The 113244-nt window shown below is 66.3% G+C and carries 102 protein-coding genes and 7 pseudogenes (2 of these 109 cut by a window edge); 55 read left to right on the plus strand and 54 right to left on the minus strand.

Features of this window, described 5'->3' with window-relative positions; genetic code table 11:
- Positions 1-53, minus strand: partial view of an alpha/beta fold hydrolase gene (locus WKW77_RS17095; RefSeq protein WP_340358061.1) — the beginning only. 748 nt of this gene lie to the left of the window's left edge; only the first 53 of its 801 coding nucleotides appear in the window; its start codon is at positions 51-53; its stop codon lies off the left edge, out of view.
- An 11-nt stretch (positions 54-64) separates the two neighbouring features.
- Complete coding sequence (locus tag WKW77_RS17100) at positions 65-1054, minus strand: Bug family tripartite tricarboxylate transporter substrate binding protein (RefSeq protein ID WP_340358062.1); 990 nt, start codon at positions 1052-1054, stop codon at positions 65-67.
- Between the two features lie 129 nt (positions 1055-1183).
- Here WKW77_RS17100 and WKW77_RS17105 point away from each other — a divergent pair, with 129 nt between their 5' ends.
- Positions 1184-2122, plus strand: a complete 939-nt coding sequence (locus WKW77_RS17105) for a LysR family transcriptional regulator (protein ID WP_340358063.1) — start codon at positions 1184-1186, stop codon at positions 2120-2122.
- Positions 2123-2149: 27 nt separating this feature from the next.
- On the opposite strand, the gene WKW77_RS17110 is transcribed toward WKW77_RS17105, so the two are convergent.
- Positions 2150-2506, minus strand: a complete 357-nt coding sequence (locus WKW77_RS17110) for a hypothetical protein (protein ID WP_422823214.1) — start codon at positions 2504-2506, stop codon at positions 2150-2152.
- 655 nt (positions 2507-3161) lie between these two features.
- Between WKW77_RS17110 and WKW77_RS17115 the strand changes: the two genes are divergently transcribed.
- Positions 3162-4130 (plus strand): DUF6502 family protein, encoded by a 969-nt coding sequence (locus WKW77_RS17115; protein ID WP_340358064.1) that lies wholly within the window; start codon positions 3162-3164, stop codon positions 4128-4130.
- The gene (locus tag WKW77_RS17120; RefSeq protein ID WP_340358065.1) at positions 4127-5785 is read left to right on the plus strand and encodes a DUF5666 domain-containing protein; all 1659 of its coding nucleotides are present in this window, start codon (positions 4127-4129) and stop codon (positions 5783-5785) included. The genes WKW77_RS17115 and WKW77_RS17120 overlap by 4 nt, the downstream gene beginning before the upstream one ends.
- Before the next feature lie 95 nt (positions 5786-5880).
- Here WKW77_RS17120 and WKW77_RS17125 read toward each other — a convergent pair whose 3' ends face one another.
- The 14 genes and pseudogenes from WKW77_RS17125 to dgoD all read right to left on the minus strand — a co-directional run.
- Positions 5881-6213: a cupin domain-containing protein gene (locus WKW77_RS17125; protein WP_340358066.1), complete on the minus strand. Its 333-nt coding sequence runs from the start codon at positions 6211-6213 to the stop codon at positions 5881-5883.
- 38 nt (positions 6214-6251) lie between these two features.
- Positions 6252-7058: a c-type cytochrome gene (locus WKW77_RS17130; protein WP_340358067.1), complete on the minus strand. Its 807-nt coding sequence runs from the start codon at positions 7056-7058 to the stop codon at positions 6252-6254.
- Positions 7058-8680, minus strand: a complete 1623-nt coding sequence (locus WKW77_RS17135) for a cbb3-type cytochrome c oxidase subunit I (RefSeq protein ID WP_340358367.1) — start codon at positions 8678-8680, stop codon at positions 7058-7060. The genes WKW77_RS17130 and WKW77_RS17135 overlap by 1 nt, the downstream gene beginning before the upstream one ends.
- The gene (locus WKW77_RS17140; protein WP_340358068.1) at positions 8667-9233 is read right to left on the minus strand and encodes a cupredoxin domain-containing protein; all 567 of its coding nucleotides are present in this window, start codon (positions 9231-9233) and stop codon (positions 8667-8669) included. The genes WKW77_RS17135 and WKW77_RS17140 overlap by 14 nt, the downstream gene beginning before the upstream one ends.
- Before the next feature lie 82 nt (positions 9234-9315).
- A complete protein-coding gene (locus WKW77_RS17145) occupies positions 9316-9480 on the minus strand; it encodes a hypothetical protein (protein ID WP_093165602.1) in 165 nt (54 codons plus the stop codon).
- An 11-nt stretch (positions 9481-9491) separates the two neighbouring features.
- Positions 9492-10784, minus strand: a complete 1293-nt coding sequence (locus tag WKW77_RS17150; protein WP_340358069.1) for a c-type cytochrome — start codon at positions 10782-10784, stop codon at positions 9492-9494.
- A complete protein-coding gene (locus tag WKW77_RS17155) occupies positions 10781-11533 on the minus strand; it encodes a c-type cytochrome (RefSeq protein WP_340358070.1) in 753 nt (250 codons plus the stop codon). The genes WKW77_RS17150 and WKW77_RS17155 overlap by 4 nt, the downstream gene beginning before the upstream one ends.
- A 110-nt stretch (positions 11534-11643) precedes the next feature.
- Positions 11644-12612, minus strand: coding sequence for a tripartite tricarboxylate transporter substrate binding protein (locus tag WKW77_RS17160; RefSeq protein WP_340358071.1), 969 nt, complete (start codon positions 12610-12612; stop codon positions 11644-11646).
- 25 nt (positions 12613-12637) lie between these two features.
- Positions 12638-13405 (minus strand): SDR family oxidoreductase, encoded by a 768-nt coding sequence (locus WKW77_RS17165; protein ID WP_340358072.1) that lies wholly within the window; start codon positions 13403-13405, stop codon positions 12638-12640.
- 13 nt (positions 13406-13418) lie between these two features.
- A complete protein-coding gene (locus WKW77_RS17170; protein ID WP_340358073.1) occupies positions 13419-14666 on the minus strand; it encodes an enolase C-terminal domain-like protein in 1248 nt (415 codons plus the stop codon).
- Positions 14667-14678: 12 nt separating this feature from the next.
- Positions 14679-15716 carry an L-idonate 5-dehydrogenase gene (locus WKW77_RS17175; protein WP_340358074.1) on the minus strand — a complete coding sequence of 346 codons (1038 nt, stop codon included), beginning with the start codon at positions 15714-15716 and terminating at the stop codon, positions 14679-14681.
- Positions 15717-15730: 14 nt separating this feature from the next.
- On the minus strand, positions 15731-16714 hold the full coding sequence (locus WKW77_RS17180) for a TRAP transporter substrate-binding protein (protein WP_340358075.1): 984 nt from the start codon (positions 16712-16714) through the stop codon (positions 15731-15733).
- 41 nt (positions 16715-16755) lie between these two features.
- Positions 16756-18669, minus strand: a complete 1914-nt coding sequence (locus WKW77_RS17185; protein WP_340358076.1) for a TRAP transporter large permease — start codon at positions 18667-18669, stop codon at positions 16756-16758.
- A gap of 38 nt (positions 18670-18707) precedes the next feature.
- Positions 18708-19862, minus strand: a pseudogene (gene dgoD, locus WKW77_RS17190) (galactonate dehydratase); the annotation flags it as partial.
- Positions 19863-20075: 213 nt separating this feature from the next.
- Between dgoD and WKW77_RS17195 the strand changes: the two are divergent.
- The 3 genes from WKW77_RS17195 to WKW77_RS17205 all read left to right on the plus strand — a co-directional run bounded on the left by WKW77_RS17195 (position 20076) and on the right by WKW77_RS17205 (position 25039).
- The gene (locus WKW77_RS17195; RefSeq protein ID WP_340358077.1) at positions 20076-20870 is read left to right on the plus strand and encodes a GntR family transcriptional regulator; all 795 of its coding nucleotides are present in this window, start codon (positions 20076-20078) and stop codon (positions 20868-20870) included.
- Between the two features lie 309 nt (positions 20871-21179).
- Positions 21180-23867 carry a bifunctional acetate--CoA ligase family protein/GNAT family N-acetyltransferase gene (locus tag WKW77_RS17200; RefSeq protein WP_340358078.1) on the plus strand — a complete coding sequence of 896 codons (2688 nt, stop codon included), beginning with the start codon at positions 21180-21182 and terminating at the stop codon, positions 23865-23867.
- 56 nt (positions 23868-23923) lie between these two features.
- Positions 23924-25039 (plus strand): ion channel, encoded by a 1116-nt coding sequence (locus WKW77_RS17205; protein WP_340358079.1) that lies wholly within the window; start codon positions 23924-23926, stop codon positions 25037-25039.
- A gap of 33 nt (positions 25040-25072) precedes the next feature.
- On the opposite strand, the gene pobA is transcribed toward WKW77_RS17205, so the two are convergent.
- Positions 25073-26245 carry a 4-hydroxybenzoate 3-monooxygenase gene (gene pobA / locus WKW77_RS17210; protein ID WP_340358080.1) on the minus strand — a complete coding sequence of 391 codons (1173 nt, stop codon included), beginning with the start codon at positions 26243-26245 and terminating at the stop codon, positions 25073-25075.
- Between the two features lie 101 nt (positions 26246-26346).
- Here pobA and WKW77_RS17215 point away from each other — a divergent pair, with 101 nt between their 5' ends.
- Complete coding sequence (locus WKW77_RS17215) at positions 26347-27252, plus strand: helix-turn-helix domain-containing protein (RefSeq protein WP_340358081.1); 906 nt, start codon at positions 26347-26349, stop codon at positions 27250-27252.
- 60 nt (positions 27253-27312) lie between these two features.
- Here the strand turns inward: WKW77_RS17215 and WKW77_RS17220 are convergent.
- The 4 genes and pseudogenes from WKW77_RS17220 to WKW77_RS17235 all read right to left on the minus strand — a co-directional run.
- Positions 27313-27756 (minus strand): annotated as a pseudogene (locus tag WKW77_RS17220) (peroxidase-related enzyme); the annotation flags it as partial.
- A gap of 1 nt (position 27757) precedes the next feature.
- Positions 27758-28384: pseudogene (locus tag WKW77_RS17225) on the minus strand (branched-chain amino acid ABC transporter permease); the annotation flags it as partial.
- Positions 28385-28439: 55 nt separating this feature from the next.
- A complete protein-coding gene (locus tag WKW77_RS17230) occupies positions 28440-28757 on the minus strand; it encodes a hypothetical protein (protein ID WP_340358082.1) in 318 nt (105 codons plus the stop codon).
- Between the two features lie 87 nt (positions 28758-28844).
- Positions 28845-29342 carry an arsenate-mycothiol transferase ArsC gene (locus WKW77_RS17235; RefSeq protein ID WP_340358083.1) on the minus strand — a complete coding sequence of 166 codons (498 nt, stop codon included), beginning with the start codon at positions 29340-29342 and terminating at the stop codon, positions 28845-28847.
- 249 nt (positions 29343-29591) lie between these two features.
- Between WKW77_RS17235 and WKW77_RS17240 the strand changes: the two genes are divergently transcribed.
- Positions 29592-30038: a MarR family winged helix-turn-helix transcriptional regulator gene (locus WKW77_RS17240; RefSeq protein WP_340358084.1), complete on the plus strand. Its 447-nt coding sequence runs from the start codon at positions 29592-29594 to the stop codon at positions 30036-30038.
- A gap of 15 nt (positions 30039-30053) precedes the next feature.
- A complete protein-coding gene (locus WKW77_RS17245; RefSeq protein ID WP_340358085.1) occupies positions 30054-31178 on the plus strand; it encodes an FUSC family protein in 1125 nt (374 codons plus the stop codon).
- A gap of 5 nt (positions 31179-31183) precedes the next feature.
- On the opposite strand, the gene WKW77_RS17250 is transcribed toward WKW77_RS17245, so the two are convergent.
- The gene (locus WKW77_RS17250; RefSeq protein WP_340358086.1) at positions 31184-32578 is read right to left on the minus strand and encodes a replication initiation protein; all 1395 of its coding nucleotides are present in this window, start codon (positions 32576-32578) and stop codon (positions 31184-31186) included.
- 653 nt (positions 32579-33231) lie between these two features.
- Between WKW77_RS17250 and WKW77_RS17255 the strand changes: the two genes are divergently transcribed.
- Together WKW77_RS17255 and WKW77_RS17260 are read left to right on the plus strand one after the other, a co-directional pair.
- A complete protein-coding gene (locus tag WKW77_RS17255; protein WP_340358087.1) occupies positions 33232-34446 on the plus strand; it encodes an AAA family ATPase in 1215 nt (404 codons plus the stop codon).
- A gap of 1 nt (position 34447) precedes the next feature.
- Entirely contained in the window at positions 34448-35509 is a 1062-nt protein-coding gene (locus WKW77_RS17260) for a ParB/RepB/Spo0J family partition protein (protein WP_340358088.1), read from the plus strand.
- A gap of 92 nt (positions 35510-35601) precedes the next feature.
- On the opposite strand, the gene WKW77_RS17265 is transcribed toward WKW77_RS17260, so the two are convergent.
- Positions 35602-36462, minus strand: a complete 861-nt coding sequence (locus WKW77_RS17265; RefSeq protein ID WP_340358089.1) for a hypothetical protein — start codon at positions 36460-36462, stop codon at positions 35602-35604.
- Positions 36463-37109: 647 nt separating this feature from the next.
- Between WKW77_RS17265 and WKW77_RS17270 the strand changes: the two genes are divergently transcribed.
- The 3 genes and pseudogenes from WKW77_RS17270 to WKW77_RS17280 form a co-directional block, all read left to right on the plus strand.
- Entirely contained in the window at positions 37110-37490 is a 381-nt protein-coding gene (locus tag WKW77_RS17270) for a glutaredoxin domain-containing protein (protein WP_340358090.1), read from the plus strand.
- 292 nt (positions 37491-37782) lie between these two features.
- Complete coding sequence (locus WKW77_RS17275) at positions 37783-39015, plus strand: alpha/beta fold hydrolase (RefSeq protein ID WP_340358091.1); 1233 nt, start codon at positions 37783-37785, stop codon at positions 39013-39015.
- 116 nt (positions 39016-39131) lie between these two features.
- Positions 39132-39476: pseudogene (locus WKW77_RS17280) on the plus strand (transposase); the annotation flags it as partial.
- Here the strand turns inward: WKW77_RS17280 and WKW77_RS17285 are convergent.
- The 3 genes from WKW77_RS17285 to WKW77_RS17295 all read right to left on the minus strand — a co-directional run bounded on the left by WKW77_RS17285 (position 39471) and on the right by WKW77_RS17295 (position 41919).
- Entirely contained in the window at positions 39471-39791 is a 321-nt protein-coding gene (locus WKW77_RS17285; RefSeq protein WP_340358092.1) for a GntR family transcriptional regulator, read from the minus strand. The pseudogene WKW77_RS17280 and the gene WKW77_RS17285 sit on opposite strands and share 6 nt — an antisense overlap.
- A 31-nt stretch (positions 39792-39822) precedes the next feature.
- Positions 39823-40746, minus strand: coding sequence for an amidohydrolase family protein (locus WKW77_RS17290; RefSeq protein WP_340358093.1), 924 nt, complete (start codon positions 40744-40746; stop codon positions 39823-39825).
- 201 nt (positions 40747-40947) lie between these two features.
- The gene (locus WKW77_RS17295; RefSeq protein ID WP_340358094.1) at positions 40948-41919 is read right to left on the minus strand and encodes a Bug family tripartite tricarboxylate transporter substrate binding protein; all 972 of its coding nucleotides are present in this window, start codon (positions 41917-41919) and stop codon (positions 40948-40950) included.
- Positions 41920-42105: 186 nt separating this feature from the next.
- Between WKW77_RS17295 and WKW77_RS17300 the strand changes: the two genes are divergently transcribed.
- The 9 genes and pseudogenes from WKW77_RS17300 to WKW77_RS17335 form a co-directional block, all read left to right on the plus strand.
- Positions 42106-43041 (plus strand): GntR family transcriptional regulator, encoded by a 936-nt coding sequence (locus WKW77_RS17300; RefSeq protein WP_340358095.1) that lies wholly within the window; start codon positions 42106-42108, stop codon positions 43039-43041.
- A gap of 193 nt (positions 43042-43234) precedes the next feature.
- Positions 43235-44065 carry an amidohydrolase family protein gene (locus tag WKW77_RS17305; RefSeq protein WP_340358096.1) on the plus strand — a complete coding sequence of 277 codons (831 nt, stop codon included), beginning with the start codon at positions 43235-43237 and terminating at the stop codon, positions 44063-44065.
- A 32-nt stretch (positions 44066-44097) separates the two neighbouring features.
- Entirely contained in the window at positions 44098-46836 is a 2739-nt protein-coding gene (gene acnA / locus WKW77_RS17310; protein WP_340358369.1) for an aconitate hydratase AcnA, read from the plus strand.
- 16 nt (positions 46837-46852) lie between these two features.
- Positions 46853-48013, plus strand: a complete 1161-nt coding sequence (prpF, locus tag WKW77_RS17315) for a 2-methylaconitate cis-trans isomerase PrpF (RefSeq protein WP_340358097.1) — start codon at positions 46853-46855, stop codon at positions 48011-48013.
- 2 nt (positions 48014-48015) lie between these two features.
- Positions 48016-49371, plus strand: a complete 1356-nt coding sequence (locus WKW77_RS17320; RefSeq protein ID WP_422823216.1) for a 2-hydroxycarboxylate transporter family protein — start codon at positions 48016-48018, stop codon at positions 49369-49371.
- Positions 49372-50121 (plus strand): ABC transporter substrate-binding protein, encoded by a 750-nt coding sequence (locus WKW77_RS17325; RefSeq protein WP_340358099.1) that lies wholly within the window; start codon positions 49372-49374, stop codon positions 50119-50121.
- A gap of 3 nt (positions 50122-50124) precedes the next feature.
- Entirely contained in the window at positions 50125-50589 is a 465-nt protein-coding gene (locus WKW77_RS17330) for an acyl-CoA thioesterase (protein WP_340358100.1), read from the plus strand.
- 166 nt (positions 50590-50755) lie between these two features.
- Positions 50756-50863, plus strand: a pseudogene (locus tag WKW77_RS35155) (hypothetical protein); the annotation flags it as partial.
- Positions 50811-51059 (plus strand): annotated as a pseudogene (locus WKW77_RS17335) (GFA family protein); the annotation flags it as partial. The pseudogenes WKW77_RS35155 and WKW77_RS17335, both read left to right, overlap by 53 nt.
- A gap of 74 nt (positions 51060-51133) precedes the next feature.
- Here the strand turns inward: WKW77_RS17335 and WKW77_RS17340 are convergent.
- Positions 51134-51322 (minus strand): hypothetical protein, encoded by a 189-nt coding sequence (locus tag WKW77_RS17340; protein ID WP_340358384.1) that lies wholly within the window; start codon positions 51320-51322, stop codon positions 51134-51136.
- Between the two features lie 258 nt (positions 51323-51580).
- On the opposite strand from WKW77_RS17340, the gene WKW77_RS17345 reads away from it, so the two are divergent.
- From WKW77_RS17345 to WKW77_RS17355, 3 genes are all read left to right on the plus strand, one after another.
- Positions 51581-51892, plus strand: coding sequence for a polyhydroxyalkanoic acid system family protein (locus tag WKW77_RS17345; RefSeq protein WP_340358101.1), 312 nt, complete (start codon positions 51581-51583; stop codon positions 51890-51892).
- A 100-nt stretch (positions 51893-51992) separates the two neighbouring features.
- Positions 51993-52349 (plus strand): response regulator, encoded by a 357-nt coding sequence (locus WKW77_RS17350; protein ID WP_340358370.1) that lies wholly within the window; start codon positions 51993-51995, stop codon positions 52347-52349.
- Positions 52350-52673: 324 nt separating this feature from the next.
- A complete protein-coding gene (locus WKW77_RS17355; protein ID WP_340358371.1) occupies positions 52674-54599 on the plus strand; it encodes a PKD domain-containing protein in 1926 nt (641 codons plus the stop codon).
- A 133-nt stretch (positions 54600-54732) separates the two neighbouring features.
- On the opposite strand, the gene WKW77_RS17360 is transcribed toward WKW77_RS17355, so the two are convergent.
- On the minus strand, positions 54733-55653 hold the full coding sequence (locus WKW77_RS17360; RefSeq protein ID WP_340358372.1) for a LysR family transcriptional regulator: 921 nt from the start codon (positions 55651-55653) through the stop codon (positions 54733-54735).
- A 125-nt stretch (positions 55654-55778) separates the two neighbouring features.
- On the opposite strand from WKW77_RS17360, the gene WKW77_RS17365 reads away from it, so the two are divergent.
- The 9 genes from WKW77_RS17365 (at position 55779) to WKW77_RS17405 (ending at position 66906) form a co-directional block, all read left to right on the plus strand.
- Entirely contained in the window at positions 55779-56675 is an 897-nt protein-coding gene (locus WKW77_RS17365) for an amino acid ABC transporter substrate-binding protein (protein WP_340358102.1), read from the plus strand.
- 3 nt (positions 56676-56678) lie between these two features.
- Positions 56679-57977 carry an aminotransferase class V-fold PLP-dependent enzyme gene (locus WKW77_RS17370; protein ID WP_340358103.1) on the plus strand — a complete coding sequence of 433 codons (1299 nt, stop codon included), beginning with the start codon at positions 56679-56681 and terminating at the stop codon, positions 57975-57977.
- 364 nt (positions 57978-58341) lie between these two features.
- On the plus strand, positions 58342-59103 hold the full coding sequence (gene glcC, locus WKW77_RS17375) for a transcriptional regulator GlcC (RefSeq protein WP_340358373.1): 762 nt from the start codon (positions 58342-58344) through the stop codon (positions 59101-59103).
- A gap of 165 nt (positions 59104-59268) precedes the next feature.
- Complete coding sequence (locus tag WKW77_RS17380) at positions 59269-60600, plus strand: MFS transporter (protein ID WP_422823217.1); 1332 nt, start codon at positions 59269-59271, stop codon at positions 60598-60600.
- A gap of 12 nt (positions 60601-60612) precedes the next feature.
- Positions 60613-62379 (plus strand): D-lactate dehydrogenase, encoded by a 1767-nt coding sequence (gene dld / locus WKW77_RS17385; RefSeq protein WP_340358104.1) that lies wholly within the window; start codon positions 60613-60615, stop codon positions 62377-62379.
- 348 nt (positions 62380-62727) lie between these two features.
- Positions 62728-63462, plus strand: coding sequence for a hypothetical protein (locus WKW77_RS17390; RefSeq protein ID WP_340358105.1), 735 nt, complete (start codon positions 62728-62730; stop codon positions 63460-63462).
- A gap of 145 nt (positions 63463-63607) precedes the next feature.
- Positions 63608-64135, plus strand: a complete 528-nt coding sequence (locus tag WKW77_RS17395) for a DUF4148 domain-containing protein (protein WP_340358106.1) — start codon at positions 63608-63610, stop codon at positions 64133-64135.
- Between the two features lie 181 nt (positions 64136-64316).
- Entirely contained in the window at positions 64317-65948 is a 1632-nt protein-coding gene (locus tag WKW77_RS17400; protein WP_340358107.1) for an adenylate/guanylate cyclase domain-containing protein, read from the plus strand.
- Positions 65949-66336: 388 nt separating this feature from the next.
- Positions 66337-66906, plus strand: a complete 570-nt coding sequence (locus WKW77_RS17405) for a cytochrome b (protein ID WP_340358108.1) — start codon at positions 66337-66339, stop codon at positions 66904-66906.
- 106 nt (positions 66907-67012) lie between these two features.
- Here the strand turns inward: WKW77_RS17405 and WKW77_RS35160 are convergent.
- Positions 67013-67108, minus strand: a pseudogene (locus tag WKW77_RS35160) (four-helix bundle copper-binding protein); the annotation flags it as partial.
- A 49-nt stretch (positions 67109-67157) separates the two neighbouring features.
- Positions 67158-68093, minus strand: coding sequence for a LysR family transcriptional regulator (locus WKW77_RS17410; protein WP_340358109.1), 936 nt, complete (start codon positions 68091-68093; stop codon positions 67158-67160).
- A 122-nt stretch (positions 68094-68215) separates the two neighbouring features.
- On the opposite strand from WKW77_RS17410, the gene WKW77_RS17415 reads away from it, so the two are divergent.
- Positions 68216-69451 carry an MFS transporter gene (locus WKW77_RS17415; protein ID WP_340358110.1) on the plus strand — a complete coding sequence of 412 codons (1236 nt, stop codon included), beginning with the start codon at positions 68216-68218 and terminating at the stop codon, positions 69449-69451.
- Positions 69452-69519: 68 nt separating this feature from the next.
- Here WKW77_RS17415 and WKW77_RS17420 read toward each other — a convergent pair whose 3' ends face one another.
- From WKW77_RS17420 to WKW77_RS17430, 3 genes are all read right to left on the minus strand, one after another.
- Positions 69520-71166 carry an adenylate/guanylate cyclase domain-containing protein gene (locus WKW77_RS17420; protein ID WP_340358111.1) on the minus strand — a complete coding sequence of 549 codons (1647 nt, stop codon included), beginning with the start codon at positions 71164-71166 and terminating at the stop codon, positions 69520-69522.
- 94 nt (positions 71167-71260) lie between these two features.
- Positions 71261-71695: a DoxX family protein gene (locus WKW77_RS17425; RefSeq protein WP_340358375.1), complete on the minus strand. Its 435-nt coding sequence runs from the start codon at positions 71693-71695 to the stop codon at positions 71261-71263.
- Between the two features lie 191 nt (positions 71696-71886).
- On the minus strand, positions 71887-73116 hold the full coding sequence (locus tag WKW77_RS17430; RefSeq protein ID WP_340358112.1) for an MFS transporter: 1230 nt from the start codon (positions 73114-73116) through the stop codon (positions 71887-71889).
- Positions 73117-73377: 261 nt separating this feature from the next.
- Here WKW77_RS17430 and nadB point away from each other — a divergent pair, with 261 nt between their 5' ends.
- From nadB to nadA, 6 genes are read left to right on the plus strand one after another with little or no spacing between them, the layout of a single operon-like run.
- Positions 73378-74970 carry an L-aspartate oxidase gene (gene nadB, locus WKW77_RS17435; protein ID WP_340358113.1) on the plus strand — a complete coding sequence of 531 codons (1593 nt, stop codon included), beginning with the start codon at positions 73378-73380 and terminating at the stop codon, positions 74968-74970.
- A gap of 32 nt (positions 74971-75002) precedes the next feature.
- A complete protein-coding gene (gene panD, locus WKW77_RS17440) occupies positions 75003-75404 on the plus strand; it encodes an aspartate 1-decarboxylase (RefSeq protein ID WP_093165683.1) in 402 nt (133 codons plus the stop codon).
- Positions 75405-75409: 5 nt separating this feature from the next.
- Positions 75410-76282: a 3-methyl-2-oxobutanoate hydroxymethyltransferase gene (panB, locus tag WKW77_RS17445; protein ID WP_340358114.1), complete on the plus strand. Its 873-nt coding sequence runs from the start codon at positions 75410-75412 to the stop codon at positions 76280-76282.
- A 10-nt stretch (positions 76283-76292) separates the two neighbouring features.
- The gene (gene panC, locus WKW77_RS17450; protein ID WP_340358115.1) at positions 76293-77120 is read left to right on the plus strand and encodes a pantoate--beta-alanine ligase; all 828 of its coding nucleotides are present in this window, start codon (positions 76293-76295) and stop codon (positions 77118-77120) included.
- Between the two features lie 28 nt (positions 77121-77148).
- Positions 77149-78033, plus strand: coding sequence for a carboxylating nicotinate-nucleotide diphosphorylase (gene nadC, locus WKW77_RS17455; RefSeq protein WP_340358116.1), 885 nt, complete (start codon positions 77149-77151; stop codon positions 78031-78033).
- Positions 78030-79136, plus strand: a complete 1107-nt coding sequence (nadA, locus tag WKW77_RS17460; RefSeq protein ID WP_340358117.1) for a quinolinate synthase NadA — start codon at positions 78030-78032, stop codon at positions 79134-79136. The genes nadC and nadA overlap by 4 nt, the downstream gene beginning before the upstream one ends.
- Positions 79137-79161: 25 nt before the next feature.
- Here the strand turns inward: nadA and WKW77_RS17465 are convergent, their stop codons facing one another.
- Both WKW77_RS17465 and WKW77_RS17470 read right to left on the minus strand, forming a co-directional pair.
- Positions 79162-80085 carry an alpha/beta hydrolase gene (locus tag WKW77_RS17465; protein ID WP_340358118.1) on the minus strand — a complete coding sequence of 308 codons (924 nt, stop codon included), beginning with the start codon at positions 80083-80085 and terminating at the stop codon, positions 79162-79164.
- Positions 80082-80825, minus strand: coding sequence for a YoaK family protein (locus tag WKW77_RS17470; RefSeq protein ID WP_340358119.1), 744 nt, complete (start codon positions 80823-80825; stop codon positions 80082-80084). The genes WKW77_RS17465 and WKW77_RS17470 overlap by 4 nt, the downstream gene beginning before the upstream one ends.
- Positions 80826-81034: 209 nt before the next feature.
- Between WKW77_RS17470 and WKW77_RS17475 the strand changes: the two genes are divergently transcribed.
- The 8 genes from WKW77_RS17475 to WKW77_RS17510 all read left to right on the plus strand — a co-directional run bounded on the left by WKW77_RS17475 (position 81035) and on the right by WKW77_RS17510 (position 89857).
- Positions 81035-82348: an MFS transporter gene (locus WKW77_RS17475; protein ID WP_340358376.1), complete on the plus strand. Its 1314-nt coding sequence runs from the start codon at positions 81035-81037 to the stop codon at positions 82346-82348.
- Between the two features lie 22 nt (positions 82349-82370).
- The gene (locus WKW77_RS17480) at positions 82371-83090 is read left to right on the plus strand and encodes a maleate cis-trans isomerase family protein (protein ID WP_340358120.1); all 720 of its coding nucleotides are present in this window, start codon (positions 82371-82373) and stop codon (positions 83088-83090) included.
- On the plus strand, positions 83087-84523 hold the full coding sequence (gene hydA / locus WKW77_RS17485) for a dihydropyrimidinase (protein ID WP_340358121.1): 1437 nt from the start codon (positions 83087-83089) through the stop codon (positions 84521-84523). Before WKW77_RS17480 ends, hydA begins: the two co-directional genes overlap by 4 nt.
- On the plus strand, positions 84520-85275 hold the full coding sequence (locus WKW77_RS17490) for an aspartate/glutamate racemase family protein (RefSeq protein ID WP_340358122.1): 756 nt from the start codon (positions 84520-84522) through the stop codon (positions 85273-85275). The genes hydA and WKW77_RS17490 overlap by 4 nt, the downstream gene beginning before the upstream one ends.
- Positions 85276-85322: 47 nt before the next feature.
- Positions 85323-86033: a GntR family transcriptional regulator gene (locus WKW77_RS17495; protein ID WP_340358123.1), complete on the plus strand. Its 711-nt coding sequence runs from the start codon at positions 85323-85325 to the stop codon at positions 86031-86033.
- Positions 86034-86115: 82 nt separating this feature from the next.
- On the plus strand, positions 86116-87909 hold the full coding sequence (locus tag WKW77_RS17500; RefSeq protein WP_340358124.1) for a sulfatase family protein: 1794 nt from the start codon (positions 86116-86118) through the stop codon (positions 87907-87909).
- 17 nt (positions 87910-87926) lie between these two features.
- On the plus strand, positions 87927-88547 hold the full coding sequence (locus WKW77_RS17505; RefSeq protein WP_340358125.1) for a TetR/AcrR family transcriptional regulator: 621 nt from the start codon (positions 87927-87929) through the stop codon (positions 88545-88547).
- 50 nt (positions 88548-88597) lie between these two features.
- Positions 88598-89857: a cation:proton antiporter gene (locus WKW77_RS17510; RefSeq protein ID WP_340358126.1), complete on the plus strand. Its 1260-nt coding sequence runs from the start codon at positions 88598-88600 to the stop codon at positions 89855-89857.
- Between the two features lie 45 nt (positions 89858-89902).
- Here WKW77_RS17510 and WKW77_RS17515 read toward each other — a convergent pair whose 3' ends face one another.
- On the minus strand, positions 89903-90742 hold the full coding sequence (locus WKW77_RS17515) for a YihY family inner membrane protein (protein ID WP_340358127.1): 840 nt from the start codon (positions 90740-90742) through the stop codon (positions 89903-89905).
- An 89-nt stretch (positions 90743-90831) separates the two neighbouring features.
- Here WKW77_RS17515 and WKW77_RS17520 point away from each other — a divergent pair, with 89 nt between their 5' ends.
- Positions 90832-91296, plus strand: a complete 465-nt coding sequence (locus WKW77_RS17520) for a ferritin-like domain-containing protein (protein WP_340358128.1) — start codon at positions 90832-90834, stop codon at positions 91294-91296.
- A gap of 12 nt (positions 91297-91308) precedes the next feature.
- Here the strand turns inward: WKW77_RS17520 and WKW77_RS17525 are convergent, their stop codons facing one another.
- Positions 91309-92232 carry a Bug family tripartite tricarboxylate transporter substrate binding protein gene (locus WKW77_RS17525; protein ID WP_422823222.1) on the minus strand — a complete coding sequence of 308 codons (924 nt, stop codon included), beginning with the start codon at positions 92230-92232 and terminating at the stop codon, positions 91309-91311.
- A 114-nt stretch (positions 92233-92346) separates the two neighbouring features.
- Positions 92347-93759 carry a M20 family metallopeptidase gene (locus tag WKW77_RS17530; protein ID WP_340358130.1) on the minus strand — a complete coding sequence of 471 codons (1413 nt, stop codon included), beginning with the start codon at positions 93757-93759 and terminating at the stop codon, positions 92347-92349.
- Positions 93760-93868: 109 nt separating this feature from the next.
- Here WKW77_RS17530 and WKW77_RS17535 point away from each other — a divergent pair, with 109 nt between their 5' ends.
- Together WKW77_RS17535 and WKW77_RS17540 are read left to right on the plus strand one after the other, a co-directional pair.
- Entirely contained in the window at positions 93869-94834 is a 966-nt protein-coding gene (locus WKW77_RS17535; protein ID WP_340358131.1) for a LysR family transcriptional regulator, read from the plus strand.
- On the plus strand, positions 94831-95676 hold the full coding sequence (locus tag WKW77_RS17540; protein ID WP_340358132.1) for an amidohydrolase family protein: 846 nt from the start codon (positions 94831-94833) through the stop codon (positions 95674-95676). Before WKW77_RS17535 ends, WKW77_RS17540 begins: the two co-directional genes overlap by 4 nt.
- Positions 95677-95734: 58 nt before the next feature.
- Here the strand turns inward: WKW77_RS17540 and WKW77_RS17545 are convergent, their stop codons facing one another.
- The 3 genes from WKW77_RS17545 to WKW77_RS17555 all read right to left on the minus strand — a co-directional run bounded on the left by WKW77_RS17545 (position 95735) and on the right by WKW77_RS17555 (position 99305).
- The gene (locus WKW77_RS17545) at positions 95735-96340 is read right to left on the minus strand and encodes a nuclear transport factor 2 family protein (protein ID WP_340358133.1); all 606 of its coding nucleotides are present in this window, start codon (positions 96338-96340) and stop codon (positions 95735-95737) included.
- A gap of 63 nt (positions 96341-96403) precedes the next feature.
- Positions 96404-98002: a galactarate dehydratase gene (gene garD, locus WKW77_RS17550; protein WP_340358134.1), complete on the minus strand. Its 1599-nt coding sequence runs from the start codon at positions 98000-98002 to the stop codon at positions 96404-96406.
- Between the two features lie 4 nt (positions 98003-98006).
- On the minus strand, positions 98007-99305 hold the full coding sequence (locus WKW77_RS17555) for an MFS transporter (protein ID WP_340358135.1): 1299 nt from the start codon (positions 99303-99305) through the stop codon (positions 98007-98009).
- A gap of 300 nt (positions 99306-99605) precedes the next feature.
- Here WKW77_RS17555 and WKW77_RS17560 point away from each other — a divergent pair, with 300 nt between their 5' ends.
- The gene (locus tag WKW77_RS17560; RefSeq protein ID WP_340358136.1) at positions 99606-100394 is read left to right on the plus strand and encodes a FadR/GntR family transcriptional regulator; all 789 of its coding nucleotides are present in this window, start codon (positions 99606-99608) and stop codon (positions 100392-100394) included.
- A 6-nt stretch (positions 100395-100400) separates the two neighbouring features.
- On the opposite strand, the gene WKW77_RS17565 is transcribed toward WKW77_RS17560, so the two are convergent.
- A complete protein-coding gene (locus WKW77_RS17565) occupies positions 100401-101492 on the minus strand; it encodes an OmpA family protein (protein WP_340358137.1) in 1092 nt (363 codons plus the stop codon).
- Between the two features lie 298 nt (positions 101493-101790).
- Between WKW77_RS17565 and WKW77_RS17570 the strand changes: the two genes are divergently transcribed.
- On the plus strand, positions 101791-103692 hold the full coding sequence (locus WKW77_RS17570; protein ID WP_340358138.1) for a sulfatase-like hydrolase/transferase: 1902 nt from the start codon (positions 101791-101793) through the stop codon (positions 103690-103692).
- A gap of 371 nt (positions 103693-104063) precedes the next feature.
- On the opposite strand, the gene dhaK is transcribed toward WKW77_RS17570, so the two are convergent.
- The 11 genes from dhaK to WKW77_RS17625 all read right to left on the minus strand — a co-directional run.
- Complete coding sequence (dhaK, locus tag WKW77_RS17575) at positions 104064-105053, minus strand: dihydroxyacetone kinase subunit DhaK (RefSeq protein WP_340358139.1); 990 nt, start codon at positions 105051-105053, stop codon at positions 104064-104066.
- A 31-nt stretch (positions 105054-105084) separates the two neighbouring features.
- Positions 105085-105717, minus strand: a complete 633-nt coding sequence (gene dhaL, locus WKW77_RS17580; protein WP_340358140.1) for a dihydroxyacetone kinase subunit DhaL — start codon at positions 105715-105717, stop codon at positions 105085-105087.
- 22 nt (positions 105718-105739) lie between these two features.
- Positions 105740-106774 carry an ABC transporter ATP-binding protein gene (locus WKW77_RS17585; RefSeq protein WP_340358141.1) on the minus strand — a complete coding sequence of 345 codons (1035 nt, stop codon included), beginning with the start codon at positions 106772-106774 and terminating at the stop codon, positions 105740-105742.
- Positions 106767-107891 (minus strand): ABC transporter ATP-binding protein, encoded by a 1125-nt coding sequence (locus WKW77_RS17590; protein WP_340358142.1) that lies wholly within the window; start codon positions 107889-107891, stop codon positions 106767-106769. The genes WKW77_RS17585 and WKW77_RS17590 overlap by 8 nt, the downstream gene beginning before the upstream one ends.
- An 82-nt stretch (positions 107892-107973) precedes the next feature.
- Positions 107974-108117, minus strand: a complete 144-nt coding sequence (locus tag WKW77_RS17595) for a hypothetical protein (protein WP_340358143.1) — start codon at positions 108115-108117, stop codon at positions 107974-107976.
- 71 nt (positions 108118-108188) lie between these two features.
- Positions 108189-109148 carry a carbohydrate ABC transporter permease gene (locus tag WKW77_RS17600; protein ID WP_340358144.1) on the minus strand — a complete coding sequence of 320 codons (960 nt, stop codon included), beginning with the start codon at positions 109146-109148 and terminating at the stop codon, positions 108189-108191.
- Positions 109149-109163: 15 nt separating this feature from the next.
- On the minus strand, positions 109164-110120 hold the full coding sequence (locus WKW77_RS17605) for a carbohydrate ABC transporter permease (RefSeq protein ID WP_422823223.1): 957 nt from the start codon (positions 110118-110120) through the stop codon (positions 109164-109166).
- Between the two features lie 32 nt (positions 110121-110152).
- Complete coding sequence (locus WKW77_RS17610; protein WP_340358145.1) at positions 110153-111499, minus strand: ABC transporter substrate-binding protein; 1347 nt, start codon at positions 111497-111499, stop codon at positions 110153-110155.
- 58 nt (positions 111500-111557) lie between these two features.
- Positions 111558-112622 (minus strand): LacI family DNA-binding transcriptional regulator, encoded by a 1065-nt coding sequence (locus WKW77_RS17615; RefSeq protein ID WP_340358146.1) that lies wholly within the window; start codon positions 112620-112622, stop codon positions 111558-111560.
- Between the two features lie 26 nt (positions 112623-112648).
- Positions 112649-113131, minus strand: coding sequence for a DUF4262 domain-containing protein (locus WKW77_RS17620; RefSeq protein ID WP_340358147.1), 483 nt, complete (start codon positions 113129-113131; stop codon positions 112649-112651).
- Between the two features lie 87 nt (positions 113132-113218).
- Positions 113219-113244 carry the 3' portion of a GNAT family N-acetyltransferase gene (locus tag WKW77_RS17625; RefSeq protein ID WP_340358148.1) on the minus strand. Its footprint extends 523 nt past the window's final position, so 26 of the gene's 549 nt are visible here — the last part of the coding sequence; its start codon lies beyond the right edge, outside the window — the gene reads right to left on this strand; the stop codon is at positions 113219-113221.

Raw genomic sequence — 113244 nt, forward strand, 5'->3', positions numbered from 1 at the left:
TGCCCGTGGCGTTCGTAGTAGAGGCGGCGGTCCCGCGAATCGGCGAATGGCATGGCGTGTCGGATCAGTTGGCTTTGAGATTGAGACTGCGCACCAGTTGGCCCCAGCGCTCGGTGTCGGCGCGCACCATCCGCGCGTACTGCGCCGACGTGCCGCCGAGAGCGGTCAAGCCTTCGGCTTCGAGCTGCTTGAGCACTGCCGGGTCCTTGAGTGCCACTTCGAGCGCGTCGTGCACCTTGTCGACGACGGGCTTGGGCGTTCCCTTCGGTGCGGAGAGGCCGACCCAGGAAGTCACCGTGAGCTGCTTGTAGCCGAGCTCCGCGAAGGTGGGCACGTCGGGTGCGCCGGGCACACGCGCGGCACTCGACGTGGCCAGCACTTTCAGCTTGCCGCTCTGGACCATCGGCGCCACCGACGTCGGCGGCACGACGATCACCGAGACCACGCCGGCCAGCACATCCTGCAGCGCCGGTGCAGCGCCCTTGTAGGGCACATGGGTGAGCTGGATCTGCGCCGCACGCTGGAGCTGCTCCATGACCAGGTGGCCGGTGCTGCCCGCACCCGAGCTCGCATAGTTGATCTTGCCCGGCTCGCGGCGCGCCTGCTGCACCAGGTCCTGCAGGCTCGAGATGCCCGCGTCGCTGCGCACCACCAGCCATTGCGCACCTTCGCCGATGACCCCGATGTGCTCGAAGTCCTTGACGATGTCGAAGGACAGGTTGTCATACATGCTCTGCGCGATGGTGTTGAGCATCCCCGTCATCGTGAGTGTGTAGCCGTCGGGCGGCGCGCTGGCGCCGACCTGCGTGCCGACCACATTGCCGGCACTCGGGCGGTTGTCGATCACCACCGGCTGCTTGAGCGCCTGCGCCATCCGCTGCGCGACCGGACGGATCGTGCGGTCGTAGGGGCCGCCGGCCGGTGCGGGGACCACGATCTTGATGGGGCGCGACGGCCAGTCCGCAGGCTGCGCGGAGACCGCACCACAGGCGAGTGCCTGAAAGACGAGCGCCGTGGCGGCCACGGCGCGAACGACGCGAATGAGGGGCTTCATGGTGTCTCCAACTGTTGAACGCCGCCGAAGCGGCTGCAGGTACGTGGCCCGCAGCACGCATCTTCGCCAGAGCAAGGTATCGGTGACAAATTAATAATCGGCCCAAGCCATTAGACTTCCCGAATCCTCATGCAAACGCCCTCCGCCCTGCTCAATCGCCTGCTGGCGCGCGGCAAGTTCCGGCACATCCAGGTGCTGCTGTTCCTGGCCGAACTGGGCAGCGTGCAGCGGACCGCGCAGGCGATCGGCATGACGCAGTCGTCGGTGACCCAGACGCTGGCCTATCTCGAAGCCCTGCTCGACATCCGCTTGTTCGACCGGCACGCCCGGGGCGTTCGTCCCACGGCGGCCTGCGCGGACCTGCTGCCTGTTGCGCGCCAGCTCCTGCTGGGCCTGGCCGACGGCGCGGCCGCGCTGGCCGCGCGCCAGAACCAGGGCGAGGGCTACGTGCGGCTGATCGCTTCGGCCTCCGCAGTGCACGGGCTGCTGCTCGATGCGCTGCCGCAATTCAGCGAGCGCCATCCGATGATCCAGGTGCGTCTGGACGAGGCGGAAGGCGAAGACCAGTTGCTGGCCATCGCGCGCGGCGAGGTCGACCTGGCCATTTGCCGCGAGCCCGCGGTCGTGCCCGAAGGATGGATGTTCGAACCCCTGCGCGCCGACCGCTTCGTGGTCGTGTGCAGGCCGGACCATCCGCTGGCACGCACGCGCGCGCCCAGCATGAAAGCGCTGGCCTCGCATCGCTGGCTGCTGCTGCCCGCGTCGCTGTCGGCGCGCAGACGCTTCGACGAGCTCGCGGAGCGCTTTCCCGCCATGCCGGCCACCTACCCGATCGTGACGCGGTCGGCGCCGATGCTGTGGCAGCTTCTACAGCAGCAGGACCTGCTCGCGCTGCTGCCGCTGAATCTCGTCAGGCCTTTGCTCGACGCTGGACGGCTCGTGCATCTGCGCGGGGGCGACGCGCATCCGCTTGCGCCCATCGGGGCGTTGCGGCCCGCCAGCGGGCTGGGAGCGGCCGCGGCGCGCCTCTATGAAGCGCTCCGAACCCGCGCAGCCGCAACGCATTGAGCAGAGGCGCTGCACAGCGCCCAGACATCAGTCCCGATCGTAGTCGCCGCGCTCGTGATGGCGATGACGCCATTCGCCGCGGCGGTAGTAGACAGGCGCGGGAGGCGCGTCGTAGTAGGCCGGACCTTCGTAGACCGGCGCAGGCGCGTAGTACGCGGGCGGCGCGCGGTAGTAGGCCGCGGGGGCGGGCCTGTAGTAGACGGGCGGCGGCGGTGCATACACCGGCTCTGGCGCCACATAGACCGGTGCAGGCTCGGAGACGACAACGCCGGGAACGCCCACGTTGACGGACCAGTTCACTTCCGCATTGGCGGCGGTCGCCATCAACGCAAGACAGGTCGAGACAACACCGGCGGCAGCACACTTGAGAAGAGAAAGGTTCACATTGACTCGCATGGTCTTAGAGGCAACCACGGCCTCTTTGCTTTTGAACGCGCGAGCAGGCGAGGCGGCGGACAACGGACGCCAGTCATTTACAAGTATGTCGATCGAGCCCCGATCAGCGGTGGCCCGGTGCATCGTCGGCGCCGTGACCCACGCCGTGCGGACCCACGGCATCGGCGTGGCCCGGTGCATCGTCCGCACCGTGTCCGATGCCATGGCCGGCACCCTCGCCCGCGCCGTGGCCGCTTCCGCCACTGCTTGCGGTTGCCGATCCGGAGGAACCGGATCCGCTCGATCCGCTGGAGCCGCTGGAGCCGCTGGAGCCGCTGGATCCGCTGGATCCGCTTGTACCGCCCGATCCACCTGAGCTCCCTCCTCCCCCGCTGCCGCTGCCGCTTCCACCACTGCCACTGCCACCTCCACTGCCACCTCCACCTCCACCTCCACCTCCACCGCCTCCGCCACCGCCGCCACCGCCACCGCCACCGCCGCCACCGCCACCACCACCACCACCTCCATGCGCCATCGCGGGACCTGCGATCACCCCCAAAGCCAACGCAAAGATGCTCGCAGTGGCCGTCCTTCTGAACTTGTCCATGTCGATCTCCTGTAAGTTGAAGACGTGGGAAATTTGCCCACGCCTGCGTCTCAGAATATGTGGGAATTTTCCCCACGTCAATATGTGTGTGACAATTTCCCACAAGAACCACCCAACCTCTCTTTCGTCCCTCGTGTCATGCCCAACGACGCCACCCCCTCCGATGCCAGTCCGCCTCGTGCTTTCGTCCGCGCACTGATTCATGCGCTGCGGCCCCTGGTGAAGCTCATGCTCTCGCGCGGCGTGACGTTCACCTATGCCAGCGAGCTCCTCAAGTCACTCTTCGTCGAAGTCGCCGACCGTGACTTCCGGATCGATGGCATGCCACCCACGGACAGCCGGGTGAGCCTCGTGTCCGGCGTGCATCGCAAAGAAGTCAGCCGGCTGCGCCAGGCGATGGAGTCCGGCGAAGAAACAGTGCCCGAAGTGGTTTCGCTCGGCGCGCAAGTGGTCGCGCAGTGGATGGGCGCGCGGCCGTACATCGATCGGTCCGGCACGCCCCTGCCGCTGACCCGTTTTGCAAGCGAGGGCGGCGAGTTGTCGTTCGAGGCGCTGGTGGCTCGCGTGAACCGGGACATTCGTCCGCGCGTCGTGCTGGACGAATGGCTGCGTCTGGGCGTCGTGCATATCGACGATGAAGGGCGCGTGCGCCTGAATGCCGGCGCGTTCGTGCCGACCAAGGGCTTCGATGAAATGAGCTTCTATCTTGGCCACAACCTCCACGACCATGCGGCGGCCGCGGCGCACAACCTCGCGGGCGGCCAGCCGCCTTTTCTCGAGCGCAGCGTGCACTACGACGGTCTGCGCGCCGACACGGTGGCGAAACTGGCAGAACAGGCCGCTGCGCTGGGGATGCAGGCACTGGTCGCGGTCAACAAGAGTGCGCTTGCATCGACGAAGCGCATCAACAGCGAAGACTCGCAACGCCAGCGAATGACCTTCGGGGTCTACTTCTACGCCGAGGATTCAGCCGCGCCCCCCGCCCGCGCGCCGGCATCGAGAAAGAAAGCAAAGGGGTCGAAATGACCAGCCGCCTCCGTCGTGCACTCGCTTGCGCCATGCTGCTCGCCACCACGGCGGCCTGGGCGCAGGGCCCCGACGTCTGCGAGACCGGCGCGTCACAGGTGAACCCGATCGGGCGGACTGCAGGTGCGTCGGGCGGCGACAACAGCGGCAGCGGCAGCGGCACGGGCACGGGCGGCATCGGCGGCACAGGCATCAGTGCGCGCGCCGGCGGCGAAGGCGCCACGGGCGGTATCGGAGGCACGGGCGTCACGGCGCAGGCAGGAGACCCGACGGGTGGCATCGGCGGCACCGGCATTGTCGGCGTGGTGACCGGTTTCGCCAGCATTTGCGTCAACGGCGTCGAGGTGCACTTCGACGCCCGCACGCCGGTCTCGGACAACGGCAGGCCGTCATCGGCCGGGGCCCTGGCCGTGGGCCAGATGGTGGTGGTACGGGCGACGCACACAAGCAACGACCTGCGTGCGCAAAGGATCGCCGTGCTCCACGCGCTCGTGGGGCCGATGGAAGCCATCGATGCCGTCGCCGGGACCGTGCGCGTGCTCGGCCAGACAGCGACCGTGCGGCCGGCCGGTGCGTTGAACGGCAAGCGGATCGGCGATTGGGTGCGCCTGAGCGGCCATCGGCAATCCGACGGCGTGCTCGTCGCGTCGCGCATCGAGGAGCTTGCGCCGACCTCCAGGGCGCAGATGGCGCAGATCATGGGGCGCGTGGAGGCCGTGACGGACGATGCAATGCAAGTCAGTGGGACGCGCGTGCAACTGAATCCCGGTGCGGCACCGCCCAATGTCGAACGCGGCGCCGAAGTGCTTGTGGCCGGCCGCTGGAATGGCGAGATGCTGCTGGCTCAGCGAGTGACGCCGGATCCGACGGCCGATCAGCTGGGCAGGGTGCGAGACGTCCTCATCGAAGGCTATGTGCAGGACGTGGCGGGCGGCTCGCTCAGCCTCGACAAGGGCGCCAGCCTGCAACTCGATCCGCAGGTGATCGTGAAGGGCGGCGGTTCGGCGTATCTCGCGGTGAATCAGTTCGTTCGCGTGACGGGGCGCATGGATGCGCAGCGGCGCGTTGTTGTCAACGAGGTCTTGATCGAGCCGGGAGGCCCTGGCGGTGGATCGGGAGGCGGTTCGAGCGCTTCCGGCTCGTCCTCCGGGCACGGATCGAGCGGATCGAGCGGATCGAGCGGGTCGAGCGGATCGAGCGGGTCGAGCGGATCGAGCGGATCGAGCGGATCGAGTGGATCGAGTGGATCGAGTGGATCGAGTGGATCGAGTGGATCGAGTGGGTCGAGTGGATCGAGTGGATCGAGCGGGTCGAGTGGATCGAGCGGGTCGAGTGGATCGAGTGGATCGAGTGGATCGAGCGGGTCGAGCGGGTCGAGCGGGTCGAGCGGGTCGAGTGGATCGAGCGGGTCGAGTGGGTCGAGCGGGTCGAGTGGATCGAGCGGGTCGAGCGGGTCGAGCGGGTCGAGTGGCTCGAGTGGCTCGAGTGGGTCGAGTGGGTCGAGCGGATCAGGCTCCTCCGGTGGCTCAAGTGGCGGCGGTGGTAGTGGCTCCGGCTCCGGATCTGGCGGCGGTGGCGGCGGCGGTGGCGGCGGCGGTGGCGGCGGCGGCGGCGGCGGCGGTGGCGGTGGTGGTGGCGGCGGCAGCGGCAAATAGACGAGCCGACCTACGCCCTGGCCCACGATGGCCCAAAGACAGGCCAGCAGTTCGCAAGCGACCGCGAGGCATCCGCCTCCTGGATCTGCGGCAGATCAGCCATCGTGCAGCACGATCGTCACGAGCGCCGACGCATCCGTTTCCGCGGAGACATCGTGCATCGCATCGCCCTCGAGAAAGAGGATCTGCCCCGCTTCGAGTCTTCGCGGACCGCTCCCGAGACCGACAACCATCGTCCCTTCGATGCATTGGATGGTGATCTCGCCCGGGACCTTGTGCGGCGGCAGCTTCCTGCCGGCGCGCAGTACCAGGCGCATGACCTCGATTTGCCGCGACTTGAAGAGTGCTGCCGTCTTCTGGTCGGCCAGCGCCGCGCCAAAAGGTCGGACATCGCGGGGCTCGCCCGGTGCGGCGTGTTCGAGTGCCATGCTGAACTCCTTCGGGGTCGCGTCCGCCTGCTGTTCGGTCACTCCGACGGCGTGCCGGCCTTGCGCGCGTAGAACACCGACACTTCCTCGATCTCCTGATCGGTCATCGTGCGGGCCACGTTGCGCATCTGCGCCTCGGAATCGTTGCCGCGCTCGCCCGACCGGAAGGCCTTGAGCTGCAGCGCGAGATAGCCCTTGGGCATGCCTTCCAGCCACGGGGCGCCGAACTTCTGGTCGATGCCGCCATGACACGAGACGCAGGGCGCGATGTTGCGCAGCGGCGCGCCGACCCGCACCAGCGCCGGCAGCGCCTCGTCGTAGGTCGTCGGCGCGGTTCGCGCCTTCGGCAGGGAGGCGTAGTAGGCCGCGAGGTCGGCGATGTCCGCGTCCGACAGGTTCGCCGCGAGCGCCACCATGATGGGACTGCTGCGCTTGCCGCCGCGATAGTCCATCAGCTGCTTGATGATCACCTCCGGGTACTGGCCGGCCAGGTTGGGCGCATCGGAGGTGCTCATCCCCTGCGCGCCGTGGCACATGGTGCAGTTCAGCGCCAGCGTGGCACCGCGGCCGATCGCCTGCCGCGAGCCCTCCTTGCCCATCGCGCGGTCGAGCACCACGTCCGTGGCGGTCGGCGCCTCGCGCGGTTTGGCGCCGAACGACCAGTCGCTGGGCACCCCTGCCGCCCGGCAGATGCTCGCCCACAGCCCCTTCGCGCTGAAGTCGCCGTGCACCGAAGGCAGCAGCACGAAGCCCACGAGAAATGCGCCCACGGTCAGCACGATCAGCCAGATGACGCTCTTGCGGAACCATGGATTGCTCCAGCCGGGCATGCCGTGTACTTTCATCACCGGCTCCCGATCGGTATGACCGGCACCGAGGCTTCCTTCAGCGAAGCCAGCTGCACGATCGGATAGCCATAGTTGACGATCGTGAGGCCGATCATCATCGCGACCCAGAGGCCGAAGCCGTTCAGCGCGACCGGCGTGTGCGCCACCGGGTGCGCGGTGCGGCTGAAGGTGAAGGGCGCCAGGGTGGTGCCTTCCTTCTTGCGCGCAGTGGCGAGCGTGTACACGAGCAGGATGCCGGACGCGAGCAGGATGAACCCGCCGATCGCCGAGACGGTGACGGTCCAGGCCTGCGGCTGCAGCTCGGGATGCGTGTAGTCGTAGTAGGCCATGCGGCGCGGCATGCCGAGCAAGCCGACCAGATGCCACGGCATCGACAGCACCATCATCCCGACGAACCACAGCCAGATCTGGGTCTTGACGAGCCCGCCCGACAGCGGCGCGCATCCGGTGAGCTGCGGCCACAGCTCGTAGGCGATCATGAAATACATCAGCACGATCGCGCCGGCGAAGATCAGGTGGAAGTGCCCCGTCACCCACTGCGTGTTGTGGACCGTCTCGTTGAGCTGGTAGCTCATGTTGATGATGCCGCCGGCGCCGCCGAAGCCGAGCATGATGAAGGAGAAGGTCACCGCAAGCATCATCGGGTTGTCCCACGGCAGCGCCTTGAGCCAGCCGAAGGTTCCCTGGCCGCCGCGCAGCCGGCCCGCGATCTCGACCGAGGCCACGATGGTGAACACCGTGAGCAGCGTGGGCACCGACACCATCGCGGTCATCACTGCGTGCACGAACTTGAATCCCGCGCCCACCTGCGGGTCCGCGAACAGATGGTGGATGCCGATCGGCATCGAGAACACGAGGAACAGCACGAACGCCACCCGCCCCATCGTGTCGCTGTACAGCCGCCCGCCGATGGCCCGCGGCACGATCGTGTAGAACGCGATGTACGACGGCATCAGCCAGAAGTACACGATGGCATGCAGCGTCCACGAGAAGAAGACGCGCGCAAGGCCGGCGTTGATCGTGTCCGTGAGCCCCAGCGACGCCGGCAGGATCAGCACGAGGACCTCGATCGCCGCGCCGAGCGAGGTCCACGCCCACAGGTAGGCACCGGCCACGTTGCCGAACATCGCCAGCGGAACGGGCTCGCCGGGGTGCTCCTTCTTCCATGCGCGCAGGTTGATGGACATGAGCGCGACCCAGATCCACGAGCCCACGACCACCAGCACCACGCCCAGGTAGTAGAACGGGCTCGCGAGCATCGGGGGGTAAAAGGTGTAGAGCACCGACGCCTTGCCCAGTGCCATCGTCACGGCCGCCACCGCGGTGCCGACCACGACGAGCCAGAAGCCGGCCCACGCCCAGCGCATGCCGATCAGCGGCTTCTTCAGCGCGAGCTCGGAGATGGCATAGCCGAAACCCATCGCGACCAGCGTGGGCAGCACGTAGGCCATGACGGTGCCGTGGCCCGTGACCGAACGGTAGTAGTGCTCGGGGTTGTTGATCCACGTCGACAAGGGACTGCGGACGTACATCTGCCACGCACCCAGCACCAGCGCCCCCAGAAAGGCGACGAAGGCCACCCAGAAGTGGGCCAGAACGAGTTTTCTAGCGTGCAACACAACTGAGCCTTTCACCCGGCCGCGCCTTGGCCATGAATTCGCCCTGCGGCAGCACCTGCACGCGGGCCCACATCGCCTCGTGCCCGGTGCCGCAGTACTCGTGGCATGGCATCAGTTGCTCGCCGGTGCGACCGAACGATGTGGTGAAGGTCGCCACGAAGCCCGGCACGACCATCGTGTTGGCGTTGGTGCGGCCGATGATGAATCCGTGAATGGCGTCGGTCGCCGTCGCGCGAAAGGTCACGGGCGTGTCGGCCGGGACCACGATGCACTGCGGCTCGAACGAATACTGCTGCGCGACGAGGCGGACCACCACCCGGCCGTCCGCTTCGACCGCTGTGCCGAGATTGCGCTCGACGAACTCGCCGCGCAGATGAAGCGTCTTCACGTCCACCGTCTCCACGCGCGACGGCGGCATCGAGGCCCAGTGCAGGCCGGTGACGATCATCATGAGCATCAGCACCGCGATGATGGCCCCGACGATCCAGGTCCAGCGTCGCTCGGCGGCGACGGCAATCGCCTCGGACTCGTGCGAAGGCAAGGTTGCGCTCATGGGTGCCCCCACGCTCGGCACTTCGTGTCCTCGCTGCCCCCCGAGGGGGCGCGAGCTTGCTTGGAGCGGTCCGTCGTTGCGCTCATTGCACCGCACCGCGCGGCAGGTACACCGCGAAATAGAAGATGAAGTAGATCGCCACGACGATGGCGGTGGCGATGCCCGCGACCGCGAAAGCGCCCATCGGCCCCCGGCGCACGATGTCGTCGACGCGGCGGTCTTCTTCTTGCTCGTCGATGCTTGACATGGATGGTTTCCTCACTCGGGCAGCAACTTGCGCAGTTCGCTGATCTGGGATGTGTCGACCGGCGTGCCGCTGTTCTCCCATGCCACGCGGATGTAGGTCACGACGGCCGCCACTTCCTCGTCGTCGAGGATGTGGCTGAAGGGCGGCATGCCGTGCGGACGCGGGTTCTTTCGCGTTCCGGGCGCGTAGCCGCCGTTGAGCACCATGCGGATCGAATTGACCGGCGAGGCCATCGTGATCGACTGGTTGCCCGCCAGTGGCGGAAAGGACGGCGGATGCCCCTTGCCCTCTTCGCCATGGCACACCGCACACTGCGTGCCGTAGATCTTGCGCCCCGTCTCCATCACCCCCGGGCTCACGAGCCGGGCCTGGCTCGTCGGCGGCGGCTCGGAGTCGCGCTGCGGCAAGGCCTTGAGGTAGACCGCCATTGCACGGACGTCCTCGTCGCTGAGGTACTGCAGGCTGTTGTAGACCACTTCCGCCATCGGGCCGTAGGTGGTGCCACGGTGCGAAACGCCGACCTGCAGCAGGTCCGCGATTTCCTGGATCTCCCAGTTGCCCAGCCCCGCTTCGCGGTTGGAGGTGAGCGACGGCGCGTACCAGTTCTGGTTGGGGATCATGCCGCCTTCGAAGGCCTTCGACTCGCTCGATCCGCCCAGCGCATTGATCGCGGTGTGGCACATCGCGCAGTGGCCGAGCCCTTGCACCAGGTACGCGCCGCGGTTCCATTCGGCGTTCTGCTTCGGGTCCGGAACGAATTCGCCTTCCTTGAAGTAGAGCGTCCGCCATCCGATCAGCAGGTCGCGGTTGTTGAACGGGAACTTGAGCTCGTGCGGCCGGTTCTGCTGGCGCACCGGCGACACCGACATCAGGTACGCAAAGATGGCGTCGCTGTCCGCACGGGTGACCTTGGTGTAGGAGGCGAAAGGCATCGCGGGATAGAGCAGCGTGCCGTCCTTGGAGACGCCCGTATGCATCATCCGGTAGAAGTCGTCCGGGGTCCATCGACCGATGCCGGTCTCGTCGTCGGGGGTGATGTTGGGCACGAACAGTGCGCCGAATGGCGTGGGCATGGCGCGGCCGCCCGCGAACGGCTTGCCGGTGGCCTCGGTGTGGCAGGCCACGCAGTCGCCGGCGCGCGCCAGGTATTCGCCGCGGGCGATGATCTCGCTGGTCGCATCCTTGGGGGCCGTGCTGGTCCGGCCGGGCTCGGGCAACGCGGCCGGGCGCAGCCACCACAGGACCGCGGCGCCCGCGAGCGCCAGCACGACGAGCGCGAGGAGGATCCTGAATACCAGCTTCATGACCGTCCCTGCTGGCTGCCGCAGGCCAGCGGCATGCGCACGAGGTTGGCAGGTTCCGGCGATGGATCCTTGGGTGCGCCCTGCTGGGACAGCCACGCGGCGACGGCGTTCATGTCCGAATCCGAGAGGCGCGTCGCCACGCGCTTCATGCAGTCGGGCTCGGCCGCATGGCGCTCGCCGACGCGCCAGCGCGTGAGCTGCGCGACCACATAGTTCGGCCGCAGTCCGACGAGGCCGGGGATTCCCGGCTCCATCCCCGTGAGCCCGACGCCGTGGCAGGCGACACATGCGGGGATGCCCTTGCCGGCGTCCCCGGCCGCCACGAGGGTCGCGCCCCGGCGCAACGTGTCCTGATCGGCCTTCATCGCTTCGGCCGGCGCGAACGGCGGCCGCTGGCTCGCGAAGTGCTGGGCGATCTCCTTCAGGTAGGCATCCGGCAGATACGCGACGAGGTAGTTCATCGGCGCGTAATGCCGCGTACCGTCACGAAAGGCCACGAGCTGGTTGTACAGATAGCCCGCGGGCTTGCCGGCAATGCGGGGGAAGTAGCCGTTCTCGGTGCCCTGGCCGCTTTGGCCGTGGCAGGTCACGCAGCCCTGGACGCGGGCCTCCATGGAATCGACTTCCTTGAACGATGGCGTGGCCCCCGTCTGCGCGAGCGCAGGAAGGCTGGCGCTGCCCCCTGCGACTGCGATTGCAGCCCCGATCGTTCGCCAGGCTGCCGAACGGCGGGTGACGCGAAACTTCATCGTGGCGCTCCTGTTCCTTGGTATGACCGAGAGCGGGCGGGGTGATCGTAGCGGCGGCCAACATGCTGCGCAAGAACTGCTTGCAGGGGGAGCGGCCGGGCGCGGGCTACTTACTTCTTGAGTTCGACACTCGCCAGCAGCGCCTTGAAGTACGCAGCCTGACCATTCATGAAGACCTGGAACTGGTCGCCCTCCATGTAGGCCGGCTGCAGGTTGGCCTTCACCAGTGCATCGTTGAACGCCGGGTCCTGGGCCGTCTTGCGTGCGGCGTCGCGCAGGTACTTCACGATTTCGGGCGGCGTGTTGAGCGGCACACCCAGGCCGCGCCAGGTGCCGATCACGAGATCGGTGCCCTTCTCCTTGAAAGTCACGACCTTGTCGTAGGGCGGCGGCAGCCGCTTGTCGGCCATGGCGACCAGCACGCGCACCTTGCCGCCGGCAACGTGAGGACCGATCTCCGCCGGGCTGACCGTGATCGCATCCACATGGCCACCGACAAGCGCCAGCACGCTCGGTGCCGCGCCCTGGAACGGGACGTGATTGAACTTGACGCCCGTCTTCTGCTCGACCGCGGCCGCGGCGAGATGCCATATCGTGCCGCTGCCCGCATTGCCCATCGACACGGCGCCTTCCTGCTTGCGCGCGGCGGCCAACAGGTCGTCGATGGTCTGGTAAGGCGAGTCGGCACGCACCGCGATCAAGCCCGGGTCGCCATTGAGACGCGCGATCGGGATGAAGTCGGCCGTCGTCACCTTGGTCATGTTCAGGTAGGGAATGATCGCAAGCTCGGAGATGAGCACCCCGATCTTGTAACCGTCCGGCGCCGCACGCTGCGCCTCCGTCATGCCGATGCCGCCGCCGGCGCCCGCCTTGTTGGTCACGATGAACGGCTGCGGAACGTACTTCTTGGCGCTGTCCGCGAACACGCGCGCCATCATGTCGGTTCCGCCGCCGGGGGAGGACGGCACGACGATTTCGATGGGATGCGTCGGATAATCGGCCGCATGGGATGCGAAAGGCGTGAGCAGCGCCGCCGCGATCGATGCCGCGGCCATGCCGAGAGTGCGGAAGTTCTTCATGTCTTGTCTCCTGGTGGTGGGAATGTCAGAGCACCGACGCCATGCCGCCATCGACATAGATGATCTGGCCGCTCACGTAGTTGGACGCATCCGATGCGAGGAAGATGGCCGTGCCGATGAGCTCGTCGGGCTTGCCCCAGCGCCCAGCCGGGGTACGGCCCTTGACCCAGGCATCGAAGCTCGGGTTGTCGATCAGCGCCTGGTTCATGTCGGTCAGCATGTAGCCGGGGCCGATGGCGTTGGCCTGGATGTTGTGCACGGCCCATTCGGCCGTCATCGCACGCGTCAGCATGCGGATGCCGCCCTTGGCCACGGTGTAGGGCGCGACGGTCGCACGCGCCAGTTCGCTCGTGAGCGAACCGATGTTGATGACCTTGCCGCGCCTGCGCGGGATCATGCGTCTGGCCGCTTCGCGGCCGACCACGAAGGCGCTGGTCAGGTTGGTCTCGATCACGCGCCGCCAGTCCTCGGTGGCGAGTTCGACCATGGGCTTGCGGTACTGGATCCCCGCGTTGTTGACCAGGATGTCGACCTCGATGCCCTGGGCGTCGAAGCGTTCGAAGGCAGAGACGACGGCCGCCTCGTCGCACACGTCGAAGGCATGAGCCTCGGCCTGGTAGCCGCGCTCGCGCAGCGTGCCGGCTGCTGCCTGCAGGCGCGATTCGTCGACGCCGTTGAGCAGCAGCCGCGCGCCGGCCGCGGCCATGCCCTCGGCGATGGAAAAGCCGAGCCCGCGCGACGAGCCGGTGACAAGTGCGGTCTTGCCCGCGAGACTGAAGAGCGATGTGGACATGTCGTCGTTCCGTTCAGGGGGTTTGCAGCGATCCGTCCACCAGGCGCGTCTGCGTCCAGGTGGTCACGGTCTTCTCGCAGGGGTACTTGCGCGCCTCGGCCTCGTCGATGTCGACGCCGAGGCCGGGCTTGTCATTTGCATACACGTAGCCTTCGCGGAACTCCGGCAAGCCCGGGAACACGTCGAGCAGCGCGCCGCGCGGCCCCTTCAGTTCCTGGATCACGAAGTTCGGCGGCTCGATGCCGGACCATTCCTGCACCCCGAAATTGCGCGCAGCGAGGTCGACGTGGATGTTGGCCGCATGGCCCAGCGGCGACATGTCGCCCGGCCCGTGCCATGCCGTGCGCACGCCGTACTGCTCTGCGAACAGTTGCAGCTTGCGCCCCGGCGTGATGCCGCCGATCTGGCTCAGATGCACACGGATGAAGTCGATGAGCTGTTCGGCGATGAGCGTCTTCCACTCGTAGGGGTTGGTGAACAGTTCGCCTTGCGCCAGCGGAATGCGCGTCTTCTCGCGCAACTGGCGCAGCCACTTGCCCTCCTCCAGCGGAATCGCGTCCTCGAGGAAGAACAGATCGAATTTCTCCATCTCGCAGGCGAAGCGGATCGCATCGACAGGGCTCAGCCGCTCGTGCACGTCATGGCACAGCTGGACGCCGAAGCCCACCTTGGCGCGGATGCCTTCGAAGAGCTCGAGCGTGTTGCGCATGTAGGCACGGCTGTCGAGATAGATACCGTCGGGCGCGCCGTGCGGTGCGGTCTTCGGCGCAGCGCCGTAGCCACCGCCGCCATAGCCGCCGCTCTGGCAGCGGATGTGCGTGATGCCCTGGGCCTGGTACTTCTGGATGTTGTCGCAGAGCTCCGCCAGGTCGCGCCCGTCGGCGTGGCGGTACACCGGTACGCCTTCGCGCACCTTGCCGCCAAAAAGCTGGTAGAGCGGCATGCCGGCCATCTTGCCCTTGATGTCCCACAGCGCCATGTCGACGCCGGAGATCGCGCTGTTCTCGATCGGTCCATGGCGCCAGTAGGCGTTCTGGTGCATCAGTTGCCACAGCTCCTCGATGGCGCCGACATCGCGGCCGACCAGGAGGGGCTTGAGGTATTCCTCGACGAGGCACTGCACGACGAGGTGGCGGTAGGCAAAGGTGGCGCAGCCCAGGCCATGCAGGCCGGGCTGGTTGGTCTCCACCTTGACGACCACGAGGTTGATGCCCTCGGGCGCGGTGAGGATGACCTTGACGTCGGTGATGAGAGTGGCCATGTCGTGATGCCTTCAATCGAAGTTCAGCAGAACCTTCATGGCCTGCGAGCGATCCGCCGCCAGCGCGAAGGCGCGGGCCGGGTCGCGGTAGGAAAGCGTGGCCGAGATCAGCGGCTTGACGTCCACCAGGCCCTTGTTGAGCAGCTCGACTGCCACGGCGAATTCCTGGTGAAAGCGGAACACGCCGCGCAGGTCGAACTCCTTGGCGACGATGGTGTTGATCGGCAGCGTCATCTCGCCACCACTCAGGCCAAGCTGCACGACGATGCCGCGCGGGCGCAGCACATCGAATGCGCTGCGCAGCGCGGCCGCATTGCCGCTGGCTTCCAGCAGCACGTCGAACTGGCCCTTGTCGCTCGCGAAGCGCGCGAGGCCGCTCGGCTCCTCGGCCACGTTGACGATCTCGTCGGCGCCCACCTTGAGCGCCTTGCCCAAGGGATGCGCGCTGACATCGGTGGCGACGATGTGCGCGGCACCCGCACGGCGCGCGGCGATGATGGCCAGCGCGCCGATCGGCCCGCAACCGGTCACCAGCACCTTCTTGCCCAGCAGGTCCCCTGCCCTTCGCACGCCATGCAGCGCGACGGAGAGCGGCTCGGCCATCGCACCCTCGGCATCGCTGAGGGAATCCGCGAGACGATGCGCCTGGTATTCCTCGATCACGATTTCCTGGCGGAACGCGCCCTGCACATGCGGGTTGCGCATCGCGCTGCCGTAGTAGCGCATCTCCAGGCAGTGGTTTTGCAGGCCTTCCTGGCAGAAGCGGCACAGGCCGCAGGGCCGGCTCGGGCTGATGGCCACGCGGTCTCCGGGCTTGTATGCCGTGACGCCGGGGCCGACCTCGTCGATCACCCCGGCCACCTCGTGGCCCAGCACCATCGGTTCGTTGATCCGGACGGTGCCGAACCCGCCGTGCTGGTAGTAGTGCAGGTCCGAGCCGCAGATGCCGCCGCAGCGCACGCGCACGCGCATCTGGCCGGCGCCGACTTCGGCCGTGGGATAGCTCTCGACGCGCAGGTCGCCGGGAGCGTGGATGACCAGGGCTTCCATGTTCTTCCTGATCTTCACTTGATGGCCAGCACGCGCTTGACCAGGTCCTTGCCCTTGTCGCTGCTGACCAGGTCGATCTGGTCGTATTTGATGGCGTTCTTGAACGAGGCGATGTCGGGCTGCACGACGGTCAGCTTGCTCTTGAGCTTCTCGCGCGCTTCCTTGTCGCGTGCGATGGTGAGCTGCAGGTCGTACTTCTCGGCTTCGGCCGCGGCGGCCACCAGCGCGTTCTGGTACTCGGGCGGCAGCTTCTTGAAGGCCTGGTCGGACATCGACAGCGTGGTCGGGCCCTCGAGGTGGTTGGTCACGTTCATGTACTTGGTGACTTCCTGCAGCGAGGCGGTCTGGATCGCCTCGGGCGTGTTCTCCACGCCCTTGGCGACGCCGGTCTGCAAGGCCGCATAGACCTCGCCCCATGCGAGCGGCGTGGGCACCGCGCCGAACTGCTTGAACGCGGCGACGTAGATCGGGGACTCCGGCACCCGCATCTTCAAACCCTTGAGATCGGCGGCCGACTTGATCTCCTTGTCGACAGTGAACATCTGGCGGAAGGCGAGCGGCAGGAAGGTCAGCACGCGGATGTTGGTCTTCTCGCGGATCATGGTGGCCACGTCCTTGGCGACGTCGCTGTTGAGCACGCGATCGACATGTTCGTAGTCGGTGTAGAGGTACGGCAGGACCAGCACGGCCGACTCGGGCACGAAGGACGGGTATTGCTCGACCGCCACGATGCCGATGTCCAGCAGGCCCGACTTCAGGCCCGCCGCGTTGTCCTTCTCGGCGCCAAGCGCGCCGGACGGGAACACCTTCACGGTCACGTTGCCGCCCGTCTTCTCCTTCACCAGTTCGGCGAACTTGAGCGCGACCAGCTGGAGCGTGTGGTCCGGCGCCATCTGGTGGCTGAGCTTGAAGGTGAATTTCTGGTCCGCGGCGACGGCGCTCCCGGACAGGAGCGCGGCAACGGCCACCGAGACGAGGGCGGAGGTCAGCTTTTTCATGGAGGTTCCTTGTGGACGAGGGAGAGGTAGGGGACGGCCGCTCAGGCCATGCCGAACAGACGTGGCAGGACGAGGCTGAACCAGGGCACGAAGGCCACCAGCAGCAGGCCGATGAACAGCAGGATCGCGTAGGGCACCATCGCACGCGAGGCCGCCTCGACCTTGGTGCCCGTGACCGAGCAGGAGATGTACATGCCCACGCCGATCAGTGGCGCGAAGCAGCCGATGCCCATGGCGATCAGCAGCACGATTCCATATTGGACCGGCGAGACGCCGAACTTGGGCGCCAGCGGCATCAGGATCGGCGCGAAGACGAGCAGCGCCGGCAGTCCTTCGAGCAGCGCACCCATCACGACCAGGATCAGCAGGCTGGCCAGCATGAAGAGCCAGCTCGTATGCCCGGCCATCTTGATCATGAGGTCCGCGATCTCGGCCGGGATGCCCGCGGCCGTCAGCGTGTAGGCGAAGGAACTCGCGGTGCTGGTGATGAACAGGATCATCCCGCCCTTCACGGCGGTGTCGGACACCGTGCTCCAGAACTTGCGCACCGTCAGCTCGCGGTACAGCACGACCGACAGCACCAGCCCGTAGATCACCGCCACCGACGAGATCTCGGTGGGCGTCGCCAGGCCCGTGACGATGCCCACCACCAGCAGCACCGGCACCAGCAGGGCCGGGGCGGCCAGCAGGGTGTTCCTGCGCACGACGGCCATCGGTGTCCTGATGCCGGGGTACTTGTTGCCGATGCGCGCCTTCACGTAGATCGCACCCATCAGGCACAACGCCAGCACCAGCGCCGGCAGCAGTCCCGCCATGAAGAGCGCGCCCATCGAGATGGTGGTGATCGAGCCGAGCACCAGCATCGGCAGACTCGGCGGGATGGTCTCGCCCATCACCGCGCCGGCGGACAGGATGGCCGCGAACTCCGGCTCGTCGTACCCGTTGTCGCGGATCATCTTCTTGAGCGAGGTGCCCACGGCGGCCACGTCAGCCGCCTTCGAGCCGGAGATGCCGGAGAAGATGTACATGCTGACCACGATGACCTGGAACAGTCCTCCACGCACACGGCCGACCACCGAGACGACGAAGTCCGACAGCCGGCTGCTCAGCCCACCCTCGGTCATCACGTAGCCCGCCATCATGAAGAACGGGATGGCCAGCAGCACGAAGTTCGAGACGCCCGCCTGCATCGTCGAGGGGATCGCGATCATCGATTCGCCACCCGAGAAGAAGGTGAACATGGTCGCGACCGTGGCAAGCACGAAACCCACCGGCAGCCCGAGCGCCATGAAGATCGCAAAGAAGGCGATCGTGAGCCAGGTGACGAAGGACGATTCCTCGAACGGCCCCCAGATGGCGTTCATGCCGATCAGCGCACCGAGGCCCACGGCAAACACGATGCCCGCGGCGATCACCGATGCCCTGGCCCGTTGCGAGAGTCGGTAGAGCGCGAAGAACGCCATCAGCACCATTCCGGCGGTCAGCGGCAGCACGAACCAGCGCATCGAGATTTCCATCACCGTCGAGAGTTCTTCGGAGCGGGAGCGCACGACCTCGACCGACACATACGCGATGTAGAGCGACCCGATGGCCACCATCCAGTCGATGAAGGAATCGAGTGTGGGACGCCATGCCTTGGGCAGCCGCTCGATCACCGCGTGCACCGCGATGTGCTCGTTGCGGTTGTAGGCGAGCGCTCCGCCGATGAAGGCGACGACGCCCAGCACCAGATGACCGAACTCGCTGGCCCAGAGAATGGTGAAGTCGAAGAAGGATCGCGTGAGTACGTTCGCGAACAGGATGATCAGCTCGCTGAGAACCGCCATCCCGACGAAGGCCTCCAGGCCCTTGTCGACCCGCTGCACGATGGCATGCTGGTTCTTCGCGGGAGGATGCGTATGCCCTTCGCCGAGCAAGTCTTCGGCCGGGATGCCGGCCTGGATGGGAATGCTCATGGTCGTTGTCTCCGTCAGTGTTGCGCGGCGGTCCCTGCTCACCATTCGGCAATGGCGCCGTCCGGGTGGCGCCAGATCGGGTTGTGCCAGTCGGGCGCGGTCTTGCTGCGCTCGACGACGAGTTCCTCGTTCACCACGACGCCCAGGCCCGGCTTCGCCGGCGGCAGCATGTGGCCGTCATGGAACTGGAAGTCTTCCTTGTTGAGCACGTAGTCGAGGAGTTCGGCGCCCTCGTTGTAGTGAATGCCCATGCTTTGTTCCTGCAGCACGGCATTGCGCGAGACGAAGTCGACATGCAGGCTGGAGGCGAGCGCGAGAGGACCGAGCGGACAGTGCGGCGCGAAGCCGATGTCATGCGCCTCGGCCATCGAGGCGATCTTGTGGCACTCGGTGATGCCCCCCGCATGCGACAGGTCGGGCTGCGCGATGGAGATACCGCCCGCCGCGAACACGCGCTTGAATTCGAAACGCGAGAACATGCGCTCGCCCGCCGCCAGGGGGATGGACGTCTTCGCGGCAAGACGCGGATAGTGCTCGGCCTGCTCCGCCAGCACGGGCTCCTCGATGAAGAGCGGACGAAACGGCTCCAGCTCCTTGATGAGCACCGAAGCCATCGGCGCCGCGACGCGGCCGTGGAAGTCGAGTCCGAACTCGATGCTGCTGCCGAAGGTCTCGCGGATCCCCGCAACCACCTTGACTGCGGCGTCCACCGTCTTGCTGCTGTCGACGAGGCCCATCTTCTCGCAGCCGTTGAGCTTGAAGGTGTCGAAGCCCGCCTCCTGCAGCTTTCGGATGCCGGCGACCACGTCCGTCGGGCGATCGCCGCCGACCCAGCTGTACATCTTCATGCGGTCGCGCACCAAGCCGCCCAGCAGCTGGTAGACCGGCACACCGAGCACCTTTCCCTTGATGTCCCACAGAGCCTGGTCGATGCCGGCGATGGCACTCATGAGGATCGGGCCGCCACGATAGAAGCCGCCGCGGTACATCGTCTGCCACAGGTCGTTGATGCGGGCCGGGTCTTGCCCAACGATGCAAGCGGACAGTTCATGCACTGCGGCTTCCACGCTGCGCGCCCGCCCTTCGATGACTGGCTCGCCCCAACCCGAGACGCCCTCGTCCGTATCGATCTTCAGGAACATCCACCGCGGCGCAAGCCTGTAGGTGGTGAGGCGGGTGACCTTCATCGGCGGATGTCTCTGGTTGTTGGAGGGCTGGTTTCAGACGCCGCCTTCACGGTCCAGCGCTGAACGTGGCGAAAGAATATCGTGATATTTCACGATATTCATAAGTGGATACCCTAGAGATCATCTCGCCCCACATGCGTCATCTCTTCCAATGAAAGGTGGACAATACGGGCCGAACTGGTTGGTATATCAGCGACGCACCGCACCCTGAAGGAACCCATGGCAAGCCGCTCCTCCCCCTCCCGGCCGAAGCTCGTCTCCATCGATGCAGGCGCGCCGGCCTCACCGCGCCGCGGCGACGCGAATCTCTCCCAGTTGGCCTATGAGCGCATCGAGGAACTGCTGGTGACCTGCCAGCTCGCGCCCGGCCGCTTCCTGGCCATGCACGAATTGCAGACCATGGTCGGCTACGGCCGCACGCCCGTGCACCAGGCCGTGAGCCGGCTGGCCGCCGACACGCTGGTGCAGATCACGCCTCGCCATGGCCTGCGCATCACGCCGATCGATCTCACCCGCGACCGCCTCTTGCTGCGGCTGCGCCGCGACATGGAGCGCTTCGTGATCCGGTTGGCCACCGAACGCTCCGGCGCCTCGGAGCGCAACCGCATGCAGCACATCAAGCGCCAGCTGATCGAGCACGGCGCCAGCATGACGGTGGAACAGTTCAACGTGATCGACCGGCACATCGACCAACTGTTCCTGGCGGCGGCGCAGGAGCCCTTCGTCGAGGGCACGCTGCGTCCGCTGCACACGATCTTCCGACGCATCGGCTGGATCTATCACAGGCAGACGGCCGGCCACACCGACCTGCACGACACGGTGCAAGGACACATCGCGGTCATCGACGCCGTGGCGGATGGCAAGGTCGATGACGCCATCGCCGCATCGGATCACCTCATGGATTTCGTCGACACCATGTTCGACGCCCTGGAGCGCGACGTGGCGCCCAGCCTGCTGGATTGCAGCCTGGACACCGATGAAAGCTACCTGGCGCTGTCACTGAAGCGCCCTTGAGTCCGGGACCCGCTACTGCTGGGATACCCCGAACCATCCGACCCGAGGCTCCTGACCCGCCTCCCCCCATCCGGCGGCCACCAGGATCAGGGTCGCGAGGAAGGTTGCGGCAATGAACATGAGCGTCTTCATTTCAGCGCACCATTCGAATTGCCGTGCCGACGGGGACTGGCAACTTCAGGGTGCCCTCCAGGGCAAGTCGTGGATCCTCCAATGTAGGCCGGACGCAATCAGACTGGCTTGCGCCAAATCAAACCGCCGGCGTGTGACATCCAGATACTCGACGCCGATGGGTGCAGACTAGATCCCATGGACAAGCACTACCTCGCACCGTTGCTCGCGCCGCGATCCATCGTGGTTTTCGCAAGCCCCGCCGGGAAAGCCGCGCCGGGCAGCGCGTCCCAGGCGCTGCGTGAGGCTCTGACCGCCACCCGGTTTGCCGGCACGCTGCATTTCCTCGACATCGAGACATCCGGCACGCTGGCCGATCTCGCACAGACCCGGGCCGATCTCGCGATCATCGCGCTGCCTGCCGCGGAGATCGAGGCCGCCCTCGAAGTCGCCGGCCGCATTCGCTGCCGCGCCGCACTGGTGGTTTCTTCCGGCGTCGGTGCGGACCAGGCCGCCTCGCTGCGCCGGATCGCGCGGCGCGACGGCATCCAGCTGCTCGGGCCCAATTCGGCGGGATTCCAGCGGCCATCACTGCAGCTCGACGCCAGCGTCGCCGGCCCCCTGGCCAAGCCGGGACCGCTGGCGCTGGCCGCCCAGTCCGGCGCCCTGACCGCCTCGATGCTCGACTGGGCGCGGCAGAACGAGGTCGGTTTCTCCAGCGTGGTTTCGCTCGGCCCGCACACCTGCGTCGACATCGCCCAGGTGCTCGATTTCTTCGCGGACGATGGCGCCAGCCAGAGCATCATCGTTCACCTCGAAGGCATTTCGAATGCGCGCCAGTTCATGAGCGCACTTCGCTCGGCTTCCCACGCCAAGCCGGTGATCGTGCTGAAGGCTGGCCGCAAGCCTGCCGGCAACGAGGCAGCGCACACGCACAGCGCGTCGATCGTGGGCAGCGACGAAGTGTTCGATGCCGCGCTCCGGCGGGCCGGCGCGGTCCGGGTGCGGTCCTTCGTCGAACTCTTCTCGGCGGCCAAGTGCCTCGCATCCCGTTACCGCCCGGTCGGCCGGCGCCTGGCGATCGTCTCCAACGGCGGCGGTCCGGGCGTGCTCGCGGCGGATTGGGTCAATGAAATCGGCCTGCAGCTGGGCAAGCTGTCGGCCGCTTCGCGGCTGCGGCTTCAGTCCAGGGTGCCTGCGAATGCTTCCCTCGCCGACGTGATCGATCTCTCCGAAGAGGCGCAGCCGGCGCATTTCCGCGCGGCCATCGATGCCACCCTGGAAGACCCGGAGATTGCCGGCGTTCTGGTCATCTTCTCGCCGAAAACCGGGTGCGAACCCGTGGCCATTGCACAGGCGGTGGCCGCGATCCCCCAGCCCATCAGCAAGCCTCTGCTGGCCTGCTGGATGGGCGACGCATCCGTGTCGGCCGGCAGGACGCTGCTGGCACAGGCCGGCATCCCGAGCTTCCGCACGCCCGAGGCAGCGGTCGGCGCATTCGGCAACATCGCGACCTTCTACCGCAACCAGCAGCTGCTGCAGCAGACGCCGCCGCCGCTGTCGCCCCTGGCCAAGCCCGACGTCGAAGGCGCGCGGCTGTTGATCGAGAGCGTGCTGTCGGAACGCCGCCAGGTCCTGACCGAGATGGAGTCCAAGGCGCTGCTGTCGTCGTTTCACATTCCGATCACCCGCACGCTGCTCGCGCGCAGCGCCAACGAGGCGATGATGATCGCGACCCAGTTGGGGTTCCCCGTCGCCCTCAAGATCGATTCGCCCGACATCGCCCACAAGTCGGATGTCGACGGCGTGGCACTCAACGTCATGAATGCGGCGGGTGCGCGCGACACCTATCTGAGCATCGTGGAACGGGTGTCGCAGCTGGACCCTCATGCGCGCATCAACGGTGTGACGGTTCAACCCATGGTGCGCGCCCGGCGCGGCCGCGAGGTTCATGTCGGCGTGGTGACGGACGATCCCTTCGGCCCCGTCATCGTGTTCGGCGCGGGCGGCACCATGATCGAGCTGGTGGACGACCGGGCCATGGAGCTGCCGCCCCTGAACCAGTTCCTGGCACGCAGCCTGATCGAGCGCTCCCGGGTGGCCGAGACGCTGGGCGAATGGCGAGGCGCCGATGCGGCCGACCTGGAAGCCCTCGAACAGGTGCTGCTGCGCGTGTCCGAAATGGTCTGCGAACTGCCGGAACTGCGCGAGATGGACATCAACCCCATCATCGCCGACGAGTCGGGCTGCGTCGCGGTGGATGCCCGGATCGTGATCGGCCGCACGCGCTCGCCCATCGGCGGGGCAGGAACCGACTACCAGCACCTGGCGATCCTGCCCTACCCGTCGCGCTACCGCCGGGAATGGCCGCTGCGCAACGGAACGAACTGCACGGTGCGGCCCGTGCATCCGGACGATGCCCAGATGCTTCAGGCCATGGTGCAGCAACTGTCGCCGGAGAGCCGCTGGTTCCGCTTCGTCTCCCGTTTCCAGGAGCTTCCGCCTGTAATGCTCTCGCGCTTCACCCTCATCGACTACGACCGGGAGATGGCGCTGGTCGCAGTGGTGCGGGAACGCATTGCGTCATCGGAGGGCGCCTCCGCCGACAGGGAGCGGATCGTTGCCGTTTCCCGATACTTCACCAACCCCGACCGTTCGACCTGCGAGTTCTCGCTGGTGGTGGCGGACGACTACAAGGGCCAAGGCCTCGGTTCACGTCTGCTCGAAAGCATCATCGAGGTGGCGCGGGACAAGGGATTGGCGGAGATCCAGGGCCTCGTCCTCTCGGAGAACGCCGAAATGCTCAAGCTCGTGCGTCGTCTGGGATTCACGATCAAGCCTTTCCCCGACGACCCCGAGTTCAGATTGGTCACCCACGCGTTGTGAGCCGCTCCCGATGTGCTCGATGAATCCCCGGCCCGCTCGGGCAGGATGATCCACCCATGTCCCTGCCTGCCTTCCTGCTCGGCGCCATCATGGTGCTGGTGACCCTGCTCGATGCCTTCGAGGTCGTTCTGCTGCCCCGTCCGGTGCGCCGGCGGGTGCGCCTGAATCGCTACTTCTTCAAGTGCACCTGGGACGTCTGGACCCGCTGCGCCCGCCTCTGGCCTGCCGGCCGGCGGCGCGAGGATTTCCTCGGGGTCTACGGGCCGCTCTCGATGGTGATGCTGTTCGGCCTGTGGGCCGCATCGCTGATCATCGGATTCGGGCTGATGCAATGGGCCTTGCACGGGCTCGTGTCCGGCCGCGCCACCGGGATCGAAGCGCTGGTCGGCGACATCATCATCAGCGGCGACGCTTTCTTCACCCTCGGCTACGGCGACAACGTGCCAGGCCACTGGGCGGCACGACTGCTGGTGATCCTCGAAGCCGGCACCGGCTTCGCCTTCATCGCACTGACCATCGGCTATCTGCCGGTGCTCTATCAGCACTTCACCCGCCGCGACCTCCAGCTCATCGAGTTTTCCGCACGGGCCGGCTCGCCACCCACCGCCGCCTCACTGCTCCTCTGGCACGTCCATGGCGGTCCCGAAGAACTGGAACGCTGGCTGAGGGATTGGGAGATCTGGGCCAGCGACCTGATCGAAAGCAATGCCGTCTATCCGATGCTGGCGTTCTACCGGTCGCAGCACGAGGGCCATTCGTGGCTGGGATCGCTGGCCGTGGTGATGGATGTCTGCACGCTGCTGATCGCCGGGGCCGACGACGCGCGGCGCCAGCAGGCCACCGCCACATTCACGGCCTTGAGGCGCGTTCTGGACGAAGCCAGCGAGTCGCTGCGCGTGGCGCCGCTGCGGGAGGTGTCGGCACGCGGGCTCGACCTCGCTTCGCTGGAACTGCTCACGCCCACGATCCGGCGCATCCTGCCCGGATGGCATGACGACTCCCTCGCATCGAGCGCCATCTGGCAATTGCGAGGAACCTACGAGCCACGGCTCGAGGGCCTCGCCGCCTACCTGCTTCTGGAGCTGCCGGACTGGATCGACCCCGAAGCCCCGACGGAGCGGTTCGGCCGGGATGTCATCGTCCGGCAGCTGACGCAGGGGCGCCAGGACTGACGCCGCTTCGCCCCTCGGGGTGTACCTGGCCCGTCAGAACGGCAAACCGACATAGTTCTCGGCGAGCACTCCCTTGGCCCGATCGGAGGACAGCAGGTAATCCAGTTCGGTCTGCTGCAGCTCGTTGTCGTAGCCGCTGTTCTGCGGAAAGGTATGGAGCATCGTGGTCATCCACCAGGAAAACCGCTGCGCCTTCCACACGCGGGCGAGCGCCTTGGCCGAATAGTTGTCCAGTCCGGCGGAGTTGCCCTGGAGATAGTGGTCCACCATGGCGTGGTAGAGGTAGTAGATGTCGGACGCGGCCGTGTTCAGGCCGCGAGCGCCCGTGGGCGGCACGATGTGCGCCGCATCGCCGGCCAGGAAGAGGCGTCCCCAGCGCATCGGTTCCGCGACGAAGGAACGCAACGGTGCGATCGACTTCTCGATCGAGGGCCCGGTGATGAGGTGCCCGGCCACCTCGGCCGGCAGCCGGCGCTTGAGTTCGGCCCAGAAAAGGTCGTCCGACCAATCCTCGACCGCATCCGTGAGCGGCACCTGGATGTAATAGCGGCTGAGCACCTGGGAGCGCATCGAGCACAGGGCGAAGCCGCGCTCATGCTTGGCGTAGATCAGTTCCGGCGAAACCGGCTTGGTACGCGAGAGGACGCCCAGCCAGCCGAAGGGATACACCTTCTCGTACTCGCGAAGCACATCGGCGGGAATCGACTTGCGGCTGACGCCGTGGTAGCCGTCGGCGCCGATCACGAAGTCGCAATCCACGCGCAGGAGCTCATCGCCCTTGCGATAGCTGACCCAGGGCGCATCGGTGTCGAGATCGTTCGGCTTCACGTCCTGCGCGTCATGCACCACCTGGCCTTTCGCGCGATCTCGCGCCTCGTACAGGTCGCGCGTCAACTCGGTCTGGCCGTAGACCATCACCGAGTGCCCGCCGGAATACTTGTGCAGGTCGATCCGATCCAGCCGGCCGTCGTGCGCAATGTGAAAGCCGTGGTGGATTTCCCCCTCGCGATCCATGCGCTCACCGCACCGGGCCTCCCGCATCAACTCGGCGAATCCATGTTCGAGGACGCCCGCCCGGATCCGGGCGAGCACGTACTCGCGACTGTGCTTCTCCAGCACGATGTTCGAGATGCCCTTGAGATCCAGCAACTGGGAGAGCAGCAGACCGGAGGGACCGCCGCCAATGATGCAAACCTGAGTCTTCATGTGATGTCTCCTACATGCGGTTGAATGCGCCGGGATCGGCAGCACGGTCGCTACGTTAGGGCCGACGGGCTTTGCAAGGAATGGCTGGATCGAGCCACTACTTGTACGATTCGAACATCATGCGCGCACCCGGTTCACAGGCGGCCTCCATCCGCTCATACAGCCTCTTCGGCGAATCGAGCCACTTTCCCGATGTGCTGCATTGCGAGACGATCGCCGCGCGATCCATGCTCCATAGTTGGGAACTGGCATCGCACCGGCATTCGCGCCTGCATCAATTGCTCCTCTTGCGGACAGGCCGCGGCAGGGCGTGGCTCGAATCCGGTGAAACGGCGATGGGCCGGCACACGCTGGTCAACATCCCCGTGGGCGACGTGCATGCCTTCTCCTTCTCGCCGGGCACCCAAGGCTGGGTCCTGAGCCTGCCCGATGAACTGCTGGCGCAGCAACTGGCCAACGAGCCGACGCTGCGCCAGGCGCTGGCGAACGCCATCGCGATCCCCGTGAGGCCGGATGTCGCAACGCAGTTGATTTCCTTGTTCTCGTCGCTTTGGGCAGCCTACGGGGAGCACGACATACCCGGCCGTTCGCTCGTACTGCTCGGCTTGGGCTCGGCAGTGCTGGGGCTGGCCGGACGGGCTTTGGCCGAGGCTTCGACGCCGGCTGGCGATTCCGCGAGTTCCCGGGTTCTCGGCCGCTTCGAGGCTCTGCTCGAAAGGAAGTTCGCCTCCCCCTGGCGAGTGGGTGACTACGCGAAGGCCCTGGGTGTCACGCCAACGCATCTGAGCCGCGTGGCGCGCAATGCAACGGGCTCGCCAATTTCGCGCCTGGTGGATTCGCGTCGGATGCGCGAGGCCCGCCGACAGCTCGCCTACACCACCGCGAGCGTGGCGGCGATCGGCGAACTGCTCGGCTTCGAGGACCCCGCCCACTTCAGCAGGGTTTTCAGCCGTACCTGCGGATGCTCCCCCCGCGCATTCCGCGCGAGCGTGACCCAGCTCACATGACGATCGTGACGCTCATGGCGCCTCTCCCCCGCCACGCGACCACCCCGCGGGTCTCGGTCTTCACGCCTTCGATCCCGGCTCGCCCAGCGAAAGCATCAGCCGGTTCGTCCAGTTGAAGAACGCCGCGCCGTGGATCACGTCGGAGATGGCGAGGTCGTCCAGCCCGGCCGCGCGCAGGCGCTCGACATGCTCGGGGCCGAAGGCTGGCGGCGTGGCCGACAGGGCCACGGACGCGGCGACGATGGCATCCCACCGCTCGTCGATGTGCGTGCCCACGCCTTCGTCGAGCAGCCGTTGCACTTCCGCGGTCCGGTGCGAGAAGTGCGAGGCGAATCGCGCGTGGACCGACGCGCAGTAGATGCAGCCGTTGTAGCGCGACGTGGCGGCGGCCGCGAGCTCGCGCTCCGCGCGCGGCAGCCCGTGCTCGGGGTTGTAGAAGATGTCCTTGTCGGTGCGCGTGCGTGCGCCGAGGATGTCCGGATCGCGCGCCAGCAGCATGAAATACGACCAGCAGGCCGGCGAGCCCGCCGAGCGCCGAGGCGATCGCGAACACCGTCTGGTTGACGCGATTCACGTCGACGCCCATCTGCAGCGCGGCATCGCGGTCCTGCGCGGTCGCGCGCACCGCCCAGCCGAGCCGCGTGAAGCGCAGGAAGCCGAACAGCAGCGCGGCACTGGCAAGGCCGATGCCCGCGATCAGCAGGTCGAGCGCGCCGATGGTGCCGCTGCCGATTTGCAGGCGCCAGTCCGGAAGCTGCGTCGGCAATGCGCGCGGATCGGGACTGAAGGCCAGCTGCACCAGGATGTCGAGCACGAAGCTGATGCCGATGGTTGCCAGCAGCGGCGCGATGCGCGCCGCGCCCTGCAGCGGCCTGAGGCCCACGCGCTCGATCAGCATGCCGAGCAGGCCGGCACCGGCGACGACCAGGAGGATCGTCACCGGCAGCGGCGTGCGCAGCCAGGTGATGGCTGCCCACCCGATGTACGCGCCCACCGTGTACACCGATCCGTGCGCGAAGTTGATCAGGTGCGAGACGCCGAAGATCAGCGCCAGACCGACCGCCAGCAGCGCATAGATGTTGCCGATGATCAGGCCGTTGACCGTGTAGTCGAAGAAGGAAGTGAAGCTCATGCGCGGACGTCTCGCGCGACTACTTCGCGGAGGCGACCGCGGGCGGGCTCGTGCCCTACTCGGCGCGCGCTTGCCGGAGCGTGTCGGCGGCGCTCTCCACGCCCGCGCGCGAACAGGCCTGCTCGAGCTCCTCGATCAGCCGGTCGATCTGAGCGAGGAACGTGGTCCGGTCCAGCGGCAAGGGCTGGATGGAAAGGCGCCAGGAAAGATCCGCCAGCGTGCCTTCGCCGGCGCGGCGGGCCCATGGGCGAACCTCGCAGAAGCACAGTGCCGCAAGGTGGCCCAGGTCCAGGCGCTTGCGCGCGACCCCGATTTCCGCCGCGAGATCTTCGAGGCGGTCGCGGAGCTGGGCGGTGACGCTTTCATCGTTCATGTTGCAATGCAACATTGCCAGCCCCGCCCGAGGTCCGTCAAGCGCGCGATTAGTGCGGCAACCCTCGGGAAGAGCTTGACAGCGCCCCTACTGCATGTACGCGAGATCGCGCACATCCGACCGGATCGCATCCCGGTCCGGGCCGTGCAGCGGCAGGCTGACCATCAGTTCCAGGCGCCGGCGCAATGCGTAGAGCATCAAGAGCGCGGCGCGGGCGGACTCCTCGGGATGGCTCATGGCGGCAACGTCCGGAAAGTCCCAGAGCGCCGCATCGGGCTGCCCCGGCCACCGCGGCTGCAGCGACAGCATCTCGGCGTCGAGCGTGATGACGAAGTTGGCCTGCGGCGAACCGCTGCGCGTCAACTCGCTCCAGCTGCGGGGCAACTGGGTCGGCACCGGCATGCGTGCGCTCGCGAGGGCGCTGATGGCTGCGGGATCGATGGTGTCGCGCAGATGCGCGGGATGCCCGCACGAGTACGCTGCGAAGCGCTCGCTTCCGAGATGGGAAAGACAGGCTTGGGCGAGCATGCTGCGCAAGGTGTTGCGACGCGAAACGAAGACCACCACGAACCGCCTGAGGGCCATTGCAAGCTGTCTGAAACCAACGGTAAGACGTAGCGTAAGCAAGCCCGGCGAACTCGGCAATCGAGGGTTGTCCCGAGACAGGCACGGTCGGTCTCGAGCGGCGCGCGAATCCGGGCCATTCATGCACCAACTCCGCTTGCGGTCGCAGCAGTCACAGCAGTCACAGCAGTCACAGCAGTCACAGCAGTCACAGCAGTCAAGTTGACTGCAAATCATTTGAATTCAAATGATTTGTATATAATCACATGCATGGCAACCCCATCCCCTGAACACCATCGACGCATCGGCATCCGCCTCGTCGGGCTCGCCCGCCGCTGGCGGCAGGCGCTGGATGCTCGACTGTCTTCGGCGGGCCTGAGCGACGCCACCTGGTCGGCGCTGGTCCATCTGCACGAAATGGGCGACGGCATCTCGCAAAGCCAGCTCGCCGCTGCGGCCGGGCTCGACGGCTCCAGCCTGGTCAGGCTGCTCGACATCCTGGTGGGCCAGGAACTCGTCGAGCGCCGGCCGCACGCCTCCGACCGCCGCGTGAAGCTGCTCCATCTCACGCCAGCCGGACGCCGCGCAGTCAGCTCGATCCGCAAGCGACTCGGGGCGATCGAGGACGAACTGCTCGCCGACATCGACGACGAAGAGGCCCGCGTTCTGCTGCGTGCATTCGAGAAGATCGAATCGCGCATCGCGGCATCGAACTGAACGCGCGCACGCACCATGACCGCATCACTGCCTGATTCCCGGAATCCGCGCCGCGTCGGGCACGGCGAATCCGCCCGCCTTCTCCTGTCACCGGCACGCATCCGCGAAAGCTTCTCGGTCACATCGTCTCCGCCGCTGCGCAATGCGGCGGTGGCGGGCATGCAGGCCTCGCTGGCGGCGTTGATCGCGGTGTCGCTCGCGCATTTCTCGCCATGGGCGCATCTGGAGGGCTTTCCCGCGCTGGGCGTGCTGGCAGCGCTGTTCGGCCGCTTCGCGCAGCCCGGCCCGCGCATGCGCATCGTCGCGACGGCAGGCGCGCTGCTGCTGGTCTCGGTCGGCCTGCCGACGCTCGCCTCGCGCGCGGGCGCATCGCCGGAAATGATGCTGCTGTGCCTCGCGCTGCTGGCCGGCGCATTGACCGTGGCGGTCACGCAGTGGCGGATCGGCGGACCGGGCGCGGTCATCTTCGTCTTCGCGGCCTCCGCGGCGCTCGGGCCGGTGGATTCATGGCACGCGGCGGCCGCGCGGCTTGCCCTCACGGCGGCCGGATCGATGGTCGCCTGGGTCGTGTGCCGGCTCACGGACGGCTTGCGTTCCGAGACGGCGCCGCCGGTCCCGGCGCCCGGTAGCGTGCGGCCGGCGGGTCACTGGCTCGCCGCGGCGGGCCGCGTGGCCTTCTGCGCCGCCATCGCATCGATGCTGGCGCACGCCGCCGCCCTGCCCTTTCCCGCCTGGGCGGCCATCGGCGCGACGGCGGTGCTGCAAGGTGGCCACCTGCACATCACGATGCACCGGGCGGTGCAGCGCATGTCCGGCACGGTGATCGGCGGCGGCATCGCGGGGCTGATCCTGGCGAACCATCCGTCATTCTGGCTGGTACTTCTCGCAGTGGTCGTGCTGCAGTTCGCGACCGAGGTAGTGATCGGCTTCAACTACGCCTTCGGGCTGGTGTTCGTGACGCCGATGGCCCTGCTGATGACGTCCCTCGCATCGCCTGCCGCCGCGGCTGCGATGCCGATCGCGCGGGTCCTCGACACGGCGCTCGGCGCGCTGGTCGGCATCGCCTTCGCCCTGGTGTTCTCGACGCTGGCCGACCGGGTCCACCTAGCGACGCACCACGCCAGGAAGCAGGCCGGCTGAGGCGCTCAGACCACGCCGGCGTCGCCCAGGTGCGCGGCGACCGCGAGCAGGTCCTCGTCGGTGGGGACGTTCCATCCCGCGCCGATGGTGGCCTCGGCATACATCGCGAGAAAGCGCCCTTTCACCAGCGGATGGGACCAGCCGGCCTTCTTGAAGCGCTTGATGATCTGCGGATGCAGGTCCTGCGCTTCCATGGCCGCGAGCAGATCGCGGATGGTCTGCTGCTGGCTGTCGGGTTGTCGCGCGCGGAAGTCCGCCTCGATGCTGGCGAGCCGGCGCTCCTTCCATGCGGTCTCATAGGCCTGGCGGCGGCGGCCCTGGATCTCGAGCGACTCGGGGCTGTCGGGGTCCTTGCGGGCTTCCCTCGCCACCGCGTTGGCCGTCGCGCGCTGCGCATGGCCCGGCATGAGTGACATCAGATAGCGCTCGGGATCGCGCACCGGCGCGGGGAAGGTGCTCTCGACCCGCCGGCGCAGTTCAGGCAGCGCACTGGCGAGCGCTTCCGAACCGTAGGTGTCGACGATCTTCTCGACGCGCGCATCGGTGATCCCCATTTCCCTCGCCTGCCGCATCGATTCGAGGTCGGCCTTTTCGGGCGCCTGCTGCAGCCCGAGCTGGCGCTGGTCCTTGACCTTGATGTTGAACTGGATCTCGTTGATGAAGCGCCCGCTCTTGTGCTCGACCAGCTCGATCACGAAGTCGGTGTTGGCATTGACCTGCGCGATCGCGGGCTTGAGCACGTCGCGCTTGAAGAAGGAGTAGTCCAGCTTCTCCAGGCGCTCCGGATCAGGCACCCGCCCCGTCATCGGGTCATGCCACCAGCGCCAGGCCTGACGCGGGCTCTTGGCGACGTTCTGGTAGCGGCAGGCCAGCTCGTAGAGAAAGACCGCCGCATGCGTCGTGAGCTGCGAGACCATGGCGAGGTTCATGCGCGCGAAGACGCGCGGATTCAGCAGCTCGTGGCGCAGCGCCGGCGCGAAGGCCCATGACACCCAGACCTGGTTGCGGACTTTCTCCAGCTCGCACTGCGACAGAAGGCCGCAGACCGTCCAGCGGCTGCCCTCCCCCGTCGTCGGCGACTGCCACTCGACGGTGGTCTTGACCATCGAACGCAGGTGTTTCTTGACCACCGCGATGTCGTTCGAGTCGTAGCGCAGCAGATGGACCACCTCTTCCAGCGGGGCGCGATGGACCTCCACCTCCGCACCCTTGCGCAATTCGTCCTGGGCCAGGCTCAGCAGCACGTTGTAGGTCTTGCGCGCGAGCACGGTGATGCGCTCGCTCTGCGCGACGACCGCCAGCGCGTTGACCGGCTTCTTCAGCGGCTGGTAATCGTCGACACCCACGGTGGCCACTTCGTGGCGCGGATCGTTGTCGGCGGTTGAGTAGGAAAGGGGCATGTCGGAAGAGGAAGGCCGGGGGACTGTAACCGCCTTCGGCGTCAGGTGAAAGCGCATTTTCATGTGTGGAGAGGCGGAAGCGCTTGGCCTGAACCGGGGGGTCCTCCTGCGTGGCGCCGGGTTGGGGGCGTCCAAATCCTGTGAAAGCTCATGTTGCTTTGCACCAATTTGCGGCGGCTGGCGACCGTTCGCTCCCGTTGGAGCTCACTTCAGACGCCTCAAATGCGGTGCGAGGCGACGTTTTGAGGCCTTTTCGCGACGCTTCGGGCCCCCCGAACCCACACGGCTGGGCTCCTGCAAGGCCTCGGATCCGGTCCCGAACCCACCGTGTCCGAATCCTGCCGAAGCTCGACAGCTTCCTGTTGTTTCTCGCGAAATCGCCGTAAGTTATTGATTTTATTGAATATTCTTCGCCCTAAAGGTATTAGAGGCTTTCAAGGTATTTCTATTTCTTCAACCCGTACCCCGGGGCTTTTCAGGCAAGAAGACTGAGGGCCAAACCTTCACATGAGTGATTTCGGGATTTGTGTTGGAGGATTTTGGGTGATCGGGGACAATTTGCCCAAATCACACAAAATGGAATGTGTGAAATGCATCTAAGCAAAGGAGTGTGGATGAACGAACTAACTCAAACAAGTCCGACCGAGATCTTTTTGAAGACTTCGACCATGGCGGACATCAAGCTGCAGGCCCAGCGGGCAAGCGAGATGGTCGGCGCGGTGCGGGCCAAGATGCTGGCGCCCTCGGCGCAGAAGAACAGCCCGGTCTTCATCCAGAAGGAAGTCGCTGAGCGTTGCGGGCTGGAGCCAGGCCAGTTCAGCTATCGGATGAAGAACAGCGACCTACCTCCCCTGCCCCAAGGCAACCTCGATCCCAAGAGCCGCCGCAGGGAATTCAGTCTCGCGGAGACGCGAACCTGGGTCAAGGAGTTCCGCCGCAACCGGCTTCGGCCGGCGGGCGCCGAAGCGGTGGTGATCAGCATCGCCAACTTCAAGGGCGGCGTCGGCAAGTCGACCACGGCCATGACGCTTGCCCAGGGACTCACCCTGCTCGGGCATCGGGTTCTGCTGATCGACGCGGATCCGCAGGGATCGTTGTCGACGCTGACCGGTCTTGTGCCGGACCTCGACGTCCAGGAGGAGGACACCTTCATGCTGCTCGCGCTCGGCGAGGAGGACTCCATCCGCTACGCGATCCGGCCGACCTACTGGGATGGCCTCGACATCGTGGCTGCAGCGCCCCTGCTCTTCGGCATCGAATTCAACCTGCCGGCGCGGCAGGTCAAGGAAATGGCCAACGGCTTCGAATTCTGGAACGTGCTGAACCTCGGCATCGACGACGTGCGCGAAGACTATGACGTGATCATCATCGACACGGCGCCGGCGCTCTCTTACGGCACCGTCAATGCGCTCATGGCCAGCAACGGGATCATCATGCCGTTGCCGCCGAACGCCCTGGACTTTGCTTCGGGCGCGCAGTTCTGGACGCTTTTCACCGACCTGACCGAAAACCTGATCGGTGCCGGAGGCAGCACCAAGACCTTCGATTTCATCAATGTGCTGTTGTCGCGGGTCGACAGCGACGACGCGAGCACCATGGTCCGCAAATGGATCATCCAGACCTATGGCGACAAGGTGCTGCCGGCGGAGATCCCGCGCACCGTGGTCACGTCGGCCGCCAGTGCGGAGTTCAACACCGTCTACGACATTTCCCGCTACGACTGGAACGCCCGAACCTACAAGCGTGCCCGCGAGGCCTATGACAACCTGGTTGCCTACATGGAGGGCGTGGTTCGCGCCGTGTGGCTCAAGAACCTGAGTCATGCGTCGGAAGCGGTGGTGCGTCCCGCTGTGATGGAAGGAGTCTGAGATGGCGAGTCGTCGATTTCTCGAGAAGGGCAATGCGATCACGTTGCCGTCCGACGCGCCGAGCTCGCCTGAACCCCATCCGCCGGCAGCCAATTCCCCGGTGCCAGCGGCAGTGCCCTCCGGCATCGGGGCGCGGCCGCCGCGCACCGCGATCGGCGGTATGGCGGCGTTCATGCAGGCGGAGTCGGTCGCGAACAAGCGGCTGGAGCAGCTCGAAAAGGACTATGCGCCTTTCGTGGGTGCGGACCCGGTCAGGCAACTGGACCCGCGGACCATCCGCCGTTCGCGCTGGGCGAATCGCCACCAGACCGCTTTCGCCATGCGTGAGTTTGCCGAACTGAAGGAAGACATCCGCAGCGCAGGCGGGAATGTTCAGGCGATCAAGGTTCGTCCGGTGCGCAGCGAAGACCTGAGCGAAGCGGAGAAGGGCGCCGAGCCGCCGGTTCAGTACGAAGTGGTGTTCGGGCACCGGCGCCATGCCGCTTGCCTCGAACTGGGTCTGCCGGTGAGCGCGGTGATCAAGTCGATGAGCGATCGCGAGCTGTTCGGGGAGATGGACCGCGAAAACCGCAAGCGTGAAGATCTGTCGGCCTACGAGCAGGGCGTGATGTACCTGAACGCCCTGGAGTCCGGCCTGTTCGAATCGATGCGCAAGTTGGCCGAGGCGGTGGGCGTCGACCATGGGCTCGTCAGCAAGGCGGTGGGCGTGGCGCAGTTGCCGGACGTGGTGGTGCAGGCTTTTGATTCGCCGGTCGAGATCCAGTACCGCTGGGCGAAGCCGTTGAGTGAAGCCTTGCAGCGCGACCCGGATGGACTGATGGAGCGTGCGCGGCGTGTCCGGCACAGTGGTGCGACCGTCACCCCCGGGACGATCTATGCGGCGCTGATTGGTGAAGCCTCGGAAGCGGCGTCGGTTTCTGCGGCGTCCGAGATCGTGGGACGCGCCGGCAAGGTGTCCGTGTCGAAGGACAAGAAGGGCCGGCTGTTGCTGAAGTTCGATCGGCCGGTCAGCGCGGTCTTGCAAGCGGAAGTCGAAAAGGCGCTGCGCTCGATCCTGAGCTGAGAAGTCGGAGCAAAAGAGAAGGGGTGGTGAACGGTTCACCACCCCTTTTTTCATGGGCGCGGGGGAGGGTGGTGAACCGTTCACCACCCGTTTCAGGAGGCGGGCCCCCCACGGTTCTCGATGCGTTCGAGCGCTTCCAGCATGTCGCCGATCATCGACTTCAACACCCCCATGTCGCGATCCCGCCGGGCTTCAACCAGCGGGTCGGGCCCAACCCCCGGCGTGCGGCCCGACAATGCGTCCTGGGCGCGAGCGACTGCCTCGTCAAGTCTGGTGATCAGGTTGTTCCGCAGTGCGGAGAACTGCGCCAGCTCACGCTTGACTGCAACCATTTCCTCATGGAGCGCGGCGAGTTGCACCTCGATCTTCTCCAGCGTGGCGTCAGCGCGATTCGCAGCCGCCGACGGAACTTCGGTAGCTGCACCCGACGGCCGCAGACGTTCGACAGCGGACTGCAGGCGATCCGCGGTACGGGCGACCGCCAGTTCGACGATGGCTTGCGTGTCGGTGTGCGTGAGGTGAGGCCATTGATCCCGAACGCGCTGGAGCGCGAGTTCGGTGTGCAAGGCCAGCCCTGGACGTCCTGCGCGGCGGGGGCGGCGCAGGCTTTCCCGGGTGAATGAAGAATCGGCCTCGACCATGTCGCTGGCGCCGTCCGACCTGCAGTCTGCGAAGATGCCCATGGCATTCCACTTCTTTAGCGTAGATTCCGAGGGCGCCTGCGGACCGTGCGTCATCGTCAGGATGCGGCCGAGTTCCGCAAGCGTGCAGGTCGAAGGCCATGGCGGCGATATAGAGGAGGTCTCGGCGGGGGAGGGGGTCCGCCGGTCGAGCATGGCCGAGGGTGGCCAAACGAGATCGGAATCGCTCATGCGGTGAACATAGTTTTGGTTACCAAATAACCCAATTATGAGCTGCTTGTGTGCCAACCGGCAAGAAAGTCCTTTGTTCACCCTGATTTCCGTGGAACATCTCCATCAAAACAGCCAAAAAGCGACCTAACTACTTGTCAGTAATGAAAAAAATCTCACGTATCAAAATGTCGTGAAACAGTGCGTGGGAACGATCTGAAGTGCAGTGGCTGGGTCTGGGGTGGCAGTTCGGATTTGCGGAACGGGGGAGCGGTCCGTTCTCAGACCGAGACCGCCAGATCGAGTTGATGTTCCGGCAAGTGGTGTAAGTCTTCGTTCACTCGCTGCACGGCAAGGCGCGTAGGGCGTAGCCCGAAGCGGCTTGCCGTGCAGCGGCCGCTCTTCGGCGTGGTCATCGTGAAGTCCGGATAAGTTTGAGGTGCGACCCACCAAACCTGTCCATAACGGAAATCACAATGACCACCGCCACGATGGCATTGGCCGAGCTCGCCGAGAAGGGAGCCGACACCACTCGGCTGTCCGCAGTAGCTCGCTGAGCACCGTGCATCTCAGCCCTGTCCGGGCTGTGGACCTACACCACGGGATGGGATGCGACCACTGCCTCGCTGCGGTCTTACGTGCGGAGGCCGATGCCGACAGGCAGAGGTAAGCAAAAGCGACGGTACGCTGTACATCTGCGTGCCGCCGTTGCGATACATTCGCCCGCTTCACTATCCACCGAAGTGCCCATGCCGCGTCCGATTCTTGACGAAGCCCGCATCCATCCCCACATTCGCGGCAAGGTCGCCGAGCATCAGCAGGGCATCGTGCGAGAGGTCATGCATGCGGTGGACACCAACGACGTGGTGGTGGTCGGCATGGGGTTGAATCCCTTCCCCAAGAAAGCGCGCAAGGCGCTAGAAGCCGCTGGCCAGCCGTTTTGTTATCTGGAGTACGGAAGCTATCTCAACACCTGGAGGGAGCGCAATGCGCTCAAGATGTGGACCGGCTGGCCCACATTTCCGATGGTGTTCGTCAAGGGTACGCTGATTGGCGGTGCCTCTGATTTGCAGAAGCTGATCGACAGCGGCGAGTTGAAGGAAGCTCTGGCGCGAAGCGTCGGAGCCTGAGTTCGAATCCGGCGTGGCAAGATTAGGGCGAAGCGCACAGCAAGGTCTTTTCTGAGCGTCCCTTCAGGTTTCGAACCCTTCCCTCGGAGGACAAGTCTCAGTGGCCAATCGTGGGCCGGCATGCTGAGACGCCACACGGCCCTCAAGCAGACGTGAAGTACGAGCCGTCTCAGTGACTCGCTCGCTACTTGTTGTTGCACCGCACTTTCAGTGCTACCCGAATCGAGAATGGGCCGCCGCAGGCAATCAGGTCGCGCGGAGGCCGGCGTACGTTCGGGTTCTAATGCAAGCCATGAGTACGACCTACCGCATGCCCGGGGCAGTTTTGACCGAGCGCGAGCACTCGGTTCCCTTGGTTCACGGCGACCCGCTGCGTGGCACGATCAGCGTGTTCACGCGCGAGCTTGCTGCCCCGGACGGTCTTGATCGCCCCTACCTCGTGTTTCTGCAGGGTGGCCCAGGCTTCGAGGCCGCCCGCCCGACGAGCCCGCCCTCAGGGTGGATGGCGCGTGCCCTTGCGGACTTCCGGGTCCTGCTGCTTGACCAGCGGGGCACAGGGCGCTCCACGCCCGTCGGGCCGGTCATCCCAGGGGCAGTGCCTGCCGACCAAGCCGAGTACCTCACGCATTTCCGCGCCGACTCGATCGTGCGCGACCTCGAACTGATCCGCGCAGAACTCGGCGTCGAGCGCTGGAGTCTGCTCGGTCAGAGCTTCGGGGGATTCACCTCGCTCACCTATCTGTCGCTGGCGCCCGAGGGCCTGCGGGAGGTATTGATCACCGGCGGCCTCGCGCCGATCACGAATCGGCCGGTCGACGAGGTCTACGCGGCGACATGGGCGCGCGTGCGCGAGGCGAATCAGCGCTATCACGCGCGATACCCAGGAGACCTCGATCGTTTGCGGACGATCCTGCGCCGGCTCGACGAGGAAGATGTCCGCTTGCCCAACGGCGACCGCCTCACATCGCGTCGGTTTCGGCAGACCGGAATGTGGCTCGGCGACAGCGCCGGGTTCGAACGGCTGCACCACCTGCTCGAGTTGCCCTTCGGCTCGGCCGCATTCATGGTCGACGCGCAGATGGCATCATCCTGGGAGCGCAATCCGATCTACGCGACGCTCCATGAGTCCTCGTACGCCGACGGGGGTGCCACTCGCTGGTCGGCACACCGGCTCGCGCCCGAGGAGGCGATGACCGGCGCCCTCCTCGGCGCAGAGCACGTCTTCCCTTGGATGTGGGACGACTACGCGGGCTTGCGCGCACACCGCGAGGTGGCGCAGCTTCTGGCCGAGCATCCATGGCCGCGCCTGTACGACGCTGACCGCCTCGCCCGCAATGAGGTCCCAGTGGCAGCGACCGTGTATGTCGACGATGTCTATGTGGAGCGGTCATTTGCCGAGGAGACGGCCCGTGGCGTTCGTGGGCTGCGGGCCTGGGTTACCAACGAGTACGCCCACAACGGCCTGCGGGCCGATGGCGAGCGCATCGTGGGTCGCCTGCTCGACATGGTCCGCGGCCGGGCCTGAACCGATGGACGTGGCCTTCGCGTACTCAGCAATGTCTGCAGAGCGCTGGCTAGGAGTCTGGGCGGCAGAAGCCGGTTTCGTGTCCTCGCCCGAAGGGCGAGGGGCGTTCATGAGCGATGGCCGCGACCTACTTGCCCTACCCTCAGCAGATGCTGCTATTGCCTGAGGCGATGCAGGACTGGTTGCCCGAAGGGCATCTGGCGCACTTCATCAGCGACACGGTAGACATGCTGGACTTGGGCGCGTTCCATGCCCGCTACGACAAGGACGGTCCGCGCAACCAGCCGTTTCACCCGGCCATGATGGTCAAGGTGCTGATCTACGGCGACGCCACGGGCGTATTCAGCTCGCGCAAGATCGCGCGCAAGCTGCACGAGGACGTGGCCTTCCGGGTGCTGGCGGCAGGCAACTTCCCGGCGCACCGCACGATCCGGGACTTCCGCGCCTTGCACCTGTTAGATGGCCTCGTCAGAGCCCTCCAACTTCGGTAGCGTCCACGTTCCGAATTCGCGAGGGGTCACCCCCACCTGGAAACCCTTGTTCGGCTGTGATCGCACGACCCCCGCCGTCTGCAAAAACTGCAGTGCCTTGCGCACGGGCGAGCGCGAAACGCCAAGTTCGCTGCTGAGACGTTGCTCTGTCAGCCGATGACCTACTTCAAACCCTTCGCGTCGGATCATGGCCACAATCTGGTCGGCCAGCGAGTTGACGAGAGGGCTGAAGCTTTGCGGTCGGGGTGAGTTCTTCAATCGACTGCACCTGCCGGACGACCCCAATGCGAGATGAGGATGACTCGCAGGCGGTCACTCATGCGAAACCGTAGAGCCTCGCGGCGTTCTCCGCAAGAATCTCCTGGCGCATACGCGCCTCAGGCACCCATTGCGCGAGGAGGTCAAGCACCTGTCCGTCATTGATGACGCGGAAGGGTTCCACCTGCGAAAGATCGCCGCCCCGATTGGAAGAACTTCCCGTGTGCGGCCAGTCGGACGCCCAGATCAGGTGTTGCGGCGCTGCATCCACCAATGCACGGACATAGGGGGCCAGGTCCGCGTAGTCCGGGTGCTTGGATGCGCGATAGGGCGCCGAGAGCTTCACATAAACGTTTCGCTCGCGAGCCAGGGTGACCAGTTTGGAGAATCCTTCCTGGTTGATGCCCTGCTCAGCGCGAAGGCCGCCGAAGTGGTCGAGAACGATGGGGGTCTTCGCTTCGGCGAGGGTATCCGAGATCCCATCGATGACCTTGAGATCAGCGTAGATTTGAATCGACCACTTCGGGCCAGAGACCACGTCCAGAGCTTGCTTGACCGCGGCACGCGCGCGATCTGCGCTGTGATCCCCACGGACCTCGAGGTTCAGGCGGATCGAGCGCACGCCAGCCGAATGCAAAGCCTCAAGTTCTGCTGCCGTGGTGCGTTGAGGGTCGATAACAGCCACGCCGCGCGCGCGATCCTTGCCCAGTTGAGCAAGTGCGTCCACGAGGCAACGATTGTCTGTCCCGTAGCCGCTTGGTTGGACGAGAACCACGCGCTCAATGCCTAGCCGCCGTTCGAAGGCAAGCAAGTCCTGCACGGTGGCGGTCCCAGGGGTGTAGGTGCGTTGAGGCACGTAGGGGAAGCGTGCCGGATCGAAAATGTGAACATGGCAGTCGCAACTGCGCGGCGGAACCGGCACGCGCGGCGCACTGACGTGGTCAAGGCCGGCGCTGGCGCCGGTCTTCGTGGTCTTTGACATTGAGCTGCAACCCGCAGTGGCGGCCGTGGCGGCGACCGCAATTGCTCCGAGAAATGCGCGACGTGACGTGTGATGAGAGTTCAAGACTTTCTTTCGTGTACTCAGGATGTTGTAGTGGGAAGAACGCGTGCCAGGCGCGCCGTTGCGGCCGCTATAAAGCGCCGCAAGAAGCACAGGATGTGTTTGGGAAGCGACGGCCGGTCAATCGACCTTTACGTTCGCTTCCTTCACCACCTTGGCCCATCGATCGGACTGCGCCTTCATGAACTCCGCCATCTGCGCCGGAGTGCCTCCGACGGGCACTGCGCCGATCGAAACGAGTCGCTCCGCAACCGTCGGATCTTTGAGAACGGCATTGATCTCGGTGTTGAGCCATTGCACAGCGGAGGCGGGCGTGTTGGCCGGCGCAAGGATGCCGTACCAAACAGGAACGTCGAAGTCCTTCAGACCTTGCTCAGCAAAGGTCGGTACGTTCGGAAGCTCCTTCAGTCGCACGTCGCCCGTGACGGCGAGGGCGCGGACCTTGCCGCCTTTGACGTGAGGCAGGGCGGACGAAGCGGTGTCGAACATCATGTCGACTTGCCCTCCGATGAGATCGGTCATCGCAGGAGCGCTGCCCTTGTAGGGAACATGCGTCATGTCGGTCTTGGTCAGCAGCTTGAACAACTCGCCTCCCAAATGCACCGAGGTGCCGGAACCGCCTGAGGCGTAATTGAGTTTGCCTGGCTTGGCCTTGGCAGCGGCGATCACAGCGTTGACGTCCTTGAACGGGGAGTTCGCCGGAACGATCAGCACCGTGGGCGCTGTCGCAATGTGAGCCACTGGCACGAAGCTCTTCTGTGGGTCGTACTTGAGGTTCGGGTAGATGTACGGGTTGATGGACAGCGTGATTTGCCCAAGGAGCAAGGTGTAGCCGTCCGGGGCGGCGCGGGATGCCAGTTCGTTTCCGATGTTCGTCCCTGCGCCGCCGCGGTTGTCGATGATGAACGACTTCCCGCTGCGTTCGCCAAGCTTCGTCACAACGGCGCGGGCAATGTTGTCGCTACCGCCACCGGCGGCGAAGGGCACGATGACGGTCACCGTCTTGGTGGGATAAGCCTGTGCAAGTACCCCGGGCGGGGTAAAAGCCAGAAAGGATGCGGCGGCGGCAGCGCAGAGTGATCGAATGTTCATGAGGCGTCTCGGCTTGGGTTTGAGATGGGTTTCACTTAGAATGCGTTTATTGGAGCGAAAACGCACTAATGCCGTCAATCCAAAATCGTTATTGTTTTCCCTAATACGCTCAAAAAGACAATCTGGGACCCTATGAGGCACTGATCGGGCCTACCGGGTCCGCTTGGCTTGGCAAAATCTGCATCCATGGCTTCTGATCTCACGCTCAATCAGCAAAAGGTCCTGCGTGAAATCGTGGGATACATCCGGCGGGAACGACTGCCCGTTGGTGCCCGGCTGCCTGAATGGACCCTTGCCAATCTGACCGGGACGTCGAGATCTCCGGTGCGCGCTGTTCTGGATCACCTCGTCGAGGCAGGCGTCGTGCGCTACGACAAGAACCGGGGGTACTCGGTACTCACGGATGTGGATCGCCTCGCGAACGATGTCGTCGACGAGATGAATTCGGCTGACGACCCCCTCTACCTGCAAGTTGCGGATGCGCGGCTCAGGGGGCAATTGGAAGAGTCCGTGACGGAAGCGGACCTCACGCGTCTGCTCGGGGCATCCCGCAGTGAAGTCCGTCGCGTCCTGGTCAGGGCACAGGCCGAGGGCTGGGCGGAGCGGGAGGCTGGCTACGGATGGCGCTTCTTGCCGATGATCGATTCGCTGGAGGCGTATGACGACATGTACGCGTTGCGCCTCGCGATCGAGCCCGCCGGGCTGCTCAGTCCAAAGTTCAAACCCGACATGAAAGAACTGCAGGAGTTGCGCGGCCAACAACAAGCCATTCTGGATGGCGCCTACCAAAGCGCCACAGAGCGGTTCGAGTCAAATGCCAGGTTCCATGAGCTGATCGCCGGCTGGTCCGGCAACCGGTTCGCCCTGCAGACGCTCAGGCGCCTGGACCAGCTTCGACGGCTGGCGGAATACCGGCAGGCCAAGCAGGACCTGCCCCGCGCAATCCTCGCCCGGGAACACTTGGAAATCCTTGCGGCCATCGAGGCCGGGGACAGCTTGGCGGCGGCGAGTCTGATGAAGCGACACCTGAGCGGTGCCCGCTTGAAGAAGGTAACTGGCGACGTGTTCGCGCCAGCTCCGGACCAGACGGCGGCCACGCCCACGGATACGTTGCCGGCCTGAGCGTCGGGCACACCCACATCTCCATTTCATCGCGCGCTTTGTTGTGCGTGCGAAGCATCCTTGCTCGTGCTGAGCGGGCGGGTCTCTGCTGAACGGCACGCACCCAGGGCACAGCCCGAGTAAATTGTTCTTTGGTATTGACAAAGACAACTGCCGCATCTACAGTTCATTGTGTTTCTGGAGACAAATGAACATGACAAAGCCCAAGGAAAAGTCGCTGATAGATGCAATCGACACGCACGCGCATGTCTTTCATCGTGGGCTCAAGTTCATCGAATCAAGACGTTTCACTCCGAACTACGACGCGGCGCTTGATCAATACCTGTCTCACTTGGATGAGCAGGGCATCGCCCGGGGCGTCCTGATTGCCTTGAGCGTGCTCGGCACGGACAACAGCTATCTGCTCGACAGTTTGCGCAGCGCGCCAGAGCGCTTGCGTGGTGTCGTGGCGATCGATCCCGCCGAGGATCTCGACCGGCTGGACGATTTCGCTTCGGCGGGCGTGGTCGGGGTGCGCGTCAATCTCACCGGCGGCCTCCCCGTGCCTGATTTCCGGACGGGTGCGTGGTCCGAAGTCGCAGCGGAGCTTGCGCGACGGGACTGGCACCTCGAAATCAACGACCGGTGCGAGCGCTTGACTCAATCGATCGAACCCCTCATCGACGCTGGTGTGCGAGTCGTCGTCGACCACTTTGGCATGCCGGACGCCAAGTCGGGCGTCGATGACCCGGCATTCCAGCAATTGCTGAGCTTCGCAGCCTCGCGCCGCGTGTGGGTCAAGCTCTCTGGCGACTACAGGTTCGGCGCCGAACTCGCGCGGCAGGCGGCGCCTCTGCTCGTGGACTCCTTCAAGGCTGACCGATTGTTGTGGGCCAGTGACTGGCCTTTCACCCAGCACGAAGGCACCGAGAACTACAGGGCCCAGCTTTCAAAGCTCGAAACCTGGGTTCCGAACCAGTCCGACAGACACGTTGTGCTCTGCGAAACACCAGCCGAACTCTTCAAGTTCGACAAGAACCCCTGATTCCGCCTCACGGCAACAACTCCATGAAGACCATGACCATGCAACCCACGCAGTTCGTACGAACCTTTGCCACCCGAGACGGCAAGGAACACCGCTATTTCTCCTTGCCTGCACTTCAGGCCAGTGGATTCGGGGGGATCAAGAGACTGCCGATTGCCATTCGCATCCTGCTCGAATCTGTACTGCGCAACTGCGACGGCACGAAGGTGTTGGAGTCCCATGTGCATCAGCTCGGCAACTGGCAACCCGCCGCGCCACGGGAAGGCGAAGTTCCATTCGTCGCCGGCCGTGTCCTGCTGCAGGACTTCACGGGCATTCCATTGCTGACCGACTTGGCAGCGATGCGCAGCCAGGCCAAGCGACGCGGCGCCGATCCGAAGCTCATCGAGCCGCTGGTGCCGGTGCACATGGTCGTGGACCACTCCGTGCAAACTGAGTTTTCGAACGTGCCGAATGCTCTCCGCAAGAATATGGAGGTCGAGTTCGAGCGCAATCGCGAGCGCTACGAATTCATGAAGTGGGGCATGCAGGCCTTCGACACGTTCAAGGTCCTTCCCCCCGGCACGGGCATCTGCCATCAAATCAACCTTGAGTACCTGGCTCAAGGTGTCATTGAGAAAGACGGCGTTGCCTTTCCGGACACGCTCGTCGGAACGGACTCGCACACCACGATGATCAACGGCATTGGTGTGCTGGGTTGGGGTGTGGGTGGCATCGAGGCCGAAGCCGGCATGCTGGGCCAGCCCATCTACATGCTGATGCCCGACGTGGTCGGCGTGGAACTGCGTGGGGCCCTGCGCGCTGGCGTGACCGCGACCGATGCAGTTCTTCAGGTCACCCAGACGCTTCGCGCGGCAAAGGTCGTCGGAAAACTCGTCGAGTTCTATGGCGAGGGCGCCGCTTCGCTGAGCGCAACTGACCGCGCCACCATCGCGAACATGGCCCCCGAGTACGGAGCCACCAGCGGTTTCTTCGCAGTCGACGAAAACACGCTGCAGTATTACGAGCAGACGGGGCGCAGCGCAGAACAGGTCGAGCTGATCCGCCAGTACTTCAAGGCCCAGGAGATGTTCGGCGCTCCGAAGGCGGGTGAGGTGGACTACTCCTCGAACATCGTCATCGACCTCGATGCCATCAGGCCCAGCTTGTCCGGCCCCAAGCGGCCGCAAGATCGCGTGGATCTGTCGGATCTCGGTGTTCGTTTCGACGAGACGATGCTGAGCGACACCCAGAGCGGCGGTTACGGCAAGACCCGCGAAAATCTGGATACCCGCCATGCGGTGACCGCTGCGCCAGCGGGTGCTCCCGGACCGGTCCAATCCTTCGAGATCGGCCATGGCGACGTGCTGGTCGCTGCGATCACGTCGTGCACCAACACGTCCAACCCGGAGTTGCTGATCACGGCCGGGCTGCTTGCGAAGAAGGCGGTGGCGCGCGGGCTGGTTGCCAAGCCCTGGGTCAAGACACTGTTCACGCCTGGATCGCGTGCGGTGACTGCCTACCTGCAGGATGCCGGCCTGATCGGCGACCTGGAAGCGCTCGGTTTCGGCATCGCGGCCTACGGCTGCGGCGCCTGCGTCGGCAACATCGGTCCGCTGGACCCTGCGCTTGAGCAGACAGTGGTATCGAAGGATCTGGTTTGCTCTGCTGTCCTTTCCGGCAATCGCAACTTTGAAGCCCGTATTCACGGCAACCTGCGTGCAAACTTTCTCGCGAGCCCACCTCTGGTGATCGCCTTTGCAATCGCAGGCACGACGCGTACCGATCTTTCGAAGAATCCCGTTGGACTTGATCGCGAAGGTCGACCTGTGATGCTTTCAGAGATCTGGCCGACGGCAGCCGAGGTTCGTGCGCTTACGCCCTTTGCAGCGAATCCGGAGCACTACACATCGGTGTACGGCAATCTCGCGACGAGCAACGACCTGTGGAATGCCATCGAATCGACCACAGGCGAGGTCTACGACTGGCCCGAATCGACCTATGTCGCCGAACCGGATTTCTTCGGCAGCGCCGGCAGCGGGAACATCTCGGGCGCTCGCGCGCTCGCGATCCTCGGCAATTCGATCACCACCGACCACATCAGCCCGGCCGGCTCGATCGCCAAGAGTCTTCCGGCAGGGGAGTACCTGATCGCACACGGGGTGCAGCCCAAAGACTTCAATACCTATGGCGCGCGGCGGGGCCACTTCGATGTGATGACGCGCGGTACTTTCGGCAACGTTCGGCTGAAGAACCTGATGCTGCCGCCTAGAGCGGATGGATCGCCCGACGAAGGGCCCTTCACGTTGCATCGCCCCTCAGGTGAGCGCACAACGATTTATGAAGCGTCGAGGCGCTATATCGCTGATGGCGTACCCGGCCTGATTTTTGGCGGCGAGGAATACGGCAGCGGCTCCAGTCGCGACTGGGCCGCCAAGGGCACCCGCCTGCTGGGCGTGCGAGCCGTCGTGGCGCGAAGCTACGAGCGGATTCACCGCAGCAATCTGGCGGGCCTTGGCGTGCTCCCACTTCAGTTCCAAGGCGGCGACTGCGCGCAGTCACTGGGCCTGGACGGTTCAGAGTCCTTCGACATCCTCGGGATCGAAGGCGGTGTGAAGCCGTTGCAGACCGTGAAGCTGGTGGTCCACCGAGCCGACGGTTCGAGTTCGACTGTGGAACTGCTCGCCCGCATCGACACGCAGATCGAAGCGGACTACTTCCGGAAAGGGGGCGTTCTTCCCTACGTCCTTGCTAGCCAACTCGAAAACGTCAAGGCGCCAGCCGAGGCCTGAAACATCAAGGACGAACATGACTCAGCTCCGTATTCCTGCCGTCTACATGCGTGGCGGCACCAGCAAGGGCGTTTTCTTTATCGAGGGCGATCTGCCGGCAGATCCCGTGCAGCGCGACAAGATCCTGATGCGCGTGATCGGCAGTCCCGATCGCTACGGCAAGCAGATCGACGGCATGGGTGGTGCCACGTCGAGCACCAGCAAGGTGGTGATCCTGTCGAAGTCGACGAGGCCGGATTGCGACGTGGACTACCGCTTCGGACAGGTCGCCATCGATCAGCCCTTCGTCGACTGGTCCGGCAACTGCGGCAACCTGAGCGCTGCGGTCGGCCCTTTCGCCATCAGCTCCGGCCTGGTGGACGCCCCAAAGGACGGTACTGCTGTCGTGCGCATCTGGCAGGCCAACATTGCAAAGAAGATCATCTCGCATGTACCGATGCGCGACGGGGAGGTGATCGAAGTGGGTGACTTCGAACTGGACGGCGTTGCATTCCCCGCAGCGGAGGTGAAGTTGGAGTTCCTCGATCCCGCAGCGGACGAAGAAGGTGGTGAAGGGGGCGCGATGTTCCCGAGCGGCCGAAAGGTCGACACGCTGGAGGTCCCAGGCGTCGGCAAGGTCGAGGCCACCTTGATCAACGCAGGCAATCCGACCATCTTCGTCGAAGCGGCGTCACTGGGCCTGAAGGGCACGGAGCTGCAGGGGGATGTCAACGGAAACAAGGAACTGCTTGCACGTGCCGAGGCCATTCGCAGCTACGGTGCGTTCGCGATGGGTCTGGTCAAGAGCCCGGAAGAAGCCGCGCAGCGGCTCCATACGCCCAAGCTCGCGTTCATTGCCAAGCCGGCGAGTTACGTCGCTTCGGACGGCAAGAAGGTCGATCCTGAATCGATCGATCTCGCGGCGCGCATTTTCTCGATGGGTCAACTCCATCATGCGATGACTGGCACGGGCGCCGTCGCGATCGCGGCCGCCGCGGCTGTTCCCGGGACCTTGGTACACCGCCTCGCTCCGGCCGGTGCAGATGGGCGAGTGCGCTTCGGCCATCCATCAGGCTCGCTTGCCGTCGGGGCCGAGGCAACAGAAGGTGCCGGCCAGTGGGTCGTCAAGAAAGTCATCATGAGCCGGTCTGCCCGCCGGCTGATGGAAGGGCACGTCCGCGTGCCAGCGGTTGCATAGCTATGCACTCCGAAGCGCAACTGGGCAAGCCCCCCCAGGAAAGGGCTCCAGCTTCTCCCGGCTCATTCTGGCCCGAGGGTTGGTGGAAGATCGTTGAAACCCGGATCGGGGTGATTCCCCTGCCGGTGTACATCGTCCTGATCATTTCGATCGGAGGCTTTATCGCCTTGGGCAAGATGCCGACGGAGATGTCCGTGGTGCTGTCGATCATGGCGGTCGTGGCCTACACGCTGGTGGAGATCGGGCGCCGTACGCCGGTGCTGCGGAACATCGGAGGCGCCGCCATCCTGGTCACCTTCGTGCCGGCGTTCCTGGTCTACAAAGGCTGGTTGCCGGAGCAGCTCGTCAAGCCTGTGGTTGACTTCTTCAAGTCGACCAACATCATGTACATGTCGATCGCCTGCATCATCGTGGGCAGCATCTTCGGCATGGATCGATCGGCCTTGATCAAGGGTTTTCTCAAGATCCTGGTTCCGTTGGCGTCGGGAACCGTCGTGGGTGCGATTGTCGGAACGGCGGTGGGCTCTGCGCTCGGCCTCGGCGCCTTCAACTCGCTGTTCTTCATCGTGGTGCCGATCATGGCCGGCGGGGTGGGCGAAGGTGCAATCCCGCTTGCGCTTGGCTATTCCGACATCCTGCACCAGCCGCAAGGCGATCTGTTGGTCCGGGCACTTCCGGCAGTGATGGTGGGCAATCTCTCGGCGATTCTGTTCGCAGGCATGCTTGCCTTCATCGGGCGCAAGTTCCCGCACCTCACGGGCAACGGGCGCATCCAGCCGGGAGAGCACGACGAAATGGACGCGCACTCCGAAGGCATGCCGGCGAACATGGACCTGACGCACATCGCGGCTGCAGGCATCACGGCCATCTCGTTCTACGTGCTCGGCCTGCTGTGCTACCAGCTCTTCGGTGCCCCGGCACCCGTCGTGATGATCATCGGCGCTGCGGTCGTGAAACTGACTCACGCGGTCTCGCCCAAGCTGCAGGAAGGCTCGTACGTGATCTACAAGTTCTTCACTGGTGTCGTCGCTCTTCCGGTGCTCTTCGCCTTCAGCGCAGCGCTGCTCTCGTGGGAGAAATTGCTGGAAGGTTTTGCGATCCCGAATCTCGTCACGATCGTGGCGACTGTCTTTGCCATCATGACCACTGGATTCGTGGTCGCACGCTGGGTCAAGCTCTATCCGATCGACGCGGCGGTGGTGAATCTCACCCATAGCGGCATGGGTGGCGCAGGCGACATCGCGATCCTTTCGGCATGCGACCGAATGCAGCTGATGCCTTTCGCGCAGATCGCGACGCGTATCGGGGGAGCAATCGTGGTGGTCGTCGCACTCTTCTCGATGGGGCGGATGATCTGAATGAACAAGCTCCTATCCCCAATGGTGGCGTCTTTCGCGCCCACTGGCGTCTTGCGCGCCTCGATCAATCTCGGCAATCCAACTCTCGCCCGTCGAAATGCATCCACGGATGACCCAGAGGGTGTGTCGGTGGACCTGGCACATGCGTTCGCTGACAAGCTCGGTGTAGGCCTCGAGCTCGTGGTCTTCGACGCCGCAGGAAAATCTGTCGCCGCGGTGGCGGCCGAAGAGGCGGACATCGGGTTCTTCGCAGTCGATCCTTTGCGCAGCCAGGGAATTCGCTTCACTGCGCCTTATGTGCTAATCGAAGGTGCCTACCTCGTACGTGACGATTCGCCGATCCACGCGAATGAGGAAGTCGACAGGCCGGGGACGCGGGTGACGGTGGGCAAGGGGAGTGCCTATGACCTGTACCTGACGCGCACGCTAAAGGTGGCCAGCATCGAACGCGCGAGCACTTCACCTGCCGTTGTCGACACTTTCCTGGCTGAGAACGGGGATGTCGCTGCCGGGGTCAAGCAGCAGTTGGAAGCAGATGCGCAGCGTCTCGGAGGCCTTCGCCTGCTGCCCGGTCGCTTCATGGAGATCCGTCAGGCGATGGGTCTGCCGAGCAGCCGCGGCGCTGCGACTGGCGCCGCATTGGCGAGTTTTGTGGAAGAAATGAAAGCCAGCGGCTTCGTGGCCGAAGCGTTGGCGCGCCATGGCATTCAAGGTGCGACTGTCGCCGGGCCTAGCGAAGTTCGGGAGTAACCCATGGACATGCCTGCACATCAACTTTCGATGAGCGTCCTCATGACGCCGGACACCGCGAATTTCTCGGGCAACGTGCACGGCGGCACGATCCTGAAGCTCCTCGATCAGGTGGCCTACGCATGCGCGGCGCGGTATGCGGGCTGCTATGTGGTGACAATGTCCGTCGACCAAGTCGTGTTTCGCCAGCCGATCCACGTGGGCGAACTGGTGACGTTTCTTGCCTCGATCAATCACACAGGCACGTCCTCGATGGAGGTCGGCATCAAGGTCGTGGCGGAAAACATCCGCAGCCAGGAAGCGCGCCATGTGAACAGTTGCTTCTTCACGATGGTGGCTGTCGACGAACACCGGAAGCCGGTGCCAGTCACACCACTGCGGCCATTCAGTCCGGACGAAAAGCGGCGCTTCACGGAGGCGATCAGCAGGAAGGAACTGCGGCGGGAGATGGAGAGGCGCGCTAAATAATATAAAAGGCACCTTGCGCCCCAATGTTGTCGCAAACAGATCGAGCCGAGGGATGCTCGTTGATGGCCGACCGCTTCATGCCCGAGCCCCGCCATTCCTGGTCGGAGGCTAGGACTGCAACGAGCCCAAACTCGAACTCCGGCGCTGGACAACGGAGTAGGGCGCTATGAATGTCGGCCGTGCGCCAGCTTGCAGCCCTCCGTGCTTGCCCTCCTGGACGTGTGGCGCAGTACGCTACGCCGCGGAAGACTCCTTCGACTACGCGGCAATTTGCCATTGCGCCAACTGCCGGCGGGCGACCGGCTCGGCATTCAAGCCTTCTTGCCGGCATCGCGCGAGAGGCGCTGCGCCTGACACATGGCGAAGATTTAACCCTTTTGTTCGGCGAAGCCACGAACCACGACCTGCATTGCAAGACGTGCGGATCGCTTCTGTACTCGGTGGTGCGTAACGGGCGCTTCGCCCACGTGGCGATGGGAACGCTGATCGACGCGCCCAGAATTCGCCCGACACATCACATCTTCGTAGGATCGAAGGCGCTGGTTCAGAATCTTCGCTTCCGGGAAAGCTCGCGCTGCACATGCGACCGGGACCCACCAATCTCTCTGGCATGTTCGCGTTGCTCTTCCGCGCGGTCGGAATGCATGCTGGCGATATAGGCTCCGAGAGCAATGCCGCCGCAGACGAGGGCAATGGGAATAAAACTGAGCGAGAGAATGAGGGCCGTGTGCATGACGCGATCCTTCGTCTGACGGCTCGCATTGCATGTCAGACCCGTCTGAAAAAGGCGTCAGTTCAGCTTTTGGAGGTCGAAGCAACAAAGGGTACCGACTTGACGTCGGGCGCTAACAGCAGAGTAGGTCGGTGAGCATGTCTTGAAGCGCCAGCTTGCGGTCCTCCGTGCGCTTGCCTCCCTGGATGACCGCTAACGCTGCGCCGCAGCTCTCCGCATGCCCTTGTCAAATGTGTCGATGCGCTGCACTCTCCCCGCATGGCATCGCCCATCATCATCAGCATTCCACACCAACTCGGCCGCGCAGAGGCGCGACGTCGCATAGGGGCCGGTTTCGGGAAGATTGTCAACCTGCTGCCCGGCAGCAGCGGGCGCGCCAGCGAGCGCTGGGATGGTGATCGTCTCACCTTCAGCGTCGCGGCGCTAGGCCAATCCGTCTGCGGCGTCATCGAAGTGTTCGATGCCACAGTGACGATGGAAATCGAACTGCCCGGAGTGCTCAGAGTCATCGCCAGCGGCCTCAAGGAGAGACTTCAGAAGATGGGTCAACTGCTACTGACGAAGAAGTAGCGCAAGGGGTGGTTCCGGCTCAATCGTCAAAGCGCGCACGCAGCGTTCCAACAAGCGCCTCGGCGCCACAGGAAGCGGATAAACGCGTTGTCAAGCACGGCTGTGGGCTCATCAACTAAGGTCAACGCGTCCCGAAGCGAGCGCGGCCGCGAGCCAAGCCGATGACGCAGCCGCAGCACTGAAGCTGCTGGATGCGCATCCCGACGTTGCGCTGCTGCTCACCGACGTGGTGATGCCCGAAGTGAACGGCCACAAGCTGGCCGAAGAAGCCCTGCGCCGTGGTCCAGGACTTCGGGTGTTGTTCACCACCGGCAACACGCGCGACGCGGCGGCGCACCACGGCGTGCTCGATCCCGGCGTGCAGCTCATCGGCAAGCCCTTCACGGTGGAGGAGCTGGCCACGCGGGTGCGCGAGTGCCGGATGCGCCCACCCCGGCGCGCGGCGGCCTCTTCATAGCCTGGCAATGCTCAGGATGAGCCCGATGACGGCCGATTAAGCATTTAGTGCAACTTTTTCACATTGCATGAGAGTTCGACCAAGCGACGCCCGCGATTTTGTTGAAACATTAGTTCACACTTTGCATCACTTTTAAACAAGGAGTGAGGCATGGGTCGATCAATAGACGGGCGCTCGATTAATTTGCTGGCCGCGGCATGGCTGTGCGCCTTGGCGCTCGCCGGCTGTGGCGGCGGCGGTGGTGGCGGCGCGACCGGCGCAGCCGGCTTTGTAAGCGCGGCCGGTGCAACCAGCGCTGTAAACGCGCCCGGCGCGTCCGGCTCTATGAGTGCGACCGGCGATACCGGCGCTACGAGCGGGGCCGGGAGTGCGAGCGACAGCGGCGCCGGGAGTGCGAGCGGGAGTGGTGCCGGGAGCACGGGCGGGAGTGGTGCCGGGAGCACGGGCGGCAATGGTGCCGGGAGCGCGGGCGGCGGTGGTGCCGGGAGCGCGGGCGGCGGTGGGTCCGGGAGCGTCAACGTCGCCCCCGTCGCCGCGGTGAGCACGTCGAGCGGCGCCCAGGCCCCCGTGAAGCTCGCCGTGACCTTCGACGGCACGGGCAGTGCGGATGCCGATGGCGATGCCTTGAGCTTCCGTTGGACCCTGGCATCGCGCCCTGCGGGCAGCGCCGCGGCACTGGATGGCAGCGCAGGCCCCACGGTGAACCTCACACCCGACGTGCCCGGCGACTTCGTTGTCACCCTCGTGGTCAACGACGGCAAGGTCGACAGCAGTGCGACATCGAGCACTGTGCGTGCCGTCAATGTCGCGCCCGTGGCCAACGCCGGGCTCGACCACTCCCTCCAAGTCGGCGACACAGGCGTGCTCGACGGCTCGGCCAGCTCCGATCTCAACGGCGACGCGCTGACCTATAAGTGGTCGGTCATCGCGGGGCCGAGCGGAAGCCAACTGATCGGTGACACTCAGGGTTTGGCGCAGTTCGTGCCCAGCGTTGCGGGCGTCTACACCTTGGGCCTGGTGGTCAATGACGGTGCGTTGGACAGCGCGCAGGCCACCGTGCGGTTGACGGCGGTGGCGATCGGCTTGAATCGCGCGCCAACGGCTGATGCGGGCATTGACCAGAACGTGCCCCTGGGCACGGTCGTCACGTTGGATGGCAGTGCGAGCTTGGATCCCGATGGCAACTCCATCACTTACGCGTGGACGCTGGATACCAAGCCAGCGAACAGCACGGCGGCCATCGTCGACGCCTCGTCGCCGCGTCCTTCGCTGACACCTGACCAGGCCGGGACATACATTGCATCGCTCGTGGTCACCGATAGCTCGAGTGCGACGAGCGTCGCCGACCAGGTGGTCGTTACCGTGAACCCGGTGAACAAGAACAATGCCCCCGTTGCGGTGGCTGGCCCCGCGCAGAACGTGCTGGTCGGCGCAATTGTCGAACTCGACGGCAGCGGCAGCTCGGATGCCGACGGTGACCTTCTTTCCTACAGCTGGAGCATCACGTCTAAGCCGGCGGGCAGCGCGGCTCAGCTCTCCTTCATCGATGCCTACGATCCTGCGCCGACCTTCATGGCCGATATGCCGGGGGTCTACGTGATCGGGCTCGTCGTCGGCGATGGCAAGACCTACTCGACGCAGGCATCGGTGACGGTCACCGCAGCGCCGGGTAACGTGGCGCCGGTGGCCAACGCGGGCGATGACGTGTCGACGGTTGTGCTCAACACGGTAAGTCTCAGCGGCGCGCTGAGCAGCGATGCGAATGCCGGCGACACACTGACCTATGCGTGGACGCTCGTCAGCAGCCCGACCGGCAGCGCTGCCGTCCCGGGCAATACGAGCAACGTGACCGCCACGTTGACGCCCGACGTGCCGGGCATCTATGTCGTCCAACTCGTCGTGTCCGACGGCACGCTCTCGAGTGTCCCCGACAGCGTCGTCGTGACCGCCGGCGCCGCGGGCGTCAACCTGGCGCCTGTTGCGAAGGCTGGACCGCGTCAACGCAGCGCCATCGGCCAGACCGTCACGTTGGACGGCTCAAAGAGCTACGACCCGAACGGAACCCCGGTCACGTACGCGTGGAAGTTCAAATCGAAGCCGAAGAAGAGCACGGCGACGCTGAACGGTGCCACGACCGTCGCGCCGACCTTCGTCCCCGACGTCCGCGGGAACTACGTGGTGCAACTCGTCGTCAGCGATGGGCAGTTCACGAGCGTGGCCAGCTCCGTGATGATTCAGGTCAGGCGCTAGCCTGGATCTCCCGCGATTCCTCGCGGGGGCCTCTCCCCGATACGCCCCGCCATGGACGGGGCGTCCGGAGGAGCCCTGTGTAATCGCGGCTCTTCGGCATGTCCCGATGTTGGGACGAGGGGCTGCAGCAAGGCTAACAAGGCGATGTCATCGCCATCTGCGCTTGGAACATCCGCGTAAAGTCGCAGCTCTCCTGTGCCAGCGCCACAATGGACGAGGTGAGCGCGCTGCGGTGCGCGCCTTTGTGCATGGCCACGTAGCGCACCGCGGGCAGGGCTGGCACCACGTCGAGCACCGCAAGCATGCCAGCGGCCACGAGCGGCTGCAGGCACTCACGCGGCAGGTAGCTCACGCCAAGTCCCGACACGGTGAGCGCGGTCAGCGCCACCAGATTGCTCACCACGATCACGTTGGCAGGCTGCACCCCCTGCTCCTTCATCCACGCGTCGTAGGCGCGACCAGTGCCTGAGTTTTGGCCCTGCACCAGCATGCGGTGGCGCGCCAGTTCGTGCAGCCGCACGGGGCCGCCTGTGGGTACTACGCCAGGCTTGCACATCCAGGCACTGTTCACCTGACCAATGACCTTGTGCGGCAGGCGTGGATCGGCAAAGGTGTCAGGCACGATGGCCAGATCGAGTTCGTCCGCCTGCAGCTTGTCGCGCAATTGCAGGCTGTCGTCCACGTCGGGTTCGAGGATCACCTTGGGATAGTGCCGCTGGATCAGGCCGATCAGTCGTGGCAGCCACGTCATCGCGCTCAGTTCGGTCACACCGAGGCGAATGCGGCGCTCCACCACGCCAGGCTTGCCGAACTGCTCCACAGCAGCATCGCGCTGCTCCAGCAGCTTGCTGGCGAGCACGAACATTTCCTCGCCCTTTTCCGTGAGGCGGGCAGTGCGCTGGCTGCGATCGAACAGCTCGGTGTCGAACAACTGCTCCAGCTCGCGCACGCGCTTGGAAATGGCCGACTGCGAGGTATGGAGGTGGCTGGCCGCCTGCGCGAAGCCGCCGAGCCGGGCAATCCAGTACAGGGCCTCGAGCTGCTTGAAGGTCATCATGGCATTGGACGTAAAAACACTTTTTCTCATGTAATTCGATCACAAAAAATCGCTTTTGGAAATTCATTGCGGCATCGAAGATGCGCTGGAACCCACCGTCATCGAATCCCAAGGAACCTGCCATGAACTTCAAGAAACGGCCCCTCGTGCTTGGACTCGCCGTCGCCCTCTGCTGCGGTGCCGCCAGTGCCCAGGGCAGCGGCACGCTGCAGAAAATCAGGGAGAGCGGCACGATTCAGATCGGCGCACGCGAAAGCCAGATTCCGTTCTCCTACAAGCTCAGCGCCGATAGCGCGCCCATTGGCTTCACCACCGACATCTGCCTGAAGATCGTTGACGCCGTGAAGGCCAAGTTGGGTCTGCCGAAGATCGAGGTGCAATATGTCATGCTCAACTCGACCAACCGCATCCCGCTGCTGCAGAACGGCACCGTCGACCTGGACTGCGCCACGACCACCAACAGTACGCAGCGCCAGCAGCAGGTCGACTTCGCACCCAGCCACTTTGTCACCAACATCACTGCCGCGGTGAAGAAGACTTCGGGTATCAACAGTCTTGCGGATCTCAACGGCAAGAACGTGGCGACCGTCTCGGGCAGCACCTCGATCCAGCTGCTGCGCGTCGCGCGCAAGAGCGGCAGCATCGAGGTGAACGAGATCGCGGGCAAGGACACCTCCGACGGCTTCCTGCTGCTGTCCACCGGCCGCGCCGACGCTTACGTGCTTGACGACGTGCAGCTCGCCGGCATGATCGCCAACGCGCCGAATCCAGGTGACTACAAGATCCTGAAGGAGTCGCTGCGACAGGAGCCCTACGGGATCATGCTGCGCAAGGAAGACCCGCAGTTCAAGGCGCTCGTCGACGAGACCGTCACCGGCCTGATGAAATCGGGTGCCATCGAACAGCTCTACACCAAGTGGTTCCTCTCGCCCATTCCGCCGAAGAACGCAAATCTCAACTTCCCGATGACGGACGCGGTGCGCGAGACCTACAAGAACCCCAACAACAAGGGCGTCTGAGCGATGAGCATCGAGCAAGAAAGTCCGAAGCTCGCCCGCGGCCAACTTTTCTCCGACGCGCTGATGCGCGAGGTGAAGGCGCGCTTCCTTCAGGTCGATCACGACCATCACGGCCGCGAGCGCCTGTACTTTGACAACGCCGGTGGTTCCTTTCGTCTGAAGGCGGCGGCCGAGCGCTTCGCGCAGGTCGATGCCATTCCCGACAATACCGAGCGCATTCACGCGACCGCGGTGGAGTTGCAAGACATTCAGGCCAAGGGCTGTGCCGACCTGCGCACGATCCTGAACGCCCAGGGCGGCAGCGTGTACGCCTCGTTCAGCGCCTCGGGCGCCATGTTCGACATGGTGCGTGCGGTGGCCGAGAACGTGCCGGGCACGAACATGGTCACGACCGTGCTCGAACATCCATCGGCCTTCGATGCGATGAGCCTCTACGCCCAGCGCCTGGGTCGTGAACTGCGCGTGGCCAGGAGCAACCCGGTGACGGGTGGGGTGGACGTGGACGAGATCGTGCGGCTGGTCGACGGGAACACCAGCCTGCTCAACGTCATCCATGCGTCGAACATCTCTGGCGCCAAGCTCGACATGGAAGCGATCGTGCGCCGCGCGCGCGCGATCAAGCCCGATCTCTACATCCTGGTGGACGCGGTGCAGCACGCGCCGCACGGACTCATCGATTTGCAGAAGACGCCGGTAGACGGCATCAACCTCGCGCCCTACAAGTTCTTCGGCTGCCGGGGATCGGGCCTGTCGTGGCTGTCCGAGCGCGCGTCCGTGCTACCGCACCACAAGCTCGCGGGCAAGAAACCCGATTACTGGGACCTGGGCAGCGCCGCGCCGTGGCAGTTTGCGGTTCTCACCGAGATCGTCGATTACGTGTGCTGGCTGGGCGGCCAATTCGTAGACGCGACGGATCGCCGCGCACAGTTCATTGCGGGCATCACGCACATCGAGTTGCACGAGCGAGCGCTGCTGGCTGTGCTGCTCGACGGCAATGGAAACGCAACCGGCATGCGCAAGCTCGAAGGCGTCAGCGTCTTCCTGGACCATGAAGACTTGACCCGGCGCGACCTGATCTTGGGCATCGGGTTCGACCGCATCGACTGCACGCAGGCCGTCGTGGAGTACGCAAAGCGCGGCGTGACGGTCTACGAACGGGTCGCGACCAGCATCTATTCGAAGCGCATGCTCGAGTCCTTTGGACTGGCGGGTACCGTGCGCGTATCACCTCTGCACTGCCATTCAGTCGCCGACGTCGAAAAATTTCTACGCATCACCCGGGACATCGCCACTGGCGACTAGGGTTGCAGAGCACATCGGCAGTCTTGTCTCCGTGTGCCATGGATGCGCGGCGCCCATGTTTGACCATCGCGCATAGTCAAACAAAAGAGCGGTGGCCCTGAAGCATCGGGCGTCGTTCGCAGGCCCGCTGGCTTCCGGCATGGCGGCGAACGCCTCGCTGTAGGGGCTGGCCGAAAGTATGCGCTCCAAGGCGCCGCTGAGGAGCTTGCAGGCCGAGGAGCCCGACGCTCGCGTGCGCACCCTGGTCATCCGAGGCAGACGAGGCGACCTGCCGGTCCAGAAAGTGGTCGGACCAGTGAAGCCCGACCCACCGGATAACGATGGTGCCAAAATCCAGCCCATACTGAAGAAAGCGGGGCACGCAATGAGGGAGGGCAATCCTGACCTCGAGACGCAGATCGCAGACGCAGTCGCTGGACGCATCGAGAGACTGATCGCCGACGGCGAACTGAAGCCGGGGCAGGCCATCCCCTCCGAGCGCCGTCTCACGGTCAAGCTCGGTGTTTCGCGATCGGCCTTGCGGGAGGGGCTCAAGGTCTTGCGTACGCGCGGGATCATCGCCACCACGCAAGGGCGGGGTTCGTTCGTGGCGGTGCTGACCAAACAGCCGCTGCCGACGCCGATGATGCATCTGCTGGGCTCCCAGCCCCGAACCCTCTACGACATCTTCGAAGTGCGCGAGATGCTCGAGTCCGAATCGGCGCGCCTGGCCGCGCTGCGGGGCACGCCGGCCGACTTCGCGCTGATCAGCCGCCGCTACGAAGAAATGCGCGAGGCCAATGAACGCAAGATCGGCGAGTCGATGCAGGCGCAGCACGACTACGCGTTCCATCTCGCTATCAGCCAGGCATCGCACAACCCGGTGCTGGTGCACATGCTGAGCTCGGTCACCGAGCTGCTGCTGAGCTCGGTGTTTGCCTCGGTGAACAACCTTTACTGCCGGGAGGCGGAGAAGCGGGTGATCGACAAGCAGCACGCGCGCCTCTACAAGGCCGTCATCGAGCGACAGTCCGAGCAGGCGCGCAAGGTCGCGAGCGAGCACATCGACACCACGGTCGCGTGTCTGCGGGAGATCGAGGCGGAAGGATCGCCTTTGGTGCGCGCCCCGCTTCAGTCGGGCGCGTGAGGCCCGCCCCTCATCCGGTGGCCGGGCGGGGCAACAACTGGTCGGACCGGCCCTGAAGGGCATTCCAGACTCCTTTCCGCGCGGAACAATCCGGCGCACGGCTTCACACGACATGAAGAACTGCGCGACCTGAAGCCGCCGTCGCGCAGGACAAGGAGACTGCAATTGAATCCGCACAACCTGGCTGGCACTGCCGCTCGGCCCGCTGCCTGCCTCGAGCCCGCGACAAGGACTTTCGAAGACGCGACGTACGCGAAAGTGACGTGGCGCCTCTTGCCCTTTCTTTTCATCTGCTACGTCGCGGCCTACCTGGATCGCGTCAACGTGGGCTTCGCCAAGCTGCAGATGCTGAACGACCTGCAGTTCAGCGAAGCGGTGTACGGATTGGGCGCAGGCATCTTCTTCATCGGCTACTTCCTGTTCGAGGTGCCGAGCAACATCCTGATGCATCGCCTGGGCGCGCGGGTGTGGATCGCCCGCATCATGGTGACCTGGGCCGTGGTGTCGGCGCTGACGATGTTCGTCAAGACGCCGGCGATGTTCTACGTATTGCGCTTCGTGCTCGGGCTGGCCGAGGCCGGCTTCTTTCCGGGCATCGTGCTGTATCTGACCTACTGGTTTCCATCGGCGCGCCGGGGCCGGATGAACGCCTTCTTCATGATCGGCATCCCTGTGGCCGGGGTGATCGGCGGCCCGCTGTCGGGCTGGATCATGCAGGTCTTCAACGGCGTGCATGGCCTCGCCAACTGGCAATGGCTCTTCCTGCTGGAGGCGCTCCCTTCGCTCGTCCTGGGCATCGCGGTGCTGTTCCTGCTGCCCAATGGCATCCGCTCCGCGGCGTGGCTCGATGAGCGCGAGAAGCTGCTGCTCGAAGCCAACATCGCGCGTGAAGCGCCTGCCAGCCCGGATCATTCCCTGAAAGGCGTCATCTCGAACCGTCGCGTGTGGTGGCTCGCCGCGATCTACTTCTGCTGCATGATGGGCTTGTACGGCGTGAGCTTCTATCTGCCTACGCTGATCGCGACCTCGGGAGTCAAGGATCCGCTGCAGGTGGGCCTCCTGACGGCAGTTCCCTACACGGCTGGCATCTTCGCGATGATCCTGGTCGCGCGCAGTTCCGATCGCAGCAAGGAACGCCGTTGGCATCTTGCTTTGGCGGCGATCGCTGCGGCGATCGGGTTCTACGCCAGCACGCTCCATTCCGGCAGTGTGGGGCTCTCGCTGCTCACATTGTCGATTGCCACGGCGGGTGTGCTGTCGATGATGCCTGTCTTCTGGACCTACCCCAGCGCCCTGTTGACGGGCACGGCCGCCGCAGCCGGCATCGCACTGATCAACTCGATCGGCAATCTGGCCGGCTTCGTCAGTCCTTCGGTCATCGGATGGATGAAGCAAGCGACGCAGAGCACGAACGCCGGGCTGATCGTGGTGGCGATCGCGCTGCTGGTGGGCTCCGTTCTGATCCTGGCTCAACGCACCGCGTCGAGCCGGGGCTGAGCCGAGGCCATCGTGTCCGCGATCGCATCGACTCCCGCACCCGCGAGGATCGCGAGTACAGACCTGCTGGCATCGCTGCGAGGCATCGTCGGCGGCCGCCATGTCCTGACCGGCGATTCCCCAACGCGCCGCTACCGCACGGGCTACCGCTTCGGCGCGGGCCGCGTGCTGGCGGTGGCGCGGCCCGGAACACTCGTCGAGCAGTGGCGTGTGCTGAGGGCCTGCGTCGAAGCACGCACGATCATCATCACTCAGGCCTCGAACACCGGGCTGACCGGTGGCTCGACGCCCGATGGGAACGACTACGACCGTGACGTGGTGATCGTCAGCACGACGCGCATCCGGCGCGTGCATCTTCTCGATGGAGGGCGACAGGTGGTCTGCATCGGCGGCACCACGCTGGATCAACTCGAACGCACGCTGAAGCCGCTCGGGCGCGAGCCGCACTCGGTGATCGGCTCGTCGTGCATCGGTGCATCGGTGCTGGGCGGCATCAGCAACAACTCGGGCGGCTCGCTCGTCCATCGTGGGCCGGCCTACACGGAGATGGCGCTGTTCGCCGCGGTCGATTCATCCGGCGTCCCGCATCTGGTGAACCACCTGGGCATCGAACTGGGCAGGACGCCCGAAGAGATGCTCAGGCGTATCGAGGAGGGCTCGTTCCCGGAGCCCGTCATGGGCGACGGCGCCGCGGCAGCATCGGACCACGATTACGCGAACCATGTTCGCGACGTCGATGCGCCGACGCCCGCGCGATTCAATGCCGACCCGCGGCGGCTGTACGAGGCCTCCGGCTCGGCCGGCAAGGTGATGGTCTTCGCGGTTCGTCTCGACACCTTCGCTGCGCAGCAGGGTGCGAAGGTGTTCTACATCGGCACGAACGACACGAGCGTGCTGACCGACATCCGGCGCCATGCGCTCTCCGGGTTCACGCACCTGCCGATCGCGGGCGAGTACCTGCATCGTGACGCCTTCGATGTGGCGCGCAAGTATGGCAAGGATCTGTTCGTCATCATCGACAAGCTCGGGACGGGCTGGCTACCCCTTTTCTTCGGTTGGAAGACGCGTTGCGATGCCTTGCTCGAGCGTGTCGGCTTCCTGCCGAAGCACCTGCCCGACCGCATGCTGCAGTGGTTCAGCGAGCGCCTGCCCGACCATCTCCCCGCTCGCCTGACGACGTACCGCGACAGGTATGAGCATCACCTGATGTTGAAGGTGGGGGCGCAGGGCGTCGATGAAGCGCGCGCCTTCCTGTCGAAGCACTTTGCGAAGTCGGACGGTGCCTTCTTCGAATGCGACGACGAGGAAGGGCGCAAGGCCTTTCTTCATCGCTTTGCCGCGGCCAGCGCAGCGGTGCGCTACCGCGCCGTGCATCGCAAGGAGGTGGAAGACATCGTCGCGCTTGACATCGCGTTGCGACGCAACGACCGCGACTGGTTCGAGCGCCTGCCGCCGGAGATCGAGCAACCGATCGTTCTGAAGCTGTACTACGGGCATTTCCTGTGCCACGTCTTCCACCAGGACTACATCGTCGCCAGGGGCAACGACTGCCACGCCCTGGAGCGAGAGATGCTCGCATTGCTCGACCGGCGTGGCGCCGAATACCCCGCCGAGCACAACGTGGGGCACCTGTACGAGGCCAGGCCGAAGCTGGCCGAGTTCTACCAGCGCCTCGATCCATGCAACTGTTTCAACCCGGGCATCGGCAAGACATCCAAGTTCGCCGCATACCGCGAAAGGACCTGCGCTGCAGATGATCCGGTGCTCACTGCCCGCTGAGCGCCCACGAAGCGCCCGGCCCCACTCCCCATGAGCGGCCGGTCATCGTTGGCCGGCCGCCGGCCCGGCGGCGAGTTTGCCGTCGGGCTCCTGATCTCCGCCGAGGCCCGCGCAGCGCGCCGGTAGCCTCCATCACGAGCCGTCCGGCCTCAGCCGGTGTCCGCGCCTCGAAGTCCGCCAGCCGTCGCGAAACCGAAGGTCGAGGCATCCCTTCGGCTGCTTCCCATCGTGATCCGTACCGCATCACCGCACGCCGCCTCCATCATGCTGAGCCCCCACTCGGTGCCTGGAATAGATTCCAGCCACGCACAGTCAACGCTTCGTGTGCACCGACGACAGGACTTCCAGATGCCCCCGAGCACCCATCACCTTCGCCTGGGCTCCGGCCTGGTCCTGATGAGCTACATCTCGCTGCATCTGTTCAATCACATGCTGGGCATCGTGTCACTGTCGCTCGCGGAAGCGGGGTTGCGCCTCTCGATCCGGCTGTGGCAAAGCCTGCCCGGCACGGTGCTGCTCTACGGGGCTTTCGCGCTGCACTTTGCGTTGGCCTTGCAGACAATTCACCAGCGCCGCCACTGGCAGTTGCCGGCCCGGGAGTGGCTGCGCCTGTGGTCGGGCTTCAGCCTGCCCCTGCTGCTGATCGGCCACGCGGTGAACACACGGGTCGCAACCTCGTTCTACGGCTTCCATCCGAGCTACGAGAAGATCATCGCCGGACCGATCTCCGGCGGCTCGCAAGGCTGGCAGATCGCCCTGCTCGCGCCGGGCTGGGTGCACGGTTGCATGGGCCTGTGGATCACCGTGCGTCGTCACGTCCAGTCGCGCCGCACCCGAGTGGCGTTAGCCACGGTCTTTGTCGCGGTGCCGTTGCTCTCCGCCGCGGGGTTCCTGCGATTGGCCCGCACCATCGAGCCGCACGAAACCCTCCTCGTGGCCCATGCGGCAGAGGCACGCCCCCGTGCAGCGTCGCTCGCTTCATGGCGCCATGTCTTGCTGGGCACCTACCTCCTGCTGATCGTCGGCTCGTTCGTCGCCGGCCGATGGCGCGATGCCAGGACGGGTGACGCCACGGCACCCTGAGCCGCGTCTTCCGGCAGTTGTTCACGCTTTCGGAGCCCCTGCATGCGAGGGCGCGAATATTCCGGGGCGCACCACCGTACTGCACCACGAGGCTGAGAGGCCTCGACCACGGCACAGGTGGTGCCGCTCAACCCAGGAGATCATCATGCGTACATCCAAACTCGCCCGCGCCACTGGCACGCTGTTCCTTCTCGCCGCACTCGGTGCAGCCGCCCATGCCGACGGCGGCCTGACACGCGCGCAGGTCAAGGCCGATCTGGCCGAGGCAATGCGAACGGGCAACATGCTCGCCGCGGGCGAAAGCGGCATGACGCTGCGGGAGCTGAACCCGCAGCGCTACCCCGCTCCAGCCGTGGCAGAGGGCAAGACACGCGCACAGGTCCAGGCCGAACTGGCCGACGCCATCCGGACGGGCGACATCATGGCCAATGACGAGAGCGGGCTGAAGGCCAACGAGGAGAACCCGCAGCGCTACCCTGCGCGCGTCATCGCGGCGAGCAAGACGCGCGCACAGGTCCGGGCCGAGTTGGCCGAAGCGATCCGGACAGGCGACATGCTCGCGAGCGACGAAAGCGGCATGAGGCTCAACGAGGAACACCCGCAGCGCTACGCCAGGGCGCGGGCGACAACGGCCGCCGAGGCAGCCACGGCCTCGAACGTTGCCACGCAGTGAAGCATCTGCACGGGCTGGCTCGCGATGGTCGCGGCCGCCCGGATCGTCCGAACCGGAGTGCCGGCGTGCCAGTAGTGCCAGCGTTGCCGCACAATTCGTGCGCAAGCACATGCCAGGTTTCAGACGCCTTCGCACCCTGCGACCGGCCGGAGCGCGTTCCGTTCGGCTGGCGAGCGGGCTCGTGCTGTTCGTCTATATCGGGACGCACCTGCTGAATCATTCGCTCGGCAATGCCTCCTTGGCATGGCTCGAAAGAGGCCTGCTGGTGCAGAAGCTCATCTGGCAGGGGCGGCCCGGCACGATCCTGCTGTACAGCGCACTGGCGATCCATTTCTGCCTCGGACTGTGGGCACTGTATGAGCGCCGTTCGCTGCACTGGACGCCAGGCGAAGTCGCCCAGCTCACGCTGGGCTTGTGCATACCGCCGCTGCTGGCCAACCATCTCGTCAACACGCGCATCGCCTTTGCCGCGTTCGGCCTGAACAAGGGCTATGCCCAGCTGCTGTACTCGTTGTGGATTGCCCAGCCGGCGTTCGGCAGGGTGCAGCTGATGCTGCTCGTGGTGGCCTGGGCGCACGGGTGCTACGGCATCTGGTTCTGGTTGCGATCGAAGCCGTGGTTCGGCAAGTGGCGCAGTGTGCTGGCGAGCCTCGCGGTGCTCTTGCCGGTACTCGCCTTGCTGGGCTATCTGCAAGGCGGCCGGGAGGTGATGGCGCTGGCTCAGGACCCGGGCTGGCGTGCAGGGGCGCTCGCGACGACCGTCATCGGGACGGCAGCGCAAGATCGCTGGCTCGTCGACTTGCGCAATAACTTCCTTCTCTTCGCCGGTGGCGCTCTGTTGCTGGTGCTTTCGGCGCGAGGCGCGCGCTCGCTGTGGGAGCGCAAGAGAGGCCGCGTCTGCGTACGCTATCCGGATGGGCGGCAGGTCCACATACCCCTCGGGTTCTCGGTGCTGGAGGCAAGCAGGATGGCCCGCATTCCCCATGCAAGCGCCTGCGGCGGCCGTGCCCGGTGCTCGCTGTGCCGGGTGCGTGTGGTCGGCGACGCAAAGCTACCGGCGCCGCGAGAGGCGGAACGACGCGTGCTGGCACGACTCGACGCGGACTCACGCTTCGTGCGCCTCGCATGCCAGCTGCGTCCGAAGGCGGATCTTTCCGTGTGGCCCCTGGTGCCGACGTCGACCAACGTGACCTTCGAGCCCGGTCGGCGATGGGGCGTCATGCCGAAGGAGCGATTCGGTGCGTTCATGTTCGTGGACATGCGTGACTCCACGCGGCTCGCAGCAGAGCAATTGCCGTTCGACAGCCTGTTCTTCGTCAGTCGCTTCCTGGCTGCGACCTGCGCTGCGATCGTGCAGGAAGGCGGGTTGCCGAACCAGTTCCTGGGCGACGGGGTCCTCGCCATATTCGGCCTGGACACCGAGCCCGCCATCGCATGCCGCCAGGCGCTCGACGCGGTGCCGCGGATCGCCACGAACATCGCGGCGCTGAACGATGCGATCGAACCCCAGTTGCGACAGCCCATCCGCTTCGGCATCGGCGTGCATTGTGGCCGCGCCGTCATGGGCGAGATCGGCTTTCGCGAGCACGTGACATTCACCGCCTTGGGGGATCCATTGAACGTGGCCGCCAGGCTTGAGCAGTTGACCCGCGACGTCGGCTGCGAGGCCATCGTCTCGGATGCGGTGTTCCGGCACGCCGGGATCTCGGCCGGCCTGCTGGCGCCGCTCGATGCCCACCTGCGCGGCCGTGACGAGGCGGTACGTGTCCGCGTCCTGCCGGATGCGCGGCTGATGCCTCGCTCGGAGGGCTAGTGCGGAATAGAACCGTCGCGCGGCGCGACGGCTTCGGGCCCCCGACGACCTGTTCTTCGACTCCGCGCGACATCGGTTGTGACCAGGATGACCCCATCCTCGTGCCGGTTCGCTCCATGGAGGGTGAGCAGCTGACCGCCACGGTCTTGTGCGCGCGCTGGCGATCATGCACAACGACGATACGATCGGCGCCGCCGACGCGGCAGCAGTCCTCTGAGTGGGGCTTCACGCTGCGGCGCACGGGCACGCTGGATCGGTACACGTTCGGACTCAGCCACATGCTGCGGAACGAGCGCACAGCAACGGCCTAGCTGGACCGAGACATTGCTTCTGCAGAGGGAGCGGTCTGGTCACGGCGGAGACGATGCGTCAAACTGTGGTCAACGCCATGAACCAACAACCCACTTCCCGTTACGACAGCTTCAGCCTGTTCCTCCACTGGTCCACGGCCGTCGTCGTGACCATTGCGTTCATCCTCGGGCCAGGGGGCTTCGGTCGCCTGATGCGCCAGGGGGTCGACCCGGCGACGCGAAGCGACATCGTGTGGCACGAGTCTCTGGGGATGCTCGTCTTGGCGCTGACCGTGCTGCGGCTGGCGTGGATGGCCCTGCGACCGGCGGCACCGCAGTTCCAGCTGTCCGGATGGATGCATTGGTCGGCCAAGCTCGTGAGGATTGCGCTGTGGGTCCTGCTTTTCGCATTGCCCGTCACCGCCTTCATGGCCCTCGGAAGCGAAGGCCATCCTCTTACGCTGCTGGGAGGTGTACGCATCGATCGCATGCCCTTCATCGCGGAATCCCGGGTCGCAGGTCTGGCGGACTGGGGCGACGTGCACCAGTTCCTGGGCGATGCCATCATGTGGCTCGCCGGCCTGCACGCCATCGCCGCCATCTTCCACCACGTCGTGCTGAAGGATGGAGTGCTCATGGCGATGTTGCCCCGGAGGAAGTCCCGGTAAGGACGCTCGATCCGAGCGCGGGCCGCAACACTGGTGGCGGCATGGCGGTCCTCGAGCGCTTCGAGATGGAAGCGCCGGAGCGCACCAGAACCCACGAGTGATTGGCTCAGGCGGCCATTCGTCGGCACTGGTCAGCGCACTTGCGACAAGCATCTGCACACGCTTGGCAGGTCATGTCGATGCTTGCCGCACGCGTCGCCGCATGCTTGGCACACGTCGACACATTGGCGGCACAGCCGATTCGGCAGGCTTCAGAAGAAGGCTTCTTGCCAACCCTTGCGCATGACTTCCACGAAGCGCTTCAGCTTCGGCGAATGAAGGCGGGCGTAGGGGTAGATGAGGTAGCAGGGCAGCGGTGGGGCGCGCCAACCCGGCACGAGCTGGACGAGCCGGCCCGCATCGATGTCTTCGCGCAGGAGCCAGGTCGAGCCCACGCAGGCGCCCAGTCCCATGACTGCGGCGCTTCGAAGCGCATACAGGCTGTCGGTGCTGATGCGCGGATGCATCGGAATGCGGCACTGCTCGCCATCGCGCTCGCGCGTGAGAGTGAGTTCCGTGCGGTAGTAGGTGCGAAGCGCCAGCCAGGGCAGCGTCGCGAGTTCGTCGGCGTGCTGCGGCGACCGTCTTCCCTTTGGCAGAACCGAGGGCGCGGCCGCGACGATGCGCGGCACCTCGGCGAGCCGGATCGCGACCACGCCGGGATCGTCGATTTCGCCGACATGGATCGCGCAGTCCACGCCGTCGGCGATGAAGTCGGGGTGCCGATCGTTCAGCAGCCAGTCGACGTTCACGCGTGGGTGCTGGCGCACGTAGTCCGCCAGTGGCTTGACCAGCAGTTCCTGGCCGAAGGCATGCGGCACCATGACCCGCAAGGTGCCTTCGGGCTCGCCATCGCCACGCATGTCGGCTTCGAAGGCCTGCCAGTCGGCGACCAGTTCCCTGGCGCGCGCGAAGCAGCGCTCGCCATCCTCGGTGAGCTTGAGCGCATGCGTGGAGCGCCGCAGCAGTCGCATGCCGAGCTGCCTTTCCAGCGTCTGAAGACGTCGGCTGACGGTGGGCTGCGTGGTGCGCATCTGCGTCGCGGCGGCCGACAGGCTGCCGGCCTCGACGATCCTGACGAAGGTGTTCATCAGCTCGATGCGATCGGCCGGAGCTGTGGACGAAGTGCGCGGGCGGTCGGTTGGCATGGCGGGTTCTGGAGGTTGGTTGTATGCGCAGATCGTATGACCGTCTTTCACGTGCCGCTACTACCAGGAGGAATCGATCGCGGCCACACTCCCGCCACTGCTCAAAACCAAGGGTAAACACCATGTCTTCCATTCAATCGACGCATGAACGCCGGGCGATCGGCGCGGCGGCACGCGATGGCCTGCCCGGCTCGCTGGTGCTGCTGCTCGCCATCAGCGCCGGCCTCGCCGTCGCCTCGCTCTACTACGCCCAGCCGATGCTGGGCGTGCTGGGCGCCGAGATCGGCGCGTCGTCCCGCGCGGTCGGCTTCGTGCCGACGCTCACGCAACTGGGCTATGCGCTCGGCATCCTCCTCCTGGCGCCGCTCGGCGACCGATTCGACCGGCGCCGCATCATCGTGGCCAAGGCGGCGGTGCTGTGCGCGGCGCTGCTGGTGGCCGGGGCGGCGCCCGGCATCGGGCTTCTGCTGGCGGCCAGCCTGGTGATCGGCCTGGCCGCCACCATGGCGCAGGACATCGTGCCCGCTGCGGCCACGCTCGCACCCGAATCACACCGCGGCAAGGTCGTCGGCATGGTGATGACCGGCTTGCTGCTCGGCATCCTGCTGTCGCGCGTGCTGAGCGGCTTCGTCGCCGAGCAGTTCGGCTGGCGCGCGATGTTCCTGCTGGCGGCCGCGAGTCTCGCGCTGATGGGCGCCGCGGCATGGCGCGGTCTGCCGCGCTTTCGCCCCACCACGCAGCTGCACTACGGCGCGTTGCTCGCATCGCTGGCGACGCTGTGGCGCAGGCATGGTGCGCTGCGCCGGGCCACGCTGGCACAAGCACTGCTGTCGATCGGCTTCAGCGCCTTCTGGTCCACGCTGGCCGTGATGCTGCACGGCGCCCCCTTCCACCTCGGCAGCGGTGCCGCGGGCGCGTTCGGGCTTGCCGGCGCTGCCGGTGCGCTCGCCGCGCCAGTGGCGGGCCGGCTGGCGGACCGTCGCGGTCCCGAACGGGTGACTCGCCTTGGCGCCGCGCTCGCGGCTGTGTCGTTCGCGGCGATGGCGCTCGCGCCGATGCTCGATCTGCACGCGCAACTGGCCCTGCTGGTCGCGAGCGCGATCGGCTTCGATCTCGGCTTCCAGGGCATGCTCATCGCACACCAGACCATCGTCTACGGCATCGACCCCGGTGCGCGCAGCCGCCTCAACGCCGTGCTTTTCACGGGCATGTTCATCGGCATGGCGGCCGGTTCCGCGCTCGGCGCGCTGGTGTTCGCGCAGTGGGGCTGGATGGCTGTCGTGGTGCTCGCGACCGGGTCTGCAGTGCTGGCTCTGGGCGTGCGCATGGCGAGCGGCTCTGCGCGCCAGCTAGCCTAGGTCGTGCCTTCGAACCTTCCACCGCAGCGGGGCACGCGCCGGTGGCGCGGCTCTCTGCCCTGCCTTGGTCAGATCCCTATGTCCAAGCGTCTCAACATGGGCGAATCGAGCACCAGCACGCCCAAGGGCGCCCGTCTTCCGCGCACCTGGATCTCCTGCACATCGGCATCTGAAGTGCCAATGCCCGCGCTGTGCGCAGCAAACTCCGAGATCACCAGGGTCGCGTCGTGCACCTTGGTCTGATCCTGCAGTCGGCTCGCTGTATTGACCACCTCGCCCACCGCGGTGAACGACCGCACGTCGCGGTGACCGACTTCGGCCACAGCCGCGCTCCCCGCATGAATGCCGATGCCGAAATCGAGGGACTGCCCGAAGTCTTTCTCGAAGACCGAGCTCCATGCGCGCATGCGCTCGTCGATCAGCTTCGCGGCATGGACGGCGCGGCGGCAGGCATCCTCGAGGGTTCCTTCCAGGCCGAAGATGGCCATGACGCTGTCACCGATGTACTGGTTGGCCACGCCGCCCGCCTCGTGGACCGCATCGCCGACCAGTGCGAAGTAGTGGTCCAGAACGTAGACCAGGTCGAAGGGCCACTGCTTCTCGGAGAGACCGGACCAGCGTCGCAGGTCCACGAACAGCACGGCGACTTCCCGCTCGCTGTCGAGTCTGTTGAGGCTCGCCGATCGAGCGGTCATGACCGGCGTGACCTGGAGATCACCCAGCGGCCGGAGCTGACATGCCAGTCGAATGTCCGCACCTGCCCGCACACGGGCGAGGGTGCGCTGTTCGTCGGGACCTGGAGGAGGGCAGTGCGCCGCGGGCCCGGCGACGCGGACGCGGCATGTCGAGCATCGGGCGCGGCCGCCGCAGACCGACAGATGCGCGATGCCGTGCTTCCGGCTGGCTTCGAGAACGCTCCAGCCCAATGGAACCCTGGCGGTGCGGTCCGGATAGGTGAGCGTGATCGTTCGCTGGCCCACGCGTTCCGATCTGGCTCGCCATGCGAGTGCGAGGAGGAATGCCGACAGGAAGGCCGCATACGCCCCCCGACCGGCATCGACCACCGCTTTGAGCGAAGTGGCCTCGCTCGCAGCGGGCGGGCTGATCGCGACCGGACGCGCGGCTGCTTCACGCCCCATGGACAGAACACCGAGGGCCGCCATCAGGGGCAGGACGACGGCGCCGGTCAGCAGGATCGGCTGCGCGCGACGCCATGAAGGCCGCTGCCGGAAGGCGAAGTGCAGTCCCATGCACCCGTGCGTCCAGGCCACCACCATGACGAGGATCTGCCACCAGCCATCGGGATTCCAGAGCTTTCGAAGAACTTGCGCGTACGTGACATCGAGGCCCTCCAGCGTGTACGGAGCGCGCGTCGCAGCCAGATGCGAAGCGAGCAGCAATGGCAGGGCCACGCCGAGCGCGATGCGCAGCAGCAGCGCCAAGGGCATGCGTATCGTCCGGCGCTCCCACAAGGCCGAGAAGGCCAGGGCGATATGCGCGATCGCGGCGCCGTACAGCAGGACCGTGCCCGGCCACGAATGCCAGAACGCCGCGATCCCGTGCAGGGCCGCTTCGGCAGCCTGCAGCGAAAGCAGGCCCATCGCGTGGTTGAGAAGATGCAGCGCCACATAGGCCATGAGCACGCATCCGCTCGCCCAGCGCAGATTGCGACGGGACGGACGTAACGCAGGAAGATCGTGCAGGGTGAAGATCATTCGCGCGTCAGCATAAGTCGCCGCCGCGCCAGCCGCCATCGCCTCGACCGGCGCAACGCTGGCGCGCGGCGAGGCTTGCCGGAGAACAGTCGACCTAGTTCAGGCCGCGCTGCGCGCCAGCGAGCGCGTAGCGTCCGGCACCCAGCAGCAGGATGGTCAAGGCGCCGAACAGGTACAGGCCCTGCAGTTCGAGCGCCCACCCGCCCTGGTTGGTGAGCTGGAAGAATTGGCCGGTGTGCGCCAGCAGGATGGCGATCACCATGTTGACGACCACCACGGCGGCCGCGGCACGCGTCCACAGTCCCGCGATCATCAGCACGGGGGCGAGGATCTCGCCGATGTAGACGAGATAGCCGAGCGCGCCGGGCATCCCGTGGGCGGCGAGCATCTTGACGATGAAGCCGGGGCCCGAGCCGAGCTTGAACAGGCCGTGCAGGAGCACCAGGCCCCCCACCGTGATGCGCAAGAGCAGCTTGCCGACGTCATTGCCCCAGTCGAGGGCGAGGCCCTGCGCGCGATCCGTTGCCAGTGCGGCCGGATTCCGGCTGTCTGCGAGACTTGTCAAAGGTGAACTCCTTGGGGAAAAAGACAGGGTTGGGTGCTTGATCCGGTCACGCCGCACGGGCGCTTCGGTCGAAGCAGAGGAGTTTGCCGTCCCATCCTCGCCCCGCATGTGCGTTTACGCACACCTTGGAGCATCCGGGGGGATGGGGCCGAACCTCAGCGCGCTGCGCTGCCCGCACCCGCGCGCCGCGCCGGAATCCAGTAGGCCAACGCCCCGGCCGCAGCCAGCGCGATCAGCCCGGTGACGGCGATGCCCGCCGACAGCGACAGCGTGGCCGCCAGGAACGACAGCAGCGCCGGACCGCCCGATGCGCCGATGTCCGACATCAGCCGCCACACGCCCAGGAAGTGCGCGCGCCCGTGCCTCGGCGAGTGGTCGGCGCCCAGCGTCATGATCATTCCCGACCCGATGCCGTTGCCGAATCCGATCGCCAGCGCCGCGATCAGCAGCGTCGTGAAGCCGGTGGTCAGCGGCATCAGCAGCATCGCCACGCCCATGATCACCATCGAGGGCACCGCCACCCAGCGCCGGCCCTTGTGATCCATGACCTTGCCGGCCGGATAGAACACCAGCATGTCGATGCCGCCGGCCAGGCCATAGATCAAGGAAGCCACCGCCGGCGCCAGCGCGAGGTGCTCGGCCCACAGAGGTATGACGGCCTGCCGCGACGCTCGCACCGCGCTGACCAGCACCACGCCGATGCCCACGGTGAGAAACACGCGCCAGTGGTCCTTCAGCGTGGAGGCGAGCGTTGCGGAGGCCGGGGCGCTCTGCCCGGCAGGAATCGGCGGCGCTTCCAGATCCGGGATGCGCGCGCCCACGGCCGCCGCGCCCAGGACGCCGATGATCCCGACGACGTAGGCTGCCGGGAGACCGAAGGCATGCACTGCCGCCGCCGCGAGAAAGGGCCCGGCGAACATGCCGATGCGCATCACGCCGCCGAGCGTGGACAACGCCCGCGCGCGGTACATGATGGGAACCGCTTCCGTCATGTAGCTCTGGCGCGCCAGGTTGTAGACCGCCTGCGACATGCCCACCATGAGGCAGCCCGCCGCGAACAGGCCCAGGTGCGAGGTCCACAGGCACAGGGCCATCCCGAGGGCACTCCAGATCCCTGCGACGACGATCGCCCAGCGCTCGCCCCAGCGCATCGTGATCAGCGATGCAGGGATGTTGTTGAGCAGGGAGCCGATGCTGATCAGCCCGACCACCAGTGCGGCCGTCGACACCGACGCGCCCAGGTCGCGCGCGGTGAGCGGAACGATGGGAAGGATCGCGCCTTCGCCCACGCCGAACAGCAAGGAGGGCCCGAAGGCCGGCACGGCGATCTTCCGCAGAGAAAAGGGGGTCGAGGTGGAAGAAGCGGGCGCTGGAGGGGAGGGCATGCAGGAAGGGAGATATCGGTCCGGGCGGGAAACACTCAGACCGCCGCTGCGAGCGCGAAGTGTGCTTGAAATCCGTCTCGCCTGCTCTGGAACGGGCCAGTGGCGCCCCCTTGTACGCCGCGCCCGCCTTGCGCAAAAGTGACGCACCGCCGTTTTTCGGCGGAGTCGACGTTGCCAGAATCGCGCCTTTTGCTTCGCGACACCGCCGTGCATGAAGGTGGGGCGATCCATCCAGATTCATCTTTTCCGTTCGTTCCCCTGATGGCTCTCAACCCTTCGAACGCATTCGACGTGCTGATCGTCGGAAGCGGTCTCGCCGGCCTCACGGCCGCTCTCCATCTTGCGCCCACGCATCGCGTCGCGGTGCTGACCAAGCGGACGGTGTCCGACGGTGCGAGCCAGCGGGCGCAAGGCGGCATCGCCGCGGTGCTCGATGCGAAGGACAGCATCGACAGGCACATCGACGACACGCTGGTGGCCGGTGCGGGCCTGTGCGACCTGCCGGCGACGCGCCTCGTGGTCCAAGAGTCTCCCGCATGCATCGCGTGGCTTCGCGGACTGGGCGTGCCCTTCACGCTCGAAGACGGCGACCTGCACCTGACGCGCGAAGGCGGTCATAGTCACCGGCGCATCGTGCATGCAGCGGATGCGACCGGCGCGGCGGTCCAGCGCACGCTGATCGAGGTCGCGCGGCGCACGCCCAACATCAGCTTCTTCGAGCACCACACGCTGGTCGATCTGATTCCCGCGGGAAGCGTCGGCCAAGGCGCGCCGGCTTGCGCGGGGCTCTATGCGCTCGATGAAGCCAGTGGCGAAGTCGTTGCCTTCAGTGCGCCGGAGATCGTGCTGGCCACCGGCGGCGCGGGCCGCGTCTACCTGCACACCACGAACCCCGAGACAGCCACCGGGGATGGCATCGCGGCCGCATGGCGCGCAGGCTGCCGCGTGTCGAACATGGAGTTCATCCAGTTCCATCCGACCTCGCTCTTCCATCCCGACGCGAACTCCTTCCTTATCAGCGAAGCGGTGCGCGGGGAAGGCGGCATCCTCCGGCTTCCGCCATCCGCCGGCGGCCATCGATTCATGCCGGACCATGACCCGCGCGCCGAACTCGCGCCGCGCGACGTCGTGGCGCGCGCGATCGATGCCGAAATGAAGAAGCACGGCCTGGACTGCGTGCACCTCGACATCTCGCACCAGAGCCCGGAGTTCCTGCACCACCACTTCCCGAACATCCTCGCGCGCTGTGCGCAGCACGGCGTCGACATCACGCGCGAACCCATTCCGGTGGTGCCCGCGGCGCACTACACCTGCGGCGGGGTCGTGACCGACCTTCAGGGCCGCACCGACATCGCCGGGCTCTACGCGATCGGCGAGACGGCCTGCACGGGGCTTCATGGCGCCAACAGGCTGGCGAGCAACTCGCTGGTCGAATGCATGGTGTTCGCGCGCGCCGCGGCCGAGTGCATCCAGAAGCATCCCAATGGCGCGTCGGCCGATTCGTTGCCGTGGAAGTCCGCGTCGGCGAATGCCGCCGACGCCGATGCCATCGCGGACCGCCTCGGCGACCTGCGCTGCCTGATGTGGAACTTCGTCGGCATCGTGCGCTCCGGCGCGCATCTGGAACGCGCCTCGAATCGCATCGCCAGCCTGCGGCGCGATGTGGACGCGCTCCACGCCGGTTCGAGGATCACCAGCGACCTGGTCGAGCTGCGCAACCTCGTGCAGGTGGCTCATCTCATCGTGCAGTCCGCGCAGGCGCGCCAGGAGAGCCGGGGGCTCCACTACCGCATCGATCATCCCGCGCTCGCGCCCACCGCGGCGCCGACCCTGCTCACCCCAGCGAGCGCGTGACACCGTTTTTCGACTTCAAGGCCCGTCCTCCCATGTTCCGAACCCTGCTCAAGTCCAAGATCCACCGCGCCACGGTGACCGACTGCGAACTGCACTACGAAGGCTCCTGTGCGATCGACGAAGACCTTCTCGATGCCGCGGGCCTCGCCGACAACGAACAGATCCACATCTGGAACGTGAACAACGGCGAACGCTTCGTGACCTATGCGATCCGTGCGCAGCGCGGCTCCGGGATCATCTCGGTCAACGGCTCGGCCGCGCGCCGCGCGTGCCAGGGCGACCTGCTCATCATCGCGGCGTTCGGGCTCGTGGCGGAGGAACGCGTCGCCGCGCACAAGCCCAAGCTGGTGTTCGTCGACGCAGCGAACCGCATCAAGGAAGTGCACTCGCAGGTGCCGGTGCAGACCGCCGAGACCGAAGCGTTGCCGGCCTGACGCCCATGTCGCTCTCCGACGCCAACGCGCCCTACGGCGCGCAATCCGGCGCTGCGCCTGCGCCGCGCAAGGCCGTCACGCGGTCCCGCCTCGCGGACATGCACGCACGCGGCGAGAAGATCGCGATGCTCACTGCCTACGACGCCACCTTCGCGGCCGTCGCCGATGCGGCGGGCGTCGACTGCCTGCTGGTCGGCGATTCGCTCGGGATGGTCTGCCAGGGCCTGGACAGCACCGTCGGCGTGTCGATGGAGGCGATGCGCCATCACACCGAAAGCGTCGCGCGCGGCCTGCGTCGCGTGCAGGGCGCGGCGTGGCTGATCGCCGACCTGCCCTTCGGCAGCTACCAGGAATCGCGTGAACAGGCGCTGCGCAGTGCGATGGCGCTGATGCAGGCCGGCGCGCAGATGGTGAAGCTCGAAGGCGGCGGCTGGACCATCGACACCGTGCGCTTCATCGTCGAACGCGGCGTGCCCGTGTGCGCGCACCTCGGCCTCACGCCGCAGACGGTGCATGCGCTCGGCGGCTACAGGGTGCAGGGCAGGGATGAATCATCCGCTGCCCGCCTGCAGGGCGACGCGCGTGCCTTGCAGGAGGCTGGCGCGGCGATGCTCGTGCTCGAAATGGTCCCCGCAGCGCTCTCGGCAAGGATCACGGCCGAACTCGCGCACTGCGCCACGATCGGCATCGGTGCCGGCAAAGGCACCGCAGGTCAGGTACTCGTGATGCACGACATGCTGGGCGTCAACCTCGGCAAGCCGCCGAAGTTCGTGCGCAACTTCATGACCGGCTCGGACAGCATCGAACACGCGCTGCGAGCCTATGTGCGCGCGGTCAAGGACGGCACATTTCCCGACGACGGCCTTCACGCCTGGTAGAGAGACCCTCATGCATATCGCAAGAACCATCCCCGAACTGCGCGAGATCCTGAACGGCCGGCGCCGCATCGCCTTCGTGCCGACCATGGGCAACCTGCACGACGGCCACCTGTCGCTCGTCGGGAAGGCCCGGTCGCTCGGCGACCTCACCGTCGCGAGCATCTTCGTCAACCGCCTGCAGTTCCTGCCGCACGAGGACTTCGACACCTATCCGCGCACCTGGGAGAGCGATTGCGAGAAGCTGCGCGCCGCCGGCTGCGACGTGCTCTTCGCGCCCGACGAGAAGGCGCTCTACCCGGAGCCGCAGACCTGCAAGGTGCACCCGGACCCAGCCATCGCGGACATCCTCGAAGGCCATTTCCGCCCGGGCTTCTTCATCGGCGTCTGCACGGTGGTGATGAAGCTCTTCGCGTGCGTGCAGCCACAGGTCGCGGTCTTCGGCAAGAAGGACTACCAGCAACTGATGGTGGTGCGCCACATGGTGCGCCAGTTCGCCTTGCCGATCGACGTGGTCGGCATCGAGACGCACCGCGCCGACGACGGCCTCGCGCTCTCGTCACGCAACGGCTATCTCGGCAAGGACGAGCGCGCCGAGGCCGTGCAGTTGTCGCTGACGCTGCAGTCCGTCGCAGCGGCCGTGCGCGAAGGCGAGCGCGACGTGGGCGCCATCGAGGCCCGCGCGATGGCCTCGCTGGCGGCGCGCGGCTGGAAGCCCGACTACGTGACGGTGCGCCGCCGCAGCGATCTGCAGGCCCCCGTCGCCGGCGATCCGCTGGTGGTGCTGGCCGCGGCGCGACTCGGGAATACGCGGCTGATCGACAATCTGGAGTTCGACTGAGCCGCCCGCGGCTCCCCTCACCCGAAAAATGACCAACCGCTTTTTTGATTTCTCACCGGCCAGCCTGGCCGAACTGGCCAGCGCCGATGTGCGCCGGGCCCTCCTGGAAGATGTAGGCAGCGGCGACCTGACGGCCAGCCTCGTGCCTGACGGCAAGCGTGCCATGGCCCGCGTGATCAGCCGCGAGAACGCCGTGCTGTGCGGCGCCCCCTGGGTCGAGGCGGTCTTCCAGCAGATCGATCCACGCACCCGCATCGTCTGGCATCGCGAAGAAGGCCAGCACTGCGAGCCCGGCCAGACCGTGTTCACCATCGATGGCGATGCGCGCGCACTGCTCACCGCCGAGCGCACGGCCCTGAACTTCCTGCAACTTCTCAGCGCCGTGGCCACGCGCACCGCGCAATACGTCCGGGCGGTGCAGGGCACGCGCGCGCAGATCGTCGATACGCGCAAGACGCTGCCCGGGCTTCGCCTGGCGCAGAAATACGCGGTGGGCGTGGGCGGCGGCACCAACCACCGTATCGGCCTGTACGACGCGATCCTGATCAAGGAAAACCACATCGCCGCGGCCGGCGGCGTGGCCGCGGCGCTGAAGGCGGCGGCCCAGGCAGCGCCGGGTGCGAAGTTCATCCAGATCGAGGTCGAGACTTTGGAGCAGCTGGACGACGCCTTGCGCCACGGCGCCCGCATGGTCCTGCTCGACAACATGGACCTGCCCACCCTGCGCGAAGCCGTCCGCCGCAACGAGGCCGCGGGCGATGCCCGCGCCGTGCTCGAGATCTCCGGCGGCGTCACGCTCGATGGCCTGCGCGCGCTGGCAGAGACTGGCGTGGATCGCATTTCCGTCGGCGCGCTGACCAAGGACGTGAAGGCGGTCGACTTCTCGATGCGCTTCGCGCAGGAGCAGACATGAGCGCCGTCTTCGAGGTCGAATTCGAGCAACCCGTCGGCGAGGTATGCAACACGCGCCATGCCTGGGCCCGTGTGCCGGCCGAGCCGTCGCAAGGGGAGCGCATCATGCTCAAGGAGCGCATCCGCCGCCTGCTGGCGGAGCGCAACGCGGTCATGGTGTCGCACTACTACGTGCACCCGGACCTGCAGGACCTGGCCGAAGAGACTGGCGGCCTGGTGGGCGACTCGCTCGAGATGGCGCGCTTCGGTCGCGACCACCCTGCGCGCACGCTCGTGGTGTCCGGCGTGCGCTTCATGGGCGAGACCGCCAAGATCCTCTCGCCCGACAAGCGCGTGCTGATGCCCGACCTGGGCGCCGACTGCTCGCTCGACCTCGGCTGCCCGATCGACGAGTTCACCGCGTTCTGCGACGCGCACCCCGATCGCACCGTGCTGGTCTATGCCAACACCAGCGCAGCCGTCAAGGCGCGTGCCGACTGGGTGGTCACGTCCAGTTGCGCGCTGGACGTGGTGAGCGCCCTCAAGGCTCAAGGCCAGAAGATCCTGTGGGCGCCCGACCGCCATCTGGGCGACTACATTCGCCGCGAGACCGGCGCCGACATCGTGAGCTGGCAGGGCGCCTGCATCGTGCATGACGAGTTCAAGGCGCTGGAGCTCGAACTTCTGAAGGAGCAGCACCCCGATGCCAAGGTGCTGGTGCATCCGGAGTCGGCCGCCGACGTGATCGCGCTCGCCGACGCGGTGGGCTCCACCTCCGCCATCCTGCAGGCGGCCCAGCGCATGGATGCCAAGACCTTCATCGTGGCCACCGACAACGGCATGCTGCACAAGCTGCGCACGCTCAATCCCGGCAAGACCTTCATCGAGGCGCCGACGGCCGGCAATGGCGCCACGTGCAAGAGCTGCGCGCATTGCCCCTGGATGGCGATGAATGGCCTGGTCAATGTCGCCAACGCACTGGAGACCGGCGCTGGCGAGATCCACGTGGAGCCGCAGCTTGGCGTGCGCGCCCGCGTGCCCATCGACCGCATGCTGGCCTTCACCGCCGCGCTGAAGAAGGGCGAGCCCACGGGCGCGCTGGTCGCCGGCATGGGCGCGGTGTGACCGGGTCCATGCGACGCGCTTGGCGCTAGGTCGAACGCAGCAGCTTGCGCAGCCAGGCGTCGACCACTGCGGTGGCCGGATAGTCGGCGCGGCCCAGCAGGCGGTTGATCTCCAGGTGACCGATCAAGCCCGTGCCCTCGGCGTCGATGACTTCCGCCGGGATTCCGGCCTGCGAGAGCGCCTTGGCCAGCACTTCGGATTGCGCCTTTCCGTCGGCGCGATCCACGTGGGCGATCAGGAACGGAGGCGTGCCGGGCTTCAGGTTCTGCAGGGCCGGCGAGAGGGCACGCTGGCGTGCGGGTTCGGTTCCGAACGCCTGCACGTAGGTGCCGCGGATGAAGCGGCCGGCCGAGGCAAGTTGGCGCGGAATGTCATAGCACGCACCATCCAGAGCGACGACGCCGCGAAGGTCCGACAGCGACAGGCCGGCCGCTGCCAGGTACTGCGGATCGGTCCCGACCAGCGCCGCCAGATGCGCGCCCGCGCTGTGGCCCATGAGGACGATGCGCGAGGCATCGATTCCCAGCCGGGCGGCGTGACCCCGAAGCCAGGCGACGGCCGCAGCCACATCGGCGGCCTGCTGCTCCACCGTCGCATCGGGCACCAATCGATAGTTCATCGAGGCGAATGCAAACCCCTCGCGGGTGAAATGCTCGACCTTTTGCATCCCCGTGGCGGAACGCTTGTCGCCAAGTTTCCACCCACCCCCATGGACGAAAAGAACGAGTGGCGCGGGCCTGGCACCCGCTGCCGCAGGCCAGAAGTCGAGCTTCTGCAAGGCATCGAGTCCGTAGGCATATTCGGAGCGCTCCGCGGTCGATACCTCTGACCCTTGAACCGCTCTGTCGGTCAGCGGCTCGTCCTGGGCCTGCGCGGCGAGAAGTCGGCTCGAGAAGGCTGCGAGCAGCAGGCCCGATGCGATGAGCCTGAGAATGGTGCGATCCATCATGCCTGCCCCCGAAGTTCCCGAAACAGGGGCGGTGCCGCCAGCGCGAGCAGCAGGGCCGCGAACGGCACCACGCACACATAGCCCACGTACTTGAACCCCAGCGCACCCACGGAGCCGCCGATCACGAACATGCCGATCAGGCCGCCGGCATTGCGCAGGCGCGACCGGTCGTGTCGCACTGGACGGGCGAGCATTGAGTCGCGGCGATTCCAGTAGAGCAACTTGCCGAGCTCCATGCCGAAGTCCGTGATGTTGCCGGTCATGTGCGTGGTGCGGATGCTTCCGCCCGAGGTCTTCGAGACCACCGCGTTCTGCAGGCCCATCACGAACGACAGCAGGAGCACCGTGATGGGCAGCGCGAAGGGCGTCATCCAGCTGAGGGTGCTGGCGCTTCCCAGCACCCCGAACGGCAGCAGCAGCAGCGCCTCCAGCAGCAGGGGCGGCGCGTAGACCGTGCGCAGCCGGTGCTGCCGCGCCCAGTTGACCAGGACGGCGGTGACGGCCGCGCCCGCGACGAACGCCAGGATCGCACCGGCCGCGTTCAGCACCAGCCTGGCGTTGCCCAGCACGAGCCCGTCCGCGAACTGGGAGGCGAAGCCCGTCATGTGCGAGGTGTACTGGTGCAGCACGAGGAAGCCCCCGGCATTGATGGCCCCCGCGTTGAAGGCGAGGAGGAGGCCCATCGTTCGGTTGGTCGACGGCGTGCGGTGGCGGTGGGTCAGGAGGTGGATTCGACGCATGGGGCTGTAGCGAGGACGCCCGGCCAGTATGCGGGAAATCGGCCGCCGGGGCGTCCGGATAAAGCAAGGTGCGAGCCGGACCGCCTCCGTCGGGTAGGTGCTTTCACTAACTGTCGACGATATTGTCAACAACAATGTTGACTAACGTTTTGACAGCGCCTAAATTTCGCCTCACCCACACGCAAGGAGACAAACCGATGCAACCCACCATGACGGCCGGCGCGACGGCGACCGCCGCAGCCCCCGACACCGCCCTCCAGCCCTCGAAGGTCCGCTGGAAGATCTTCCTGATGATGTTGTTCCTCATCTCGATCAACTACATCGACCGCGCCTCGCTGTCCGTGGCCATGCCGCTGATCGCGAAGGAATTCGACATCGGCCCCGCCGTGCAGGGCCTGCTGCTGAGTTCCTTCTTCTGGACCTACGCGCTCATGCAGATCCCGGGCGGCATGCTGGCCGACCGCTTCGGCCCGCGCGTCGTGATCGCCGGCGCGACGCTCGGCTGGGGCTTCTTCCAGGCCATCGCCGCTGTCTGCACCGGCTGGATTCCGCTGCTGCTGACGCGCCTGGGCCTCGGCGCTGCCGAGGCGCCGATCTATCCGGCGGGCGGCAAGCTCAACGGCATCTGGATGACACAGAACGAGCGCGGCCGAGGCGCGACCCTGCTCGACGGCGGCGCGCCGCTGGGCGCGGCGCTCGGCGCGATCCTGATCTCGGGCCTGATCGCCATGCTCGGTTCCTGGCGCCTCGCCTTCGTCATCGCGGGCGTCGGCACGGTTCTCGCGGGCCTGTTCGCGTGGAGCTACATCCGGAACCATCCGCGCGAACATCCCGGCGTCAACGACGCGGAGGCGAAGTACATCGAGGCCAGCCACGCGGCGGACGCCGCGAGCGAGCCGCAGGGCGCCAGCGGCCGCCTGCTCGACTTCCTGCGCTTCCGCTCGGTCTGGGGCATGTTCTTCGGCTGGATGTGCTTCAACGCGCTGTTCTACGGCCTGCTCACCTGGATGCCCAACTACCTCTCCAAAGTCCACGGCTTCGACATCAAGCAGATGGGCGGCGCGGTGTTCATCATGTTCTTCTCCGGCTTCGTCGGCGAGATGTTCGGCGGCTGGCTGGCCGACAAGTGGAAGGCCGCCGGCGCCTCGAACTCGAAGGTGCTGCGCACGCTCTTCGGCATCGCCTCGGTCATCGCGACGGTCGCGATCTACACGGTGTCGCAGATCACCAGCCCCGTCGCCGTGGTCGTGCTGCTGTCGGTCACGCTGTTCTTCCTGCGCTGGTGCGGCCTCTTCTGGTGCGTGCCTTCGATCCTCGGCCGCAGGGCGCATGTCGGCTTCCTCGGCGGCACCATGAACCTCGGCGGCAATGTCGCGGGCATCGGCGTGCCGATCGTGGTCGGCCTGATCGTGCAGGCGACCGGCTCCTACTTCCTGGCGCTCATGCTCTTCGCCGCGGCCGGTGCAGGTCTTTTCATCTGCTCCACGCTGCTCATCGACTACAGCAAGAAGCTTCCCGTCTAGTTCACTTTCCGAGATCCGCGAAATGTCCCAGCCAAAACGCATCGGCGTGCTGACGCCTTCCTCCAACACGGCGCTCGAGCCGTTGACCAGCGCGATGGTCGCCGGCGTGCCGGGCGTCACTGCGCACTTCTCGCGGTTCCGGGTGACCGAGATCTCGATGGGCGACAAGTCGCAGAACCAGTTCGACGAGCGCACCATCCTCGATGCGGCGAAGCTCCTGGCCGACGCGAACGTCGACGTGATCTGCTGGAGCGGCACGTCCGCCAGCTGGCTCGGCTTCGAGCGCGACCGTGCGCTGTGCGCCCGCATCACCGAGGCGACCGGCATTCCGGCGACCACGTCGGTGCTGGCCCTCAACGAGCTGCTGGCCGCGCAGGGCGCCCGCACGCTGGGGCTGGTGTCGCCCTATGTGGAAGACGTGCAGCAGCGCATCGTCGCCAACTACGCGGCGCAGGACATCGAGTGCGTCGCGGAACGCCATCTCGACCTGACGGTGAACTTCTCGTTCGCCGAAGTCGATGCGGACACCCTGCGCAGGATGATCCGCGAGGTCGCAGAGCAGAAGCCCGACGCGATCACCGTGATGTGCACCAACCTGCACGGCGCGCCGCTGGTCGACGCGTTGGAGCGCGAACTCGGCATCCCGATCTACGACTCGGTCGCCACCGTGGTGTGGAAGGCGCTGAAGATGACCGGCGTCGACACCCGGCAAGTCAAGGGCTGGGGAGGGCTTTTCAAATGAGCACTGCCACCTTCGACCTCGTGGTGCGCAATGCGCGCGTCGCCACGGCAAGCGACACCTTCGACGCCGACATCGGCATCACCGGCGGCCGGATCGTGCAACTGGGCCAGGGCCTGCCGGCGGGCCGCCGCGAGATCGACGCGGCCGGCGCGTTCGTCACGCCGGGTGGCGTCGATGCGCACTGCCACCTCGACCAGCCGATGGAAGCGCCGGTGCGCATGGCGGACGATTTCGACACCGGCACGCGCGCCGCCGCCTGCGGCGGCACCACCACCGTGATCCCGTTCGCCGCGCAGCAGAAGGGCCAGTCGCTGCGCGCGGCGGTGCGCGACTACCACGAGCGCGCCGAAGGCCGCGCGCATGTCGACCACGCCTTCCACCTGATCGTCAGCGACCCCACCGAGGACGTGCTCAAGAACGAGCTGCCGCAGTTGATCGCCGAGGGCTACACGTCGTTCAAGATCTACATGACCTACGACGACCTCAAGCTGAACGACGGCCAGATCCTCGATGTGCTCTCGGTCGCGCGCGAGCACGACGCGATGGCGATGATCCACGCCGAGAACGCCGACTGCATCGAGTGGCTGACCCGCCGTCTCGAAGCCAGCGGGCGCACCGCACCGCGCTTCCACGCACATGCCCGGCCGATGCTGGTCGAGCGCGAGGCCACGCACCGCGCCATTGCCCTGTCGGAACTCGTCGATGTGCCGATCATGATCGTGCACGTTTCCGGCAAGGAAGCTGTCGAGCAGATCCGCTGGGCGCGTTCGCACGGCCTGCATGTGTTCGCGGAAACCTGCCCGCAATACCTCTTCCTCACGGCCGAGGACCTCGGCATCGACGACAGCTACGGCGGCGCCCGCTGCGTCTGCAGCCCGCCGCCGCGCAACAAGGACAACCAGCGGGTGATCTGGAACGGTCTCGCCGACGGCCTGTTCACGATCTTCTCGTCCGACCACGCGCCGTTCCGCTACGACGCACCCGAGGGCAAGAAGCCGGGCGGCGAGGAAGTCGCGTTCCGCCACATTCCCAACGGCATCCCGGGCATCGAGACGCGCCTGCCGCTCCTGTTCTCGCATGGCGTGCTCGACGGACGCATCACCATCAACCGTTTCGTCGAGCTCACCTCGACCAATCCCGCCAAGGCCTACGGCCTGCATCCGCGCAAGGGGACCATCGCCATTGGCGCCGACGCCGACCTCGTGGTGTGGAACGCCACGCCGCGTCAGGTGCGCAATGCCGACCTGCACCATGCGGTCGACTACACGCCCTACGAGGGCATCGAGGTGAAGGCGTGGCCCGCGCTCACGCTGGCGCGCGGCGAAGTCGTATGGGACGGCCACACATTCCACCCCCGCGCCGGACGCGGGCAGTTCCTGCGCCGCGGCCGGCCCTCGCTGCTGCCGGCGCCGCAACCGCGAGGCACGAAATGAAGATCCTGCTGATCAATCCGAACACCTCCCAGAGCGTCTCCGACCTCATCGAAGCGGAGGCCCGCCGCGCCGCCGCGCCGGGAACGGAAGTCAGCGTGCTCACCGCGCCTTTCGGCGTGGCCTACATCGAGACGCGGTTCGAGTCGCTGATCGGCGCCTACGCCGCCGCCACGCTCGCTGCCGAACACTGCGACCGACACGATGCGATCGTGGTCGCGGCCTTCGGCGACCCGGGCATCGACGGCCTGCGCGAAGTGCTGGACATCCCGGTGGTCGGCCTGACCGAAGCGGCGCTGATGAGCGCCTGCCTTCTGGGCAAGCGCTTCTCGATCGTGGCGATCTCGCACCGCATCACCGCCTGGTACCGCGAATGCGTCGCCGCCAACGGCCTGAGTGACAGGCTGGCGAGCATCCGCAACCTGGACAACCCGCTGAAGGACATCGGCCGCGTTCAGGAAGACCACACCGCGCGCCTCGAGGCGCTGTGCCTGTCGGCCGTGCAGGACGACGGCGCCGACGTGATCATCATCGCGGGCGCGCCGCTCGCGGGGCTGGCGCGGTCGATCCGGGACCGCATTCCGGTGCCGGTGGTCGACGGCGTGTCGAGCGCCGTCTGCCATGCGCAGACGCTTGTCTCGCTGGGCACGCTCCCCGCGCGGCAGGGCAGCTTCGCGCCGCCGCCGGTCAAGCCCAACCATGGCCTGCCCGAGGGCATCGCGCGCCTGCTCGCCCGGGACCGCACATCGCGATGAGCCCTTGTGGCGACGCCTTTGTGCGCCGTCGCTAAGATCGAACGGCAATGCCCAAGAAACCCAGTCCAAACCCAGAGACGAACAGCACGACTCGCGAACAGGGCGTCGATGCCATCGCCGAGAAGATCTCGACCGCCATCCTCGAACACCGGCTCGCGCCGGGCACCAAGCTCGGCGAAGACCGGCTGGCCACCATCTTCGGCACCAACCGCGCCAAGATCCGCGAGGTGCTGGCCCGCCTCGCGCACGAGCAGATCGTCGAACTGGTGCCGCAGCGCGGTGCGCACGTCGCCAAGCCGACCATCGAGCAGGCGCGCGACGTTTTCGAGGCACGCCGCCTCATCGAGCCCGGCGTGCTGCGCCGGCTGATCGGCACCATCGACGATTTCAAGATGCAGCGCCTGCGCCGGCATCTCGAACTCGAAGCCGACGCGCGCCAGCGGGGCGATGCGCGCGCCGTGGTGCGCCTGTCGGGCGAGTTCCATCTGCTGCTGGCCGAGCTTGCGGGCAATTCGGCGCTCGCGCGCACCATGCGGGAGCTGTCGACGCTCACCTGCCTGATCATTTCGCTCTATGACGCGCCCACGGCCACCAGCTGCCGCGCCGACGAGCATGAAGAGATCGTCGAAGCCATCAAGCGCAAGGACGCACGCAAGGCCGAGGCGCTGATGCTGCATCACCTGGAACACATCCAGGAGAGCCTCAAGCTCGATGCGGGCAGCGACGAGGCGGACCTCGAAAGCATCCTCGGCGAGTAGGCGAGGGGCAGGTGTTCCCGGGTTTGAACACATGTGTTCAAATCAGAGCAACCAGTGTCAACCCGGGACGAGGAGCGCGAACATGGAACCTGCCGAGATCAGCCGCCGCAACCTGCTCAAGTCCGTCGGCCTCGGCGCCGCTGCCTCGTCCCTTCTGGGCGCAGGTGCGGCCGACGCGGCGGCCTCGCCGACGCGAGCACCGACGGCCGCCAGTGCTCCTTCGGGGCCCTACAACATCCTCTTCATCCTGACCGACCAGGAGCGCCACTTCCGTCCGGGCGAACTGCCCCGCGGCTATCGACTGCCCGGCCATGAGCGTCTGCTCGGCAAGGGCACGCTGTTCGAGAACCACCGCATCAATTCCTGCGTCTGCACGCCGTCGCGCTCGGTGCTCTACACCGGGCGCCACATCCAGCAGACGAAGATGTTCGACAACACCAACTTCCCCTGGATCGGCAGCCTCTCGCCCGACGTCGGCACCGTGGGCCAGATGCTGCGCGATGCGGGCTACTACACCGCCTACAAGGGCAAGTGGCACCTCACCAAGGAGTTCGAATCGGTCAACGAACTCGGCTCGCCGACGAAGATCTTCACGGAGGAGATGGAGGCCTACGGCTTCAGCGACTACTTCGGCGTCGGCGACATCATTGCGCACGACCGGGGCGGCTACCTGCACGACGGCATCATTTCCGCGATGGGCGTGAGTTGGCTGCGCGGCAAGGGCCGGGAACTCGCGGCGCAGAACAAGCCGTGGTTCCTCGCGGTGAACCTGGTGAATCCGCATGACATCATGTTCCTCGACACCGACCGTCCGGGCGAGAAGGTCCAGGCGAAGAACATGATCGGCCACATCCGGCCGGAACCTTCGGATCCGCTGTACGAGAAGCAATGGGGCTTCGACCTTCCGGCGAGCTATCGGCAGGCGCTCGATGCCCCCGGCCGGCCGCCCGCGCATGCGGACTACATGAAGTCGCACGATGGCCTCGTGGGCCACATCGCCAACGAGGACTGGCGCTGGCGGCGGCGCCACAACTACTACCTGAACTGCCTGCGCGACGTGGATCGAAACATCATGGCGCTGCTCGACGAACTCGACGCACAGGGCCTGGCATCCAACACCGTGGTGGTCTTCACCGCCGACCACGGCGACCTCGATGGCGCCCACCGCCTGCACGGCAAGGGGGCGACGGCCTATCGCGAGCAGAACAACGTGCCGCTCATCGTCGTTCATCCTGCATACGCCGGCGGCAAGCGGTGCCAGGCGGTCACCTCGCATCTGGACATCGCGCCGACACTCGTGAACCTCACGAACGCGAGTCCCGACAGGAAGAAGGAGATCGCCGGGAAGCTGCCCGGCAAGGATTTCTCGCCGCTGCTCGCGCGGCCCGAGAACGCGTCCCACGGCGCGGTGCGCGACGGCGCCCTCTACTGCTACAACATGTTCGCCTATGTGGACGGCGACTTCATGCAGAAAGCTGTGGCCCTGATGACGCAGCCCGACGGCAAGGACAAGCTCAAGGCCGAAGTGAAGAACGGCACACTCGCCGCGGACCTGAAGAAGCGCGGAGCGATCCGCGCCGTCTTCGACGGCCGCTACCAGTTCAGCCGCTACTTCTCGCCCAGGCAACACAACCGGCCAGAGACGCTGGATGCGTTGTTCGCGCTCAACGACGTGGAGCTGTACGACCTCCAGCGCGATCCGCACGAACTGCACAACCTCGCGCTGGACCGGCAGCGAAACGCCGAACTCCTGGCGACGATGAACGCCAAGCTCAACCGTCTCATCGATGCCGAGGTCGGCGAAGACGTCGGCCAGATGCTGCCGCCCAACGTGGACGGCGGATGGGTCGCCACCGACGCGGCCAGGGACGTTTGATATCGATTCACAGGCCGATGCCTCTTCCCGACGAACCTCGCAACGCGGCACAAAAGCGCATCCGTGCCGCTGCCACCAAGCTCTTTGCCGATCTCGGCGCGACCCGCGTCAGCGTCAGCGAACTGGCTGCGGCCGCCGGCGTCGCACGCGGCACCATCTACAACAACGTCGGGGATACCGAAGGGCTGTTCGAGAAGGTGGCCGCCCAACTGGTGGGCGAGATGGCCGAGCGCGTGGAGCGCAGCCTCGGCAGCGAGAAGGACCCGGCGCAGCGCATGGCGCATGGCATTCGCCTGTACATCCGCCGCGCGCACGACGAGCCCGATTGGGGCCGCTTCATGAACCGGTTCGGCTTCAGCAATGCCTCCATGCAGGCGCTGTGGGCCACCGATCCGGTCCGGAATCTTCGGGACGGCATCGAGAGCGGTCGCTACAAGATCCGCACCGAGCAACTGCCCAGCGTGCTGGGCATGTTGACCGGCGCCGTCCTGGCCGCGATGTACCCGGTGCTGGAGGGGCATCGCACGTGGCGCGATGCCGGCTCGGAAACTGCCGAACTCATGTTGATCGCCTTGGGCGTCGGTCGCAGGGAGGCGAATCGCCTCGCGGCTGCAGAGTTGCCCACGCTGGTCGACTGAGCAGCGCATCGCACGAAGATAATGTCGGGCTCGATTCCGACCCGACCCCGATGCCTACCGCACAGCTCTCCGTCTACTTCTTCCTGCAGGCTGCATTCATCCTGCTGGCCTGCCGCGTGGTCGGGCGACTCGCCCAGAGGCTCGGGCAGCCCCAGGTGGTGGGAGAAATGATCGCCGGCGTGATGCTCGGCCCTTCGCTCTTCGGCCTGCTCTTTCCGCAACTGCAGCAGGCGCTCTTCCCGAAGCCCACGCTGGGCGTGCTCTACGTGGCCGGGCAGCTCGGCGTCGGGATGTACATGTTCCTGGTCGGTACCGAGTTCCGGGCCGATCACTTCCGGGAGCGCGCGCGCAGCGCCGTCTCGGTGTCGATGGCCGGCATCCTCGTGCCGTTCGGGCTCGCCTTCGCGCTCACGCCGTGGCTGCATTCGGTGCCCGGCCTGTTCGCCGAGAAGGCGCGCCTTTTCGAGGCCACGCTGTTCCTGGGCGCGGCGATCGCGATCACCGCCTTTCCGATGCTCGCGCGCATCATTCACGAGCGCGGACTCTCCGGCACGTCGCTGGGCACCCTGGCGCTGACGGCCGGCGCCTTCGACGATGCGGCCGCGTGGTGCATCCTGGCCGTCGTGCTGGCGAGCTTCAGCGGTGCCTGGGGCGGTGCGTGGATCGCGATCGCGGGCGGCGCCGGCTATGCGTTGTTCATGGTGTTCGTCGGCTCGCGCTGGCTGCGCCGGCTGGGGCGCAACCTGTCTGCGGACCAGCCGCTGCCGACCCCCGTGCTGGGTGCCGTGCTCATCCTGTTCTGCCTGGGCGCCTGGGCGATGGACGCGATCGGCATCCACGCTGTCTTCGGTGGCTTCCTGCTCGGCGCCTCGCTGCCCAAGGGCGTGCTCACGCAGAAGCTGCGCGAGCAGCTGCAGCCGTTCGTCGTGCTGTTCTTCCTGCCGATGTTCTTCACCTATTCGGGGCTGAACACGCGGCTCGACATGGTCATGCAGCCCGCGCTGCTGCTGGCCGCCATCGCCATCCTGCTGGCATCGTTTGCCGGCAAGGGCATCGCCTGCTGGGGCGCCGCGCGCCTGACGGGCGAGAGCAACCGCGACGCGATGGCGATCGGCGCGCTCATGAACGCGCGCGGATTGATGGAGCTGATCATCATCAACATCGGGTTGCAGGCCGGCGTCATCGAGCCGGGGCTGTTCGCCATCCTCGTGCTGATGGCGATCCTCAGCACATTGATGGCCACGCCGCTGTTCAACTGGGTCACGAGGGAGCGCCCTTCACGTGTGAACCGGCCCGCTGCGATCCAATAGCCGCGCCGCGACGGGGCCCCAAAGGCTCTGCGGCCCGACCGAGGCTTAGCTCGGGCGTCCCGTGCTGCGTCTTGGAGTACCCGCGGGCCGTCGCCGCGAAAGCGCGAGGTTGGCGGTCATCATCGCCGCGACCAGCGTCACCAGCCACGAGAAATAGACCCACAGCAGAAGGAGCGGCAGGGCGGCGAAGCCCCCGTAGAGCGCCTTGTAGGTCGGGACCTTGACGAGATAGGCGGTGAAGCCGCGCTTGCCGAGCTCGAATGCCGCACTGGCCAGCAGCCCGCCCGCGACCGCGTCGAGCAGGCGCACCTGGGTGTTCGGAACCAGGTAGAACAGGCTCGTCAGCGCGACGGCCCCGAGCAGGAACGGACCGAGATCGAGCACGAAGGCGAGCGCGCGCGGCAGCGTGCCGATCAGGCCCATCGATGCGCCCAGCAGGTACGACGACGCCCACAGGCTCAGGCCCACGACGAGCGGCCCCACGGCGATCATCAGCAGGTACAGGCCGACCCGCTTCAAGAAGGGCCTGTTCTTGCGCACCTGCCACATCTGGTTGAGCGCGTTCTCGACCGTCAGCAGCATCGCCACCGCGGTGACGAGCAGGAAGATCGACCCGATCCAGGTCAGCCCGCTCGCGTTGGCGGCGAAATGCGTGAGGTACTTGAGCACGGTGCGGGCGATGTCCGCCGGCAGCAGCTTGACGAGCAGCAACTGCTGGAGCGCTTCCTTGAGCTGCCTGAAGAAGGGGAAGTGCGTGAGCAGCGCAAGGCACGCCGCGAGCAGCGGCACGATGGAGAGCAGGGTCGTGAACGTCAGGCTCCCGGCGACCTGGGGCAGACGCTCCTTCCTGGCGCGCTGGATCGTCAGGCGGGTGAGGGTGAGCATGGTGCGATTGTCGCGGCCCTTGCCGCTGCGGCTGGCAACGCCGCGCCCTCGCGGCGCATAATTCGCTCCCCCTTTTCGGGAGCGCCGACATGGAACAGCTCGATCAAGCGAAGGTCGTCTCCGTGCTCAATCGCCTGCTCGAGGCCGAACTCGCCGGGGTGGTGCGCTACACGCACTACTCGTTCCTGGTGTTCGGCTTCGGCCGCATCCCCATCGTTTCGTGGCTGCGCGAACAGGCCACCGAATCGCTGCTGCACGCGCAGCAGGTGGGCGAGTGGATCACCACGCTGGGCGACTACCCTTCGCTGGCGATCGGCCCGCTGCTCGACTCGCACCAGACCGACATCGGCGCCATGCTGCGCGAGTCGCTCGAGACCGAGCTTCGCGCACTGGCGCTCTACCGCGAGCTGCTGTCGCTCGTGGAAGGCAGGTCGGTCGCGCTGGAGGAGTTCGCGCGGCAGATGATCCATGCCGAGGAACTGCATGCGGCCGACGTCGACAAGATGCTGCGCAAGCCCGGCGCCGCGGGCACCGCTTCGCCGAAGCCTGCCTGACGACTGCGCCGGCTACTCCATCGCGATGCCGGCGCGGTGCGCGAGCGCACGGTAGCGTGCGATCTCGCTCTCCATCTGGCTGCGGAACGCGGCGGCGCCGATGGCGGCGGGCTCCATTCCCTGCGCCTTCAACTGCGCCTGCAGGGCGGGGTCGGCCATCACCGCGGTGAGTTCGCGCGCGAGGCGCTCCACCACCGGCGCGGGCGTCTTCGCAGGGGCGGCGAAGCCGTACCAGGCGTCGAAGGTCGCATCGGGCAGCTTCTGCTCGGCCAGCGTCTTCACGTCCGGCAGCAGGCTGGAGCGGCTCGCGCCCACGATGCCCAGTGCGCGCAGCTTGCCGGCCTGGATGTGGGGCGCCACGGTGGCCACGGTGTCGATGTCGATGTCGATCTCGCCGCTGATGGCCGCGAGCGTGCTCTGCGCGCTGCCCTTGTAGGGGATGTCCTGGAGCTTGATGCCGGCCGCGAGCGCGAACAGCTCGCCCGCGAGATGCGGGCCCGAACCGGTGCCGAAGGTCGCGTAGCGGATGCCCTGCGGCTTGGCCTTGGCGGCAGCGACGAGCTGGTCCACCGTCTTCCAGGGCGCGTTCTGCGCCACCACCAGCACCAGCGGCGTGCGCGCGACGATGGCGATCGGCGCGAGGTCGCGCATCGGCTCGTAGGGCAGCTTCGCGCGCAGCGCCGGATTGACGGTGAAGCTCGTGGAGCCCGACAGCAGCAGCGTGTAGCCGTCCGGCGCCGCCTTGGCCACCGCATCGGTGCCGATGATGGTCGAAGCGCCGGGGCGGTTGTCGATCACCACCGGCTGCTTGAGCCGCTCGCCCAGCTTCTGCCCCAGCGCGCGCGCCACGAGGTCGGTGCCGCCGCCCGGCGGGAAAGGCACGACGAGGCGGATCGGCTTTGTGGGCCAGGCCTCCTGCGCCTGAGCCGTCGTCATGGCTGGGCCGAGCAAGGTGGCGGCGAGTGCGAGCGTCTGGAGGAAGTGCCGCTTGTTCATCATCGGGAAAGGCTCCGGTTTCTGTTGCTGTGAGTGAGTGAGAGGGATGCGGCTTCAGGCGAGGGCGGCCAGCGCGCCCTCGCGCCAGGGGGCGTCGGGCTCGCCGAGGTCCCAGTAGAGGCCGGCCATCACCTGGAGCCCTTCGCGCGCCAGCGGCGCACGCAGGTGCTCGTGCGGCGCATGCTGCGCGCACGCCGGGTACGAATGCGGCACCCAGAGCGTCGGCAGGCCCAGCACGCGCGCGAAGATGTCGTTGGGCAGCGAACCGGCGAGGTTGGGCAGCAGGTCGGGCGACTGCCCGCTGCTGGCCTCCATGGAGCGCAGCGCCCAGCCGACCCAGGGGTTGTCGAGGTCGAGCCGCGTGGCCGCGCCGCTGAGCGTGACTTCCACCTCCACCTGGCCGAAGCCGTGCGCGGCCAGGTGCTGGCGCACGATGCGCGCGAGATCCTCCCACGGCGTTCCCACCACGAATCGCAGCTGGCAATGCGCGACCGCCTCCGCGGGGATCGCGTTGACCGGACGCTGCGGCGCACCGGCGCCCAGTGCCAGGACTTCGAGCGTGTTCCATCCCACGAGGCGCTCGGCCGGCGTGAGGCCCGGCTCGCCCCAATTCGCGCTCAGCTCGGGATCGTCGGCCCCGCCGCCGATCGGGAGCCTTGCGACCGCGCGGCGCAGGGCCTCGCTCATCGGCGGCGGACGCAGCGCGTCGACGAGGATGCGTCCGCGCGCATCCACCAGCGTGGCGACCGCATGCGCGAGCACCGTCGCAGGATTGCTGAGCACCCCGCCCCAGTTGCCCGAGTGATAGCCGCGCTCGCGCGCCTTGAGCCGCAGCGTGAAGTTGACCGCGCCGCGCGAGCCGAGGAAGAGCGTGGGATGCGAGGCGCGCACGCGCGGCCCGTCGCTCGCGATGAAGAGATCGGCCGCGAGATCGTGGCGGCGCAGCGCGCACACCGCTTCGAGGCCGGGGGAAGCCGCTTCCTCGCCCATCTCGATGAGCCAGGTGATGTTGTAGCCGAGGCGTCCGTCGCGGGCCTTCAGTGCGGCTTCGAGCGCGCCGAGCGCGATGGTGTGCTGGCCCTTGTTGTCCGCGGTGCCGCGGCCGTACCAGCGCTCGCCCCGGGCCACCAGCTGCCAGGGCGACAGTCCATCGCGCCAGAGCGCGTCCTGCCCGCTCACCACGTCGCCGTGGCCGTAGCTCAGCACGGTGGGCAGGCGCGGGCCTTCCACGCGCCGCGCGATCAGGAAGGGCCCGCCGTCGGGCACCGGGTTGGCGACGATCTCGCACTCGAAGCCGAGCGGCGCGAGTCGCGGCACCAGCTCGTCCTCCAGGTAGTGCGCGAGCGCCGGCGGGACGCTGCCGGTGTCGCTCTCGGTGCGCAGCGCCACGCGGCGCGAGAGGTCGTCGAAGAAGCGGCCGCCGTCGAAGTAGGCGCCGGCCAGGGCAAGGGCATCGTGTCGGTCCATGGGGAGGGTTCTCATCGCGGGGAATCACGCAAGTAGAAGGCCAGATCGGCATTGCCGGCGCTATCGTTTTGGCATACTGGCATTGCCTTGAAGGCAACGCCAGACCCCGATGCCCCAGTCGCTGCTCAGCATTCCGATGCGCTACTTCATGGAAGTGGCGCAGGCCGGCTCCGTGAACCAGGCGGCCGCGCGGCTGTTCGTGGCGGCCTCGGCCGTCAGCCGGCAGGTCGCGAAACTCGAAGACAGCCTGGGCACGCCGCTCTTCGAGCGCAACCGCCAGGGCATGGTGCTCACCGCCGCCGGGCAGCGGCTGGCGGGGCACCTTCGCAACACGGTGCTCGATGCGGACCATGTCCTCGAGGAGGTGCGCAGCCTCGGCGGCCAGGCCGCGGGCCGCGTCCGGGTGTGCTGCACCGAAGGTTTCGCGAGCGGCTTCATGCAGGCCCTCATGCGCGACTTCCAGGCGGCGCACCCGGCGGCAGGCATCGAGCTGCATGTGGGTTCGCCCGAGGAGGTGAGCCAGCGGCTCTTGCGCGGCGAATCGGACATCGGCCTGAAGTACGTGGTGGCGCCGGAAGCGGGCCTGCGCGTGGAACATGTCGCGCCCGCCCCGGTGCTGGCCGTGATGCTGCCCGCCCATCCGCTGGCGCGCGGCCGCCAGGTGGAGCTGGCCCAGGCGGTGCGCTTCCCGCTGCTGGTGGGCAGCCCGGGCGTGACGGCGCGCCAGTTGCTCGACCTGGCGTGCAGCGCACAGGGGCTGCAGTACCGGGCGCTCTTCGTCAGCAACTTCTCTTCCGTGATGCTGCCGCTGCTGCGCGAGCGCGACATCATGCTGTCCGGCCAGCTCACCGTGTCGCACCTGATCGAGGCGGGCGCGGTGGTGGCGCGGCCTTTCGCCGAGCCGATGCTGCAGCAGCGGCGCTTGCAGGCGCTGTCGCTCGAGGGCCGCACCCTGCCGCCGCTGGTGCAGGACTTCGTGCGCCAGATGGTGCGCGCGATCGGCGCACAGGCGCGTCGCAAGCTCGGCCACGCCGCGCGTCGCCCGCGTCCGAAGCCTGTATCGTCCGGCCGATGAACATCCAAGCAGACATCTTCGGCCAGCCCAAGATTGACTGTCACTGCCACGTCTTCGATCCGGACCGCTTTCCCTATTCGGCCGGTGCGGCCTACCACCCTTCAGGCGGGGAGACCGGCACGGCCCGGTACTTCGAAGCGGTGCTGGACGTGTACGGCGTGCGGCACGCGCTGCTCGTCCAGCCCAACTCGGGGTACGACGCCGACAACGCCTGCATGCTCGACGCGATCCGGCAGGGCAGGGGCCGCTTCAAGGGCGTCGCGATCCTGCCGCCCGATGCGTCCATCGCGCAGTTGCAGGACTTCAAGGCGCAAGGCATCGTCGGCGCCGCGCACAACTTCGCGATGCTGGGCGAGGCGTACTACGACGCCTACGACGCCCTGTGGGATCGATTGGCGCAGCAGGGCATGTTCGTGCAGGTGCAGGTGCAGGGCGACCAGATGGTGGGTCTCGGGGCGCGTCTGCGCGATTGCGGCGCGCGCATCCTGGTGGACCACCATGGCCGCCCCGACATCCGGGCCGGCGTGGGCGGCGCGGGATTCCAGGCGCTGCTCGCGCTCGCGGAAACCGCGCGCGCCTACGTGAAGCTCTCGGGCTACGACAAGTTCTCGCTCGAGCGCTTCCCCTTCGACGACGTGCTGCCGTTCAGTCGGGCGCTTCTGGCGCATTTCGGGCCGGCGCATTGCCTGTGGGCGTCGGACTGGCCGCACCTGCGGGCCGTGCGCCGGCTGGACTACGGGCCCCTGCTCGCGCTCTTCATGAAGCTCGTGCCGGACGAGGGCGCGCGCGCATCGATCCTGTACGAGTCGCCGCGACGCCTCTTCGGATTCGATGGCGATTGATTCGCCGGGGTGATGTTGTCCTGATCGAGGTTGCGCACGGTTGCCCGCGACGCCGCGTTCAGCGTTCCAGCGCGCCGCCGCCAAGCCACGCGGCGCCGCGGCGGTAGAGGTCCTGCACCGCGTCGCCCTTCAACATGGGCATGTCCATCTTCACCGTGTAGCCGATGCGCGTCTGGATCAATGCAAGGTGGCGATAGCCTTCGGGCATCGTGGCCAGCGCGGCCTGGTCGAGCATCACCGTCGCGGATGGGTCCACCGGGTCGATGCGGTCCTTCTCGTAGATCGGCTGGCGGTGCAGCAGCTTCCATTGGCCTTCGTGGCGCACGACGAAGTCATGGAAGCGGCCGGTACACACCACGTCGCACAGCACGCCGTCGACCTGGCCGCGCTGCGAGATCGTCATCTTGGTTTGCGCGATGGCGCGATCGCCCGCGATGTCGATTGCCGAGCCGCCGAGGAAGTGAAGGATGCTCACGCCCTTGGCCCAACCTTCCTTCGTGACGCGGATGAAGTCCGCGAAGGGGCCCTGGAACCAGGTCGCCATCATCACGCCGTCCGGGTGCCAGACGGTCGCGAAACGTTCCCAGTCGCCGGCGTCGCGCCAGACGGCCCAGCGCTCGATCATTCTGCGGATTTCAAGTTCGTTCTTCAGCGTCTCGTCCATGTCGTCTCCTGAGGGAGTGGGCAAGCTACACGCGATTGCGCGGCGCGACAAGCGCGGGCGCGTTCAGGTCACCGGCGCCGGATTGAACAGCACCAGCGCGTTGTGCAGCTTCCACTGCTCGGCCCAGGTCTTCTTCCTGCCGCTGGCCACGTCGAGCATGAGACGGAACAGCTCCCAGCCCACCTCCTCGATGGTCACTTCGCCATCGGCGATGCGGCCCGCGTTCACATCCATCAGGTCGTGCCAGCGCCGCGCCAGATCGCTGCGCGTGGCGACCTTGATCACCGGCACTTCGGCAAGGCCGTAGGGCGTGCCGCGGCCGGTCGTGAACACATGCAGGTTGATGCCCGCGGCCACCTGCAGCGTGCCGCAGATGAAATCGCTCGCCGGCGTCGCCGCGTAGATCAGGCCCTTCTGCCTGACCTTCTCGCCCGGCGAGATCACCCCCGAGATCGGGGCGCTTCCGGACTTCACGATCGAGCCCATCGCCTTCTCCACGATGTTCGAGAGCCCGCCCTTCTTGTTGCCCGGCGTCGTGTTGGCGCTGCGGTCCACGCGGCCCTTGTCCAGGTACGCGTCGTACCAGGCCATCTCGCGGATCATGGCGTCTGCCACCTCCGGCGTCGTCGCGCGCGAAGTGAGCTGGTCGATGCCGTCGCGCACCTCGGTGACCTCCGAGAACATCACGGTCGCGCCCGCGCGCACCAGCAGGTCGGTGCAAAAGCCCACCGCCGGATTGGCCGTGACCCCCGAGAACGCATCGCTGCCGCCGCACTGCACGCCCACCACGAGCTCGCTCGCGGGCACGGTCTCGCGCTGTCGGGCGTTCAGGCGCTCCAGGTGTTCCTCGGCCTGCCGCATGATCGACTCGATCATCGACATGAAGCCCACGTGCGCGTCGTCCTGCAGGCACACCACGTCGAGCTTGCTGTCGGCGCTGTCGCCCACATCGGCCACGTTGCGCTCGTCGACCAGCGGGATGCTCCCCGGCGGCAGCAGCCGCTCGGGCTGCAGCTTCTCGCAGCCCAGGCTGATGACCATCACCTCGCCGCCGAAGTTGGGGTTCAGGCTGATGTTGCGCAGCGTGCGGATCGGCACGACCGCGTCGGGCGCGTCGATGGCCACGCCGCAGCCGTAGGTGTGCTCCAGCGCCACCACGTCGTCGACGTGGGGGAACCGGGGCAGCAGTTCCTTCTTGATGCGCTGCACCGCGAAGTCGGTCACGCCGGCCACGCACTGCACCGTCTGGGTGATCGCGAGGATGTTGCGCGTGCCCGCCGAGCCGTCCGGGTTGCGGAAGCCCTCGAAGGTGAAGCCCTCCAGCGGCGGCATCTCGGGCGGCTTGACGGTGGCGATGGGCAGGCCTTCGAGCTCGCGCGCGGCGGGCATCTTCAGCAGGCGCTCGTGCACCCAACTGCCGGCGGGGATGTCCTTGAGCGCGTAGCCGATGGCGACGTTGTAGCGCCGCACTTCGCCGCCTTCGGGGATGTCGACCAATGACACCTTGTGGGCCTGCGGCACCTTCTCGCGCAGGGTCAGGCCCGAGGGGAAGACGGTGCCCGCGGGCAGGCCGCTGTCGTTGGCCACGATCGCGACGTTGTCGCGCTCGTGCATGGTGATGTAAAGGGGCGGCTTGGCGACCGCTTCGAGCCGGATGTCCATCGCGTCACTTCGCCGCAGCAGGAACGAAGGGCTGCTGCAGCTTGCGTGCAGGCGTCTTCTCGCCGCTGGTGGCCAGCACCCACACGACACCGGCCGCGACCAGATCCAGCACCGCCAGCACCACGAACAGCGGGCTGTAGCCGACCTGCGTGACCAGCACGCCGAACAGCGCCGTGAAGGCCGCCGCGCCCAGGTAGCCGGCCATGCCGCCCATGCCCGTCGCGGTTGCCACTTCGTTCTTGCCGAACATGTCGGAGGTGAGCGAATACAGCGCGCCCGAGAGCGTCTGGTGCGCGAAGCCGCCGACGCACAGCAGCGCGATCGCCGTGTAGGGGCTCGCCACGAAGCCGACGCTGGCCGGGCCGACCATGCACAGCGCCCCGAAGACGAAGACCATCTTGCGCGACGTGAAGAGCGACACCTTGAAGTGCTTGTGGAAGAACGGGCTCAGGTAGCCGCCGAGGATGCAGCCGATGTCCGCGGCCAGGAAAGGCATCCAGGCGAACATCGCGATCTCCTTCAGGTTCATGTGCCGCTCGGTCATCATGTAGAGCGGGATCCATGCGTTGAAGGTTTGCCAGGCGGGTTCCGAGAGGATGCGGGGCAGGCCGATCGCCCAGAAGTTGCGGCTCCTGATGATCTCGGTCCAGCGGCGCTTGGTCGCACCGGCGTCGCTGTGCTTGGCTTCCTGGCCCGAGACGATGTGGTCGCGCTCGGCGTCGGACAGCAGCTTCTGGTCGCGCGGATGGCGGTACAGCGCCATCCAGATCACGCTCCAGACGATCCCCAGCACGCCGACGATCACGAAGGCCCATTGCCACTGCCCGTGCAGCAGCGCCCATACCACCAGCGGCGGCGCGAGCAGCGCGCCGATGGACGAGCCGATGTTGAACCAGCCGATGGCGACCGAGCGTTCCTTGGCCGGGAACCATTCGGAGGTGGCCTTGACGCCGGCCGGGATCCCGGCGGCTTCGGTCAGGCCGAGCAGGCCGCGGAAGAATGCGAGGCTTTGCCAGCCCGTGGACCACGCGGCGGCGGCGCAAGCGAGCGACCAGGCCAGCGCGAAGGCGAAGAAGCCGATCTTGGTGCCGATCGTGTCGAGCAGATAGCCGGCGACCGGCTGCATGAATGCATAGCAAAGCTGCCAGGACACCACCACCCAGGCGTACTGCTGGGTGGTGATGCCGAGGTCCTTCATCAGCGTCGGCGCGGCCACCGACAGGGTGTTGCGGGCGAGGTAGTTCACGATCAGGCCGGCGGTGACCAGGCCGACCATCCACCAGCGGATGCCTTTGATCTTCATGTGTTATCTCCAAAGCGTGGGGTGAGATGTCTGACCTGTGCTGTCCCCGTGTTCGAATCAGGTTGGCAGGCGCTGGTCGATCCCTGTTGGGTGCTAGTTGTAGGTTGTCCGACAACTAGGCGTGACTATCGTCGATCGAAGGGGCGCAAAGAATAGGGATTACCCCAATATTTGGGAGCGTCATTGGCAATTCGGCGCCGAATCATCATTGGATGTCCGATGACATGGACCGGGAAAGCGCGTACGCGGAGCGGGCCTTTGTAGCGGCTCGGACCGATTCCTGCGAACTATCATCCAGAGATGTCGGACATCCCACCCTCCCTGCCGGAACAGCGCGCCAACGCGCAGGCTGCAACCCCGCAAGTCCCCCGTGCCGGCCGGAACGGCAGGGGCCTGGCGCATGAACTGGTGGCCGCATTCACCGGCAAGCTGCGCAGCGGGGCGATCAAGCCCGGCGAACGGCTCCCCACCGAATCGGAAATCATGCAGGCCTTCGGCGTCAGCCGCGGCGTGGTGCGGGAGGCGCTGTCCCGGCTGGGCGCTGCGGGGCTGGTCCAGACGCTCCACGGCATCGGCACCTTCGCGCTGGAAGCCGCCCCGCAGAGCCGCTTCCAGGTCGAGTCGCCCTCGCTGGACGGCTTCGCCGACATGCTCGATGTGCTGGAGCTGCGCGCGAGCCTCGAGTCCGACGCCGCGGGCCTTGCCGCCATGCGGCGCACCGACGAGCAGTTGCGCGAGATGCGCGATGCGCTGGAGGATTTCGGGCGTCACCTGACCACGGTCGGCGACACCGTCGCGCCGGATTTCCGCTTCCACATGGCGATCTCGCAGGCGGCGGGCAACCGCTACTACGGCGAGCTGATGGGCCAGCTCGGGCTGGCCGTCATTCCGCGCACCCGGGTCTCCTCGTCGTGGCTCGACATCGAGCGGCGCACCGAGCATCTCCAGAAGGTGAACCAGGAGCACCAGGACATCTACGCCGCGATCGAGCGGCGCGACCCGGAGGCCGCGCGCGCCGCGATGCGCATCCATCTCGTCAACAGCCGCGAGCGCCAGCGCAAGGCCTATGCGGCCGATGCCCGGCCCTGATGCCCGTCACTGCACCTGCTGACCGGTCACGGTGATCTCGACGCGCCGGTTGGGCTCGAGGCAGGCGATGAGGGCGGTGCGATTCCTGGCCTTTCCCTGGGCCTTGCAATCGGCTTCGGTGACCTTGAAGTTCGTCGCGCCGCGCCCTTCGGTCTGGATCACGTTGGGTGGCACGCCGACCCTCACCATCTCGTCGCGCACCGCATTGGCCCGCGCCACGGACAGGCGCTGGTTGTGTTCGGCGCTGCCGAGCGGGTCGGTGTAGCCGACGACGACGATCGAGCTTGGCCGTGCGTTCGAGGTCTTCAGTTCCTCGACGAGTCCGTCGACCCGGCTGCGGCCGGTGGGCGTCAGCTCCGCCTTGTCGAAGAAGAACGTGCCGCTGGACGACAGTTCGAACTTGCGCACCGGCGGAGGTGGCGGCGGCGGGGGTGGCGGCATGGCCGGAGGCGGCGACGGCGCGGCCGCCTGCGCGACCACCGGAGGCGGCCCGAACGGGATCTGCAGGCCCACCGTGAACAGCCAGTCCTTCGCGTGGCCCTGGTCGAAGAAGACGCCGTTCCTGTTGTTGTCGTCGTAGCGGTAGCGGATGTCGCCGACGAGGCGTCCCCAGTTGGAGAACGGCCACACGACGCCGGCGCCCACGTTGGCCATGAAGCCCGTCTTGCTCTCGTTGAGGAACGGCCCGTTGACCTTGTCGTTGATCGCGCCGATGCCACCCACCAGATACGGCTGGACGCTGTTCGACTGCCAGACGCGGAATCCCTGCCGGCCCAGGAAGAACCATTGGGCGTCGAGCGAGGCGCTCCAGATCTTCCACTTGTCGCCGCTGAGCGGGCCGCTGGACTTGCCGTCCAGTTCCTCGTACTGGGTGCGCAGTTCGATGTTCCAGGCGGGACTGATCGGCTTGCCGATGGCGATGCCTCCGCCCCAGCCGTTGTCGGCATGGCGGTTGCTGTCCGCATTGATGTACGTCCCGAACGGCGTGACGTACCAGCGGTTGTCGAAATACTGGTCCGAGGTGTAGGACTGCGCCAGGCAGGCCGCGGCGGGGACGGCGAGCAGGCAGCAGGCCGCGAAGGTGCGTCGATCGATCATGAAAGCCTCACCTGTCAAAGTTGACGAGAGCCTGAGCCCAAGCCCCCGGGGAAGCCAAAAATAGTGGCACCCACGACTGGTAGTTGGCGCTTACGCAACCGAATGTGCAGCGCCAATCGGAGGCGGGCACCTGCGGTTTCAAATCTTTCAGCGACGGGAGGCGCTGAGTCGCGCGCAGGCAACGGCACGGCGGCTCTCGGGCGCCAGTCCCATTGCAGGTCTCGTCAAGCGCGCCGAACGCGTCCGAAAGGCGAACGCTTGAAACAATTAGTAATAATTTTGTCATAAAATCTACTAAATGTTTCATTTCGAAGAGATCGACGCCAGCGCGTCGCGCTGGCGTCTGGGCTGGCTGGTGTTCATCGCGCTCTGCGGCGCGTATTTCGCGGTCAACGCAGTCGTGCGCTGGTTCCGCTGGGTGATCTTCCATGGCCACGGCGCCTGGGGCTGGGCGCAGCCGACGTATGCCGAATTCCTCGCGATCTCGCTGTGCAGCGCGATCCCGTTCCTGGCCATGGCGGCGTTGCCGGCGCTCGTGCTCCGCGGGCGGGCCTTTTCGGCGCGAGGCATGGTTGCCGGCGTGGTCATCGGGCTCATCGCCATCATGGCGCTCGAACTCGACGTCGCCTGGTACAAGTTTTCGTTTCGCCACATCGGGCTCAACGAAGTCCGCATCTTCCTCGGCGAGGACTGGGAAAGGCACGCCGGGGTGCGCGCGGCGGACAAGCTCCGCCTGGCGAAACAGTTGCTGTTCCATGCGGCGAGCCTTGCGGCCATCGCGTTCGCTTCCGTCTGGATCGCGACGAAGCTGCCTCATCCTCGCAGGCTCCGGCATCGGCGCCATCTGATGCTCGGGGCGGTGGCGCTCATGGTGGCCGGGCTCGCGTGCACGATCGTTCTCGGGTCGATGGCGGTGCGCAATCACGCGCAGTGGAAGGCCGTGCTCGATTTCCATCCGCTCATCCCGAACGCGACCGCGACCACGCTCGCAAGGCTCTCGGGCAGCGGGAGCGAGATGGCGGCGCTGAACGAGCGCCTTCATGCAGCCCGCCCGGTCCGACCGGATGCGCGCCGGGACAACCCCTTGGCCGCCGCCTTGCCGGCCCTGTCCGGCCGGCCGAACATCGTCGTTCTTGCCATCGAGGGATTGAACAAGGGACTGGCGGAAGGCCGCTTGCGCGTCTTCCGCGAGATGCGGCGCAAGGCCGTGGTCTCGGACAACCACTACTCGACCGGGGATGCGACCCACTACGGCATCCTGGGCCTGACGCACGGCCAGCCCATGCTTTTCTACGGGGGGAACGAGTGGCCGCAGTCACCGTTCATTGCCGCGCTCAACGAACACGGCTACAGCACGAAGCGCTTTGGCGCCGACGTCACGGTATTCGGGCAGATCGGAAACTACACCGCCAATTTCTCCCAGCCGGTGGCCGAGCCGGTCGACGACTGGGCCATGCTCGACGACCTGCGCGCCTATCTGCATGGCTCGCCGGGCGGGCGCTTCGCCTTCGTCTACTACGGTGGCACCCATTGGCCCTACAAGCACCAGGCGGCCTATTCGAGCAACCAGCCCGAGGTCGCCGAGGACTACGACTACTCGCGCTGGGATTCGTCCGACCACAAGCGCGAGATCCAGAGCCGCTACCTCAACGCGCTCGATGAGCTCGACGATTGGCTCGCCCGGTTTCTCTCGATGCTCGACCTGGAAAAGACCGTGCTCGTCATCACCGCGGACCACGGCGAGGACGTCATGGAGTCCGGGCGAATCTCCCACGCGGCCGGCATGTGGGAAAGGCAGATCCACGTGCCCTTCTATATCCTGGCGCCCGGCGCGAAGCCAAGGCACACGCTCGCGATCAGCTCCCACGCGCACGTCATGCCCGCGTTGCTGCAGGCGATGGGAATCACCGTCCGGAATCACACGCCGCTCGTGACTGGCCTTCATGCCATGGCGGGGCACAACAACCATACGGCGCGTCCGGAGGAGTGGGCGCTGATCGGGCCGCGCGCCAAGCTGTTCCTGTCCTGGGATCGGCGGGACCGGATCGAGATCAGCGCGGTCACCGATCTCGACGATCGTCCCTTGAGCGACCTCCGCACCGCGGACGTGGAGGATCTGCTGTCGGCTCTGCGGGACGTCCGGGCGCGGGCGAGCGGCAGCGCCATGGCGGAGGACGGTCTGGCTGCGGGCGATCCCTGAGCCTCGGTCGGACGATCGGCGCGCGCTCAGGACGGGCGGGTTTCGCCGGACGAATGGGTGGGTTCGGGATAGGAACCCGACTCCAGCCCAGGGGGATTAGGGTTTACCCTATGATCGCGGTCATCGAACAGGAGCTCCCCATGACTGCACTCACCTCGCTCGCACTTCTCGTCCTGGTCATCGCCAACGGCGCGATGTATGCCGGCGCGATGGAAGAGATGGTGGGTCACACCGCCTCGGGACTCTCCGGCCGCTGACGCCGCCGCCTGTTCACCCCTTGTCTCCTCCTGTCCCCTCGGATAGGTTTCAGCCGCGAGCAGCAATGCCCGCGGCTTTTTTCTTGCCCCCGACCTGCAGGTCTCGATTCGCCTTCACATGCCCCACCGCAGCGCCGCGGTATGGACAGGCGCATCCCACAGCGCGAGCTGCGCATCGTCGAGCGCACTCACCGTCACCGAGCAGCCCGCCATTTCCAGCGACGTGACATAGGAGCCGGTGAGGTGCCGCGCGACCTTCACCTGGTGGCCGGCCAGAACCTTGTGCACCGCATTGACCATGAGGTAGAGCTCCAGCATGGGCGTGCCGCCGAAGCCATTGACCAGCAGCAGCACCTGCTGCCCGGCCTTGAGCGACAGGTCCTTCAGGATGGCCCCCGTCAGTTCATGTGCGATGTCGTCGGCACCCGCCAGCTTGATGCGCCGCCGGCCCGGCTCGCCGTGGATGCCCACCCCCATCTCCATCTCGTCCCCGCCGATCTGGAAGGTGGGCTTGCCTGCTGCCGGCACGGTGCACGAGGTGAGCGCGACGCCCATGGAGGCGGTCGCCTTGTTCACCGCGTCGCCCAGTTGCTTGAGCTTTCGCAGCGGGTCGCCGCGTTCGGCGGCGGCGCCGAGGATCTTCTCCACGATCAGCGTACCGGCCACGCCCCGGCGGCCGGTGGTGTAGGTGGAGTTTTCCACCGCCACGTCGTCATTGACCACCACCGTCTCGTTGTCGCAGTCGACCATCTCCGCGGCCATCTGGAAGTTCATCATGTCGCCGGAGTAGTTCTTGACGATGAACAGCACGCCCGCGCCGGTCTCCACCGACTGCGCCGCTGCCAGCATCTGGTCCGGCGTCGGCGAGGTGAAGATCTGGCCGGGGCAGGCCGCATCGAGCATGCCGTGCCCGACGAAGCCGGTGTGCAGCGGCTCGTGCCCCGAGCCGCCGCCGGAGATCAGCGCCACCTTGCCGGGCTTGGGCGTGCGGCGGCGCACGAACTGGCCGGCCTCGCCCAACGCCACGATGTCGGCGTGCGCTGCCGCGAAGCCGTCCAGCGATTCGGACAGCATGGTTTCGACGTCGTTGATGAGCTTCTTCATGGTGCTGCCTTCGACAAGGATGGTCTTCGATTCAGGCGGAAAGCGAGGAGGGTTGCGCGGTCGCTGGAGCATCGAGACTTTCACAGATCGCGCCGATGATCAATGCAGTGGAACGCGAACCCGGGTCCACGTGGCCCAGCGCCCGGTCGCCGAGGAAGGAGGCGCGGCCCCTGGCGGCATCCAGCGCCGCAGTGGCCTCGGCCGCGTCGAAAGCACAGGTGCGCACGCGCTTGACGAGCTCCTCGCCGCCTTTGGCCAGGAGCTTTTGCACCGGGTCGAGCACATCCAGCAATGTCTTCTGGCCGACCTGTGCCTTGCCAAGGCGGGTGAGCGCCTGGATCGCCGCATCGAGCGCCTGCGCCAGGCCCGCCGCGTTCGGCGGATCGGGCAGGTGCTTGCCGAGGGTGACCAGCAGGGTGCCGAACACGGGCCCCGAGGAGCCGCCGATGGTCGACATGCAGGTCATGCCCATCGTGCGTAGCGCTTCGTTCAGCGACTGCCCGGCCAGTTCGCCCTGCTTGCCCTGGATGGCGAGCGCGCCGCGCCGCATGTTCAGCCCGTGGTCGCCGTCGCCGATGGCCTGGTCGAGCGCAGTGAGCTCGTCCACGTGGTCGATCAGCGTCTGGGTGGCGCAGCGGATGAGGTTGTGGGTATCGGGTTTCAATTGAGTCTCCCGGTTGTGGGGGTCAGGCGGCGGCGTCGATGCGCCGGCCACCGGCGTCGAACCAGAGGGGCTGCAGCAACTCGACGCGCACCGCGTCATCGGGCGCGAAGCTGTCGCCTGCGCGGGCGGAGACGACCCATTCCTGGTCGCTGCCCTCCGGCGCCACGTGCACGAGGTGGCGGTCGCTCAGGCGTTCGATGCGGCGCACACGGGCGGCGCGGTGTGCATCGTTGTCCGAGTGCTGGTGGATGCGCATGTGCTCCGCCCGGACGCCCACCGTCACCGCGTCGTTCGGTGCGGCCACGGCGGGCACCAGCGCGCGGGCGAACAGGTTGATCCGCGGCGATCCCAGCCGCGCCGCGACATGGCTGGTGCTGGGGTTCTCGTACACCTCGCGCGGCGTGCCTACCTGCACCAGCCGCCCGCCTTCGAGCACGCCGATGCGGGAGGCCATGGTCATCGCCTCGGTCTGGTCGTGCGTCACGTAGAGCATGGTGGCACCCAGGTCCTGCTGGATGCGCTTGAGTTCCAGCCGCAAATCGTTGCGCAGCCGGGCATCGAGCGAGGACAGGGGCTCGTCCATCAGGTACAGCTGCGGATCGCGCACCAGCGCCCGGCCGATGGCCACGCGCTGCATCTGCCCGCCAGAAAGGCGCGTGGCCGGGTTCCCGAGCTTGTCTTCGATGCGCAGCAGCCGCGCGACCTCCGTCACCTTCGCGCGGATCCGTGCCTCCGGCGTGGGGCGCAGTGGCGAGCGCAGGGGAAAAGCCAGGTTGTCGTAGACGCTCAGATGCGGATAGAGCGAGTACTGCTGGAACACGAAGGCCACGTCGCGCAGGGCCGGTGCCATCGCGCTCACGTCCTGGCCGGCGATATGCACATGGCCGGCGTCGGGCCGCTCCAGCCCCGCGACCAGACGCAGGGTCGTGGTCTTGCCCGCGCCGCTCGGTCCCAGCAACACGAAGAACTCGCCGCTGGACACATGAAGCTGCAGGTCGGTCACCGCCTGGACGGCGGCAAAGCGCTTGCTGACGCCGGTGAGTCGAAGTTCAGCCATGCCGGGCTCCCTGGCGCCGCACGGCATGCAGCGCATCGTCACGAGCGGTGCGAAGCGCGCGGCCGCTGGCCGCGTCAAAGAGCGAGACCGCCCGCGCATCGAATGCGAGACCCACGTGATCGCCGCGTCGGGCAGGGGTTGCGGCATCGACCTTGGCACGCAGGGACGCGCCCTGCGCGGTGGCCAGCGTCACCACGGTGCTCGAGCCGAGGTATTCGGTGCCCAGCACTTCGGCCCTGAGGTCCGAATCGTCGGCAAGGCGCACGTTCTCGGGCCGCACGCCTGCCAGCAGCGGGCGCGTCGAAACGTCTTCGCGAATCTGCGGCACGCCCAGGCGTGCGGGTCCGATCCGGATCGCCTCCTCGCCGCGCGCCAGGGCCGCCTCGAAAGGCAGGAAGTTCATGGCCGGCGCACCGATGAAATCGGCGACGAACACGCTCGCGGGGCATTCGTACACCTCGCGCGGCGGACCCAGTTGCTCGACCGCGCCTTCGTTCATGACGGCGATGACGTCGGCCATGGCCATGGCTTCCATCTGGTCGTGCGTCACGTACACGGTGGTGGCGCCCAGGCGGTCGTGCAGCGCGCGCAGCTCGCGGCACATCAGTTCGCGAAACTCCGCGTCCAGGGCGCCCAGCGGCTCGTCCATCAGGAAGGCCTTGGGTTGGCGGACGATGGCGCGTCCCAGCGCCACCCGCTGGCGGTCGCCGCTGGAGAGTTGCGACACCGGCTTGTCCAGCAGATGGCCGATGCGCAGCGTCTGCGCCGCCGATTCGACCTGGCGGGCGATCTCGGCCCTGCCCATGCCTTGCGACACCAGCGGGAACGCGATGTTGCGGCGCACGTTCATGTGCGGGTAGAGCGCGAACATCTGGAAGACGAAGGCGATGTCGCGCTCCGAGGCCCGCCTGAAGCTCACGTCCTCGTCGGCCAGGAAGATCTGGCCCGAGGTGGGGAGCTCCAGTCCGGCGATCATGCGCAAGGTGGTGGTCTTGCCGCAGCCCGAAGGGCCCAGCAGGCAGAAGAACTCGCCGTCGCGCACCGCGAAGCTGGAGTCCTTGACCGCGGTGAAGTCCGCGAAGGCCTTGTGCAGGTGGTGGACACGGATCTCGGCCATGTCAGTCCTCCCGCCGGGCCGCCCCAAGGGAGGGCTGCGCCCCTTCGGGGGGCAGGAGCGAAGCGAAATCGGGGGTCATGGGCTACTCCGGGAACTTCGACACGACCATGAACAGCGCGGTGCCCGCCAGCGTGGTCAGGAACGACCAGGTGTAGAGCGCCATCGCCAGCGGCTGCAGCATCATGAAGAGGCCCGCGGCGATCACGATGCAGGCCACCATCTCCATGGGGCCGCGCCTGAGCCAGCGAGGCCAGCGGCGGGGTGCAGGGGCTGTGTTCGCGGGGGTTGGGGACCTGTTCATTTGCGTACCGCTCCGAAGGTGATGCCCCGCAGCAGATGCTTGCGCAGCAGCACGGTGAACACCAGGATGGGAATGAGGAACAGCGTGGTGCCGGCAGCGACGGCCGGCCAGTCCTGTCCGCCTTCCCCGATGATGATCGGGATGAACGGCGGTGCCGTCTGGGCCGCGCCGGAAGTGAGCAGCACGGCGAACGCGTATTCGTTCCACGCGAAGATCAGGCAGAAGATCGACGTGGCCACGATGCCGGTGGTGGCCTGCGGCAGCACCACCTTGCGAAACGCCTGCAGGCGCGTGTAGCCGTCGACCATGGCGGCTTCTTCGTACTCGCGCGGGATCTCGTCGATGAAGCCCTTGAGCAGCCAGACCGCCAGCGACACGTTCACGGCGCTGTACAGCAGGATCATGCCTAGGCGCGTGTCCGAGAGCCCCAGCTCGCGGTACATGAGGTAGATGGGAATGGCGACCGCGATGGGCGGCATCATGCGCGTGGACAGGATGAAGAACAGCAGGTCGTCCTTCAGCGGCACCTTGAAGCGCGAGAACGCATAGGCCGCCATCACGCCGAAGCCCACTGAAAGAACGGTCGAGCCGAAGGCGATGATCAGCGAGTTGATGAAGCGCGGCACGTAGTTCGACGGGCCGGCGATCACCATGTTGTCCGCGCGCGCGACCTTGTCGCAGGTCTCGGTGGCGTGCGGCAGGGCCGCGATGTACTCGGGCGTCTGGCGCGAGCGCGTGGTGAAGAGATTGCAGTAGCCCTGCGGCGAAGGTGTGAACAGGACCTTCGGCGGATAGCTGATCGAGTCCGGCGGTGTCTTGAATCCGGTGAGGATGATCCACACGAGGGGGATCATGGTCAGCAGCGCGTAAAGCACGACCACGCTGCCCGCGAACAGGCGCGTGCCGCTGCCGGGTTCGACCACCGAATGCGCGGTGCTGATGCCTTGGCTTGTCATGCGTGGCTCCTCGTCTCAACGGTTCTTCACGTGGTTGAGCGCCTTCACGTAGATGTTGGCCAGGCCGAACACCGCCACGAAGAGGATGATGGCGAAGGCCGACGAATAGCCCGTTCGCCATTTCTCGAAGGCTTCCCGCTTGAGCGTGATCGATGCCAGCTCGGTGGCCGAGCCCGGCCCGCCCGAGGTGAGCAGGTTGACCATGTCGAACATCTTGAAGTTCTCGATGCCGCGGAACAGCACCGCCAGCATGATGAAGGGCAGCACCATCGGCAGCGTGATCGACCAGAACTGCCGCCAGGGCGATGCGCGGTCGACCTCCGCGGCCTCGTAGATGTACTCGGGAATGGATCGGAGGCCCGCGAGGCAGATCAGCATCACGTAGGGCGTCCACATCCAGGTGTCGACGATGATGATCGCCCAGGGCGCAAGCTTCACCGAGCCGATCATCTCGAAGGAAGACGGCGGCACGCCCGTGAGGAAGGCCACCGCGTAGTTGAAGAGCCCCGTCTGCGGCTGGTAGAGGAAGGCCCAGAAATTGCCGACCACGGCCGGCGACAGCATCATCGGGATGAGGATCACCGTGGTCCAGAAGCCGTGGCCGCGGAACTTGCGGTCGATCAGGTAGGCCAGCGTGAACCCGATCAGCGTCTGCAGCGCAATGGTCCAGAACAGGAAGTGCGCAGTGGCCTGCATGGCCGTCCAGATGTCGGGGTCGGTGAGCACCGAGACGTAGTTGTCGATGCCCACATCGACCACGGCGGCGTTGGGCCGGTTGGCCCGGTAGTTGGTGAAGGACAGCTTGATCGTCCAGATCAGCGGAAAGATGTTGATGGCCAGCAGCAGCACGATCGTCGGGCCCACGAACAGCCAGGCGAGCGCCTTGTCCGACAGCCCGCGCAGGCGCCGCGCCACGCCGGGCGGCGTGGCTTGCGCCGCGCGGGTGGCGAGCGCGGACGGGCCTTTCATCATCGGTGGGCGAAGGGCGCTCACGGCCTGCTCGCTTACTTGGCGGCCTTGCCGTCGTCCTTGAACACCTTGCGCCAGTCCACAACGAGGGCGTCCAGCGCCTCCTTGGCGGTGCCCTTGTCGGCCACGACGTAGTCATGCACGCGCTTCTGCATGGCGAGCAGCAGCTGCGCATACGAGGGCTCGGCCCAGAAGTCCACCACCATGCCCATCGAGTCGAGGAAGGCCTGCGCGAAGGGAGAGCTCTTCGGATAGTCCGGATCGTCCAATACCGCCTTGGCCGCCGACGAGCCGCCGATGGCCTGCCACTTCTTCTGAACCTCGGGGCTCGCGAACCACTTGATGTATTGCAGGGACTCGTTGCGATTGGCCGAGTACGACACCACCGAGATCCCTTGTCCGCCGAGCTGCACGCCCTTGGTCTTGTCCGAGGGATTGGTGAAGAAGCCGATCTTGTCGCCGCCCACGTTCGGGTCCTTGTACAGGCCGGGGAAGAAGGCGAACCAGTTCATCATCATGGCCACCTGGCCGGACTTGAAGGCATCCAGCCCTTCGCTCATGTAGGCGTTGGTCAGGCCCGGCGGCGTGCTGCCCTTGTAGAGCGCCTTGTAGAACTCCAGCCCGCGCACCGCGTCGGGCGAATTGACGAAGCCGTCCATCGCATACGGCTTCTTCGGGTCTTCGTACTTGAAGCCCATGGGGTAGAGCACGTTGGTCACGCCCATGGTGATGCCCTCGGATCCGCGCTCGGTGAAGATGTAGGCACCGTAGACCTTCTTGCCGTCGATGGTCTTGCCCTGGAAGAACTCGGAGACCTGCTTGAACTCCGCCCAGGTCTTGGGCGGTGCCAGGTCGCGGTTGTGCAGCTTCCTGAATTCGGCCTGCAGCTCGGGCCTGGCGAACCAGTCCTTGCGGTAGGTCCAGCCCACGGCGTCGGCCATCGCGGGCAGCGCCCAGTAGTTCGGGGTGTTCTTCGGCCACTCCGCATAGCCCACCACGGTGGCGGGCGCGAAGTCGGTCATCTTGATGCCTTCCTTGGCAAAGAAGTCGTTGAGCTTGACGTAGTGGCCCTGCTCGGCCGCACCGCCGATCCACTGGCTGTCGCCGATGATCAGGTCGCACAGCTTGCCCTTCGAGTTGAGCTCGTTGAGCATGCGGTCGGCGAAGTTGGTCCACGGGACGAATTCGAACTTCATCTTCACGCCGGTCTTGGCCGTGAAGTCCTTCGACAGCTCGACCAGCGCGTTGGCGGGATCCCAGGCGGCCCAGCACAACGTGATGGTCTTGTCCTGCGCGCGCACCGAAGTGCTTGCGAGGCCCAGGGCGGCAACGGCGGCCAGGGCGACCATCCCCGGCAACATCTTTTTCGAGAGCAGATTCATGAAGGTCTCCAAAAGGTTCGGGTTCGGGGCACTTACCGGGCAGCCGCGCCTTCATTCCCTAGTGAAGGTTCTCGGCCGTCAGGATCTCGATGCGCGGCTGCACCACGTTGAGTGCGCCGCGCACGTTCTCGCAAAGGGCGCGCAGCACGCGCGCCGCCGTCGATACGCAGTAGTGGATGTCCTGGTGCAGGACGTAGGACAGGCTGTTGTTCTCCAGCAGCCAGGCATGCGCATCGGTGAAGTCGTGCGCCACCACGCCTGCCTTGGCCGCGAGGCCTGCCTGCGCGAGCGCGCGTGCAACGCCCGCACTGCCGGCGCCCACGTTGTAGATGCCCGCCACGCGCGCCGGATCGACTTCGTCGCGCAGCACCTGCAGCAATGCCTCGCAGGCGCCGTCCTCATCGGCCGGCAGGTCGCTGGTGCGCAGCAGGGTCAGTTCGGGAAAGCGCTCCTCCAGCACCTGGGCGAAGCCGATGCGCCGTTCGATCTCGGAAGACAGCCGCGTCGCCTGCGAGGAAAGCAGGAGCACGTCGCGATGCTTTTCCTGGCCGGCCATGCGTCCGAGCAGCAGCCCCGCGGTGCGGCCGGCTGCGCGATTGTCGGCACCGATGTAGGTCTCGCGCATGGAGCCGGCCACGTCCGAGAAGAGGGTGACCACATGCACGCCGGCGCGAACCAGTTCGTTCACCGCGCGCTTGATGGGGGGCAGGTCGGGTGCAAGCAGTGCCATGCCTTCGCAATCACCCACTTCGGCCAGCTGCTCGGCAAAGCGCGCCGGGTCCGACGTGTCGAGGCGGTGGGTGACCTCCGTGATGTGCGAGTGGCGGAAGTCGCTGGCGGATTGGGCGATCTGCCGCTCGACCAGTTCGAAGAAGGGCGCTTCCTCCGCCGGCAGCACGAAGGCAAAGCGTGCGTTGGCGCTCTTGCGCGGGCGGCCGGGCTGCTGCTGGGGCGCGCCCAGTTCCTCGACCGCCTGCAACACCCGCTGGACCGTCTCGGCGTTCACCCCCGGGCGGCGATTGAGCACCCGGTCGACCGTGGCCGTGCCCACCCCGGCGGTGCGGGCGATGTCGGCGATCGTAGGCGCGGTGGACATGTCTGATGTGGATTTGATGTAGGTCATCGTATTCACATCAGTAATTAAATCAATCAGGGTTTTGGAGCATTGGACATGGGCGGTTCGCGATCGGCGAGGTCGAAGAGAAACGACTGCGAGCGGAGCCTCCGCTTGTCGAAGTGGGGTTCCCATGGAAACAGCCCCTTCCCATCGGGCCAGACCAACTGCAGGTAGCTGTACCGGCCGCGTGCGAGCTGGGCAGGCACGAGCAGCCCGACCCGCTCCGCATCCGCCCGGCGGGGCATCAAGGGCACCTCTGCGGCGCCGACGATCATCACGTCCTCATGGGCCGGCTCGCCCGCTTTCACGCGTCGCGCGATCGCATCGATCACGCCTTCGGCCTCGGCCGGTGGGACGCCGAACATGATCAGGTCCGGATGTGCGAAGCTCTTCTGCAGGCCGACGGTGTAGACGAAGGTCACGGACGCGCGACCCGTGCCGACGCCCGCCATGGCCCAGCCTTCCTGGGCGATGCGACGCTTGAGCGTCGCGATGACTTCGGGCTGGATGAACATCCCGCCCACCATACCGCCGCATCGCGAGCCGTTCGTCGGACATCGCGGTATCGCTCGTCACCGAAAGCAACCGCGGCAGCGGCTGCATCAGCCGTCGCGTGGCTCCAGCGGGG

Origin of the sequence: Variovorax ureilyticus (assembly GCF_037889935.1) — a bacterium.
GTDB lineage: Bacteria > Pseudomonadota > Gammaproteobacteria > Burkholderiales > Burkholderiaceae_C > Variovorax > Variovorax ureilyticus.

What these genes read in the sequence shown, in the direction of transcription:
- WKW77_RS17185 (WP_340358076.1), bottom strand. Translation starts at nt 18,669, where the DNA reads ATGAGCATTCCCATCCAGGCCGGCATCCCGGCCGAAGACTTGCTCGGC.
- WKW77_RS17230 (WP_340358082.1), bottom strand. Translation starts at nt 28,757, where the DNA reads ATGAACGATGAAAGCGTCACCGCCCAGCTCCGCGACCGCCTCGAAGAT.
- WKW77_RS17515 (WP_340358127.1), bottom strand. Translation starts at nt 90,742, where the DNA reads ATGCTCACCCTCACCCGCCTGACGATCCAGCGCGCCAGGAAGGAGCGT.
- WKW77_RS17525 (WP_422823222.1), bottom strand. Translation starts at nt 92,232, where the DNA reads ATGACGACGGCTCAGGCGCAGGAGGCCTGGCCCACAAAGCCGATCCGC.
- WKW77_RS17360 (WP_340358372.1), bottom strand. Translation starts at nt 55,653, where the DNA reads ATGACCTTCAAGCAGCTCGAGGCCCTGTACTGGATTGCCCGGCTCGGC.
- prpF (WP_340358097.1), top strand. Translation starts at nt 46,853, where the DNA reads ATGACTCAGCTCCGTATTCCTGCCGTCTACATGCGTGGCGGCACCAGC.
- panD (WP_093165683.1), top strand. Translation starts at nt 75,003, where the DNA reads ATGTTCCGAACCCTGCTCAAGTCCAAGATCCACCGCGCCACGGTGACC.
- WKW77_RS17520 (WP_340358128.1), top strand. Translation starts at nt 90,832, where the DNA reads ATGGAACAGCTCGATCAAGCGAAGGTCGTCTCCGTGCTCAATCGCCTG.
- WKW77_RS17495 (WP_340358123.1), top strand. Translation starts at nt 85,323, where the DNA reads ATGCCCAAGAAACCCAGTCCAAACCCAGAGACGAACAGCACGACTCGC.
- WKW77_RS17155 (WP_340358070.1), bottom strand. Translation starts at nt 11,533, where the DNA reads ATGAAGTTTCGCGTCACCCGCCGTTCGGCAGCCTGGCGAACGATCGGG.
- WKW77_RS17100 (WP_340358062.1), bottom strand. Translation starts at nt 1,054, where the DNA reads ATGAAGCCCCTCATTCGCGTCGTTCGCGCCGTGGCCGCCACGGCGCTC.
- WKW77_RS17390 (WP_340358105.1), top strand. Translation starts at nt 62,728, where the DNA reads ATGCCCCCGAGCACCCATCACCTTCGCCTGGGCTCCGGCCTGGTCCTG.
- WKW77_RS17130 (WP_340358067.1), bottom strand. Translation starts at nt 7,058, where the DNA reads ATGAAAGTACACGGCATGCCCGGCTGGAGCAATCCATGGTTCCGCAAG.
- WKW77_RS17510 (WP_340358126.1), top strand. Translation starts at nt 88,598, where the DNA reads ATGCCTACCGCACAGCTCTCCGTCTACTTCTTCCTGCAGGCTGCATTC.
- WKW77_RS17365 (WP_340358102.1), top strand. Translation starts at nt 55,779, where the DNA reads ATGAACTTCAAGAAACGGCCCCTCGTGCTTGGACTCGCCGTCGCCCTC.
- WKW77_RS17585 (WP_340358141.1), bottom strand. Translation starts at nt 106,774, where the DNA reads ATGGCTGAACTTCGACTCACCGGCGTCAGCAAGCGCTTTGCCGCCGTC.
- WKW77_RS17405 (WP_340358108.1), top strand. Translation starts at nt 66,337, where the DNA reads ATGAACCAACAACCCACTTCCCGTTACGACAGCTTCAGCCTGTTCCTC.
- WKW77_RS17475 (WP_340358376.1), top strand. Translation starts at nt 81,035, where the DNA reads ATGACGGCCGGCGCGACGGCGACCGCCGCAGCCCCCGACACCGCCCTC.
- WKW77_RS17175 (WP_340358074.1), bottom strand. Translation starts at nt 15,716, where the DNA reads ATGGAAGCCCTGGTCATCCACGCTCCCGGCGACCTGCGCGTCGAGAGC.
- WKW77_RS17295 (WP_340358094.1), bottom strand. Translation starts at nt 41,919, where the DNA reads ATGAACATTCGATCACTCTGCGCTGCCGCCGCCGCATCCTTTCTGGCT.
- garD (WP_340358134.1), bottom strand. Translation starts at nt 98,002, where the DNA reads ATGGACATCCGGCTCGAAGCGGTCGCCAAGCCGCCCCTTTACATCACC.
- WKW77_RS17410 (WP_340358109.1), bottom strand. Translation starts at nt 68,093, where the DNA reads ATGCCAACCGACCGCCCGCGCACTTCGTCCACAGCTCCGGCCGATCGC.
- WKW77_RS17415 (WP_340358110.1), top strand. Translation starts at nt 68,216, where the DNA reads ATGTCTTCCATTCAATCGACGCATGAACGCCGGGCGATCGGCGCGGCG.
- WKW77_RS17125 (WP_340358066.1), bottom strand. Translation starts at nt 6,213, where the DNA reads ATGGCACTCGAACACGCCGCACCGGGCGAGCCCCGCGATGTCCGACCT.
- dhaK (WP_340358139.1), bottom strand. Translation starts at nt 105,053, where the DNA reads ATGAAGAAGCTCATCAACGACGTCGAAACCATGCTGTCCGAATCGCTG.
- WKW77_RS17505 (WP_340358125.1), top strand. Translation starts at nt 87,927, where the DNA reads ATGCCTCTTCCCGACGAACCTCGCAACGCGGCACAAAAGCGCATCCGT.
- WKW77_RS17540 (WP_340358132.1), top strand. Translation starts at nt 94,831, where the DNA reads ATGAACATCCAAGCAGACATCTTCGGCCAGCCCAAGATTGACTGTCAC.
- WKW77_RS17200 (WP_340358078.1), top strand. Translation starts at nt 21,180, where the DNA reads ATGGACAAGCACTACCTCGCACCGTTGCTCGCGCCGCGATCCATCGTG.
- WKW77_RS17180 (WP_340358075.1), bottom strand. Translation starts at nt 16,714, where the DNA reads ATGAAAAAGCTGACCTCCGCCCTCGTCTCGGTGGCCGTTGCCGCGCTC.
- WKW77_RS17420 (WP_340358111.1), bottom strand. Translation starts at nt 71,166, where the DNA reads ATGATCTTCACCCTGCACGATCTTCCTGCGTTACGTCCGTCCCGTCGC.
- nadC (WP_340358116.1), top strand. Translation starts at nt 77,149, where the DNA reads ATGACCAACCGCTTTTTTGATTTCTCACCGGCCAGCCTGGCCGAACTG.
- WKW77_RS17595 (WP_340358143.1), bottom strand. Translation starts at nt 108,117, where the DNA reads ATGGAGATGGTGGCCTGCATCGTGATCGCCGCGGGCCTCTTCATGATG.
- WKW77_RS17275 (WP_340358091.1), top strand. Translation starts at nt 37,783, where the DNA reads ATGAGTACGACCTACCGCATGCCCGGGGCAGTTTTGACCGAGCGCGAG.
- WKW77_RS17160 (WP_340358071.1), bottom strand. Translation starts at nt 12,612, where the DNA reads ATGAAGAACTTCCGCACTCTCGGCATGGCCGCGGCATCGATCGCGGCG.
- panC (WP_340358115.1), top strand. Translation starts at nt 76,293, where the DNA reads ATGCATATCGCAAGAACCATCCCCGAACTGCGCGAGATCCTGAACGGC.
- WKW77_RS17260 (WP_340358088.1), top strand. Translation starts at nt 34,448, where the DNA reads ATGGCGAGTCGTCGATTTCTCGAGAAGGGCAATGCGATCACGTTGCCG.
- nadB (WP_340358113.1), top strand. Translation starts at nt 73,378, where the DNA reads ATGGCTCTCAACCCTTCGAACGCATTCGACGTGCTGATCGTCGGAAGC.
- WKW77_RS17205 (WP_340358079.1), top strand. Translation starts at nt 23,924, where the DNA reads ATGTCCCTGCCTGCCTTCCTGCTCGGCGCCATCATGGTGCTGGTGACC.
- WKW77_RS17140 (WP_340358068.1), bottom strand. Translation starts at nt 9,233, where the DNA reads ATGAGCGCAACCTTGCCTTCGCACGAGTCCGAGGCGATTGCCGTCGCC.
- WKW77_RS17105 (WP_340358063.1), top strand. Translation starts at nt 1,184, where the DNA reads ATGCAAACGCCCTCCGCCCTGCTCAATCGCCTGCTGGCGCGCGGCAAG.
- WKW77_RS17345 (WP_340358101.1), top strand. Translation starts at nt 51,581, where the DNA reads ATGGCATCGCCCATCATCATCAGCATTCCACACCAACTCGGCCGCGCA.
- WKW77_RS17535 (WP_340358131.1), top strand. Translation starts at nt 93,869, where the DNA reads ATGCCCCAGTCGCTGCTCAGCATTCCGATGCGCTACTTCATGGAAGTG.
- pobA (WP_340358080.1), bottom strand. Translation starts at nt 26,245, where the DNA reads ATGAAGACTCAGGTTTGCATCATTGGCGGCGGTCCCTCCGGTCTGCTG.
- WKW77_RS17145 (WP_093165602.1), bottom strand. Translation starts at nt 9,480, where the DNA reads ATGTCAAGCATCGACGAGCAAGAAGAAGACCGCCGCGTCGACGACATC.
- glcC (WP_340358373.1), top strand. Translation starts at nt 58,342, where the DNA reads ATGAGGGAGGGCAATCCTGACCTCGAGACGCAGATCGCAGACGCAGTC.
- WKW77_RS17115 (WP_340358064.1), top strand. Translation starts at nt 3,162, where the DNA reads ATGTGGGAATTTTCCCCACGTCAATATGTGTGTGACAATTTCCCACAA.
- WKW77_RS17300 (WP_340358095.1), top strand. Translation starts at nt 42,106, where the DNA reads ATGGCTTCTGATCTCACGCTCAATCAGCAAAAGGTCCTGCGTGAAATC.
- WKW77_RS17270 (WP_340358090.1), top strand. Translation starts at nt 37,110, where the DNA reads ATGCCGCGTCCGATTCTTGACGAAGCCCGCATCCATCCCCACATTCGC.
- WKW77_RS17560 (WP_340358136.1), top strand. Translation starts at nt 99,606, where the DNA reads ATGTCGGACATCCCACCCTCCCTGCCGGAACAGCGCGCCAACGCGCAG.
- WKW77_RS17555 (WP_340358135.1), bottom strand. Translation starts at nt 99,305, where the DNA reads ATGAAGATCAAAGGCATCCGCTGGTGGATGGTCGGCCTGGTCACCGCC.
- WKW77_RS17545 (WP_340358133.1), bottom strand. Translation starts at nt 96,340, where the DNA reads ATGGACGAGACGCTGAAGAACGAACTTGAAATCCGCAGAATGATCGAG.
- WKW77_RS17430 (WP_340358112.1), bottom strand. Translation starts at nt 73,116, where the DNA reads ATGCCCTCCCCTCCAGCGCCCGCTTCTTCCACCTCGACCCCCTTTTCT.
- WKW77_RS17620 (WP_340358147.1), bottom strand. Translation starts at nt 113,131, where the DNA reads ATGTTCATCCAGCCCGAAGTCATCGCGACGCTCAAGCGTCGCATCGCC.
- WKW77_RS17320 (WP_422823216.1), top strand. Translation starts at nt 48,016, where the DNA reads ATGCACTCCGAAGCGCAACTGGGCAAGCCCCCCCAGGAAAGGGCTCCA.
- WKW77_RS17330 (WP_340358100.1), top strand. Translation starts at nt 50,125, where the DNA reads ATGGACATGCCTGCACATCAACTTTCGATGAGCGTCCTCATGACGCCG.
- WKW77_RS17245 (WP_340358085.1), top strand. Translation starts at nt 30,054, where the DNA reads ATGACCGCATCACTGCCTGATTCCCGGAATCCGCGCCGCGTCGGGCAC.
- WKW77_RS17565 (WP_340358137.1), bottom strand. Translation starts at nt 101,492, where the DNA reads ATGATCGATCGACGCACCTTCGCGGCCTGCTGCCTGCTCGCCGTCCCC.
- WKW77_RS17165 (WP_340358072.1), bottom strand. Translation starts at nt 13,405, where the DNA reads ATGTCCACATCGCTCTTCAGTCTCGCGGGCAAGACCGCACTTGTCACC.
- WKW77_RS17325 (WP_340358099.1), top strand. Translation starts at nt 49,372, where the DNA reads ATGAACAAGCTCCTATCCCCAATGGTGGCGTCTTTCGCGCCCACTGGC.
- panB (WP_340358114.1), top strand. Translation starts at nt 75,410, where the DNA reads ATGTCGCTCTCCGACGCCAACGCGCCCTACGGCGCGCAATCCGGCGCT.
- WKW77_RS17340 (WP_340358384.1), bottom strand. Translation starts at nt 51,322, where the DNA reads ATGCACACGGCCCTCATTCTCTCGCTCAGTTTTATTCCCATTGCCCTC.
- WKW77_RS17490 (WP_340358122.1), top strand. Translation starts at nt 84,520, where the DNA reads ATGAAGATCCTGCTGATCAATCCGAACACCTCCCAGAGCGTCTCCGAC.
- WKW77_RS17465 (WP_340358118.1), bottom strand. Translation starts at nt 80,085, where the DNA reads ATGATGGATCGCACCATTCTCAGGCTCATCGCATCGGGCCTGCTGCTC.
- WKW77_RS17150 (WP_340358069.1), bottom strand. Translation starts at nt 10,784, where the DNA reads ATGAAGCTGGTATTCAGGATCCTCCTCGCGCTCGTCGTGCTGGCGCTC.
- acnA (WP_340358369.1), top strand. Translation starts at nt 44,098, where the DNA reads ATGACCATGCAACCCACGCAGTTCGTACGAACCTTTGCCACCCGAGAC.
- WKW77_RS17500 (WP_340358124.1), top strand. Translation starts at nt 86,116, where the DNA reads ATGGAACCTGCCGAGATCAGCCGCCGCAACCTGCTCAAGTCCGTCGGC.
- WKW77_RS17610 (WP_340358145.1), bottom strand. Translation starts at nt 111,499, where the DNA reads ATGAATCTGCTCTCGAAAAAGATGTTGCCGGGGATGGTCGCCCTGGCC.
- WKW77_RS17170 (WP_340358073.1), bottom strand. Translation starts at nt 14,666, where the DNA reads ATGGCCACTCTCATCACCGACGTCAAGGTCATCCTCACCGCGCCCGAG.
- WKW77_RS17590 (WP_340358142.1), bottom strand. Translation starts at nt 107,891, where the DNA reads ATGGCCGAGATCCGTGTCCACCACCTGCACAAGGCCTTCGCGGACTTC.
- WKW77_RS17570 (WP_340358138.1), top strand. Translation starts at nt 101,791, where the DNA reads ATGTTTCATTTCGAAGAGATCGACGCCAGCGCGTCGCGCTGGCGTCTG.
- WKW77_RS17355 (WP_340358371.1), top strand. Translation starts at nt 52,674, where the DNA reads ATGAGTGCGACCGGCGATACCGGCGCTACGAGCGGGGCCGGGAGTGCG.
- WKW77_RS17480 (WP_340358120.1), top strand. Translation starts at nt 82,371, where the DNA reads ATGTCCCAGCCAAAACGCATCGGCGTGCTGACGCCTTCCTCCAACACG.
- WKW77_RS17395 (WP_340358106.1), top strand. Translation starts at nt 63,608, where the DNA reads ATGCGTACATCCAAACTCGCCCGCGCCACTGGCACGCTGTTCCTTCTC.
- nadA (WP_340358117.1), top strand. Translation starts at nt 78,030, where the DNA reads ATGAGCGCCGTCTTCGAGGTCGAATTCGAGCAACCCGTCGGCGAGGTA.
- WKW77_RS17530 (WP_340358130.1), bottom strand. Translation starts at nt 93,759, where the DNA reads ATGGACCGACACGATGCCCTTGCCCTGGCCGGCGCCTACTTCGACGGC.
- WKW77_RS17615 (WP_340358146.1), bottom strand. Translation starts at nt 112,622, where the DNA reads ATGACCTACATCAAATCCACATCAGACATGTCCACCGCGCCTACGATC.
- WKW77_RS17600 (WP_340358144.1), bottom strand. Translation starts at nt 109,148, where the DNA reads ATGACAAGCCAAGGCATCAGCACCGCGCATTCGGTGGTCGAACCCGGC.
- hydA (WP_340358121.1), top strand. Translation starts at nt 83,087, where the DNA reads ATGAGCACTGCCACCTTCGACCTCGTGGTGCGCAATGCGCGCGTCGCC.
- WKW77_RS17370 (WP_340358103.1), top strand. Translation starts at nt 56,679, where the DNA reads ATGAGCATCGAGCAAGAAAGTCCGAAGCTCGCCCGCGGCCAACTTTTC.
- WKW77_RS17305 (WP_340358096.1), top strand. Translation starts at nt 43,235, where the DNA reads ATGACAAAGCCCAAGGAAAAGTCGCTGATAGATGCAATCGACACGCAC.
- WKW77_RS17240 (WP_340358084.1), top strand. Translation starts at nt 29,592, where the DNA reads ATGGCAACCCCATCCCCTGAACACCATCGACGCATCGGCATCCGCCTC.
- WKW77_RS17250 (WP_340358086.1), bottom strand. Translation starts at nt 32,578, where the DNA reads ATGCCCCTTTCCTACTCAACCGCCGACAACGATCCGCGCCACGAAGTG.
- WKW77_RS17470 (WP_340358119.1), bottom strand. Translation starts at nt 80,825, where the DNA reads ATGCGTCGAATCCACCTCCTGACCCACCGCCACCGCACGCCGTCGACC.
- WKW77_RS17195 (WP_340358077.1), top strand. Translation starts at nt 20,076, where the DNA reads ATGGCAAGCCGCTCCTCCCCCTCCCGGCCGAAGCTCGTCTCCATCGAT.
- WKW77_RS17235 (WP_340358083.1), bottom strand. Translation starts at nt 29,342, where the DNA reads ATGGCCCTCAGGCGGTTCGTGGTGGTCTTCGTTTCGCGTCGCAACACC.
- WKW77_RS17120 (WP_340358065.1), top strand. Translation starts at nt 4,127, where the DNA reads ATGACCAGCCGCCTCCGTCGTGCACTCGCTTGCGCCATGCTGCTCGCC.
- WKW77_RS17605 (WP_422823223.1), bottom strand. Translation starts at nt 110,120, where the DNA reads ATGATGAAAGGCCCGTCCGCGCTCGCCACCCGCGCGGCGCAAGCCACG.
- WKW77_RS17290 (WP_340358093.1), bottom strand. Translation starts at nt 40,746, where the DNA reads ATGTCAAAGACCACGAAGACCGGCGCCAGCGCCGGCCTTGACCACGTC.